The 111,931-nt window shown below is 68.7% G+C and carries 112 protein-coding genes and 2 tRNA genes (2 of these 114 cut by a window edge); 67 read left to right on the forward strand and 47 right to left on the reverse strand.

Features of this window, described 5'->3' with window-relative positions; genetic code table 11:
• Positions 1 to 565: the 5' portion of a pyridoxal 5'-phosphate synthase gene (locus DMC64_RS00785; protein WP_037333959.1), read on the reverse strand. It extends 77 nt beyond the left edge of the window; the window shows 565 of its 642 coding nt (coding positions 1–565); its start codon is at positions 563 to 565; its stop codon lies off the left edge, out of view.
• Entirely contained in the window at positions 565 to 1,284 is a 720-nt protein-coding gene (locus tag DMC64_RS00790) for a hypothetical protein (protein ID WP_125731389.1), read from the reverse strand. Before DMC64_RS00790 ends, DMC64_RS00785 begins: the two co-directional genes overlap by 1 nt.
• A gap of 72 nt (positions 1,285 to 1,356) precedes the next feature.
• Between DMC64_RS00790 and DMC64_RS00795 the strand changes: the two genes are divergently transcribed.
• Together DMC64_RS00795 and DMC64_RS00800 are read left to right on the forward strand one after the other, a co-directional pair.
• Positions 1,357 to 1,881: a DUF2020 domain-containing protein gene (locus DMC64_RS00795; RefSeq protein ID WP_037333956.1), complete on the forward strand. Its 525-nt coding sequence runs from the start codon at positions 1,357 to 1,359 to the stop codon at positions 1,879 to 1,881.
• A 168-nt stretch (positions 1,882 to 2,049) separates the two neighbouring features.
• Complete coding sequence (locus DMC64_RS00800) at positions 2,050 to 2,502, forward strand: hypothetical protein (protein ID WP_037333954.1); 453 nt, start codon at positions 2,050 to 2,052, stop codon at positions 2,500 to 2,502.
• A gap of 82 nt (positions 2,503 to 2,584) precedes the next feature.
• On the opposite strand, the gene DMC64_RS00805 is transcribed toward DMC64_RS00800, so the two are convergent.
• Positions 2,585 to 3,172, reverse strand: a complete 588-nt coding sequence (locus DMC64_RS00805) for a TetR/AcrR family transcriptional regulator (RefSeq protein ID WP_125731391.1) — start codon at positions 3,170 to 3,172, stop codon at positions 2,585 to 2,587.
• Positions 3,173 to 3,251: 79 nt separating this feature from the next.
• On the opposite strand from DMC64_RS00805, the gene DMC64_RS00810 reads away from it, so the two are divergent.
• Positions 3,252 to 3,647 carry a nuclear transport factor 2 family protein gene (locus DMC64_RS00810; protein WP_125731393.1) on the forward strand — a complete coding sequence of 132 codons (396 nt, stop codon included), beginning with the start codon at positions 3,252 to 3,254 and terminating at the stop codon, positions 3,645 to 3,647.
• 68 nt (positions 3,648 to 3,715) lie between these two features.
• Here DMC64_RS00810 and DMC64_RS00815 read toward each other — a convergent pair whose 3' ends face one another.
• On the reverse strand, positions 3,716 to 4,426 hold the full coding sequence (locus DMC64_RS00815) for a hypothetical protein (protein ID WP_199754840.1): 711 nt from the start codon (positions 4,424 to 4,426) through the stop codon (positions 3,716 to 3,718).
• 89 nt (positions 4,427 to 4,515) lie between these two features.
• On the opposite strand from DMC64_RS00815, the gene DMC64_RS00820 reads away from it, so the two are divergent.
• The 3 genes from DMC64_RS00820 (at position 4,516) to DMC64_RS00830 (ending at position 6,665) form a co-directional block, all read left to right on the forward strand.
• Positions 4,516 to 5,070, forward strand: coding sequence for a peptidylprolyl isomerase (locus DMC64_RS00820; protein ID WP_037333946.1), 555 nt, complete (start codon positions 4,516 to 4,518; stop codon positions 5,068 to 5,070).
• Positions 5,071 to 5,113: 43 nt separating this feature from the next.
• Positions 5,114 to 6,076, forward strand: a complete 963-nt coding sequence (locus tag DMC64_RS00825; RefSeq protein ID WP_125731395.1) for a rhomboid family intramembrane serine protease — start codon at positions 5,114 to 5,116, stop codon at positions 6,074 to 6,076.
• 100 nt (positions 6,077 to 6,176) lie between these two features.
• On the forward strand, positions 6,177 to 6,665 hold the full coding sequence (locus DMC64_RS00830; protein WP_016330486.1) for a hypothetical protein: 489 nt from the start codon (positions 6,177 to 6,179) through the stop codon (positions 6,663 to 6,665).
• On the opposite strand, the gene DMC64_RS00835 is transcribed toward DMC64_RS00830, so the two are convergent.
• Complete coding sequence (locus tag DMC64_RS00835) at positions 6,650 to 7,027, reverse strand: PH domain-containing protein (protein ID WP_051972290.1); 378 nt, start codon at positions 7,025 to 7,027, stop codon at positions 6,650 to 6,652. The two genes, DMC64_RS00830 and DMC64_RS00835, sit on opposite strands and share 16 nt — an antisense overlap.
• 118 nt (positions 7,028 to 7,145) lie before the next feature.
• Positions 7,146 to 7,412, reverse strand: coding sequence for a cell division protein CrgA (crgA, locus tag DMC64_RS00840; protein ID WP_037308756.1), 267 nt, complete (start codon positions 7,410 to 7,412; stop codon positions 7,146 to 7,148).
• Positions 7,413 to 7,821: 409 nt separating this feature from the next.
• On the opposite strand from crgA, the gene DMC64_RS00845 reads away from it, so the two are divergent.
• Genes DMC64_RS00845 through DMC64_RS00855 form a run of 3 tightly spaced genes read left to right on the forward strand, consistent with a single transcriptional unit; the run spans position 7,822 to position 9,853 of the window.
• On the forward strand, positions 7,822 to 8,718 hold the full coding sequence (locus DMC64_RS00845; RefSeq protein ID WP_143202463.1) for a class E sortase: 897 nt from the start codon (positions 7,822 to 7,824) through the stop codon (positions 8,716 to 8,718).
• Positions 8,718 to 8,873 (forward strand): hypothetical protein, encoded by a 156-nt coding sequence (locus DMC64_RS00850; RefSeq protein ID WP_125731397.1) that lies wholly within the window; start codon positions 8,718 to 8,720, stop codon positions 8,871 to 8,873. Before DMC64_RS00845 ends, DMC64_RS00850 begins: the two co-directional genes overlap by 1 nt.
• 2 nt (positions 8,874 to 8,875) lie before the next feature.
• A complete protein-coding gene (locus DMC64_RS00855) occupies positions 8,876 to 9,853 on the forward strand; it encodes an LLM class flavin-dependent oxidoreductase (protein WP_037333938.1) in 978 nt (325 codons plus the stop codon).
• On the opposite strand, the gene DMC64_RS00860 is transcribed toward DMC64_RS00855, so the two are convergent.
• The 3 genes from DMC64_RS00860 to DMC64_RS00870 all read right to left on the reverse strand — a co-directional run bounded on the left by DMC64_RS00860 (position 9,850) and on the right by DMC64_RS00870 (position 11,813).
• Positions 9,850 to 10,242, reverse strand: coding sequence for an SCO5389 family protein (locus DMC64_RS00860; protein WP_005161845.1), 393 nt, complete (start codon positions 10,240 to 10,242; stop codon positions 9,850 to 9,852). The two genes, DMC64_RS00855 and DMC64_RS00860, sit on opposite strands and share 4 nt — an antisense overlap.
• A 110-nt stretch (positions 10,243 to 10,352) precedes the next feature.
• The gene (locus DMC64_RS00865; RefSeq protein ID WP_125731399.1) at positions 10,353 to 11,087 is read right to left on the reverse strand and encodes an ABC transporter permease; all 735 of its coding nucleotides are present in this window, start codon (positions 11,085 to 11,087) and stop codon (positions 10,353 to 10,355) included.
• A 15-nt stretch (positions 11,088 to 11,102) separates the two neighbouring features.
• Positions 11,103 to 11,813 carry an ABC transporter ATP-binding protein gene (locus DMC64_RS00870; protein ID WP_125731402.1) on the reverse strand — a complete coding sequence of 237 codons (711 nt, stop codon included), beginning with the start codon at positions 11,811 to 11,813 and terminating at the stop codon, positions 11,103 to 11,105.
• Positions 11,814 to 11,946: 133 nt separating this feature from the next.
• Here DMC64_RS00870 and DMC64_RS00875 point away from each other — a divergent pair, with 133 nt between their 5' ends.
• On the forward strand, positions 11,947 to 13,722 hold the full coding sequence (locus DMC64_RS00875) for a sensor histidine kinase (RefSeq protein ID WP_125731403.1): 1,776 nt from the start codon (positions 11,947 to 11,949) through the stop codon (positions 13,720 to 13,722).
• Positions 13,662 to 14,318 (forward strand): response regulator transcription factor, encoded by a 657-nt coding sequence (locus DMC64_RS00880; protein WP_073845956.1) that lies wholly within the window; start codon positions 13,662 to 13,664, stop codon positions 14,316 to 14,318. The genes DMC64_RS00875 and DMC64_RS00880 overlap by 61 nt, the downstream gene beginning before the upstream one ends.
• Positions 14,319 to 14,370: 52 nt before the next feature.
• Here DMC64_RS00880 and DMC64_RS00885 read toward each other — a convergent pair whose 3' ends face one another.
• Entirely contained in the window at positions 14,371 to 15,690 is a 1,320-nt protein-coding gene (locus DMC64_RS00885; protein ID WP_125732775.1) for an FAD-dependent oxidoreductase, read from the reverse strand.
• Positions 15,691 to 15,801: 111 nt separating this feature from the next.
• On the opposite strand from DMC64_RS00885, the gene DMC64_RS00890 reads away from it, so the two are divergent.
• Genes DMC64_RS00890 through DMC64_RS00905 form a run of 4 tightly spaced genes read left to right on the forward strand, consistent with a single transcriptional unit; the run spans position 15,802 to position 18,429 of the window.
• Positions 15,802 to 16,446: an aminodeoxychorismate/anthranilate synthase component II gene (locus tag DMC64_RS00890; RefSeq protein ID WP_125731405.1), complete on the forward strand. Its 645-nt coding sequence runs from the start codon at positions 15,802 to 15,804 to the stop codon at positions 16,444 to 16,446.
• Positions 16,443 to 17,255, forward strand: a complete 813-nt coding sequence (locus tag DMC64_RS00895; RefSeq protein ID WP_125731407.1) for an ATP-binding cassette domain-containing protein — start codon at positions 16,443 to 16,445, stop codon at positions 17,253 to 17,255. Before DMC64_RS00890 ends, DMC64_RS00895 begins: the two co-directional genes overlap by 4 nt.
• Positions 17,243 to 17,887 carry a hypothetical protein gene (locus tag DMC64_RS00900; RefSeq protein ID WP_125731409.1) on the forward strand — a complete coding sequence of 215 codons (645 nt, stop codon included), beginning with the start codon at positions 17,243 to 17,245 and terminating at the stop codon, positions 17,885 to 17,887. Before DMC64_RS00895 ends, DMC64_RS00900 begins: the two co-directional genes overlap by 13 nt.
• Positions 17,887 to 18,429: an AAA family ATPase gene (locus DMC64_RS00905; protein ID WP_125731411.1), complete on the forward strand. Its 543-nt coding sequence runs from the start codon at positions 17,887 to 17,889 to the stop codon at positions 18,427 to 18,429. The genes DMC64_RS00900 and DMC64_RS00905 overlap by 1 nt, the downstream gene beginning before the upstream one ends.
• Positions 18,430 to 18,593: 164 nt before the next feature.
• Here the strand turns inward: DMC64_RS00905 and pknB are convergent, their stop codons facing one another.
• From pknB to DMC64_RS00940, 7 genes are all read right to left on the reverse strand, one after another.
• Positions 18,594 to 20,555 carry a Stk1 family PASTA domain-containing Ser/Thr kinase gene (gene pknB / locus DMC64_RS00910; RefSeq protein WP_125731413.1) on the reverse strand — a complete coding sequence of 654 codons (1,962 nt, stop codon included), beginning with the start codon at positions 20,553 to 20,555 and terminating at the stop codon, positions 18,594 to 18,596.
• On the reverse strand, positions 20,552 to 21,859 hold the full coding sequence (locus tag DMC64_RS00915; protein ID WP_037333915.1) for a protein kinase: 1,308 nt from the start codon (positions 21,857 to 21,859) through the stop codon (positions 20,552 to 20,554). Before DMC64_RS00915 ends, pknB begins: the two co-directional genes overlap by 4 nt.
• Before the next feature lie 3 nt (positions 21,860 to 21,862).
• A complete protein-coding gene (locus tag DMC64_RS00920; protein WP_037333914.1) occupies positions 21,863 to 23,326 on the reverse strand; it encodes a penicillin-binding protein 2 in 1,464 nt (487 codons plus the stop codon).
• On the reverse strand, positions 23,323 to 24,801 hold the full coding sequence (locus DMC64_RS00925) for an FtsW/RodA/SpoVE family cell cycle protein (protein WP_037333912.1): 1,479 nt from the start codon (positions 24,799 to 24,801) through the stop codon (positions 23,323 to 23,325). Before DMC64_RS00925 ends, DMC64_RS00920 begins: the two co-directional genes overlap by 4 nt.
• Entirely contained in the window at positions 24,801 to 26,198 is a 1,398-nt protein-coding gene (locus DMC64_RS00930; RefSeq protein ID WP_016330504.1) for a PP2C family serine/threonine-protein phosphatase, read from the reverse strand. The genes DMC64_RS00925 and DMC64_RS00930 overlap by 1 nt, the downstream gene beginning before the upstream one ends.
• Positions 26,195 to 26,662 carry an FHA domain-containing protein gene (locus tag DMC64_RS00935; protein ID WP_007030429.1) on the reverse strand — a complete coding sequence of 156 codons (468 nt, stop codon included), beginning with the start codon at positions 26,660 to 26,662 and terminating at the stop codon, positions 26,195 to 26,197. Before DMC64_RS00935 ends, DMC64_RS00930 begins: the two co-directional genes overlap by 4 nt.
• 160 nt (positions 26,663 to 26,822) lie before the next feature.
• Entirely contained in the window at positions 26,823 to 28,079 is a 1,257-nt protein-coding gene (locus tag DMC64_RS00940; protein WP_037333909.1) for a DUF3662 and FHA domain-containing protein, read from the reverse strand.
• 130 nt (positions 28,080 to 28,209) lie between these two features.
• On the opposite strand from DMC64_RS00940, the gene DMC64_RS00945 reads away from it, so the two are divergent.
• Positions 28,210 to 28,292: transfer RNA gene (locus tag DMC64_RS00945), tRNA-Leu, on the forward strand.
• 198 nt (positions 28,293 to 28,490) lie between these two features.
• On the opposite strand, the gene DMC64_RS00950 is transcribed toward DMC64_RS00945, so the two are convergent.
• A complete protein-coding gene (locus tag DMC64_RS00950; RefSeq protein ID WP_037333902.1) occupies positions 28,491 to 28,865 on the reverse strand; it encodes an FKBP-type peptidyl-prolyl cis-trans isomerase in 375 nt (124 codons plus the stop codon).
• Positions 28,866 to 29,006: 141 nt separating this feature from the next.
• On the opposite strand from DMC64_RS00950, the gene DMC64_RS00955 reads away from it, so the two are divergent.
• From DMC64_RS00955 to DMC64_RS00975, 5 genes are all read left to right on the forward strand, one after another.
• Complete coding sequence (locus tag DMC64_RS00955) at positions 29,007 to 32,243, forward strand: penicillin acylase family protein (RefSeq protein WP_233629525.1); 3,237 nt, start codon at positions 29,007 to 29,009, stop codon at positions 32,241 to 32,243.
• A gap of 25 nt (positions 32,244 to 32,268) precedes the next feature.
• Positions 32,269 to 33,309 (forward strand): PLP-dependent aspartate aminotransferase family protein, encoded by a 1,041-nt coding sequence (locus tag DMC64_RS00960; RefSeq protein WP_125731415.1) that lies wholly within the window; start codon positions 32,269 to 32,271, stop codon positions 33,307 to 33,309.
• A 9-nt stretch (positions 33,310 to 33,318) separates the two neighbouring features.
• Positions 33,319 to 33,651: a hypothetical protein gene (locus tag DMC64_RS00965; protein ID WP_037333898.1), complete on the forward strand. Its 333-nt coding sequence runs from the start codon at positions 33,319 to 33,321 to the stop codon at positions 33,649 to 33,651.
• Positions 33,652 to 33,921: 270 nt separating this feature from the next.
• Complete coding sequence (locus DMC64_RS00970) at positions 33,922 to 34,626, forward strand: hypothetical protein (protein WP_228694826.1); 705 nt, start codon at positions 33,922 to 33,924, stop codon at positions 34,624 to 34,626.
• Positions 34,627 to 34,630: 4 nt separating this feature from the next.
• Positions 34,631 to 35,227, forward strand: coding sequence for a class F sortase (locus DMC64_RS00975; protein ID WP_052120296.1), 597 nt, complete (start codon positions 34,631 to 34,633; stop codon positions 35,225 to 35,227).
• Positions 35,228 to 35,269: 42 nt separating this feature from the next.
• Here the strand turns inward: DMC64_RS00975 and DMC64_RS00980 are convergent, their stop codons facing one another.
• Positions 35,270 to 36,325, reverse strand: coding sequence for a patatin-like phospholipase family protein (locus DMC64_RS00980; protein WP_255432371.1), 1,056 nt, complete (start codon positions 36,323 to 36,325; stop codon positions 35,270 to 35,272).
• 20 nt (positions 36,326 to 36,345) lie between these two features.
• Complete coding sequence (locus DMC64_RS00985; protein ID WP_125731417.1) at positions 36,346 to 37,089, reverse strand: FadR/GntR family transcriptional regulator; 744 nt, start codon at positions 37,087 to 37,089, stop codon at positions 36,346 to 36,348.
• Positions 37,090 to 37,149: 60 nt separating this feature from the next.
• Between DMC64_RS00985 and DMC64_RS00990 the strand changes: the two genes are divergently transcribed.
• The 8 genes from DMC64_RS00990 to DMC64_RS01025 are packed head-to-tail and all read left to right on the forward strand — an operon-like array spanning position 37,150 to position 45,454.
• Positions 37,150 to 38,640: an ABC transporter substrate-binding protein gene (locus tag DMC64_RS00990; RefSeq protein ID WP_125731419.1), complete on the forward strand. Its 1,491-nt coding sequence runs from the start codon at positions 37,150 to 37,152 to the stop codon at positions 38,638 to 38,640.
• On the forward strand, positions 38,637 to 39,581 hold the full coding sequence (locus DMC64_RS00995; protein ID WP_125731421.1) for an ABC transporter permease: 945 nt from the start codon (positions 38,637 to 38,639) through the stop codon (positions 39,579 to 39,581). The genes DMC64_RS00990 and DMC64_RS00995 overlap by 4 nt, the downstream gene beginning before the upstream one ends.
• Complete coding sequence (locus DMC64_RS01000; protein WP_199754842.1) at positions 39,581 to 40,393, forward strand: ABC transporter permease; 813 nt, start codon at positions 39,581 to 39,583, stop codon at positions 40,391 to 40,393. The genes DMC64_RS00995 and DMC64_RS01000 overlap by 1 nt, the downstream gene beginning before the upstream one ends.
• The gene (locus tag DMC64_RS01005) at positions 40,390 to 41,127 is read left to right on the forward strand and encodes an ABC transporter ATP-binding protein (protein WP_125731423.1); all 738 of its coding nucleotides are present in this window, start codon (positions 40,390 to 40,392) and stop codon (positions 41,125 to 41,127) included. Before DMC64_RS01000 ends, DMC64_RS01005 begins: the two co-directional genes overlap by 4 nt.
• Entirely contained in the window at positions 41,127 to 41,894 is a 768-nt protein-coding gene (locus tag DMC64_RS01010) for an ABC transporter ATP-binding protein (protein ID WP_125731425.1), read from the forward strand. The genes DMC64_RS01005 and DMC64_RS01010 overlap by 1 nt, the downstream gene beginning before the upstream one ends.
• Positions 41,887 to 43,308, forward strand: coding sequence for an aldehyde dehydrogenase family protein (locus tag DMC64_RS01015; RefSeq protein WP_125731427.1), 1,422 nt, complete (start codon positions 41,887 to 41,889; stop codon positions 43,306 to 43,308). The genes DMC64_RS01010 and DMC64_RS01015 overlap by 8 nt, the downstream gene beginning before the upstream one ends.
• On the forward strand, positions 43,305 to 44,063 hold the full coding sequence (locus DMC64_RS01020; protein ID WP_125731429.1) for an SDR family NAD(P)-dependent oxidoreductase: 759 nt from the start codon (positions 43,305 to 43,307) through the stop codon (positions 44,061 to 44,063). Before DMC64_RS01015 ends, DMC64_RS01020 begins: the two co-directional genes overlap by 4 nt.
• A gap of 11 nt (positions 44,064 to 44,074) precedes the next feature.
• Positions 44,075 to 45,454 carry an amidase gene (locus DMC64_RS01025; protein WP_125731431.1) on the forward strand — a complete coding sequence of 460 codons (1,380 nt, stop codon included), beginning with the start codon at positions 44,075 to 44,077 and terminating at the stop codon, positions 45,452 to 45,454.
• Positions 45,455 to 45,529: 75 nt separating this feature from the next.
• Here DMC64_RS01025 and DMC64_RS01030 read toward each other — a convergent pair whose 3' ends face one another.
• Both DMC64_RS01030 and DMC64_RS01035 read right to left on the reverse strand, forming a co-directional pair.
• A complete protein-coding gene (locus DMC64_RS01030; protein WP_125731433.1) occupies positions 45,530 to 46,384 on the reverse strand; it encodes a CoA ester lyase in 855 nt (284 codons plus the stop codon).
• Positions 46,381 to 47,451 (reverse strand): CoA ester lyase, encoded by a 1,071-nt coding sequence (locus DMC64_RS01035; protein WP_037333861.1) that lies wholly within the window; start codon positions 47,449 to 47,451, stop codon positions 46,381 to 46,383. The genes DMC64_RS01030 and DMC64_RS01035 overlap by 4 nt, the downstream gene beginning before the upstream one ends.
• 118 nt (positions 47,452 to 47,569) lie before the next feature.
• On the opposite strand from DMC64_RS01035, the gene DMC64_RS01040 reads away from it, so the two are divergent.
• From DMC64_RS01040 to DMC64_RS01060, 5 genes are all read left to right on the forward strand, one after another.
• Positions 47,570 to 49,780, forward strand: coding sequence for a serine/threonine-protein kinase (locus tag DMC64_RS01040; protein ID WP_125731435.1), 2,211 nt, complete (start codon positions 47,570 to 47,572; stop codon positions 49,778 to 49,780).
• Positions 49,771 to 52,038 carry a serine/threonine-protein kinase gene (locus tag DMC64_RS01045; RefSeq protein ID WP_125731437.1) on the forward strand — a complete coding sequence of 756 codons (2,268 nt, stop codon included), beginning with the start codon at positions 49,771 to 49,773 and terminating at the stop codon, positions 52,036 to 52,038. Before DMC64_RS01040 ends, DMC64_RS01045 begins: the two co-directional genes overlap by 10 nt.
• Before the next feature lie 319 nt (positions 52,039 to 52,357).
• Complete coding sequence (locus tag DMC64_RS01050; protein ID WP_037333848.1) at positions 52,358 to 53,008, forward strand: hypothetical protein; 651 nt, start codon at positions 52,358 to 52,360, stop codon at positions 53,006 to 53,008.
• 19 nt (positions 53,009 to 53,027) lie between these two features.
• Entirely contained in the window at positions 53,028 to 53,678 is a 651-nt protein-coding gene (locus DMC64_RS01055) for an NAD(P)H-binding protein (RefSeq protein ID WP_125731439.1), read from the forward strand.
• Positions 53,679 to 53,728: 50 nt separating this feature from the next.
• The gene (locus DMC64_RS01060; RefSeq protein WP_125731440.1) at positions 53,729 to 54,676 is read left to right on the forward strand and encodes a ribose-phosphate pyrophosphokinase; all 948 of its coding nucleotides are present in this window, start codon (positions 53,729 to 53,731) and stop codon (positions 54,674 to 54,676) included.
• An 11-nt stretch (positions 54,677 to 54,687) separates the two neighbouring features.
• Here the strand turns inward: DMC64_RS01060 and DMC64_RS01065 are convergent, their stop codons facing one another.
• A complete protein-coding gene (locus tag DMC64_RS01065) occupies positions 54,688 to 55,992 on the reverse strand; it encodes a D-arabinono-1,4-lactone oxidase (protein WP_125731442.1) in 1,305 nt (434 codons plus the stop codon).
• A gap of 89 nt (positions 55,993 to 56,081) precedes the next feature.
• Here DMC64_RS01065 and DMC64_RS01070 point away from each other — a divergent pair, with 89 nt between their 5' ends.
• The gene (locus tag DMC64_RS01070; RefSeq protein WP_125731444.1) at positions 56,082 to 57,266 is read left to right on the forward strand and encodes an amino acid deaminase/aldolase; all 1,185 of its coding nucleotides are present in this window, start codon (positions 56,082 to 56,084) and stop codon (positions 57,264 to 57,266) included.
• A gap of 370 nt (positions 57,267 to 57,636) precedes the next feature.
• Here the strand turns inward: DMC64_RS01070 and DMC64_RS01075 are convergent, their stop codons facing one another.
• Complete coding sequence (locus DMC64_RS01075) at positions 57,637 to 58,281, reverse strand: TetR/AcrR family transcriptional regulator (protein ID WP_016330531.1); 645 nt, start codon at positions 58,279 to 58,281, stop codon at positions 57,637 to 57,639.
• Positions 58,282 to 58,407: 126 nt separating this feature from the next.
• Between DMC64_RS01075 and DMC64_RS01080 the strand changes: the two genes are divergently transcribed.
• A complete protein-coding gene (locus DMC64_RS01080; protein ID WP_125731446.1) occupies positions 58,408 to 59,730 on the forward strand; it encodes a GH1 family beta-glucosidase in 1,323 nt (440 codons plus the stop codon).
• Positions 59,723 to 60,979 (forward strand): MFS transporter, encoded by a 1,257-nt coding sequence (locus tag DMC64_RS01085; RefSeq protein ID WP_125731448.1) that lies wholly within the window; start codon positions 59,723 to 59,725, stop codon positions 60,977 to 60,979. Before DMC64_RS01080 ends, DMC64_RS01085 begins: the two co-directional genes overlap by 8 nt.
• Positions 60,980 to 61,292: 313 nt before the next feature.
• On the opposite strand, the gene DMC64_RS01090 is transcribed toward DMC64_RS01085, so the two are convergent.
• Positions 61,293 to 61,715, reverse strand: coding sequence for a hypothetical protein (locus tag DMC64_RS01090; RefSeq protein WP_125731450.1), 423 nt, complete (start codon positions 61,713 to 61,715; stop codon positions 61,293 to 61,295).
• Positions 61,716 to 61,728: 13 nt separating this feature from the next.
• Positions 61,729 to 62,103, reverse strand: coding sequence for a hypothetical protein (locus DMC64_RS01095; RefSeq protein WP_016330535.1), 375 nt, complete (start codon positions 62,101 to 62,103; stop codon positions 61,729 to 61,731).
• 423 nt (positions 62,104 to 62,526) lie between these two features.
• Between DMC64_RS01095 and DMC64_RS01100 the strand changes: the two genes are divergently transcribed.
• Together DMC64_RS01100 and DMC64_RS01105 are read left to right on the forward strand one after the other, a co-directional pair.
• Complete coding sequence (locus DMC64_RS01100; RefSeq protein WP_161791087.1) at positions 62,527 to 63,834, forward strand: helix-turn-helix transcriptional regulator; 1,308 nt, start codon at positions 62,527 to 62,529, stop codon at positions 63,832 to 63,834.
• Positions 63,794 to 64,729 (forward strand): phosphotransferase family protein, encoded by a 936-nt coding sequence (locus DMC64_RS01105; protein ID WP_370323652.1) that lies wholly within the window; start codon positions 63,794 to 63,796, stop codon positions 64,727 to 64,729. Before DMC64_RS01100 ends, DMC64_RS01105 begins: the two co-directional genes overlap by 41 nt.
• Positions 64,730 to 64,941: 212 nt before the next feature.
• On the opposite strand, the gene DMC64_RS01110 is transcribed toward DMC64_RS01105, so the two are convergent.
• Positions 64,942 to 66,933, reverse strand: a complete 1,992-nt coding sequence (locus DMC64_RS01110) for a tetratricopeptide repeat protein (protein ID WP_233629526.1) — start codon at positions 66,931 to 66,933, stop codon at positions 64,942 to 64,944.
• Between the two features lie 297 nt (positions 66,934 to 67,230).
• Between DMC64_RS01110 and DMC64_RS01115 the strand changes: the two genes are divergently transcribed.
• The gene (locus DMC64_RS01115) at positions 67,231 to 67,797 is read left to right on the forward strand and encodes a dihydrofolate reductase family protein (protein ID WP_125731455.1); all 567 of its coding nucleotides are present in this window, start codon (positions 67,231 to 67,233) and stop codon (positions 67,795 to 67,797) included.
• Here the strand turns inward: DMC64_RS01115 and DMC64_RS01120 are convergent.
• From DMC64_RS01120 to DMC64_RS01135, 4 genes are all read right to left on the reverse strand, one after another.
• Positions 67,794 to 68,825 (reverse strand): copper resistance D family protein, encoded by a 1,032-nt coding sequence (locus tag DMC64_RS01120; protein ID WP_038507174.1) that lies wholly within the window; start codon positions 68,823 to 68,825, stop codon positions 67,794 to 67,796. The two genes, DMC64_RS01115 and DMC64_RS01120, sit on opposite strands and share 4 nt — an antisense overlap.
• On the reverse strand, positions 68,822 to 69,385 hold the full coding sequence (locus DMC64_RS01125) for a copper resistance CopC family protein (protein WP_037333809.1): 564 nt from the start codon (positions 69,383 to 69,385) through the stop codon (positions 68,822 to 68,824). Before DMC64_RS01125 ends, DMC64_RS01120 begins: the two co-directional genes overlap by 4 nt.
• Complete coding sequence (locus tag DMC64_RS01130; RefSeq protein WP_038507180.1) at positions 69,386 to 70,156, reverse strand: YcnI family protein; 771 nt, start codon at positions 70,154 to 70,156, stop codon at positions 69,386 to 69,388. It abuts the gene before it with no gap.
• Positions 70,157 to 70,226: 70 nt separating this feature from the next.
• Positions 70,227 to 70,718 (reverse strand): hypothetical protein, encoded by a 492-nt coding sequence (locus DMC64_RS01135; RefSeq protein WP_125732784.1) that lies wholly within the window; start codon positions 70,716 to 70,718, stop codon positions 70,227 to 70,229.
• A gap of 290 nt (positions 70,719 to 71,008) precedes the next feature.
• On the opposite strand from DMC64_RS01135, the gene DMC64_RS01140 reads away from it, so the two are divergent.
• From DMC64_RS01140 to DMC64_RS01155, 4 genes are read left to right on the forward strand one after another with little or no spacing between them, the layout of a single operon-like run.
• Positions 71,009 to 71,656 carry an ABC transporter permease gene (locus DMC64_RS01140; RefSeq protein ID WP_007030477.1) on the forward strand — a complete coding sequence of 216 codons (648 nt, stop codon included), beginning with the start codon at positions 71,009 to 71,011 and terminating at the stop codon, positions 71,654 to 71,656.
• Positions 71,649 to 72,824 (forward strand): ABC transporter ATP-binding protein, encoded by a 1,176-nt coding sequence (locus DMC64_RS01145; protein ID WP_125731457.1) that lies wholly within the window; start codon positions 71,649 to 71,651, stop codon positions 72,822 to 72,824. The genes DMC64_RS01140 and DMC64_RS01145 overlap by 8 nt, the downstream gene beginning before the upstream one ends.
• A complete protein-coding gene (locus DMC64_RS01150) occupies positions 72,821 to 73,597 on the forward strand; it encodes an ABC transporter permease (protein WP_037333798.1) in 777 nt (258 codons plus the stop codon). The genes DMC64_RS01145 and DMC64_RS01150 overlap by 4 nt, the downstream gene beginning before the upstream one ends.
• 2 nt (positions 73,598 to 73,599) lie before the next feature.
• Positions 73,600 to 74,559, forward strand: a complete 960-nt coding sequence (locus DMC64_RS01155; protein WP_125731459.1) for a glycine betaine ABC transporter substrate-binding protein — start codon at positions 73,600 to 73,602, stop codon at positions 74,557 to 74,559.
• A 75-nt stretch (positions 74,560 to 74,634) separates the two neighbouring features.
• Here the strand turns inward: DMC64_RS01155 and DMC64_RS01160 are convergent, their stop codons facing one another.
• Positions 74,635 to 75,099: a DUF6474 family protein gene (locus DMC64_RS01160; RefSeq protein WP_037333793.1), complete on the reverse strand. Its 465-nt coding sequence runs from the start codon at positions 75,097 to 75,099 to the stop codon at positions 74,635 to 74,637.
• Positions 75,100 to 75,189: 90 nt separating this feature from the next.
• Here DMC64_RS01160 and DMC64_RS01165 point away from each other — a divergent pair, with 90 nt between their 5' ends.
• The 3 genes from DMC64_RS01165 (at position 75,190) to DMC64_RS01175 (ending at position 78,316) form a co-directional block, all read left to right on the forward strand.
• Entirely contained in the window at positions 75,190 to 76,836 is a 1,647-nt protein-coding gene (locus DMC64_RS01165) for a TM0106 family RecB-like putative nuclease (RefSeq protein WP_199754843.1), read from the forward strand.
• A gap of 79 nt (positions 76,837 to 76,915) precedes the next feature.
• Positions 76,916 to 77,524 carry a PadR family transcriptional regulator gene (locus DMC64_RS01170; RefSeq protein WP_125731462.1) on the forward strand — a complete coding sequence of 203 codons (609 nt, stop codon included), beginning with the start codon at positions 76,916 to 76,918 and terminating at the stop codon, positions 77,522 to 77,524.
• A gap of 117 nt (positions 77,525 to 77,641) precedes the next feature.
• The gene (locus DMC64_RS01175; protein ID WP_125731464.1) at positions 77,642 to 78,316 is read left to right on the forward strand and encodes a class I SAM-dependent methyltransferase; all 675 of its coding nucleotides are present in this window, start codon (positions 77,642 to 77,644) and stop codon (positions 78,314 to 78,316) included.
• Between the two features lie 61 nt (positions 78,317 to 78,377).
• On the opposite strand, the gene DMC64_RS01180 is transcribed toward DMC64_RS01175, so the two are convergent.
• Complete coding sequence (locus DMC64_RS01180) at positions 78,378 to 79,136, reverse strand: SDR family NAD(P)-dependent oxidoreductase (RefSeq protein ID WP_037333780.1); 759 nt, start codon at positions 79,134 to 79,136, stop codon at positions 78,378 to 78,380.
• 158 nt (positions 79,137 to 79,294) lie between these two features.
• Here DMC64_RS01180 and DMC64_RS01185 point away from each other — a divergent pair, with 158 nt between their 5' ends.
• Positions 79,295 to 80,605, forward strand: a complete 1,311-nt coding sequence (locus DMC64_RS01185) for a UDP-glucose/GDP-mannose dehydrogenase family protein (RefSeq protein WP_125731466.1) — start codon at positions 79,295 to 79,297, stop codon at positions 80,603 to 80,605.
• On the opposite strand, the gene DMC64_RS01190 is transcribed toward DMC64_RS01185, so the two are convergent.
• Positions 80,600 to 81,178, reverse strand: a complete 579-nt coding sequence (locus tag DMC64_RS01190) for a TetR/AcrR family transcriptional regulator (protein WP_125731468.1) — start codon at positions 81,176 to 81,178, stop codon at positions 80,600 to 80,602. The genes DMC64_RS01185 and DMC64_RS01190 overlap by 6 nt on opposite strands.
• A 113-nt stretch (positions 81,179 to 81,291) precedes the next feature.
• Here DMC64_RS01190 and DMC64_RS01195 point away from each other — a divergent pair, with 113 nt between their 5' ends.
• Genes DMC64_RS01195 through DMC64_RS01205 form a run of 3 tightly spaced genes read left to right on the forward strand, consistent with a single transcriptional unit; the run spans position 81,292 to position 84,701 of the window.
• Positions 81,292 to 82,485 (forward strand): FAD-dependent monooxygenase, encoded by a 1,194-nt coding sequence (locus DMC64_RS01195; RefSeq protein ID WP_125731470.1) that lies wholly within the window; start codon positions 81,292 to 81,294, stop codon positions 82,483 to 82,485.
• Positions 82,486 to 82,497: 12 nt separating this feature from the next.
• Positions 82,498 to 82,905, forward strand: coding sequence for a hypothetical protein (locus tag DMC64_RS01200; RefSeq protein ID WP_233629587.1), 408 nt, complete (start codon positions 82,498 to 82,500; stop codon positions 82,903 to 82,905).
• Positions 82,906 to 82,937: 32 nt separating this feature from the next.
• Entirely contained in the window at positions 82,938 to 84,701 is a 1,764-nt protein-coding gene (locus tag DMC64_RS01205; RefSeq protein ID WP_125731474.1) for a gamma-glutamyltransferase family protein, read from the forward strand.
• Between the two features lie 185 nt (positions 84,702 to 84,886).
• On the opposite strand, the gene DMC64_RS01210 is transcribed toward DMC64_RS01205, so the two are convergent.
• Genes DMC64_RS01210 through DMC64_RS01220 form a run of 3 tightly spaced genes read right to left on the reverse strand, consistent with a single transcriptional unit; the run spans position 84,887 to position 87,769 of the window.
• Positions 84,887 to 85,774: a VOC family protein gene (locus DMC64_RS01210; protein WP_125731476.1), complete on the reverse strand. Its 888-nt coding sequence runs from the start codon at positions 85,772 to 85,774 to the stop codon at positions 84,887 to 84,889.
• Positions 85,767 to 86,285: an RNA polymerase sigma factor gene (locus DMC64_RS01215; RefSeq protein ID WP_037333763.1), complete on the reverse strand. Its 519-nt coding sequence runs from the start codon at positions 86,283 to 86,285 to the stop codon at positions 85,767 to 85,769. Before DMC64_RS01215 ends, DMC64_RS01210 begins: the two co-directional genes overlap by 8 nt.
• Before the next feature lie 53 nt (positions 86,286 to 86,338).
• The gene (locus tag DMC64_RS01220; RefSeq protein WP_125731478.1) at positions 86,339 to 87,769 is read right to left on the reverse strand and encodes an MFS transporter; all 1,431 of its coding nucleotides are present in this window, start codon (positions 87,767 to 87,769) and stop codon (positions 86,339 to 86,341) included.
• A 108-nt stretch (positions 87,770 to 87,877) separates the two neighbouring features.
• On the opposite strand from DMC64_RS01220, the gene DMC64_RS01225 reads away from it, so the two are divergent.
• Both DMC64_RS01225 and DMC64_RS01230 read left to right on the forward strand, forming a co-directional pair.
• Positions 87,878 to 88,711: a helix-turn-helix transcriptional regulator gene (locus tag DMC64_RS01225; RefSeq protein WP_125731480.1), complete on the forward strand. Its 834-nt coding sequence runs from the start codon at positions 87,878 to 87,880 to the stop codon at positions 88,709 to 88,711.
• A gap of 63 nt (positions 88,712 to 88,774) precedes the next feature.
• Entirely contained in the window at positions 88,775 to 89,632 is an 858-nt protein-coding gene (locus tag DMC64_RS01230; protein WP_233629527.1) for a hypothetical protein, read from the forward strand.
• Here DMC64_RS01230 and DMC64_RS01235 read toward each other — a convergent pair.
• The gene (locus DMC64_RS01235) at positions 89,606 to 90,163 is read right to left on the reverse strand and encodes a PIN domain-containing protein (RefSeq protein ID WP_125731482.1); all 558 of its coding nucleotides are present in this window, start codon (positions 90,161 to 90,163) and stop codon (positions 89,606 to 89,608) included. The genes DMC64_RS01230 and DMC64_RS01235 overlap by 27 nt on opposite strands.
• A 2-nt stretch (positions 90,164 to 90,165) precedes the next feature.
• Entirely contained in the window at positions 90,166 to 90,651 is a 486-nt protein-coding gene (locus tag DMC64_RS01240) for a helix-turn-helix domain-containing protein (protein ID WP_125731484.1), read from the reverse strand.
• Positions 90,652 to 90,791: 140 nt separating this feature from the next.
• Here DMC64_RS01240 and DMC64_RS01245 point away from each other — a divergent pair, with 140 nt between their 5' ends.
• The 4 genes from DMC64_RS01245 to DMC64_RS01260 all read left to right on the forward strand — a co-directional run bounded on the left by DMC64_RS01245 (position 90,792) and on the right by DMC64_RS01260 (position 94,017).
• Entirely contained in the window at positions 90,792 to 91,916 is a 1,125-nt protein-coding gene (locus tag DMC64_RS01245; protein WP_125731486.1) for a sensor histidine kinase, read from the forward strand.
• Complete coding sequence (locus DMC64_RS01250) at positions 91,913 to 92,581, forward strand: response regulator transcription factor (RefSeq protein ID WP_125731488.1); 669 nt, start codon at positions 91,913 to 91,915, stop codon at positions 92,579 to 92,581. The genes DMC64_RS01245 and DMC64_RS01250 overlap by 4 nt, the downstream gene beginning before the upstream one ends.
• Before the next feature lie 513 nt (positions 92,582 to 93,094).
• On the forward strand, positions 93,095 to 93,295 hold the full coding sequence (locus DMC64_RS01255; protein WP_125731490.1) for a hypothetical protein: 201 nt from the start codon (positions 93,095 to 93,097) through the stop codon (positions 93,293 to 93,295).
• Complete coding sequence (locus DMC64_RS01260) at positions 93,295 to 94,017, forward strand: Crp/Fnr family transcriptional regulator (RefSeq protein ID WP_125731492.1); 723 nt, start codon at positions 93,295 to 93,297, stop codon at positions 94,015 to 94,017. The genes DMC64_RS01255 and DMC64_RS01260 overlap by 1 nt, the downstream gene beginning before the upstream one ends.
• Before the next feature lie 296 nt (positions 94,018 to 94,313).
• Here DMC64_RS01260 and DMC64_RS01265 read toward each other — a convergent pair whose 3' ends face one another.
• The 6 genes from DMC64_RS01265 to DMC64_RS01290 form a co-directional block, all read right to left on the reverse strand.
• A complete protein-coding gene (locus DMC64_RS01265; RefSeq protein WP_125731494.1) occupies positions 94,314 to 96,083 on the reverse strand; it encodes a glycosyltransferase in 1,770 nt (589 codons plus the stop codon).
• Positions 96,080 to 96,619 (reverse strand): hypothetical protein, encoded by a 540-nt coding sequence (locus DMC64_RS01270; protein ID WP_233629528.1) that lies wholly within the window; start codon positions 96,617 to 96,619, stop codon positions 96,080 to 96,082. Before DMC64_RS01270 ends, DMC64_RS01265 begins: the two co-directional genes overlap by 4 nt.
• Complete coding sequence (locus tag DMC64_RS01275) at positions 96,612 to 98,513, reverse strand: glycosyltransferase family 4 protein (protein WP_125731498.1); 1,902 nt, start codon at positions 98,511 to 98,513, stop codon at positions 96,612 to 96,614. The genes DMC64_RS01270 and DMC64_RS01275 overlap by 8 nt, the downstream gene beginning before the upstream one ends.
• On the reverse strand, positions 98,510 to 99,853 hold the full coding sequence (locus DMC64_RS01280; protein WP_125731500.1) for a methyltransferase: 1,344 nt from the start codon (positions 99,851 to 99,853) through the stop codon (positions 98,510 to 98,512). Before DMC64_RS01280 ends, DMC64_RS01275 begins: the two co-directional genes overlap by 4 nt.
• A 3-nt stretch (positions 99,854 to 99,856) precedes the next feature.
• Positions 99,857 to 101,176: a flagellar basal body-associated protein FliL gene (gene fliL / locus DMC64_RS01285; RefSeq protein ID WP_052120294.1), complete on the reverse strand. Its 1,320-nt coding sequence runs from the start codon at positions 101,174 to 101,176 to the stop codon at positions 99,857 to 99,859.
• A 144-nt stretch (positions 101,177 to 101,320) separates the two neighbouring features.
• Positions 101,321 to 102,448 (reverse strand): hypothetical protein, encoded by a 1,128-nt coding sequence (locus DMC64_RS01290; protein ID WP_125731502.1) that lies wholly within the window; start codon positions 102,446 to 102,448, stop codon positions 101,321 to 101,323.
• A 147-nt stretch (positions 102,449 to 102,595) separates the two neighbouring features.
• Between DMC64_RS01290 and DMC64_RS42895 the strand changes: the two genes are divergently transcribed.
• From DMC64_RS42895 to DMC64_RS01320, 7 genes are all read left to right on the forward strand, one after another.
• Positions 102,596 to 102,724 carry a type II toxin-antitoxin system RelE/ParE family toxin gene (locus tag DMC64_RS42895; protein ID WP_199754927.1) on the forward strand — a complete coding sequence of 43 codons (129 nt, stop codon included), beginning with the start codon at positions 102,596 to 102,598 and terminating at the stop codon, positions 102,722 to 102,724.
• 69 nt (positions 102,725 to 102,793) lie between these two features.
• The gene (locus DMC64_RS01295) at positions 102,794 to 103,300 is read left to right on the forward strand and encodes a hypothetical protein (RefSeq protein WP_125731504.1); all 507 of its coding nucleotides are present in this window, start codon (positions 102,794 to 102,796) and stop codon (positions 103,298 to 103,300) included.
• A gap of 75 nt (positions 103,301 to 103,375) precedes the next feature.
• The gene (locus DMC64_RS01300) at positions 103,376 to 103,984 is read left to right on the forward strand and encodes a hypothetical protein (protein ID WP_125731506.1); all 609 of its coding nucleotides are present in this window, start codon (positions 103,376 to 103,378) and stop codon (positions 103,982 to 103,984) included.
• 187 nt (positions 103,985 to 104,171) lie between these two features.
• Entirely contained in the window at positions 104,172 to 104,711 is a 540-nt protein-coding gene (locus DMC64_RS01305; RefSeq protein ID WP_037333725.1) for a DUF2716 domain-containing protein, read from the forward strand.
• 38 nt (positions 104,712 to 104,749) lie between these two features.
• Complete coding sequence (locus tag DMC64_RS01310) at positions 104,750 to 105,151, forward strand: immunity 7 family protein (protein WP_038507266.1); 402 nt, start codon at positions 104,750 to 104,752, stop codon at positions 105,149 to 105,151.
• 55 nt (positions 105,152 to 105,206) lie between these two features.
• Complete coding sequence (locus DMC64_RS01315; protein WP_233629529.1) at positions 105,207 to 105,617, forward strand: hypothetical protein; 411 nt, start codon at positions 105,207 to 105,209, stop codon at positions 105,615 to 105,617.
• 83 nt (positions 105,618 to 105,700) lie between these two features.
• Complete coding sequence (locus DMC64_RS01320; RefSeq protein ID WP_233629530.1) at positions 105,701 to 107,443, forward strand: glycosyltransferase family 39 protein; 1,743 nt, start codon at positions 105,701 to 105,703, stop codon at positions 107,441 to 107,443.
• Between the two features lie 238 nt (positions 107,444 to 107,681).
• Here DMC64_RS01320 and DMC64_RS01325 read toward each other — a convergent pair.
• Positions 107,682 to 107,754, reverse strand: a tRNA-Gly gene (locus DMC64_RS01325).
• Between the two features lie 197 nt (positions 107,755 to 107,951).
• Here DMC64_RS01325 and DMC64_RS01330 point away from each other — a divergent pair.
• The 3 genes from DMC64_RS01330 (at position 107,952) to DMC64_RS01340 (ending at position 110,950) form a co-directional block, all read left to right on the forward strand.
• Positions 107,952 to 109,508 carry a sigma-70 family RNA polymerase sigma factor gene (locus DMC64_RS01330; protein ID WP_125731509.1) on the forward strand — a complete coding sequence of 519 codons (1,557 nt, stop codon included), beginning with the start codon at positions 107,952 to 107,954 and terminating at the stop codon, positions 109,506 to 109,508.
• Between the two features lie 105 nt (positions 109,509 to 109,613).
• A complete protein-coding gene (locus tag DMC64_RS01335) occupies positions 109,614 to 110,054 on the forward strand; it encodes a hypothetical protein (protein ID WP_005161585.1) in 441 nt (146 codons plus the stop codon).
• A gap of 32 nt (positions 110,055 to 110,086) precedes the next feature.
• Positions 110,087 to 110,950, forward strand: a complete 864-nt coding sequence (locus DMC64_RS01340; protein ID WP_125731511.1) for an Fpg/Nei family DNA glycosylase — start codon at positions 110,087 to 110,089, stop codon at positions 110,948 to 110,950.
• Between the two features lie 77 nt (positions 110,951 to 111,027).
• Here the strand turns inward: DMC64_RS01340 and DMC64_RS01345 are convergent, their stop codons facing one another.
• On the reverse strand, positions 111,028 to 111,931 hold the 3' portion of the coding sequence (locus DMC64_RS01345; protein ID WP_125731513.1) for a serine hydrolase. It continues 212 nt past the right edge of the window; only the last 904 of its 1,116 coding nucleotides appear in the window; its start codon lies beyond the right edge, outside the window — the gene reads right to left on this strand; it ends in the stop codon at positions 111,028 to 111,030.

The following is a 111,931-nucleotide window of genomic DNA, read 5'->3' on the forward strand; positions in this document are numbered from 1 at the left end:
TCGCCTGCCAGAACTCCACTTCGGACGGCGTCACCAGATAGCGGGTCCAGGTTTCCGGTGCCACGCCGGGATTCTCCTCGACCCACCGCTCCGCTTCCGCGGCCGCGCGGTCGAGATCGGCCGGATCGTCGAGCACCTGGGACTGCCTGCCGATGAACGCCTCCACCCGGGACGCCGGCGGCCGGGCGGTGAAATCGGCCGCGGACACCTCGGGATCGGCGACGGCGACCGGGCCGCGCAGGCGGACCTGCCTGCCTCGTCCCGGCCAGAAGAAAGTCAGCGCGGCGAACGGATTCTTCGCCAGCTGAACACCTTTCGGGCTTTCGGAGCTCGTCGCGACCGCCCAGGTGTCGCCGTCGACGTCCTTGAGGATCACGACGCGTGCGTCCGGCACCCCATCGGCGTCCACTGTGGACAGAGTGACGGCGTGGGGCGCCAAGACGTGTTCCCCGGCCTCGTTGAGCCATTCGAGGAAAAGCTCGCGCGGGTTCGCGGGTGTGGCGTCGGTGTCGAACTCCGGGAGTTCTTCGGGGAACGAAGGCCAGCCGCGCAACGTGCGATCCATCAGTACCCCGGCGGGCGCTGCGGCGGGTAGCCGGGCGCGGGCGGCGGATAGTGCGGCGGATGCTGACCCGGCGGCGGGCCCTGCGCGGGCGGCGGTCCGACCGGGTACTGCGGCGGTGGCGGCTGCTGCGGCTGCCAGCCGGGCGGCGGCTGCTGTCCTGGTGGAGTCATGGGCGGCCCTGGCGGCATCGGCGGCTGCTGGCCCTGCGACTGCGCCCACTGCACCTGCTGATAGACCTCGGCGGGCTGCGGGAAACAGAACGTCAGCTTCGCGTTGACCGAACCCTGCACCGCCGCGCCCCACAGCTTCCCGCCGACGAACGCGTACATCTGCGCCGCCGAAACGTCGACGGCCACCATGCGCGTCTCGCCGCCGAACTGGTTGCCGGACTTCGCCGACGCGGCCTGCGCGGCGTCCGGGTACACGCGGTCGCCGATCAGCCCGGCGATGACCACCGAAGCGGCCGTCCAGCCGACCGTGCCCATCACGTTCGCGCGCGCGTGCTGCGTCGCCAGCCCGGTGAAGTCGTACAACGCGGGCGCCGTCACCTCCGGGATCGCCGCGGCGACCACGCAGTAGTTCATCGTCGACATCATCACGGACTCGGTGAACAGGCCGACGACGGCGGCGCTCGGGCCGATCTGGACCGTGTTCAGCCTGCCCCCGCTGCGCTGGATGCGCTCTGCCACCGCACCCAGGTACTGCTCCTTGCTGAGCACTGACGCCTCCCGAAGACTCCTCGCGCACGGCCATCGTCGCACGAACGGCGATCTGCTTCACTGGACGCCACTATGCGACGTCTTCTGATCTTGCCGCTCGTCGTGCCGCTGCTGGCGGCCTGCGGGCCGACGGAACAGCCGCCGCCCGCGGCGAGTTCGCCCGCGCCCTCGAACACCCCGGCGCCCAGCATCCCGCCCGCCCCGGAACCCACCGGCAAGGGCCCGTGCCCGTACCTCGGCAACGAGTTCGTCTCGGACGCCAACGGGCAGAAGGTCTCCAAGGTCAAGACCTCGGCCGACCAGCCGCATCCGACGTGTTTCTTCTACGCGCTCAGCGGGAAACTGCAGCTCACCGTACGCGTGTACGTCGGGGAACCCGCCGTGGCGAAGGCGCTGGTGGATCAGGCGGCGCCCATCGACACCTCCAACCCCGCCGACGAACCGGCGGGCTGGAAGGGCGGCTACCAACCCTCCGGCGAAGGCGCCGTTTACGCCGTCGCGAAAGGCGGGAACGCGGTAGTCGTGACCACCAACCAGAAGCAGAGCATCAAGGCACGTACGGTGGCGAAGGAGGCTATCGGCGAGCTGAAGCTCTAGGTAGTGGTATCCACACGTCAGAGTGAAGTTGATCTTGTACTACCCTGTGCCGCACGCGCGAGGTTTCGCGGGACCAGCGCGGGCGCCAGATCCGGCGGAGGCCACCTTGCGGTGTGGCTCGGCGGCACAAAAGATCATTTCTCCCCATAAGACAAAAGGACAGGTTTCGTGGCTGACACCCTCAAGGAAATCTTGCTCGACTCCAGCCGTCGCCCGGCGGTCGTGAGCGACTTCGAAGGCCTCGTCGACGCCGAGGTCTCGGACAAGGGCGGCGTTTCGGGTGCCGTCGTGAAGACCGGCTTCGCCGCCGTCAAGAAGATCAAGCCGGGCATCATCCCCGCCGCCGTCGACACCCTGCTCGACGACTTCACCGGTGCGCTCGAGCCGTTCTACGGTGACTACAAGGCCAAGGGCGGCAACGACTTCGGTGCCTACCTGGTCGGCCGCAGCGACGAGGCCTCGGACGCGCTCCTGTCGGTCACCGACGCGCGCGCCGAGAAGAGCAGCCGCGACAGCATCAAGAAGGTGTACTCGAAGCTGCGCCCGAACGGCAAGAAGAACGTCGAGGAGGCCCTTCCCCGCCTCGGCCAGCTGATCGACAAGCACGCGGCGTCTGCCTGATCGCGCTTGACGTAAACGCGCTAAGGGGCGTCGTTCGCTTTCAACGTTTCCGTTGAGAGCGGAGGGCGCCCCTTCGTCATGTTCACGGTGTCGCGCCGAACACCCGCAGCAGACTCGTGTGCAGCGCGTCCGCGGCCTCGTCGGCGGACATCCGGCCGGAGTCGACCTCCTCACCGGAGGCGTGGCCGAGTTTCACCGTGACCGCCACCAGCCAGCCCGTCGGCAGCCGATCGTCGAACTCACCCGTCTCCTTGCCCCGCCGGATGACGCGGTCGAGCCGCTCGGCGACCGGTGAGTGACGCCGCTGGTCGTCGTCCGGGCTCGCGGGCAGGGAAGTGATCTTCCGGAGCAAGGCCGGGTAACGCCCGGACGTACGGCGGCCGGCTTCGATCAGCCGCACCAGCGCCTCGGCGGCCGGGCCGTCGTCGAGGTCCGCGGCGTCCATCGCGGCGACGGCCTCCTCGGTGATGCGGTCGAGTACCGCGGCCAGAAGTTCCCCTCGTGAAGGGAAATGGGCGTAGACCGTCTGACGGGTCACGCCCGCGGTGGTGGCGATGGCTTCGACGCCGGCGTCGGGATCGGCGCCGAGGGTCCGGAGCCCCGCGTCCAGGATCGAAGCCCTGCTGCGCTGTGCGTCGGAGCGCTGGTTCCGCGCCGAGGGTCGAGGCATCTCTTACACCTTGTCAGATTTGATCGATCGTGGATATCTTACAGCCTGTAAGAGATGTTTCGCGAGGCTGGGAGCGACCATGGCGCCTTTCCACGGCACGGACCCGAAGAAGTTCATCGCGGATTTCCACCTGTCCTTCCACGACGACCTCGTGAACAGCGACGAGGACGCGGGAGTGGTCGTCGACCGCTATCACACGCCGGACATCGTGCAGATCGCCGACGGCCACCGGATGGACCGGGACAACCTCATCGCGCACGCCCGTCCGGTCCGCAAGAACCGGCCCACCGCGCGATGGGAGGTGCACGAAGCGGTGGCGGGCGGGGACCGGATCGCCGCCCGGAGCACCTTGTACGTGACGAACCGCAAGAGGGACCTCACGATCGAGGTGTACTTCTTCGGCGAGTTCACCCCCGACGGCCGGATGCGCCGGGGACACACGCTCACCCGCACCGTCCCCGTCACCAAGACGTGAAAGGGCCGCCCGGGACCGGAGAAGCGGTCCTGGGCGGCCCTTCGCGACAAGCAGAAAAGGGTGAGGCGTCAGTTCTTCTTGTCGGCGGAGCCCGCGTTCGAAGCCTGGTGCCCGTTCTTCGGAGCCGCGGGCTTGGCCGGAGCCGGACCGGAGGCGGCGGGCTTCGCCGGAGCGGCGGGCTTCGCCGGCTGTGCCGGTTTCGGAGCGGCCGCGGCCGGAGCGGCGGGCTTGGCGGGAGGAGCGGGCGGAGCCTTTGGCGGCGCGGGCGCGACCGGCGGCTCCTGCTTGGAACGCAGGGCGTACGCGGCACCGGCGCCGACGACGGCGATACCGATCACCCACGGCCAGCGACGACGCTTGCGCGTCCCCTTGGCGGCGGACTTCGCCTCGACGAGCGCGGCCTTGAAGTCCTTCTTCGCCGCCTTGAAGTCCTTCTTGCCCCGGCGCTTGGACTCACCGGCGGACTTCGCGGCCTGGATGGCGGCCTTGCGTGCCTTGCGGCCCGGCTTCCGCATCTCGGAAAGCCTGGCCAGCGCCTCCTTACGAGCCGCCTTCGAGCTCCGCTTGAGCTCCTTGCGGGTCAGTTCCGTCTTCTTCGCGAGCTTCTTGCGCGCGCGACGGCTGGTCTTAGCGATCTCACCGGCGCTCTCGGAGAGCTTCTGCTCGGCTACCTCGACGGCGTGGGCGGTGGCTTCCTTACCCGCCTCGACAGCACGTTTGCGCAGGCCGAGTGCGCCGGCCTTCGCCGACTCGCTCACCGAATCTGCGGCCCGGGTCATGGCCTTCACCTCATCAATCGTTTTGATTCTGCTTCGTTGCTTGTAACCTATCGTGCCCCTTTTCCCCAGATCTTGCCGCAGATGGCACGATGAAGCTCGTGACTGAAAGCAAGGGATCCCTCATTGGTGGCGCGCTGAAGGCCACTCTGCACACCAACCAGGGTGACATCAACCTGAACCTGTTCCCCGACCACGCGCCGAAGACGGTCGCGAACTTCGTCGGGCTCGCCGAGGGCAGCAAGGAGTACACCCAGCCCAACGCGCAGGGAACGAACTCGGGCCCGTTCTACGACGGGTCGATCTTCCACCGCGTCATCGACGGCTTCATGTTGCAGGGCGGCGACCCGACCGGCACCGGCCGCGGCGGCCCCGGCTACAAGTTCGGCGACGAGTTCCACCCGGAGCTCCAGTTCTCCAAGCCGTACCTGCTGGCCATGGCCAACGCCGGACCCGGCACCAACGGCTCGCAGTTCTTCATCACCGTCGCGCCGACGACGCACCTGAACTTCAAGCACACCATCTTCGGCGAGGTCGCGGACCAGGCTTCCCGCGACGTCGTCGACGCGATCGGCCGCACGGCGACCGGTCCGGCCGACCGTCCGCTGCAGGACATCGTCATCGAGAAGGTCAGCATCAGCCGCTGATCGCAGAGCCGGTTACCGGGGATTTCGGTAGGTTGGTGGCATCGTGAGCCAACCACCGAATCCCCAGTACCAGCAGGCCGCCATGCCCGGCTGCTGGTGGCACCCGAACCGGCCGACCGGGCTGAGCTGTGCACGCTGCGAGCGTCCGGCCTGCCCGGATTGCCTGCGCGAAGCCGCCGTGGGCTTCCAGTGCACGGACTGCGTCCAGGCCGGTCGGCAGCAGGATCGCGCCCAGCAGAAGCAGTACCGCGACGCCGGCTACGGCTCGCGCACCCTCGCGGGCGCCCAGCCCGCCCGGACGGCCGTCGTGACGCCGGTCCTCCTGGCGCTCAACGTCATCGTCTTCCTCATCACGGTCGTCCAGTCCGGCAGCATCGCGAACAACAACTTCTCCGAGCTGTTCCAGTACGGCCAGCTGTGGAATCCCGCGACGCTGGCAGGCGACGAATGGTGGCGGATCCTCACCTCGGGCTTCCTCCAGTACGGCCTGCTGCACATCGCGAGCAACGCGTTCTCACTGTGGTTCGTGGGGCGCCCGCTGGAGACCGCGCTCGGCCGCGTCCCGTTCACGGTGCTCTACTTCGTCTCCCTCCTCGGCGGCTCGGCCGCGAACCTGGTCTTCAGCGACCTCGACGCCGTCCCCGTGGTCGGCGCGTCCGGCGCCATCTTCGGGCTCATCGGCGCGTACACGGTCATCGTCATCAAGCTGCGGCTCAACCCGACGTGGCTGCTGGTGATCCTGGGCCTGAACGTCTTCATCACCTTCCAGGTGCCCGGCATCTCGATCCTCGGGCACGCCGGCGGGTTCGTCGCGGGCCTCCTGGCCACCTTCGCGCTGCTGTACGCGCCGGACAAGAACCGGCTGAAATGGCAGCTCGGCGGGATCGCGATCGTCGTGGTGGCGATGATCGGGCTCGTCGTCTGGAAGGACTCGCAGACGATTTCCGCGACGTGTGAGCTCACCACCAGCCGGGGCGTGCCCTCCTACGCCTGCTACCCGGAGTAGCCGCACTTCCCCCGAGTGGGTCACCCGAAAACCCGATCGAGACGCAGTCGGGCTGGGTACCTTCGAGTTGATCATGTGCATCGTCAACTTGGGGGTTGAGATGAAGATCCGGAAAGCAGCAGCTCTCGCCGCCGTCGCCGTACTGGCTTCGGTATCGGCACCCGCGGTCGCACAAGCCGGGCAAGCCGCCGAGACCTGCCAGACCTACACCAAACGCTATTTCCTCGGCTCGGGCAGCACCATCACGCTCCGTGTCGCCTACGTCGATTCGGCGTTGAAAATCTGCTTCGGCGATCCCGGTGTCACGTCCTCGGCGGCCACGCAGACGGTCGGCACGACGGGGCCGGGCGCGGCCACCGGCTGGGAGATCACGGCGGGTCCGGCGGTGGTGGAAGACCAGCGGCCCCGGCACGTCAAAGCGAAGTTCAGCGGGTCTTTGCGGAACTGCGTCGTCAAGATCAACCCGATCTGCTCGCCGGCCTCGCCGTACGAGATCTTCGGGGAATACGCGCCGCCCGCGGTCGGCCCGGCCGTCCCGGGCTGGTCACACGGTCCGAACGGCGACGTCCACTACTACGACAACGCCTGACCCTTGAGGGCGGTGAGGACGTCCAGTACGTCGCGGGGGTCCTCACCGAGGTCGATCCGGCCGAACACCAGCAGGTGGTCGCCGGATTCGACCTCCAGGGTCAGGCTGTCCCGGCCGAGCCGTCGCGTGGTGCGAAGCCGGAGCCGGGCTTCGGTCCAGGAGTAGCGGTGCGCGCCGCCCACGGTCCTGGCCAGGAGTCCGCCGGGGCCTGCCGCCAGCCGGGGACGGAGCAGGGTGCCGTGCAACGCGAGCGCGCCGACGGACAGCATCGCGACCCCGGTCAGGACGGTGCCGCCGACGTCGCCACCGATGGCCAGCCACAGCACGCCTGCCAGCAGCAACAGGGTGAGAACCCAGGCCACTACCACAACGTTCCGCTGTGGTGCCCACGAGGTGGGGTAGTTATCCACAGGGGTTATCCACACTGGGGATGAGTCACACCGGTGTAATTCGGCGTCAAGCCGCCATCCGGGGTAATGCTCACCGCCACCGCATCGTCATGAGCAAACCGGCGATCATCAGCACGAAACCGATGGCGAAGTTCGTGTTGCCCAGATCCGCCATGAAGGGGATCTTGTCGCCCGCGATGTAGTTGACGACCAGCCACAACAGGCCGACCAGCATGAGGCCGAACATCACGATCTTGTAGAACAGGTTCGACGGGCCCGCGGCCTTGACCTTCACCGGCGTGCGGCGATCGGTCGGCGGGGTGTACGCCGTCTTCTTGCGGACCTTGGACTTCGGCATCGTGTTCCTCGCGTACTGTTCGGCTTCCCTGGTGGCGATGACCCGCTTTCGGGTGCGCAACCAGCGCCACGTGCACACGTTAACGTAAACGAGCGCCGCTGGGCACCGTCCGGGACCGGTCGATTTCCCGCACTGTGACAATGGTGTCACAGACGGTTCGGCAGCGGTTTGGTTCGAGACTGAGGAGCTTTGCGTGGCTGAGCGGGAAGAGCCGGGCGGGGACCGTCGGCGGTACTCCGAAAGACCACCCGGCGGAGGCCGTCCGGCCCCCCGGCGTAGGCCGGAAGACGCAATCCCGCCGCGTCGTGCGCCCGGAGAGGCGCCTCGAAGGCGGCCTCAGGACGGCAGGGCATACGAAGGTCCTCCGCCGCGCCGCCGGAGCGACGCGCCACCGCCGCGCCGTCGTCCCATGCCGCCGCCGGGGTCGACCGAGGAGACCGTCATCTTCGAACCGGTCGGCGGTGGCACCGCGACCGAGGAACGTCCGCCGCCGCGCGAGCTGGGCAAGGGCGGCGTCGCCATCCGGACCGTCGGCGAGCTCCTCATCACCGCCGGCCTGGTGGTGCTGCTGTTCATGGTCTACGAGGTCTACGTGACCGACCTGTTCTCCGCGGGCAAACAGTCCGAGGCCAGTTCCGAGCTGGACGGCGAGTGGGGCAAGGACCGGCAGCTGCATCCGGAACTGGTCGACGGCAAGGCGTTCGCCAGGATCCACATCCCGGTGTTCGGCGCCGACTTCAACTTCACCATCCAGGAAGGCACCACCGAGGCCGCGCTCGAAGTCGGCCCCGGCCACTACAAGGGCACCGCCCTGCCGGGCGAACCGGGCAACTTCGCCGTCGCCGGGCACCGCGTCGGCAAGGGCGCGCCGTTCAACGACCTGGACAACCTCAGCTCCTGCGACCAGATCGTCATCGAGACGCAGACCGACTTCTACATCTACAAGGTGCTGCCGTACAAGGACGAGGTCGAAGGCTGGGCGGAGGGCAAGGGCGCGCAGCCGAAGTGCAAGAACGTCGGAACCCTGCGCAACCCGAACGCCGCCGACGGCGGCCCCTACGGCGAGACCAACGGCCGCCGTATCGTGTTCCCGACCAAGGGCGACACGGTGAACCCGGTGCCGTACAAGGATCCGGAGATCCTGCCGAAGGCCGAGCAGGTCTCGCTGCTCACGCTGACCACGTGTCACCCGCAGTTCTCGGCGAAGGAACGGCTCATCATCCACGCGGTGCTGGCCCAGCAGGTGCCGAAGAACCAGGTCGGCTCCTACGCCGAACTCCTGCCCAAGATCTCGGAGGCGCGCTGATGTACGGCTGGATCTGGCGCAGGCTGCCGGGCCCCTTCGCGGTGAAACTGGCGACGGCGGTCGTGCTGGCGCTCGGGATCGTGGCGCTGCTGATGTTCGTCGTCTTCCCGTGGCTGGAACCGCGCCTGTGGTTCAACGAGGTTTCGGTTCAGTAGGCGTGCGATTCGGAGTCTTTCTCGTCTCCGGCCGGTTTCCCGGCCAGGAGGACGCCGAGGTGCTGCGCCGGTCGGTCGACGCCGCCATCGCCGCGGAGCGGGCCGGATTCGACGACGTGTGGTTCGCCGAGCACCACTTCATGCCGTACGGCGTCTGCCCGTCCGCGATCACCCTCGCCGCGCACGTGCTCGGCCGCACCGAGCGGATCGCCGTCGGCACCGCGGTGAGCGTGCTGTCCGTCGCGCATCCGGTGGCGCTCGCCGAACAGTGGTCGCTGCTCGACGCCGTTTCCGGCGGACGGCTGCGGATCGGCGTCGGCCGCGGCGGGCCGTGGCAGGACCTCGAGGTGTTCGGTACCGGTGCTTCCCGCTACGAAACGGGATTCGAGGAGAGCCTCGACCTGATGCTCGCGGCGATGACGTCGAAGACGGTCTCGGCCGACGGCGAGCACTTCAAGTTCCGCGAGGTGCCGATGGTGCCGCGGCCGGAACGCGACCCACGGTTGGTCGTGGCCTGCGGGGACGCCGGCTCGCGGGCGGTGCGGCTCGCCGCCGATCGTGGGCTGCCGATGTTGCTCGGGCTGCACACCGACGACGACGGCAAAATCGAAACCCTTGCCGCGTACGGGGATTCCGCCGCCGAGCACGTGTCGACGGTGATGTGCCAGGTCGGGGACGACGCGCTGGACGTCGTGCGGTCCGCGTTGCCGGGTTCCTTGAAAGAGGGCTTCGCCGGGCACGTGTACCTCGACGGCAAACGGGGCCTGGACAAGGATCCGGTGGCCTATACCGACCGGTTGTGCGAGATGCACCCGATCGGCGGAGTGGAGTACTGCGTCGACAGGCTGGGAACAAGCATCCGGCGTACCGGGGTCTCCCACGTGATCATGATGGTGGAAGCGTCCGGTACGCCGGAGGGAACACTCGAGAACATCGCGCGGATCGGGGAAGAAGTGCTACCCGCGCTGCGTCGCGGCTAGCAGTCGCGCAGTTCCGGGCTCTGGTTCAGCAGCTGGCCGCGGACGGAGACGAACGCGCGGTAGCGGTCACTGTCCACTTGGGACTTCTTGAACACGGCGACGCGGTGGCAGTTCTGGAACGCCAGCTTCACGCCGAAGTGTCGTTCCAGACCGCCGCGGATGGCGTCCGAGGCCAGCGCCCGCAGCAGCTGACCGCGTTCGGCCTCGCTCGGCGGCGGCGTCTCGTTGTCGGCGAACCCGTCGGCCGCGCCCTCGGCCTCCGCGATGACACCGGTGATCACGGTCCAGGCGTAGGGCAGGGACTCCCGGACACAGGCGACGAATTCGGCGTCGGAGACCTCCCCGCGCTCGGCCTTCTCCAGCAGCGCGGGCGATACATCCAGAGACATCGAACCTCCGAGAGAGACACGGTGAACGTGGGCCATCTACCTGACTACCCACCCGCGGCCCGAGCCACAAGAGAAAACGATCATCATCACCACTTTGGCGGAAGCCGTCGTCACTCCCAGCGAAAGAGCTTCGCCGCCACGACACAACTGCCCACCGCGAAAGCCGCCAGTACGGCGAGTTGCAGCGGTTGCGCGCCGGTGCCGGTCCACGCGTCTTCGAGGGCTTTGACGCCCGGCGGGATGTACGCGCCGATGTCGCGGATGGCCTCCGGGAGCAGGGGACGCGGCAGGTAGACGCCGCCGAGGAACATGATCGGGAGGTAGGCGATCAACGCGATCCCGCTCGCGGCGCGGCTGGTCTTGGCGACCGAGGCGGCGATCAGGCCGAGCCCGAAGATCGCGGTCGTGCCGAGGACGAACGTCAGCAGGAAGCCGAGCGGGTGACGCGGGGTGGGGACGTCGAAGACGACGCCCGCCGACAGGAGGAGGATGCCGACCCCGCCGATGGTCACGGTGACGTTGATGATCAGCTGCGCCACCAGTAACTGTGCCGGGTGCACCGGAGTGGTGGCGAAGCGGCGGAGGATGCCCTGTTCGCGGTAAGTCGCGATGATCCCGGGGATCGCTTGCAGGCCCATCATGGCGATGGTGAGCACCACCATCGACGGCACCCAGGCGTCGAGGAAGCGCATGCCCGTCGCTGTTCCGCTGTCCGCGCGAATGGCGGGAATGGCGCCGAGGATGGCCGTGATGGCCGTCGGCAGGACGAGCCCGCCGATGACGAAACCGGGCGTGCGGAGGGCGAGTTTCGTTTCGGTGAGGGTGATCTTGGCGAGTGTGTTCATTGCTCGTCTCCTTGCTCAGTCGCGGCCGGTCAGGGTCACGAAGGCTTCGTCCAAAGTGGATTTACCGGCGCGGTCACGGAGTTCGGCCGGGGTGCCGGTGGCGACCACGCGTCCGGCGTCGAAGATCGCGAGGCGGTCGCAGAGGCGTTCGGCCTCGTCCATGAAATGCGTGACGAGCAGGACGGTGACGCCGGTGTCGCGCACGGCCTCGACGAGCTTCCAGGTGTCGCGGCGGGCGTGCGGGTCAAGTCCGGTGGTCAGTTCGTCGAGGACGGCGACCTCGGGGCGGCCGACGAGCGCGAGCGCGATCGAGACGCGCTGCTTCTGACCGCCGGAAAGCTTGCCGAAGTACTTGTCCCGCTGCCCGGTGAGACCGAGCTTCGCGAGCAGGTCGCCGGTGTCGGCGGGGTTCGCGTAGAAGGAGGCGTAGAGGTCGAGCGCCTCGTGGACCTTGATCTTGTCGGGCAGGCGGCTCTCTTGCAGCTGCGAGCCGAGGCGCTGCCGCAGGGCGGCGTGGTCCTTGCCGGGGTCGAGGCCGAGGACCGACATGGAGCCCGAGTCCGGCGTACGCAGTCCCTGGAGGCATTCGACCGTGGTGGTCTTGCCGGCGCCGTTGGTCCCGAGGATCCCGAAGATCTCGCCTTGTTCCACGTGGAACGAAACGTCGTCGACCGCGACGTGCTCCCCGTACGTCTTGCGGAGGTTGGTGACTTCGATGATTGGCATGCGAAAAACGTTATGGCGCAACGGACTTGGCCAGAATGGCGCTGAACCCACAGCTGGGGTGGGGCTGGACCCACCCTGATCGGGGGGCTGCGGTCACTGTGCCGGGCCGGGTCGGTGGGGAAGACTTCGTCGCATGATCCGCACCTATCTCACCTCCGTGCGCCGGGGCTTCGTGCTCGCGGCCTTGGCGCTGGTGAGCTGGCTGGACCTGCTGCTCGAACTGGTGGGTTTCTGCCTGCTCTGTGTCGGCCTGGTCTTCGCCTACACGCTCGCGCTCGAAGGGACGCGTCCGCGTGCCGCGCTCACCCGGCGTCTGGCCGGACGCTGGTGCGGGGTCGAGGTCGAGCCGCCCTATCGGCCGGCGCCGCCCGAACCGGAACGTGAGCGCGACGGCTGGTACCGCGACGGGAACAGCCTGTTCAAGCGGTCGTGGTTCATCAAGTGGACCAAACGGTTCGAGTGGATCTCCGACGATCCGGCGACCGGCCGCGATCTCGGCTGGCAGCTGTGGAATCCGCTGGCCGGTCTGGTGCTCGTGCCCGCGGTCCTGCTGGCCGGGCCGCGCGCGCTTCGCCTGTACGGGAAGTGGACGCGCTGGTGGCTCGGGCCTCGTCCGGCCCGCACCGGCGACGGCTGGCTCAAGACGAGGCTGAAGGCGCTCGGTTTCCAGCTGGGGCTGTTCGCGCTTTCCGTCGCGCAGCTCGGAATGGCGATCCCGACGCTGTTCACCCTGATCTGGCCTGCGCCGCTGTTCCCGGCGATGGTCGTCGCCGGTCGTTCGGTGACCGACACCCTGCGCCGCGAGGCCAAGAACTGGACCGGTGTGCGGATCGACCGGCCGTACCTGCCGGAGCCGCCGTTCCCCGTGCCGCGGGCGGACGGGATGTACCGGTACGGACGGCAGCTGTACGACACGCCGTGGTGGCCGGCGCGGCTCGCGCGGTTGCGCTGGGCGATATCCGACCGCGCCACCTGGCGTGACCTGGCGGCCGCGGTGGTCAACTCCGTGGTCCTGCTGCTGATGGTGGTGCCGACGGCGGCGCTGGTGTTCGGCGGTCTCTGGGGTGTGGTGGCGCTGTGGATCTGGCGGCCGTTCGGGCAAGCGCTCGCGCTCACCCCGGTGGCCCTGGCAGCCTCCGCCGCCGGGCTGGTCCTGACACCCTGGCTCGCCCGTCTGGGAGCGCGCTTCGCGAAGGTGCTTCTCGGTCCGACAGAAGCTTCGCGGCTGGGACAACGTGTCGAGCGGTTGAAGCAGACACGGACCGACGCGTCGGTCGCACAGGCCGCCGAGCTGCGGCGTATCGAGCGGGATCTGCACGACGGCGTCCAGTCGCGGCTGGTCGCGATGGGCATGAAGCTGGGTGCGGTCGAAGCGCTGATCGACAGCGACCCGGCCGCGGCGAAACGGCTGGCCGCCGAGCTGCGGCAGACGTCGTCCGAGACGCTGACCGAGTTGCGGCTGCTGGTGCGCGGGATTCACCCGCCGGTGTTGTCCGAGCGCGGGCTCGGTGACGCGGTGCGGGCGATGGCGCTCGACAGTCCGCTGCGGGCTTCGGTGAACGGCACCCTTCCCCGGCTCGAACAGCCCGCGGAGGCTTGCGCGTACTTCGCGGTCAGCGAGTTGCTGGGCAACGCCGCGAAGCACGGTGAGGCGCGGAGAGTGTCGATCGAACTGGGTTACGACGACGGTCTGTTGCGGATCGAGGTGACCGACGACGGTAAGGGCGGCGCGAACGCGGCCAGGGGAAGCGGGATTCGCGGGATCGAACGCAGATTGGGCGCCTTCGACGGTACTTTTGCTCTGACCAGCCCGCTCGGCGGGCCGACGAAGGCGATCATGGAGATCCCGTGCCAGCTCGACCCCGATGCGTCGTCGCCGAGGACCAGTACCTCCTCCGAGACGGCTTGACGCATTTGCTGACCGCGCACGGTTTCGACGTCGTCGAGGCGGTGGGCACCGGGCCGGAACTGGAGCGGGCGCTGCGCACGCACCGGCCCGACGTTTCGGTCGTCGACGTCCGGATGCCGCCGACGCTCACCGACGAAGGGCTTCAGGTCTCGCTGGCCGTGCGGCGCGACATCCCTGGACTGCCGATTCTCGTTCTGTCGCAACATGTCGAGCAGCTCTACGCGCGGGAACTCCTGGCAGACGGGGCAGGCGCGATCGGCTATCTGTTGAAGGACAGGGTCTTCAACGCGGACCAGTTCATCGACGCGGTGCGGCGGGTGGCCGGCGGCGGCACCGCGATGGATCCCGAAGTGATCGCGAAACTGGTGGCGGGCAACGCATCCGACCCCCTCGCGGCGCTGACCCCGCGCGAACGCGAGGTGCTCGGCTTGATGGCCGAAGGCTGTTCCAACGCCGCCATCGCTTCGCGGCTGCACTTCAGCGAAGGGGCGGTGGGGAAGCACACCGCGAACATCTTCGCGAAGCTCGGCATCGTCGCCTCGGACGACACGAACCGCCGCGTTCTCGCGGTCCTCGCCTACCTCGGTACGCCGTGAAGGCCTCCTTCCCTACCTTGAGCGTAGGGAAGGAGGCCTTCACGGAACGGGTTCAGCCTCGCGAGATGCGGGTCATTTCGTCGCGCTCCACGACCTTGACGCGCTCCCGGCCGTGCGGGACACCCAGCGACTTCTCGTGGGCGTCGAGCTTGCCCCAGCCTTCCCAGGTGGTGAAGGGAACGCCGCGTTCGGTCAGGAAGCCGAGGATCGCGTCGGGGTCCTCGACAGCCGGGGCCGTGAGATTGTCGGCGTCGGCCAGCAGGCTCGCGATGGTTTCGGCCGCGTCGCCCTTGGTGTGGCCGATGAGGCCGACCGGCCCGCGCTTGATCCAGCCGGTCACGTAGACGCCCGGCACCTGCTCCTCGTCGATGTCCAGCACCCGGCCCGCCTGGTTCGGCACGGTCCCGGTGGTGTGGTCGAACGGGATCTCCGGCAGATGCGAAGACAGGTAACCCACCGCGCGGTAGACGGCCTGGACGTCCCAGTCGTGGAACTCGCCGGTGCCGCGCACGTTGCCGTCACCGGTCAGTTCGGTGCGCTCGGTCCGCAGGCCGGTCACCTTGCCGTCCTCACCGACGATCTCGCACGGCGAGTGCAGGAAGTGCAGGTGCAGCCGCTTCGGCCGGTCGCCCTGGTCGCGGATCGCCCACTCCTGCAGGGTCTTCACGACCATGTCGATCTGCTTCGACGCCCGCAGCGCGGCGATGCTGCCCTCGTCGAACTCGATGTCCTCGGGGTACACGATGACCTCGACGTTCGGCGAGTGGTCCAGCTCGCGCAGCTCCAGCGGCGTGAACTTCGCCTGAGCCGGGCCGCGGCGGCCGAACACGTGCACGTCGGTGACCGGGCTGGCCTTCAGGCCCTGGTAGACGTTGTCCGGGATGTCGGTGCTGAGCAGCTCGTCGGCGGTCTTCGCGAGGATCCGCGCCACGTCGAGCGCCACGTTGCCGACGCCGAGGACCGCGACCGAGGTCGCGTTCAGCGGCCAGGTGCGCGGCACGTCCGGGTGCCCGTCGTACCAGGAGACGAAGTCGGCGGCGCCGTAGCTGCCGTCGAGGTCGATCCCGGGGATGTCGAGCGCGCGGTCGGCCATGGCGCCGGTCGAGAAGATCACCGCGTCGTAGAACTGGCGCAGGTCGTCGAGTTTGAGGTCGGTCCCGTAGTCGACGTTGCCCAGCAGCCGGATGTTCGGCTTGTCGAGCACCTTGTGCAGGGCGGTGACGATGCCCTTGATCCGGGGGTGGTCGGGCGCGACGCCGTACCGGATCAGCCCGAACGGCGCCGGCATGCGCTCGAACAGGTCGATCGTCACGTCAGCGTCGGACTTGTCGAGGATGTCGGCGGCGTAGATGCCGGCCGGACCGGCACCCACGATGGCTACACGAAGAGAACGGCTCACTCCTACCACGGTAAGTTAGGCAGCCCTAACAATCATTGTGATCTGGCGTACGGTCCACCTGGTGGGAGCCGCTAAGCTGGTTTCATGCGCGTGCTCGTCGTCGACAACTACGACAGTTTTGTCTACAACCTGGTCCAGTATCTGGCCCAGCTCGGCGCCGACTGCACCGTCTGGCGGAACGACGTGGTGGAGCTCGACAAGCTCGGCGAGTTCGACGCGGTCCTCGTCTCTCCCGGCCCCGGAACCCCGGAACGCGCTGGTCAGAGCATGGACGTCATCCGCAAATGCGCCGAGGAACGCATCCCGATGCTCGGCGTCTGCCTCGGCCACCAGGCCCTCGGCGTGGTCTTCGGCGCCACCGTCGACCGCGCTCCGGAACTGCTGCACGGCAAGACCAGTCAAGTCCACCATTCGGGCGACGGAGTGCTCGCCGGGCTCCCCTCGGAATTCACCGCCACGCGGTATCACTCGCTGACCGTTTTGCCGGAAACCATCGACGAGACCGTGTTCGAAATCACAGGACGCACCGAGTCCGGTGTCGTGATGGGCATGCGGCACCGCGAGCTGCCGCTCGAAGGCGTCCAGTTCCACCCCGAGTCCGTGCTCACCCAGGGCGGTCACCGGATGCTGGCGAACTGGATGGCTTCCGCCGGGCACCCGGTCCCCGACGCCACGGTCAATGAACTCGAACAGGCGACTCGCGCGCTGCAGAAGGCCGCTGCTGCGTGACCTCGCTGATCCGGCTCGAGGGAGTCGGTAAGCGCTACGGCCGCGGTGAACCCGTGCTCGCCGACGTCGACCTCGACGTCCCGGCGGGCCGCGTGCTCGGTGTCCTCGGCTCGAACGGCTCGGGAAAGTCGACGCTGCTCAGGATTCTCGCGGCACTTTCCCGAGAGACCTCGGGAAAGGTCGTGGGCGCTCCGCGCGTCGGCTACCTGCCGGACCGCTTCCCGGCGGGACAGCGGATGAGCGCCCGGGCGTACCTGCGGCATATGGCCCGCATCGACGGCCATGTCGACTTGTCGGCGATCGACCCTCTGCTGGACAGGCTGGCGCTGGTCGGCGGCCCGGACGCGCCCTTGCGGACGCTGTCGAAGGGCAACGCCCAGAAGGTCGGCCTAGCCCAGGCGGTCCTCGCCGAGCCGGAGCTGCTGATCCTCGACGAGCCTTGGTCCGGTCTCGACGTCGAAGCCCACACCGTGCTCGGCGAACTCGTCGCCGAGACCAAGGAACGGGGCGCGAGCGTGGTCTTCACCGACCACCGCGCCTCCGTCGTGCACGCCCACGCCGACGACGTCTACCGGATCGACGACGGCCTCCTGACCCGTGTTGAAGCGATGCCGAAAACCGAGAGCGCGACGAGGATCGTCCTGCACGGCACCAGCGTCGACTGGTCTTCGGAACCCGGAGTGAGTCGCGTCGTGGCCGAGGACGGGAAGGTCGTCCTGACGGTCGAAGCCGGGCACGCCGACGCGGTCCTGCTGCGCGCGCTCAACCGCGGCTTTTCGGTCCGGGAGGTGGCGCCGTGCTCGCCATGACGCGCTACTACCTCGCGCTGCTCGGCCACTCCCAGCGCTATCTGCCCGCGATCCTCGCCTACATCGCGGTGAACACCGTGCTCTACACGGATCCGAAGTCGCCGCTGCTGCCGCAGTACGGGATCAGCGCGGGCTCGCTCCTGGTGGTCTCGTGCTGGCTGACCATCGCGATGCTCGACGTCGAAGACCCGGTCCAGCGGCTGGTGACGTTCAGCCACGCACGACGTTGGCGATCGGTCCTCGGCGGCGCCACGCTGGCCGTCTTCGGCTGCGCGGTCGTGCTGATCCTCGTGACGGTGCTGTGGTCGGGGCTCCGGACCGGCGGCTTCACGATCGGCACCTTCGCGCTGGGCGCCTCGGCGCACGCGTTGTGCGCGCTGTTCGGGATCGCGATCGGCCTGCCCTGCTCACGGCTGCTGGTCCCGCGGATCGGCTGGTCCGTCCTGGCCGCGGTCTTCGCCCTCGCGGCGGTGCTCCTGATGAAGTGGCTTCCGCTGGCCAACCCGCTGCTGCGCGCCTTGGCCTCGCAACAACCCCTGACCGGCCCGTTCGTCGTGACCGCCGTGGCGGCGGTCGCCGCCTTGCTGCTGAGCGCGACGGCCGTCGGGTATCTGCTCCGGCGCAACGCCTGATGCCGCGGCTCATCGTGCTCAACGGCCCGCCCGCCTGCGGGAAGTCGACCCTCGCCCGGCTGTACGCCGAAGACCATCCGCTGACGTTGAACCTCGACATCGACCGGCTCCGCGGTCTGCTCGGCGCCTGGCGCGAGAACGCCGCGAAGGCCGGAACGCTCGCCCGCGACCTCGCCGTGAGCGCCGCGCGCACCCATCTGATCGCGGGCAACGACGTGATCGTCCCGCAGTTCCTCGGCCGCGCCGAACTCCTCGAACGCCTCGAAACCCTCGCCGGCGAAACGGCCGCGGAGTTCCGCGAGATCGTCCTCCTCGACACCAAGGACAACGTGCTCCGGCGGTTCGCCGAGCGCACGCGCGCGGCGGCGGAGCCCGAACACGTCGAGGCGCACGAGATGCTGGGCGGGCCCGAACGGCTGGCGGAGATGTACGACCGGCTCGTGGCGCTCATCGCCACGCGCCCGAAGGCGGTCGTGGTGCGGACCGGCGCCGGACGGATCCAGCAGGCATACCAAGGACTGCTCGAAAACTTGGCGCCCTGAACCCTGCCCGCCACTATCCCGTGGGCCACAAAGGAGGTCGTGAGTGGCAAGGGCGGTTCTAACGCTCTTTTTCACTCACGACCCCTGGTGAAACCGGGCCACCTCGAAAAGCTGACATGAAAAAGGGCCCCGCACGAAACCGTGCGGGGCCCCATTCAACTCTGTCAGCCCGGAGGGAAGAGCCGCGAGCTCGACGTCGTCGACGTCTCGTCGCCTTCCACGATGAACAGCGTGATCGGCGCGTTCTTCGCGACCTTCGCACCGGCCTGCGGGTTGGTCTTGCTGACCTTGCCCGCCTGGTCCCGGTCACCGTTCTTGTCGGCCTGCGTGTCCAGGGTTCCGTTCCAGCCCAGCTGCTGCAGCTGCCGCGTCGCCTGATCCTCGGTCATGCCCTTCAGATTCGGCATTTCGAAGGTTTCCTGGTTGCCGTTCGACACCGACAGCTTGACCACACTGCCGACAGGCAGCTTGCCACCGTTCGGGGTCTGGTCGATCACGGTGCCCTTGGGCTGGTCGGAGTCCACGTTGGTGACCTGCGGGGTGAACCCGGCCGCCTTCAACCCGGCTTCGGCCTCGGCCTGGGTCTTGCCCTTGTAATTCGGGACCGTCTTCAGTTCCTTGGACTTGCCGACCGTGATGTCGACCTTCGAACCCTGATCGACCTCGGCCTGCGCGCTCGGGTTCTGCGACATGACCTTGCCGGCCTGGTTCGTGTCCTCGGTCTCGTCCTCGGTGGTCGCGCCGAGCTTCAGACCGGCTTCGGTCAGCGCGGCCGTGGCTTCGGCGACGGTCTTGCCCTTGAGGTCCGGGGTCTTGACCTTGCCCGGCTTCGCGCCGACGGTCAGCGTGATCTTGTCCGAGGTCGGTATCACCTGGCCCTGGTTCGGGCTGATCGCGATGACCTTGTCGATGTCGTTCTCGTCGCAGGCGGGCAGCCCGTTGACGGCCTCCCCGGTGCAGGGCACCTTCTTGGTCGGCTCGAACGAGTTGAACCCCGCGCCCCGGAGCGTGTCCTTCGCCGAAACCTCGGACTGGCCCACGACCGTCGGGATGGCCTTGCTCTCCGCGCCGGTGCTGGTGAACGCGCCCATCAGCCACATGATCAGCAGCACGATGGCGGCCAGCGAGACCACGAGACCGGCGATGAGCCAGGCCCGGCGCTTCTTCTTCGCGGCGGGGTCCTCGTCGTCTTCCTCGTACTGGTCGTAGCGCGGCGGCACCCGGCGGTCGGAGTCCATGACCTGGGTGCGCTCGTCCTCCGACATCACCATCGGCGCGGCCGGTCGCTGACCGGACAGCGTGCGGACGAGGTCCGAACGCATCTCCGCGGACGACTGGTACCGGTTCGCCGGACCCTTCGCGAGCGCTTTGAGCACGACGGCGTCGAGCTCGGGCGCCACGGCCGGGTTCACCGACGACGGCGGGTTCGGGTCTTCCCGGACGTGCTGGTACGCCACCGCCACGGGCGAGTCGCCGGTGAAGGGCGGCTCGCCGGTGATGAGTTCGTACAGCACGCAGCCGGCGGCGTAGACGTCGGAACGCGCGTCGACGGACTCACCGCGCGCCTGCTCCGGCGAGAGGTACTGCGCCGTGCCGATCACCGCGGCGGTCTGCGTCATCGCGGACTGCCCGTCGTGCATGGCGCGCGCGATACCGAAGTCCATCACCTTGACGGCGCCGTTCTTCGTGATCATCACGTTCGCCGGTTTGACGTCGCGGTGCACGATGCCGTGCCGGTGCGAGAAGTCCAGTGCCGCGCAGACGTCGGCCATGACCTCCATGGCCCGCTTCTGCGACATCGGGCCTTCGGTCTTCACGATGTCGCGCAGAGTCCGTCCTTCGACGTACTCCATCACGATGTAGGGCAGCGGGCCGAACTCGGTGTTCGTCTCGCCGGTGTCGTAGACGGCGACGATCGCCGGGTGGTTCAGTGCCGCCGCGTTCTGTGCCTCGCGACGGAAACGTTCTTGGAACTGGGGATCCCGCGCCAGGTCGGCACGCAGGATCTTGATCGCCACCTCCCGGCCCAGGCGCACGTCGTGGCCGTGGTGGACCTCGGACATGCCTCCGTAGCCGAGCGTCTCGCCCAGCTCGTAGCGGTTGCTGAGCAGTCTTGGTGTGCTCATCTCTGCGTGCCGTTCCATTCCGTCCAAGGTTTGCTGCTCATCATTCCCGGATTCGCCTGTCCGGCCGGCTCCTCGGTGCCGCCCTCCGTCGGAACCGCGGGGTACGCGGATGTCGGCGGAGGACCTTCGGACTTCTTACCCGGAGCCGGCGCGTGTTCACTCGTTTCCACGCCGCCCGACTGCGGTCCGTTGCCCGAACCGACCAGTCTCACGATGAGGAAGGCTCCTGCCACCAGTACTGCGATCAGGATCACCGCGAGCAGCAGCCACCAGCCCCATTGTGGCCGTCTGCCGGGCAGACGGCGGACCGCCATCGGCGGCGGGCCGGTGACCGGGTGCATCGCCGGATGCGACGCCGGTCCCACCGCCGCCATCGGGTTCGGCGGGGAGTGCGGGCCGGGCGGTACCTGCTGCGGCAGCACGGGCTGGCCGGCCGGGTAGGCCACGTTCACCAGTCCGGACGGCGTCGGCAGGGGCAGCCCGGCGCGGACCGCGGCGACGGCGGCCGCGAACTCGCCGCCGCTGTTGTACCGCTGTCTCGGATCCTTGATCAGGGTCGCTTCGATCACCGCGCGGGCGCCCGGCGGCACGTCCGGCGGCAGTGGCGGCGGGATGTCGCGGATGTGCATCATCGCGACCGTCACCGCGTTCTCCGAAAGGAACGGCCGGTGCCCGGTGAGGCATTCGTAGCCGCACACGGCCAGCGAGTAGACGTCGCTCGCCGGTTCGGCGTTGTGCCCGAGCGCCTGCTCGGGAGCGATGTAGTGGGCGGTGCCCATGACCATGCCGGACCTGGTCACCGGGGCGGCGTCGGCGGCCTTCGCGACACCGAAGTCGGTGATCTTCACCTGCCCGGCCGGGGTCACCATGATGTTGCCCGGTTTGACGTCGCGGTGCACGAGACCGGTTTCGTGCGCGGCCTGCAACGCGTTACCGGCCTGCTCCAGGATGTCCAGGGTGCGCTCGGCGTTCAGCCGTCCTTCGCGGGTGATGATCGCGGCCAGCGGATCGCCTTCGACCAGCTCCATCACCAGATACGCGATCGACAGCTCGTCCGCGACCGTCTCGCCGTAGTCGTGCACCGCGGCGATGCCGGGGTGGTTCAGCGACGCGGTCATCCGCGCCTCGGTCCGGAACCGGTGCAGGAACTCGGCGTCGCCGGACAGCTCCGCCTTGAGGATCTTGACCGCGACCGTCCGGTCCAGCCGCGTGTCACTGGCCTGCCAGACCTCGCCCATCCCGCCGACGGCGATCCGGTTCGTCAGCTTGTACCGGTCGGCCAGCAGCTGACCCGAGGACAGCATCCGCTATCCACCCCCGAGCATGGCGTTGACGGCGGCGCGGCCGATCTCCGCGGCCACGGTGCCACCGGTCGCTTCGAGCCCGCGGTTGCCCCCGGACTCGACGATCACCGAGACGGCGATCTTCGGGTCCATCGCCGGCGCGAACCCGGTGTACCAGGCGTGCGGCGGGGTGTTCTTCGGGTCGTTGCCGTGCTCGGCGGTGCCGGTCTTGGAGGCGATCTGGATGTCGCCTCGTTTGCCGGCGCCCTTCGTGTTCTCCTCCGACGCCAGCATCATGTCGCGCAGGATCGCGGCGTTCGCGCTGGACATGGCGGCGTCACCGGTCAGCTCGGTCGGCTTGTAGTCCTCGATGGTCGACAGGTTCGGCGCCAGCAGCGCCTGCACCAGCTGCGGTTTCATCGCCATCCCGTTGTTGGCGATGGTCGCCGAAAGCAGGGCGTCCTGGATCGGGGTCAGGCGCACGTCGCGCTGCCCGATGGCGCTCTGGAACAACGCCGCCTTCGACTCGAGGGGCCCGAGGGAAGAAGCGGCGACCCGCATCGGCACGGCCAGGTCCTCGCCGACACCGAAGTTCTTCGCCGTCGCGTTCAGCTTGTCCTTGCCCAGTTCGCCGGCGAGCTCGGCGAACGGCACGTTGCAGGAATACCGCAGCGCTTCCTTCAGCGTGCTGCCCTTGCAGGCCGCGCCGCCGTAGTTCTCCAGCGTCGTCTGCGTGCCGGGGAGCTTGACGTTGGGCGCGGTGTTGACCGGCATGTCCGCCGTCTTGCCGTTCTCCAGCGCGGCCGCGGTCACCAGCAGCTTGGCCGTCGAACCCGGCGGGTAGGTCTCCGAGATCGCGCGGTTCAGCATCGGCTTCTTCGGGTCGTCGCGCCACTGGCCCCAGGCCGCGATCTGCTCCTTGCCGACATGCGAGGCGAGTTTGTTCGGGTCGTACGACGGCGTCGAGACCATGGCCAGGATGCGCCCGGTCTTCGGCTCGATCGCGACCACCGAGCCGGTGTAACCCTTCTGCGTCATCAGGTCGTACGCGGCCTTCTGCACGGCCGGGTTGATCGTCAGCCGCACGTTCCCGCCACGCGGGTCGCGGCCGGTGACCATGTCCGACAGACGCCGCACGAACAGCCGCGGGTCCGAACCGTTGAGGACGTCGTCCTCGGACCGCTCCAGGCCGCCCGAACCGTAGTTGATCGAGTAGTAGCCGGTGACCGGCGCGTACATCGGGCCGTCGGCGTAGGACCGGATGAACTTGTACTTGTCGTTCGAGGGTTCGACCTTCGCGAGCGCCGTGCCGTCCGGCGTCACGATCAGGCCGCGCTGGCGGGAGAACTCGTCGTAGAGCACCCGCAGGTTGCGTGAGTCCGTGCGGTAGTCGTCGGCCTTGACCACCTGGATGTAGGTGGCGTTGGCCAGCAGGAGCACCACCATGACGAGCATGGCGACGCCCACCTTGCGGAGCGGGGTGTTCACGAAGCGCTCCCCTCACCGTTCACGGGCGGCCGCTGGACCATCACCGTGTGCGCTTCGGCGAGCGGCGCCTGCGGCTGCTGCGGCTTCGGCCGCACCGCGGGTTTGCGGGCGGCGTCGGAGATTCGGAGCAGGAGGGCCACCAGGATGTAGTTCGCGAGCAGTGAAGAACCACCGCGGGAGAGGAACGGGGCGGTGATCCCGGTGTTCGGGATCAGGTTCGTGACGCCACCGACGACCACGAAGATCTGCATGACCAGGGCGAACGAGAGGCCGCCGCCGAGGAGTTTGCCGAAGGTGTCGCGGACCGCGAGGGCGCTGCGCATCCCGCGCATCGCCAGGATCAGGTACAGCATCAGCATCGCGGCGAGGCCGATGAAGCCCAGTTCCTCGCCGATCGCCGTGGTGATGAAGTCCGTCTTGGCCTCGGGCACCATGTCCGGCCGTCCGGCGCCGAGGCCGGTGCCGCCGACCCCGCCGGTGCCGAGCCCGAACAGACCCTGCGCGACCTGGTAACCGCCGCCCGCGTCGTCGTAGGTGGCGAGCGGGTCGATCCAGTTGCGGACGCGCTGCTGGACGTGCGTGAACAGGTTGTAGGCGATGATCGCGCCGGCGGCGAAGAAACCGACGCCCAGCACGACCCAGATGACCCGTTCGGTCGCGACGTACAGCATCACCAGCGTGACGCCGAAGAACAGCAGCGACGTCCCGAGGTCCTTCTCGAACACCAGCACGCCGAGGCAGGCGGCCGCCGCGATCAGGATCGGGCCGAGGTCACGGGCGCGCGGCAGCTCGACGCCGACGATCTTCTTGCCCGCGACCATGAACAGGTCCCGTTTCGTCACCAGGAACGAAGCGAAGAAGATCATCAGAAGGATCTTCGCGAACTCGCCGGGCTGGATCGAGAAGAACGGCAGCTTGATCCAGACCTTCGCGCCGTTGACCTCGGAAAGGCTCGACGGCAGCACCGCGGGCAGCGCGAGCGCCACGATGCCGACCAGACCGCAGGTGTAGCCGTAGCGGGTCAGCGTGCGGTGATCGCTGATCACGACCAGCACCACCACGAACAGCACCAGCGAGATCGCCGTGAACAGCACCTGCTTGGTGACGTCCGGCGTGTACTCCTTGCCCTGCTGCACCGCGCGTTCCGCGAGCGCCAGGTCGATCCGGTGGATCATCACCAGGCCGAGCCCGTTCAGGAGCGCGACACACGGCAGGATCACCGGGTCCGCGTACGGCGCCCAGCGGCGGACCGCCAGGTGCGCCGCCGTCAGCACCCCGAGGTACGACAGCCCCAGCCAGATGATCGAGCTGGTGAGCTCCTGCTCCTGGTTCGCCTCCACCAGCACGAGCGCGACGGTGACGATGAACGTCGCGAACGCCAGGAGGACGAGTTCGGTCCCGCGCCGTTTGGGCAGCTCGCGCGGAGGGTTCGTGGCGAACTGGGCCGAAGCCGGATCGGCGATCGGCGTGCTCATCAGTTACCGCCCCCTGGTGCTGCCGTGGCCGGCGTCGAGCAGTCCCTCCCCGCTGGCTGGTTCGCCGAACTCGGCGAGGCGGGGGTAGAAGGGGCTGCCGCCGACGACGACACCGGAGGCGGCGACGAAGCGGAAGGCGGCGTGGAAGTCGAGCTGGTGTTCGGCTTGCAGTCGGCCAGCTGCTTGTGCGGCCGCAGGAAGTCGTCGATGTACTTGCGGGCGTCGTCGAGGTTGTCCTTCTTGACGCCGTTCTTCACCGCGATCCGCGCGTCCTCCTGCAACGCGGGCACCAGCAGCTTGTCGGTGCACAGCCCGCCCGGCGGGCACGAGCCCTGCTCGTAGGCGTGCAGGTCGATGCCGAGGATGCTGCCGGGGACGCCGCGGTAGATCACGACCTCCTCGCCGGGACCCTCGCCGACGTAGTACTGGCTCAGCACGAAATACCGCGTGGCGATCGCCGCCGCGGCCAGCACGATCAGGACGACCACCGCTCCCGCCAGCCAGCGAAATCGCCTCCGGCGCTTGACCTTGGGGTCCTCCTGCTGGGGCTGGACCTCCGGCCGCGGCTGCGGCGCGGGCTGGGTCAGCGCACGGGCGCGGGCGGCGGGGGAGTCCCCCTGGTGGAACTCGTCGCTGCCGTCCCCGGCGGCGCCGCCCACGATGGGCGCGTCCTCACCGAAGTCGACGTCGACGACGTCGGCGATGATCACCGTGACGTTGTCGGTGCCGCCGCCCTTGAGCGCCAGCTCGATCATCCGGTCCGCGCAGGCCTGCGGATCCGGGATCTGGATCGCCTCGGACAGCGTTTCGTCGCTGACCATGCCGGACAGACCGTCCGAGCAGATCAGGTACCGGTCGCCGGCGCGGGCCTCGCGCACGGTCAGGCTCGGCTCGACCTCGTGGCCGGTGAGCGCCTTCAGCAGCAGCGACCGCTGCGGGTGCACCGCGGCCTCTTCCGGCGTGATCCGGCCCTGTTCGAGAAGTTCGTTGACGAAGCTGTCGTCCCGCGTGATCTGCGAGAACTGACCGCCGCGCATGAGATACGCCCGCGAGTCGCCGACGTGCACGACACCCATCCGCGAACCGGCGAACAGCACGGCGGTCAGGGTCGTGCCCATCCCGTCGAGGTCCGGGTCCTGCTGGACGAGCTCGGCGATGGCGGCGTTGCCGTTCTGGACGGCCTCTCTCAGCTGAGCGAGGAGATCGTCGCTGGGATCGTCGTCGTCGAGGGGCGCGAGGGAGGCGATGACGACCTTGCTGGCCACCTCACCCGCTGCGTGCCCACCCATGCCGTCGGCGAGGGCGAGCAGGCGGGGACCTGCGTACACGGAGTCCTGGTTGCTGGAACGCACCAGGCCCCGGTCGCTGCGAGCCGCGTAGCGGAGGACGAGAGTCATGGGCGAAGCTCGATCACCGTTTTGCCGATCCGGATGGGGACTCCGAGCGGGACCCGGAGGGGTGCCGTGACCTTAGCCCGGTCGAGGTACGTCCCGTTCGTCGAACCCAGATCTTCCACGTACCAATCCTCCCCGCGCAGGGCGATCCGGGCGTGCCGGGTCGACGCGTAGTCGTCGTCCAGCACCAGAGTCGAGTCGTCGGCGCGGCCGATCAGGATCGGCCTGCCGTCCAAGGCGATCCTGGTTCCCGCCAGCGCACCATGGGTCACGAGCAGCTGCTGCGGCGACTTCCCGCCGCGCGGCTTCTTGTTTTCCTTCTTCTTGCGGCCGAACGTCGGGACGGCCACTCGCAGCCCGGAGGCCGCGTACAGATCCGAACGGACGACACGCAACGCGGCGAACACGAAGAGCCAGAGCAGCACGAGAAAGCCCACCCTGGTGAGTTGAACGACCAGCTCTGGCACTTGTTGTGTCCGCTCCCGTTTCTCCTGTACGCCGCGGAGAGCCCGTGCCGTCCGGGATGGTCGGCTCCGAACGGCCTTGCTCTCCGCGTACGACCCGCGGTGCCGATCCACCACAGGTCCCGCACCGCAATTCTGCGATACCCCCTCCGGACGCCGCCGGTCAGCCCTGCGTACGGAACACGAGAGACGAGTGGCCCACGCGGATCACGTCGCCGTCGGCCAGCTGCCACGTCTGCACCGGGGTGCCGTTGACGGTGGTGCCGTTCGTCGAACCGATGTCCGCGAGCGTCGCGCTCTGGCCGTCCCAGGTGATCTCCAGATGACGGCGCGAGACCCCGGTGTCCGGGAGCCGGAAGTCGGCGTCCTGGCCGCGGCCCACGACGTTCCCGCCCTGCTTGAGCGAGTACGAACGGTTCGAGCCGTCGTCAAGCTGGAGGCTCGCGGTGAGCTGACGCCCGGCCGCCGGCTGGCCGCCGTAGCCGCCACCCTGCGCGTACGGGTCCGCGGCGGGCTGGCCGTACTGCTGCTGGCCACCGCCGTACTGGTCGTAGCCGCCACCCTGTTGCTGGCCGCCGTACTGGTCGTAGCCGGGCTGCTGTGCGCCGCCGCCGTAACCCTGGTCGTAGCCGCCCTGTTGCTGGCCGCCGTACTGGTCGTAGCCGGGCTGCTGTGCGCCGCCGCCATAGCCCTGGTCGTAGCCGCCCTGTTGCTGGCCGCCGTACTGGTCGTAGCCGGGCTGTTGCGCGCCGCCGCCATAGCCCTGGTCGTAGCCGCCTTGCTGCTGGCCGCCGTACTGGTCGTAGCCGGGCTGCTGTGCGCCGCCGCCGTAACCCTGGTCGTAGCCGCCCTGCTGCTGGCCGCCATAACCCTGGTCGTACCCGGGCTGCTGCTGGCCAGCCTGCTGTCCGTAGCCGTACTGGCCCTGCTGGCCGTACGGGTCACCCTGGTCGTATTGGCCGTAGCCGGGGGGCTGGCTCATTGCTGGGTCTCCTGCGTTGCTGGGTCGTGCCGACCGTGACGAACCTTCGGCGCCGTGGGGCTTGACGTCGGGATCGACGGACGAACGGGTCTTGAACTGTCCAGTATGCAGCGCCTCGTTGCGCTCGAGCGAAACTACGACGTCACCATAGGTGTCCCATCCGTGCTCGGCGAGGTGTTCCTTGACCGCCTCCGCCAGCACCGAGGTGACCCGACGCTCGTCTCCGGCCATACGTTCGTGATCAGCCTGCCCCAACGACACGATGTAGTGATTGGGAGCGAGCTGTCGACCACCGGCCAGCTCACGAACGTTCTCCTCGCTCTCGCGCTCGAGCGCCACCGCCACTTCCTGCGTGACGACGTTGCCACCGAACATGCGTGCGAAGGTATTGCCCACGAGGTTCTCGAGCCGTCTGTCAAAGCGTTCGACGCGGCCCACCGGGCAACCCTCCTCACAAGTGTGCTTCCCCGTCGATCCTATCCGGGTACGGCCAGTCGGACACGGCCCCCGGTGAAACCCGTGAAATCCGCCTGCTACGCTTTGCGAGCTGTCAGAGAACGAAGCACTCGGGCGAGTGGCGGAATGGCAGACGCGCACGGTTCAGGTCCGTGTGTCCGAAAGGACGTGAGGGTTCAACTCCCTCCTCGCCCACTTTTGGTCAGAGGCCCCTTCGCTAGCGCGACGGGGCCTCTTTCGCGTTCGTCGTCGCTCGTCAGTACCCGGGGGGCCGAGCCCCCCGGACCCCCCACGGTGCGTGGGGGGCGGCGGTTGGCATGGTGGTGGGCTTCAAAGAACAAAGAAAAAGACCCGGCCGGGGGCCGGGTCTTTGGTGCGAAGCACGCGTGTGGGTCAGTTCACGCCGATGAGGTCGACGACGAAGATCAAGGTCTCGTTCGGCTTGATGACGCCGCCGGCGCCACGTTCGCCGTAGGCCAGATGCGGCGGGATGACCAGCTTGCGGCGGCCGCCGACCTTCATCCCGGCCACGCCCTGGTCCCAGCCGGGGATGACCTGACCGGCGCCGAGGCCGAAGCGCAGCGGTTCGCCGCGGTCCCACGAGGCGTCGAACTGGTCGCCGGTCGAGTGCGAGACGCCGACGTAGTGCACCGAGACGGTGTCGCCGGCCTTCGCCTCCTGGCCATCGCCGACGGTGATGTCGGACTTCTCCAGGTCGGACGGCGCGGGGCCCTCCGGGCGGTCGATCTGGGGCTTCTGCAAAGACATGTCCATAAGCTACCTCCGCAGGTCCCGGGCCCGCAGGGCGAGTGTTCCGCCGAACGGTGGCAAGAACGCGAATAGTCTTCACAAATTTGGATACCCGTGGGTAGTGTGCGCCTCGTCACTCTCCGACGACGGAGGTCTTTCATGCGACGAGGCATACGGGTCTTGACGACGCTGGCGGGGCTGACGCTGGTGGCGGGCACCGTTCCGGCACTGCAGGCGAACGCCGCGGAGGCGCCACAGAACTCGGTGGTGGCGGCCGCGCTCGACGACTACTGCGGCGGTCAGTGCGGTGACATCCTCCCGCCCGGCACCAAGGGGAACGCCACGCTCGCCGAAATCCTGGCGCACAAGGCGTTCGGCACCCGGCCCGCTCATTCGGCCGATCAGCTCGGCAAGTACGCCTCGCTCGCCGACGGCTACAAGACACTGACCACGGACAAGATCAACCAGTTCTTCAACGACGCGTCGTTCGGCGTTCCGTCCGGTCAGGTCGAGAGCACGATCAAACCGCGTTCGGACGTGACGATCACCCGCGACAAGGGGATCGGCGTGCCCCGGATCGTCGGCACGACGCGGCCGGGAACGATGTACGGCGCCGGATACGCCGCCGCGCAGGACCGCCTGTGGCTGATGGACATCATGCGCCGCGTCGGCCGCGGCCAGCTGACCTCGTACGCCGGTGGCGCGCAGGGCAACCGCGAACTCGAGCAGAGCTTCTTCGCCTCGGCGCCGTACACCGAGCAGGAACTCCAGAAGCAGATCGACAACGCCGCGGCCAGCGGCCCGCGTGGCGCGCAGGGCAAGGCCGACGCCGAGGCGTACGTGCAGGGCGTCAACAAGTACATCTCCGACGCGCACAGCGGCCGCTACTTCCCCGGCGAGTACGTGCTCACCGGGCACGTCGACGCGATCACGAACGCCGGGACCATCGAGCCGTTCAAGCTCACCGACCTCGTCGTCCTCGCCGCCGTCGTCGGGGCGCAGTTCGGCGCCGGCGGTGGCGGCGAGGTGCAGAACGCCATCGCGAAGATGGCGATGCAGGAGAAGTACGGCCTCGAACAAGGCGACAAGGTCTGGAAGAGCCTGCGGTCCGAGGACGATCCCGAGACCGTCAAGACACTCCACAATGGACAGACGTTCGACTACGGCAAGGCGCCGTCGAACCCGCAGGGCGCGGCGATGCCGGACAAGGGTTCGGTCACCGGGCAGCAGCTGGTCTTCGATCCGACCGGTTCCGCCGGGACGGCGACGCCCGCCAAGGTGGACGTTCCGGCGCCCGAGGACCAGAAGGCCGTCCGCGGCATCTTCGACGACGGCGTCCTGCCGGGGAACCTGCTGTCGGAGAAGCACGGCATGTCCAACGCGCTGGTGGTGTCCGGCGCCAAGACCGCGAGCGGTCACCCGGTCGCCGTCTTCGGCCCGCAGGCCGGTTACTTCGCCCCGCAATTGCTTATGCTGCAAGAACTCCAGGGCCCTGGCATCAGCGCGCGCGGTGCCTCGTTCGCGGGTATCAGCATGTACGTGCTGCTCGGTCGCGGCAAGGATTACTCGTGGAGCGCGACCTCGGCGTCGCAGGACATCACCGACACCTACGCCGTCGAACTGTGCGAGCAGAACGGTTCCGCGCCGACGAAGAACTCCAACTTCTATCGCTTCCGCGGTCAGTGCCTGCCGTTCGAGATCGTCGAGCGCAAGAACGCGTGGAAGCCCACGGTCGCCGACGGGACGGCCGAAGGTTCGTACACGCTGCGCAGCTTCCGCACCAAGTACGGGCCGGTGACGAGCCGGGCGCTGGTCGGCGGCAAACCGGTGGCGTACGCGTCGCTGCGGTCGACGTTCCAGCACGAGATCGACACGATCATCGGTTTCCAGAAGTTCAACGACCCGGACGCGATCAAATCCGCGCAGGACTTCCAGGCCGCGGCGGCCGACGTCAACCAGACCTACAACTGGTTCTACGCCGACTCGCGTGACGTCGCGTACTTCAACTCCGGCTCGAACCCCGTCCGCAATCCGAACGTCGACCCGGCCATGCCGGTGAAGGCGGACGCCGGATTCGACTGGCAGGGCTGGAACCCCGACGGCAACCTCGCGAACTACACGCCGTCTTCGCAGCATCCGCAGTCGATCAACCAGGACTACTACATCAGCTGGAACAACGCGCAGGCCAACGGTTACGCGGCCAGCGGCGCGGACAAGAGTGCCGTGCACCGCGGCGATCTGATCGACGCGCGGGTCAAGAAGATGGTCTCCAGCGGCACCAAGGTGACGCGGGTGAACCTCACGCAGGCCATGGAGGAGGCGGCGCTGGCCGATCTCCGCGCGGAGAAGGTGCTGCCGGAACTGTTCAAGGTGATCGACAAGGCACCGGTGACCGGCCCGGCCGCCGACGCGGTGGCGAAGCTCAAGACCTGGCTCGCCGCGGGCGGTCTGCGCTCGGAGACCTCGCCGGGCAGCAAGGCCTACGCCAACGCCGACGCGATCCGCATCATGGACGCCTGGTGGCCGCTGCTGGTGAACGCCCAGTTCAAACCCGGTATGGGTGACGCCGCCTACGGCGCCATGGTCGGCGTGCTGAAGATCAACGAATCGCCTTCCGGCTGGCAGAACGAGGTTCCCGGCAAGCACGTCGGCCAGGGGCACGCCGGATCGTCGTACCAGTCCGGCTGGTGGGGCTACGTGCACAAGGACATCCGCTCGGTACTCGGGCAGAACGTGGCCGGTCCGCTCGCCGTGAAGTACTGCGGTGGCGGCGATGTCGGCGCCTGCCGTCAGGTGCTGCTCGACTCGCTGACGCAGGCGGCCGCGCAGCCCGCGAACACCGTCTATCCCGGTGACGGCGACTGCGCGGCGGGCGACCAGTGGTGCGCCGACACGATCATCCACCGCGCTCTCGGCGGTATCACGCAGGACAAGATGAGCACGCAGAACCGGCCGACCTTCCAGCAGGTCGTGGAATTCCCGGCGAAACGCGGCGACAACATCGCCAACCTCGCCACCGGCCGGTCGGTGAGCGCGAGCAGCCACGAGACCGGCTGGTACAACTCGCCGCCGTCCAACGCGATCGACGTCAACCTGTCGACGCGCTGGGCCAGCGACTGGAGCGACAACCAGTCGATCACCGTGGATCTCGGTTCGGTGCAGCGCGTGTCCCGCGTGGTCCTGCAGTGGGAATCCGCGTACGGGAAGGCGTACAAGGTGCAGGTCTCGTCCGACGGCACGAACTGGCGGGACGCGGCGTCCATAGTGGACGGAAACGGCGGAACGGACAACGTCGCCTTCGAGGCGGTGGACGGGCGCTATGTCCGGATGGCCGGTGTCCAGCGCGGGACGAAGTACGGCTACTCCCTCTACGAGTTCGAGGTGTACGCCCACTGACGAGTGCACGGTTTACGGTGGCGGGGTGGACACGAACGACTGGTCACCCCGCACCCTCGCCGTCGCCGCCGGACGCCCGGAAGGGCCCGGCGAGCCGCTGAACGTGCCGATCGTCGCGGCGAGCACCTTCGACGCCGGCGCCGACCGCGCGTATTCGCGCCAGGACGGCACCCCGACCTGGGAGGCCCTCGAAGCCGCGATCGGCGCGCTCGAAGGCGGGCACGCCACGGCGTTCGCGTCGGGGATCGCGACGCTGAGCGCGGTGGTCGACACCCTGCCGGTCGGGGCGAAGGTCTGTGTCCCGACGTTCTCCTACGCGGGGTCGCGCGGTCTGCTCGCGCACGCGCACGGCACCGGCCGTCTGGTGGTGACCGAGATCGAGCCGGAGGACACGGCCGCCTGGGTCGCCGCCGCGGACGCGGACCTGCTCTGGCTCGAATCGCCGACCAATCCGACGCTCGACGTCATCGACATCGAGACGATCGCCGCCGCGGCGAACGGCCTGGTCGCGGTCGACAACACGTTCGCCACCCCGCTCGGTCAGCGGCCGCTGGAGCTCGGCGCCGACATCGTCGTGCACAGCGCGACGAAACTCATCGGCGGCCACAGCGACCTTCTGCTCGGCCTCACCATCGCGGCCGACGAAGGCATCGCGAACGGCCTTCGCGACGCGCGTACCAGGCTGGGGGCGACGCCAGGAGCGCTCGAAGTGTGGCTGGCCCTGCGCGGGCTGCGCACCCTGCCGGTGCGGCTGGCCGAGCAGACCCGCACGGCGAAGCTGCTGGCGGCGCGGCTGCTCGACCACCCCGCGATCACCCGGGTGCGTTATCCCGGCTCCGGCACGATGATCGCGTTCGAACTCCCGGACGCCGAGACCGCCGACAAGGTCATCGGGTCGCTGCGGCTGATCCGCGCCGCCACCAGCCTCGGCGGGGTGGAGAGCCTGGTCGAGCGGCGGGCCTGGATGGCGGGCGACGCGCACGTGCCCGCCGGGCTCGTCCGGTTCAGCGTCGGGCTCGAAGATCCGGAAGATCTGTGGACCGATCTGGCCTCCGCGCTCGGCTAGCTTGGGCACGTGGACGAGACGAAACCGCCTCGGCGGCTCGGGCAATGGCTGTGGGGCCTGTTCTGGCTCCTGGTGCTGGGCTTCCTCGCGATCGTCGCGGCGGGCCTGCTGGCCGAACTCGCGGCGGCGCCCTGTCCGAGTGACGGGGTTTGGGCCTGCGACGCGGAGAACCGGACCCTCGCCACCTTCATCCCCGGGATCGGGTTCGGCCTCGGCCTCCTGATCGCGGGGGTGGGCGGCGGCCGGGCGGTGCGGAAGCGGACGTCGCCGAAGCCCTGGCTGTTCGTCGGAGGCTTCTTCGGAGTGCTGTCGTTCGCCGTGGCGCTGTTCCTGGTGTTCTGATCGTGACCTTCGGAATTCGTTCGTAAAGGTCGGTATTTCGGGCCGTCCGGGTGTTAACATTCCCTTGTAGCCGCGAGTTTTTCGCTTGGCTGGGCGACTTTCAGGCCCTTGTATCGGCCGCATCCGCTCCCGCGTTACCTGTTTTGACGGTGGTTCTTGTCACCGTCTATTCGCTACGTCCGGCCGCGGTTTTCGGGCAGGATCGCGCTATCACCCGAACGTGGGAATCTTCCCCGGGTGATCGCAGGGTGGGGGTCACCGTGCGTTGCGATGCTTTTCCACTGGGAGATCACTTTGAAGAAGACGTTGGGCCGCCTCGCGGGCGCGGTGCTGGCCGGCGCCGTCATCTCGCTGGCCGTGACGCCGGTCGCGATGGCGCAGACCGAAACGACGACCACGCCTCCCGCGCCGACGAGCGAGACGCCCACCACGGCGCCCTCGCCCTCGTGGTCCGGTGGCCAGGTCAGCAACCCGCCCTCGTGGTCGGGCGGCAAGGTCACGACGGCCCCGCCGTCCTCCTCCGAGACCGGCACGCCGACCTCGACGAGCGGCACGCCCACCTCCGGCAAGCCGTCGACCTCCACCTCGGAGAAGCCGACCACCACCACCCCGCCGAAGCCCGAGCTGAACGTCGGCGCCGGCTACGTCGAGGGCAACGAGGGCGCGCTGGCGATCCTGTGCGGTTCGGAGCCCGCGGACGTCACCGCGCCGGACTTCACCATCGTCGACTCGTTCCAGGACGGCGGCGACGCCTACCTGTGGATCTACATCGTCGAGGCCAAGCCCGGTTTCAAGGGCACCTCGAGCACCTTCACCTGGACCTGCGACGGCAAGCCGGGCAAGGGTGACATCGAGATCGAGACCGTCGGCGGCGGCTCGACCGCGCCGGGCACCAAGCCGGAGCAGCCGAAGAAGCAGGTCAAGCTGAAGCCGAAGGGCGGCATCGAGACCGGTTTCGGCGCCACCGCGGCCTGATCCGATGAAGCTCCTGACGCAGGGCGGCCGCGTGGTCGCGGCCGCCCTTGTGCTTTCCCTCGCGCTGACGGGCTGCGGCACCGACGAACCCGCCGCACCCGCCGCGGCGGCGCCGTCGGAATCGGCCCCGCCGGTGGTCAAGCCGTACAACGGGACTCGTCCGACGAACGTGAAGATCCCCAAGATCGGCGCGGAATCGAGTCTGGTCACCGTCGCGGTCGGCAAGGACGGCAAGATGTCCGTCCCGTCGGCGAAGAACCCGATGCAGGCCGCGTGGTACCGGCTTTCGCCGGTGCCCGGCGACGTCGGCCCGTCGATCCTGCTCGGCCACGTCGACGGCAACAAGCAGCCGGGCATCTTCTACAAGCTCAAGGACGTCAACCCGGGCGACGAGGTGCTCGTCGAGCGCAGCGACGGCAAGAACCTGAAGTTCGTGGTCGAGAAGAAGGACCAGGTGCCCAAGGACCAGTTCCCCGAGGAAGCGGTCTACGGCAACACGGACAAGCCGCAGCTGCGGCTGATCACCTGTGGCGGTGTCTTCGACAAGGAAGAGCACAGCTACAAGGACAACATCATCGTTTACGCGAACCTGGTCGCCTGACGAGCGCCATGAACGGACCGTTCATGGCATTCGGGGACGCGCTCAACCCACCCCGGCACCCGGGAACGGGAACCCGCCCGGAGCCGTCGCCTCGGTGTCGACCCACTTCCGCATCCCCGCGTCACAGGCCGCGTAACCCCAGTTGATCAACCGCTCCTGCAGCACTTCCGGCAGTTTCGTCAGGCGCGTCGGGGTTTCCGCCAGCACGTGGGTGCGCTCGGCGGGCGCCGCGAGCGAGTCTTCGAGCTGGAAGTTCGCGAGATCGACGTAAGACCCCCAGTAGGCGCCGGCGAAATCCTTCTCCACGTAGGACTTCAGCAACGCGCCGCGCCGCAGTTCGCGCACCTGGTTGTCGATCACGTCGAGGACGCGCAGCAGCTGCCGTCCCCAGTCGCGTTTGACGCTGCGCGTGACCTTCATCCGCTTGCCCGCGTCGCTCACCAGCACCGTCGCGTGCCCTTCGACCGGGTCGAGGCCGAGGTTGTCGTAGACGCCGGCGTCGCTCAGCACGATCTTGCGTTTCCGCTCGGCGGAATGCGGATCCCGGATCACCACGGGCGAGAGCATCGGCGGGAACGCCGAAGACGCGGCCACCGCGGTCGCGAGCGGGATGTTCCCGTGCGGGCCGTTCTGCCGGAAGAACCACCACAGCGCGCCGTCCTGGAGGTTCGTCGCGGTGAAGACGAACTGCGGGCCCGTCGGGTCGATGTCCTTCAGGCAGCAGTCGCCGAACAGGTGTTTCGTGTACACCCGCGCGAGCTCCTCGCCGGCACTCCGCCAGGGCACGGCCATGGCGAGCAGGGTGACCGGGATGTCGAGCCGTTTGCGGGCCAGATTCCGGATCGGCGCGACGACGTTGTCGGAGAAGTTGGCCGCGACACCGTTCTCGAACTTCAGCTCCGCCCAGGCGTGCGCGAGCACGCCGGCCGCGATCGAGCCGCCCGAAACGCTGGAGAACGTCGAGATCTTCGACAGCCAGCCGAGTTCGTTGAGCCGCCACAGGGCCCCGGTGTGGAACAACATCGCGCGGTAGCCGCCGCCGGACAGCGCGAGACCGACGCCTTGCCGGGTGGCCGAAGCTTTGTTGGTATCCCCCACCTGAGTGAGTGTAGGGGTGGTCAAGCGAGCAGTGGCTGCAAGAGACGCCGTTGCTCTTCGGGGACGTACTCGGCGTAATTGTCGTAGAGCGCCTGCTTCGCCAGACGCGAAGCGCGCTCGCCGTCGGAATCCCGGATCGCGCCGAGCACCTCTTCGTGATGCGTCAGCCAGTTGCGCATCAACGCCGTCCGGTCGTCGGCGTGTTCCAGTTTGTCCTCGATGAGTTCCAGTACGACGCCGCGGACGACCTCGCCGCTGATCACCAGCAGCGGATTCCCCGTCGCGCGGGCGATGGCCTCGTGGAACGCGACGTCCGCGTGGGAGAACTCCGCGAATCCCTTCGAGACGCCCGCGCGCATCGCTTCGAGTGCGGTGTCGAGTTCGGCGAGATGGTCCTCCGTCCTGAGCTGCGCGGCGAGCAGATGTGCGGAACCGTCGAGCACCATGCGGAACTGCAGGAGCTCGGACAACCCGAGATGGTCGGCCCGCGCGAGCCGGTGCATCGACCGGTGCAACGCGGCGGGGGAGGCGGCCAGAACCTCGGGTCCGCGCGGATCCCCTGGCCGCGAGCGGATCATTTCCGCTGCTTGCAGCACACGCAGCGCCTCGCGCACGGTCGAGCGGCCGACGTCGAACTGGACCATCAGCTCGCGTTCGCTCGGCAACCGGTCGCCCGGTTTGATCCGGCCGCTGAACACGGCTTCCTCGATCTGTTCGACGACACGCTGGTACGCGCGGACAGGGGCGACCGGCTCGAATTCCATCTTGACCCTGCCGTCTCGTCTGGTTTACTGGTCAGACCAGTCTACCGGTCAGGGGGCAGGATGAAAGCCCGGATTCACGCGGCAGTGGTGGCGTTGCTGCTGGTGGCGTCCGGCTGCTCCGCCGGCTCGAGTGCCACCGTGGCCAAGGATCCCGGCACGCTCGCCATCGGCTACACCGCCGAACCCGCGAACTTCGATTTCACCCGCACGGACGGCGCCGCCATCCCGCAGGCTTTGCTCTACAACGTCTACGAGGGTCTGGTGAAGCTCGACGCGAACGCGAAGATCGTGCCGCTGCTGGCCGAATCGTGGACGGTGTCGGAAGACCGCAAGACCTACGACTTCAAGCTCCGGAAGAACGCGAAGTTCAGCAACGGGGCGCCGTTCACCGCCGAAGACGTCAAGTTCTCGCTGATGCGCGTGAAGACCGACTGGACCGTGTCGATCAAGTCCACAATGGACGTCGTCGACCGGGTCGACGTGGTGGCGCCGGATCACGCGCGGGTCGTGCTCACGAAACCCAGCAACGGCTGGCTGTTCAGTCTCACCAGCCGCCTCGGCGCGATGTTCAGCCCGACCGGGGTCGCGGATCTCGCGAACAAACCGGTCGGCACCGGGCCGTACACGGTGTCCTCGCGACGTCGTGGCGACTCCATCGTCCTCAAGCAGAATCCCGCGTACTGGGGCACGAAACCGGCCTACTCCACGGTGGTCCTCAAGTACATCAAGGATCCGACGGCGCTCAACAACGCCTTGCTCAGCAACGGGATCGACGTCATCTCCGCGATCACCGTGCCGGATTCGATCCCGCAGTTCCAGAGCGACGACCGGTTCACCGTCGTCGAAGGCACGACCAACAGCGAGGTCACCCTCGCGTTCAACAACGCGCGCCCGCCGCTGAACGACGTCCGGGTGAGGAAAGCGCTGTCGTACGCGATCGACCGGAAAGCGTTGCTGGACACGGCTTGGGCCGGTCGCGGCACGCTCATCGGCAGTATGGTCCCGCCGACCGACCCCTGGTACGAAGACCTGTCGAACGCGTATCCGTTCGATCCCGCGAAGGCGAAAGCGCTGCTCGCGGAAGCGGGTCGGCCGAATCCCTCACTGCGGCTGAGGATTCCGAACCTGCCGTACGCGGTGTCGGCCGCTCAGGTGGTGTCCTCGCAGCTGGCGGACATCGGGGTCACGGTGACGATCGAGCCGCTGGACTTCCCGGCGGTGTGGCTCAAGCAGGTTTTCACCGACCACGACTACGACCTGTCGATCATCCAGCACGTCGAGGCGCGCGACATCGTCACCTTCGGCAGGCCGAAGTACTACTGGGGTTACGACGGCAAGCCCGTCCAGCAGAACCTGGCGAAGGCCGACGCCGGAACGCCCCAGGAGCAGATCGACGCGATGCGGCAGGTCGCGCGGAGGCTGTCCGAAGACGCCGCCGCGGACTGGCTCTTCCTGTTCCCCAACGTGATCGTGGCGAAGAACAAGGTGACCGGGTTCGTCCGCAACCAGGTCAGCGAGTCCTTCGATCTCACGGGATTGGCGCCGCGATGACGGTCAAGATCGTGCGCCGTGTGGCGATCCTGGTGGCCAGTGTGCTGGTCGCGTCCATCGTGGTTTTCCTGTTCATGGCCGTGCTGCCGGGCGATCCGGCGCAGGTCGCGCTCGGCGTCAACGCGACCCCGGAACTGATCGCGAAAACGCGTGCCGAATTCGGCATCGACAGGCCGCTCGTGACGCAGTACTTCGACTGGATCGGCGGTGTCCTGCACGGCGACTTCGGCCGTTCGTACGTCACGCGCGAGGAGATCGGCCCCGCGCTGACCGACCGGCTCGGCGTCACGTTGTGGCTGGTCGGGGCCGGGATGCTGGTGGCGTTGCTGATCGCCGTGCCGGCCGGGACGTTCGCCGCGGTGCGGCATCGGAAGGCAGACGGCACGGCGGTTTCCGGGCTCTCGCAGATCGGCGTCGCGATCCCCGCGTTCCTCGCCGGCATCATCCTGGTGCAGATCTTCGCGGTGCAGTTGCGCTGGCTGCCCTCCGGCGGCTGGACACCGCCGGTGCAGGATCCGGGCGAATTCCTCCGCGGTCTCGTCCTGCCCGCGTTGTCCTTGGGGCTGGTGCAAGGCGCGGTGCTCACGCGCTACGTCCGGTCGGCCGTGCTCGACACGCTCGGCCAAGACTACTTGCGCACTGCGCGATCCAAGGGGCTGCGACCGTTCCAAGCCTTGTTCCGCCACGGTCTGCGGAACGCCGCCGTGCCGGTGGTGACGGTGCTGGGGCTGCAACTGTCGACGCTGCTGATCGGCGCCGTCGTCGTCGAGCGAGTGTTCGTCCTGCCGGGCCTGGGCAGCATGCTGCTCGACTCGGTGGCGTCGCGGGATCTGTTGTCCGTGCAGGGGATCGTGCTGGTCTTGGTGGTCGGCGTACTGCTGGTGAACTTCGTGGTCGACGTCCTGTACACGGTGCTCGACCCGAGATTGCGGGGTTCCTGATGCGTAACCGCAGTCTCGTCATCGGCGGCGTCCTGGTCGCGCTGATCGTGCTCGCCGCGCTGCTTTCGTTCGTGTGGACGCCGTTCGACCCGGTGAAGGTCGACGCGGCCAACCGGCTGCACGATTTCAGCGGCTCGAACCCGCTCGGCACCGACAGCTTCGGCCGCGACGTGCTCAGCCAGATCATGGTCGGCGCGCGGACGACGTTGTACGTCGGCGTGGTCGCGGTCGGGATCGCCGCGGTGATCGGGACGCCGCTCGGGATCCTCGCCGGGATGTCGTCGCGGTGGCTCGGCGAATTCGTCATGCGGGTCAACGATCTCGTGCTCGCGTTCCCCGCGTTGCTGCTGGCGATCATGTTCGGCGCGGTGTTCGGGGCGGACACGCTGACCGCGATGGTGGCGATCGGTATCGCCACCATCCCGTCGTTCGCGCGGATCGCGCGTTCGGGAACGCTGCAGGTGATGAGTAGCGAGTTCGTGCTGGCCGCCCGGTCGGCGGGCCGGTCGCGGCTGAACATCGCGGCGCGGCATGTGCTGCCGAACATCTCCGGGCTGCTGATCGTGCAGGCGTCGGTGTCGTTCGCGATCGCCGTGCTCGCGGAAGCGGCGTTGTCGTTCCTCGGCTTCGGCACGCGGCCGCCGACCCCGTCGTGGGGCCGCATGCTGCAGGAATCCCAGGTGTTCCTGACCCTGCATCCGCGGCTCGCGCTCGTGCCCGGTGTCGCGATCGCCATCGCCGTCCTCGGGTTCAACCTGCTCGGCGACGGCCTGCGTGATCGTCTCGATCCCCGATTGGCGGCGCGGCTATGACCCTCGAAGTCCATGGTCTCGGCATTTCCGGGCTGGTCCGCGACGTCTCGTTCGGCATCGCGCGCGGTGAGCGTGTCGGGTTGATCGGCGAGTCCGGTTCCGGGAAATCGTTGACGGCGTTGTCGATCATGGGGCTGCTGCCCGAAGAGCTCGCCGCCTCCGGATCGGTGAAACTCGACGGCCGCGAGCTGCTCGGCGCGCCGGAGAAGGAGCTGTCGCGGTTGCGCGGCAACGAACTCTCGATGGTCTTCCAGGAGCCGATGACCGCGCTGAACCCGGCGATGCGGGTCGGTGCGCAGGTGGCCGAGCCGATGCGGATCCATCGCAAGAGCGGGAGGGATCCCGAGTCCTTGCTGGCGTCCGTGGGACTGCCCGGGGTCGCTCGCGCGTATCCGCATCAGCTGTCCGGCGGGCAGCGGCAACGCGTCGTCCTCGCGATCGCGCTGGCCAACGATCCGAAGCTGCTGATCTGCGACGAGCCGACGACCGCGCTGGACGTCACCGTGCAGGCGCAGATCCTGGAACTGATCCTCGACGGCGTGCGGGAGCGGGAGAGCGCGCTGCTGTTCATCACGCACGACCTCGCCGTCGTGGCGTCGGTATGCGAGCGGGTGCTGGTGATGCTGGACGGCGAGATCGTCGAAGCCGGTACCACCCGCGACGTCCTCACCGCGCCAGAGCACGAATACACCAAGAAGCTGTTGGCCGCTTCGGATCTGGAGGCGAGCCGGTGATGATCTCGGTGCGGGACCTCGAACGCCGCTACACGCGTCGCGATGTGCATGCGTTGCGTGGTGTCTCCTTCGATGTCGAAGCAGGTCAACGGTTCGGCATCGTCGGCGAATCCGGCTCGGGAAAGTCCACTTTGGTCCGATTGCTGGCCGCGCTCGACAAGCCGACGGCGGGCAGCGTCTCATTCCAGGGCAAACGCGTGGACACGTTGCCGGAGCGCAAACTCGGCTTCCTGCGGTCGGAACTGCAGATCGTCTTCCAGGATCCGATGGGTTCGCTCGATCCGCGGATGCGGGTGCGCGACATCATCTCCGAACCGCTGGGCCGGCGGGATGCAGCGCGGGTCTCGGAGCTGCTGAAGGCCGTCGGTCTGCCCGAGGACGCCGCCGGCCGCTATCCGCACCAGTTCTCCGGCGGGCAACGGCAACGCATCTCGATCGCGCGGGCGCTCGCGCCGAATCCGAGCGTCCTCATCGCGGACGAACCGGTGAGCGCGCTCGACGTCTCGGTGCGCAAGCAGATCCTCGACCTGCTCGCGTCGCTGGTCGAGCTGTATTCGCTGACGCTGATCTTCGTCTCGCACGATCTCGGCGTGGTGCGGCACGTCTGTGACCGGGTGGCGGTGATGCGGCGCGGGGAGATCGTCGAGATGGGCGACGTCGACCAGGTCTACGACGCACCGGAACACGAATACACCAGGGAACTGCTGGCGGCCGCGCCGAATCTGCGGGCCGAACTGGCGCGGTTGAGGGGAGGGGACGATGGCTGAACACCCGGAAGGACTGCCGATCGGTGACGACTGGGTGTCCACTATGGACACGTTGCCGGTGAACTTCCCGTTCGACGGGAGTGAGATCGGCCTGGCACCGGTCGGGACGCCCGAGCTGGCCACGCGGGCGATCGACGCGGCGGTCGCGGTGTTCAAGCAGGTCGCGGCCCTGCCGTCGCGGACCCGGCGGTCGCTGCTGAACGACGTCGCCGCCGCTTTGGAAGCCCGCCGCTCCGACTTCGAGCAGCTTCTGGTGCTGGAGACCGGAAAGCCGCTGGTCGATTGCCGCGTCGAGGTCGCCCGCACGATCGTCACCTGGCAGGCCGCCGCCGAGGAGGTCTCGCGACTGCATGGTGAGACCGTTCCGCTCGATCTGCTGCCGTCCGGCGACGGGCTGGTCGGATTCTGGAAACGCAAGCCCATCGGCGTGGTGGTCGGCATCGCCGGCTTCAACTATCCGCTGCTCCTGGCGTCGCACAAGATCGCGCCCGCCATCGCGGCCGGTTGCCCGGTGGTGGTGAAACCCGCGCCGCAGACGCCGCTGGCGACGTTGTGGCTCGTGCATCTGGTGCGCTCGCTGACCGACCTGCCCGCGATGGTCCAGCTGGTCACCGGCGACGCGGCCGTCGGCTCGGCGCTGGTCACGGACCGACGGGTCGGCGCGGTGTCGTTCACCGGATCCGCGCTGGTCGGGCACCGGATCGCCCGCGACGCCGCGCCCACGAAGACGTTGCTGGAGCTGGGCTCCAATGCGGCCCTGGTGGTCGCGGAGGACGCGGATCTCGACGCCGCCGCGGACGCCGTGCTGCGCGGCGGGTTCTACGCGTCCGGGCAGGCCTGCATTTCGGTGCAGCGGGTTCTGGTCGTGGACGCCGTCGCCGAGGACTTCACCGAACGGGTGCTGGCGCGGCTCGGCGAGGTCGTCACCGGTGACCCCCGCGACGAGAAGACGCGGGTTTCGGCGCTGATCGACCCGGGCTCGACGCGGCGCGTACAGGAGTGGGTCGACAAAGCGACTTCGGCCGGCGCGCGGCTGGTCGGAGGCGGTGTCGACGGCACGGTGATCCGGCCGACCGTGCTGCTCGACGTGCCCGACGGCCTCGAATGCTGGGACGAGGAGATCTTCGGACCAGTGGTCTGCATCCGCACCGTGTCCTCTGTGGACGAAGCGTTCGATGCGGTCAACGCGTCGCGCTACGGGCTGCACGCCTCGGTGTTCAGCACGTCGTTGAAGACGGCGTTCCGCGCGCTCGACGAGCTCGAAGTCGGCGGCGTGGTGGTCAACGAGGTGCCCGGGTTCCGGTCCGACACCATGCCGTACGGCGGCGTGAAGGACTCCGGGATCGGGCGGGAAGGGCCGCGGTTCGCGGTCGAAGAACTGACCGTGACGAGAATGGCGGTGCTGCGCCCGTGACGTACCAAAACCTGTTCCGGCTCGACGGGAAGCGGGCCGTCGTCCTCGGCGGTGGCAGCGGGATCGGCCGCGAATCCGCGAAAGCACTCGCAGCGCACGGCGCCGAGGTGATCGTCGCGGATCGCGATCTCGCCGCCGCCAAGGAAACCGGCGTGGGCGAGGCGTACGAGATCGACCTGCTCTCGGAGGGCGCGGCGGCACGAGCGGCGGAGGAACTCGGCGAGATCGACGTCGTCGTGCTGACCGCCGCGACCAACGTGCGCAAACGGCTGCTGGAGTACACGCGCGAGGAATTCGACCGGGTGATCGCGTTGAATCTCGGCGCGACCTTCGAGGTCGTCCGCGCGTTCGGCGCGGGGATGGTCGAGCGCGGGCGGGGGAGCATCGTCGGGTTCTCGTCGATCCGCGGCACCACCGTCGAGCCCGGCCAAGGCCCGTACGCGGCGACGAAAGCCGGGCTGGTGCAGCTGTTCCGCACGGCCGCGGCGGAATTCGGCCCGGCGGGGGTGCGGGTGAACGCGATCGCGCCCGGCGTCGTCGAAACCCCGCTGACCGCGCAGATCAAGGCGAATCCGGCCTGGTACGACGCGTACGCGACCAAGGGCGCGCTCGGCCGATGGGCACGCCCCGACGAACTCGCGGGCGCCGTCGTGTACCTGGCGTCGGACGCGTCGTCGTTCGTCACCGGCTCCGTGCTGGCGGTGGACGGCGGCTGGACCGCGGTCGACGGCCGCTTCGAACCGCCCGCGACGTAAGGAGCCCTGCCGTGCCGGAGTTGCCCGACCTGACCGCCGTCGAACTGGTCGCCCAGTACCGCGCCGGGACGCTGTCGCCGGTCGAGGTCACCGAAGCGGTCCTCGCCCGCGTCGAGGCGCGCGAGCCCGAACTGCACGCGCTCTACGCGTACGACCCGAGCGGAGCACGCGAAGACGCGAAGGCGTCCGAAAGCCGTTGGCATGCAGGGGAGCCACTCGGCCCGATCGACGGTGTTCCGTTGACGCTCAAGGAGAACATCGCGACGCGCGGCACGCCGGTCCCGCTCGGCACGGCCGCTTCTTCGCTGGAACCGGCTTCGGTCGACGCGCCCGCCGCCGCTCGCGTGCGCGAGTCCGGTGGGGTTCTGCTGGGCAAGACGACCATGCCGGACTACGGGATGCTGACGTCCGGGCTGTCGAGTTTCCACACCGCGTCGCGGAATCCGTGGGACACCACGCGTACGCCCGGCGGCTCCAGCGCCGGTGCGGGTTCGGCGGCCGCCGCGGGCTACGGCCCGCTGCACGTCGGCACCGACATCGGCGGCTCGATCCGGCTGCCCGCCGGCTGGTGCGGTCTGGTCGGGCTGAAGCCGAGTTTCGGGCGGGTGCCGGTGGATCCGCCGTTCCTCGGCCGCGTCGCCGGACCGATGACGCGCACCGTGGCCGACACCGCGCTGCTGATGAGCGTTCTGTCCGGTGTGGACGGTCGCGATCACCTGTCGCTGCCTGCGTCCTCTGTGGACTGGACAGCGCTGTCTTGCGAGCTCGAGGGCCTGCGGATCGGTCTGCACCTTGACGCCGGCGTCGGGCTTCCCGTGTTGCCGGAGACGATCGCCGCCGTCACCGAAGCCGCCCGTGTCTTCGAGGCGGCCGGTGTCGTCGTCGAGCCGGTTTCGCCGTTCCTGCGCCGGGAAATGCTCGACGGGCTCGACACCTTCTGGCGCGTCCGTGCCTGGTCGGACATGTCGGCCCTGCCCGAAGACCGCCGCGCGAAGGTGCTGCCGTACATCGCCGACTGGGCCGCCGGCGGCGCCGACGTCAGCGGTGTCGACGCCTACCGCGGCTTCGCGCAGATCGACGCCATCGCCGTCGCGACCCTGCGCGCGACCGAGCGTTTCGACGTCGTCCTGTCCCCGACCTGCCCGGTCTCGGCCCCGCCCGCCGACTGGCCCTCGCCGACCAACGACCCGCGCCGCCCGTTCGAGCACATCGCGTTCACCGTGCCGTACAACATGTCCGGCCAGCCCGCGGTCTCGATCAACTGCGGCTACACCAGCGACGATCAGCCCATCGGCCTGCAAATCAGTGGCCGCCGCTTCGCCGACCTCGACGTCCTTCGCGCCGCTGCCGCCTACGAAACCCTTCGCCCCACTCCGCGCCCCTGGCCCTGACCCCACCCCATGCATTTAGTCCTCTGAATGCGGTCGTTCGCTTCGCCAACTACCGCATTCAGAGGACTAAATGCGTCAGGTGCCGATCGCCTCGGCCAGCGCCAGGATCCGCTGCGCGTTCTCCACGTGCAGGTTCTCGATCATCCGCCCGTCCACGGTCACGACGCCCTGCCCAGCCGCCTGCGCCTCCTCGAACGCCGCGATGATCTTGCGCGACCGCGTGATCTCCTCCTCGGACGGCGCGAAGATCCGGTTGCACGGCTCCAGCTGAGCCGGGTGGATCAGCGTCTTGCCGTCGAAGCCGAACTGACGTCCCTGCACGCATTCCGCCTCGAAGCCTTCGAGGTCCTTCACGTCGTTGTAAACGCCGTCGAGGATCGCCTTGCCGGTCGCGCGCGCGGCCAGCAGCGCGAGGGAAAGCCCGCCCAGCAGCGGCGCGCGGCCGGGGACGAACTCGGCGTGCAGTTCCTTCGCCAGGTCGTTCGTGCCCATGACCAGCACGGTCAGCCGCTCGGACGCGGCGGCGATCTCCTCGGCGTGCAGCATCGCGACCGGGGTTTCGACCATCGCCCAGATCTTCGTGTGGTCCGGCGCGCCGCCGAGTTCCAGCGCGCGCTCGATGTTGTGCACTTCGGCGGCGGAGTTCACCTTCGGCACCACGACCGCGGCCGGGCCGGCCTGCGCGGCGGCGCGGAGGTCGGCGTCGTGCCATTCGGTGTCGAGGCCGTTGACGCGGATGGTCACCTCGCGCGAGCCGTATTTCTTCGACGAAGCCGCCGCGCAAACGCGTTCACGTGCGGCTTCCTTCGCGTCGGGCGCGACGGCGTCTTCGAGATCGAGGATGAGGCCGTCCGCGTCCAGCGTCTTGGCCTTTTCCAGCGCTCTTTCGTTCGCGCCGGGCATGTAGAGGACGGAACGCCGGGGGTTCATGCGGAAGCCTCCTTCGTGGCCGCGTCGTACGCGGCGGCGAGTTCAGGATCGTCGGCGGCGAGGGCGTCCGCGAGTTCGGCGACCACCCGGCACTGCTTCACCGAGGCGTCGTCCTGCATCTTGCCGTCGATCATCACCGCACCGGTGCCATCACCCATCTCGGCGATGACACGCCGTGCCCAGGCGACGTCCTCGGGCGAAGGCGAGAAGACCTTCTTGGCGATGTCGATCTGCACCGGGTGCAGGCTCCAGGCGCCCACACAGCCGAGCAGGAACGCGTTGCGGAACTGGTCCTCACAGGCCACGACGTCGCGGATGTCGCCGAACGGCCCGTAGTACGGCAGGATCCCGTTCGCCGCGCAGGCGTCGACCATCCGCGCGACGGTGTAGTGCCACAGATCCTGCTGATACGTCGTGCGTCCCTCGTTCAGGTCCTCGCCGGTCGGGTCCGTGCGCACGAGGTAACCGGGGTGCCCGCCACCCACCCGGGTGGTCTTCATCCGGCGGCTCGCGGCGAGGTCGGCGGGGCCGAGCGAGATGCCCTGCATCCGTGGGCTCGCGCCGGCGATCTCCTCGACGTTCGCGACGCCGCTGGCGGTCTCCAGGATCGCGTGCACCAGCAGCGGCTTCGTCAGCCCGGCCCGCGCTTCGAGCTGCGCGAGCAGCCGGTCGACGTAGTGGATGTCCTGCGCGCCTTCGACCTTCGGCACCATGATCACGTCGAGTTTGTCGCCGATCTCGGTGACCAGCGTGATCAGGTCGTCGAGCACCCACGGCGAGTCCAGGCTGTTGACACGCGTCCACAGCTGCGTCTTGCCGAAGTCGGTCGACTTCGCGATGGAGACGAGTCCGTTCCGCGCGGCCTCCTTGCGGTCGGCGCGCACGGCGTCTTCGAGGTTGCCGAGCAGGACGTCGACCTTCTTGGCGATGTCCGGGACCTTGGCGGCCATCTTCTCGTTGCTGGGATCGAAGAAGTGGATCATCCGCGAAGGAGGCACGGGGATCTGGCGGAGCGGTTCCGGCGCCCCCACCGCGAGCGGGGCGAAGAAATCCTTCGGCGAACGCATCGTTCCTCCATCGCTACGGGCCAAGTGACCGACGGGTAACCCTAAACCCGGAAGGCGGGGAACCGCTGCGGCGCAGCTCACCTCCAAGGGGACACGATCGGGAATCGCGGAGGAATCTGTGGACGACTGGGCCTTGCCGGGTTTCACCGAGCTGGGGTCGCTGGGCGAAGGTGGATTCGGACGGGTCGTGCTGGCCCGCCACGACGAATCCGCGCAGGTCGTGGCCATCAAATACCTCTATGCGAGGTTCGCCGCCGACCCCCAGCGCCTGGCCGAGTTCCGCCATGAGGCGCAGATCCTGAGCCGCGTTTCGGGGCCGCACATCGCCCGTCTGCACCAGTTCGTGGAGACCCCGCAAGGGGCCGCGATCATCATGGAAGCCGTTCACGGAATCTCCCTGAAAGAGATCCTCGGCCGCCAGGAGAAGCTCGAACCCGAAGCCGCGCTGGCCATCCTCAAGGGCTCGCTGCTCGGTCTCGCCGGCGCGCACGCCGCGGGCACCGTCCACCGCGACTACAAACCGGCCAACGTCCTGGTCACCCGTGAGGGGCAGAGTAAACTCGTCGACTTCGGCATCGCCGTGCTCGCCGGGCAGACCGGGGTCGCCGCGGGCACGCCCGCGTACATGGCGCCCGAGCAGTGGGCGGGCGGCGTCGCCACCCCCGCGACCGATGTCTACGCCGCGACCTGCGTGTTCTTCCAGTGCGTCGTCGGCCACCGGCCCTACGAGGCGGAGCAGACCGAAGTGCTCCGAACGCTGCACGAATACGCGCCCATCCCGTTCGGCGAGGTGCCCGAACCGGTCCGCGACCTCATCGCGCGCGGTATGGCGAAGGACGTCGCCCACCGGCCGTCGGGCGCGGCCGAATTCGTCGCGGAGCTGGAGGCGTCCGCCAGGAAGGCGTACGGCGACGATTGGGAGCGCAACGGCTGGCACTGGCTCGCCAAGGGCGCCGGTGTCCTGGTCGCCCTGTCCCCGTTGGCCCTGCTCGGCGCGGGAACCGCGGCCGCGCCGGTCCTCGCGGGTGGCGGGGTCGCGGCCACCGCCGGCGGCGGGATCGCGCTCGGCCTCAAGATCACCGCCGCGGTCGCCGCCGCCACCGCGGTCGCCGTCGGGACGGTCGTGGTGGTCAACACGAACAGCGACGACGAAGCACCGCCGCGGACGACGACCGTCGCCGCGATGAAGGTCGACCTCCTCACCCGCACCGAGAAGCTCGACGGCTTCGACTTCAACGGGAAGTACGTCCGCATCAGCGGGCTGAAGGACAAGGCGGTCGAGGAGCGGGTCAACAAGGCGCTGATGGCGCCGATCGACGGCTGGCTCACCAGCGTCTGGCCGCCGGGCAGCCCGCCGGAGAAGGAACCCGACGGCGACATCCCGCATATGTCCACCACCGCCGAGGTCCTGCGCCAGGACGACAAGCTGATCTCGGTCGTCTACGAACGCTCGGTCGAGACGGTCCAGCTCGGGAACCACGGCGCGTATGCCGTCCGGACCCTCGTGATCGACCTGTCCGACGGCGACGTGATCCCGACCGCGGGCCTGTTCGCCGAGGTCGACGGCAACGCCGAACGGATGCGGATGGTGGAGGACCGGATGTACGCCTCGGCCAAACCGGGCGAGTGTCTCGCCACGCCGCCGTCGGCGCCTGAGCACCTTCCCGCGGGCGCGATGTCCGACCGGTACACCCAGGACGGGGCGATCGTGCAGGCGGCGCCCGCGGCGAACGGGATGGAGTTCCGCGTCGCCGCCTTCGCGCTCGGGTACCCGATGGTCTGCAATCCGACGACCGTCACCGTGCCCTACGAACGGCTGCGCGGCCTGCTGAGCCCCGCGGTCGCGCACCTGCTCGGCGGCAAGCAGGGCGAAAAGACCAAAGAGGACAACGTCGGCGCCTTCACCATCACCACCCCGGAATCCTGGCGGCTGCTCTCCGACGATCCCGTCGAGCGCTACCTGGTGACCGCCGACCAGTGCACGCAGCCGTTCCAGTGCGCGGGCGTCGTCTTCAGCGACAACTCGCGGGTCGATCCGGCCACCCCGCCCTATGAGCCGGGCAAGCCGTACAACCGATCCACCGGCCCGCGTCCGTGTCACTCGCTCGGGGCACCAGGGGAGACTCAGGGGTCGCCTGTCCTGCAGACGAAGGAGCTTCGTTCGATCGGGACGAAGAAGGCGGCCTACGAAGAGTGGCGACTCACGTGTTCCGGCGGCGGTAGCGTCACTCAGCGGGTCTGGTTCCTGCCGAAAACGCAGCTCGTGATCGTGGACGAGTGGAACACTCCAGGCCTCGACAAGATCCTGGAAGAGGCGAAGTGGAACTAAGCGACGAGTGGAGACTGCCCGGCTTCACGGAGCTGGAGCAGCTGGGCACCGGCACCTTCGGCCGCGTGGTGCTCGCGCGCCAGGACAACACCGGCCACGTCGTCGCGATCAAGTACCTCTTCTCCCGCTTCGCCGCCGAGCCCGCCTATCTCGACGCGTTCCGCCAGGAAGCCCTGGCGCTGCACCGGGTGACGAGCCCGCACGTCGTGAAGCTGTACGAGTTCTTCGAGACGCCGCAGGGCACGGCGATCGTCATGGAGGCGATCAACGGCGTCTCCCTGCGTTCCGTCCTGCAGGCCGAAGGCGCTCTCGAACCCGAAGCCGCCCTCGCGGTCCTGAAGGGATCGCTGCTCGGGCTGGCCGCGGCGCACTCCGCGAACGTCGTCCACCGGGACTACAAACCGGCCAACGTCCTCGTCGCCGACACCGGCGAGAGCAAACTGGTCGACTTCGGCACGGCCGTCCTGGCGGGGGAACGTGGCCCGTCCGTCGGCACGCCCGCGTACATGGCGCCCGAGCAGTGGTCCGGCGGGCAGGCCACTCCCGCGACCGACGTCTACGCCGCGACCTGCGTGTTCTTCCAGTGCGTCGCCGGGCATCGGCCGTACGAGGCGGAGCAGACCGAAGTGCTGCGCACGCTGCACGAACACGCGCCCATCCCGTTCGGCGAAGTCCCCCAGCCGGTGCACGAGATCGTCGCGCTGGGGATGGCGAAGGACCCGTCGAAACGGCCGGTCGACGCGCTCATGTTCGTCAATGAACTGGAACGCGTCGCCCGCGCGGGATACGGCGACGAATGGGAACGCAAGGGCTGGTCGAGGCTGGCGAAGGCGGCGGGCGTGCTCGCCGCCGCGACGCCGTTGGTCCTGCTCAGCGCCGGTACGGCGGCCGCGCCCGGCGTCGCCGCCGCCGGAACGGGTGCGGCGGCCGCGTCGACCGGTGGAATCGCGGTCGGGCTGAAGATCACCGCCGGGGTCATCGCGGCGACGGCCGCCGTGGTCGGCTCGGTGGTCGTCTTCTCCGACGCGAGCACTCCGCCACCGTCACCGCCGACCACGCAGCAGGCCGTCGCGCTCAAGGTCGCCATGAAGACCGAGTCCGGGACAGTGCCCGGCACGACCCTCGCCTACACCGGCGAACGGCCGGAAGTGACCGGGTCGCCCGATCAAGCCTGGCTCAAGCGGGTCAACGACGCGCTGACCGCGCCGATCGACGCCTGGAACCGCAAAACCGGCCCCGGTGCCGCCAAGCTGGAGCCGGAACGCGGCCCGTACACGCTGACCACGAAGGCCGACATCCGCACGGAGAACGAGCGGTACCTCTCGGTGCGCTACACCCACGACCTCGTGAACAAACCGCATCCGACCTGGGGTTACGGCCGCGCGACGGTGACGATCGACCTCAAGGAGGGCAAGGCGCTCACGCCCGCCGAGCTGTTCGCGCCCGGGAAGTTCACCGACGACGGCCTCCGGGAACTGACCGAACGCCTCTGGCCCGACAAGGAGCAATGCGGCGCCCCGACCACCGTTTTCCCGTACCGGCCGCTCCGGGCGGCGGACCTCACCGAAGACCCGAAGGTGTGGCTCGCGTTCGCGCCGACGGCCCTCGAGATCACCGTCAACCTGACCGATCTCGGCTTCTCCACCGCCTGCAGCGTCAAGGACCTCACGCTGCCGTACGACAAGGTGCGCGATCTGCTGAACCCCGCCCTTGTCGACGGCGTGACCAGCGGAAAGGTGGTCAAAGGCACGTCGTCCGCTCCGCCCGCGCAGGGCGTCACCGACGTTTCGGCCGGCGCGCTCACCCTGCATCTGCCGCAAGGCTGGTCCGAGGTCTCGCAGGGGCTGGAGAAGGTGCTCGTCGCGCCGGGTTGCCCGGATCCCAAGAAGTACTTCAACTGCAAGTACGTCCTCCTCACGGACAACACCCAGCGCTCCGCCGAGCAGCCGCCGTACCTGCCGGGCGAGTTCTACCGGCGCAGCGCGGGCGGACGGGCCTGCAACGCCGCCGGGCGGAAGGACCTCCGCCAAGAGGGTGACGCCGCGCGGACGACTTCCGCCACCGCACCGGTCGGCGGGGCGACGGCGACCTACGAGGAGTGGACGATCCAGTGTGTTCCTCGTGGACAGACGGGCGGAAGCGGCGAGACGCAAGTGACGCAGCGGATCTGGTTCCTTGCGGACAGGCAAATCGTGGTGATGGACGAATGGCGGACGCCGGGGGTCGAAGAACTCCTTCGTACCGCGACGATCTCCTGACCTGACCTGCGAAAGTCCAAAGTGGAATGATTATTCGTTGGGCCGAATGGCCTAACGTCCCGCTTCGTTCCCCGTGACCGTTCGGAGACACCGGGTAACACCACTTACCTCTCTCTCACTCGGTTGGCGGCACGGTCGGACTGAAGTCGAATGACCGCCTACCGACCGGTCACCGATGACAAAGTGCCGCCGATCGCAGCCACTCCCGTTGTCCGGCGCCGCCGCCTCCCCGCCCTGTTAGACAGGTCATGTGCCGCTTCCACCGAGGTGGCACGGGGATGACGAGCCCTAGGGAAACCAGGTTCGAAGGAGGCGGAACGTGGCGGCTACACCGAACATGGAGAGCTCGACGGTCGCCGGTGGCGCGAAGCGCAGCCGGTCACTGCCGAGCCGGGTGGTGCCGCCGATCGAACTGCCCGCGAGCGTCGGGGAGCTTTCGCGCAAGGCGGCGGCCCTGCTCGGTTGGAACGGCATCGTCTTGCCGGAGACCACCGTGCTCGGCCGCAAGATCTGCGTGGTCGCCCGGCTCCGTACCGACGTGCACGCGGAGCGCATCGCGATGGGCATGGGTCCCGTCGTCGATCGCGCCACCGTCGACACCTGGACATGGCCAGAGCTGGCCGCGACCGCACCCGCGCCGGCCGCCGAGATCATCGGCGTCCTCGCGGTCGCCCGGCACTGGCGCACCGCGATGGCCTCCGCGGTTCCGTTCGCACGTTACGGCGAGGCCGCGATGGTTCTCCCATCGCCTGCCGTACTGACGGAAGACTACGTCGGCAACTGCCTGCCGCGTGCCCGTGCCTACGGGCTCGGCATCGTCACCGCCGACCCCAACGCGGTGGCCGACCTCGACCTCGAGGGCCACGGCGAGCGCATGATCCTCGACGAGGACCCGGTCTCGCGCCTGGTCAACGAGATCGTCTACGAGCAGCTGCTCCGCGAAACCGAGCTCCCTGCCGAAGTGGACTGAACGCGCTACGGTCGGGTCCATGCGAGTCGTCATTGCGGGTGGACACGGACAGATCGCGCTGAAGCTGGAGAAGCTGCTCTCCGCACGCGGTGATCAGGCGGTGGGGATCGTGCGCAATCCCGACCACGTCGCCGATCTCGAAGCCGCCGGTGCCGAAGCGGTCGTCCTCGATCTGGAAAAGTCCGATGTGGACGCCGTCGCCAAGGTGCTCGACGGCGCCGACGCCGCCATCTTCGCGGCGGGCGCCGGGCCGGGCAGCGGGACCGCCCGTAAGGACACTGTGGACAGAGCGGCCGCCGAACTCTTCGCGGCCGCCTCCGAGCGGGCGGGCGTCTGGCGGCATATCCAGGTCGGCTCCATGGGCGCGGACAAATGGGAGACCGCGGACGTCCCGGACGATTTCCGGATCTACCTCAAGGCCAAGAAAGCGGCCGAAGACGATCTGCGCGCCCGCGATCTCGACTGGACGATCCTGCGGCCGGGGCAGCTCACCAACGACGAAGGCACCGGCAAGATCTTGATCGCCGAGTCCACCGGCCGCGGGCCCATTCCCCGGCAGGACGTCGCCGCGATCCTCGTCGCGCTGCTCGACAACCCGTCCACGGCGGGACGCGTCCTCGAAGCGATCTCGGGTGATACTGCTATCTCTCAGGCCTTTTCCGCACTGTGAAACTCTAGTGTGTGGACGTAATCCGTCTTTTGACTGAACGGAGAAGGTCCTTGCGCGAGGACATCGCGGTCTTCAGTGGCAGCGCCCATCCCGAGCTCGCCGAAGAGATCTGCGCCCATCTCGGTGTTCCCCTGCATCCGGTGAAGGTGCAGCGGTTCGCCAACGACTGTCTCGAAGTCCAGCTCGAAGCGAACTGCCGCGAGCGCGACGTCTTCCTGATCCAGCCGTTGGTGCGGCCGGTGCAGGAACATCTCGTCGAACTGCTGCTGATGCTGGACGCCGCGCGGGGCGCTTCGGCGAAGCGGATCACCGTCGTCATGCCGCACTATTCGTACGCCCGGTCGGACAAGAAGGACGCACCGCGGATCTCGATCGGCGGCCGTCTCGTCGCCGACCTGATGGCGACCGCCGGCGCCGATCGCGTCCTCGCGATGACGCTGCACTCGCCGCAGGTGCACGGATTCTTCAGCGTTCCGGTCGATCACCTGCACGCGTTGCAGGAACTGGCGAAGCACTTCCGCCAGTACGACCTGTCCGCGACCACCGTGGTCTCGCCGGATCTCGGCAACGCCAAGGAGGCCGCGCATTTCGCCCGGCTGCTCGGCGTTCAGGTCGCGGCGGGCGCGAAGCAGCGCTTCGCCGACGACAGGGTCGAGATCAGCTCGGTGATCGGCGAGATCACCGGCCGTGACGTGATCGTCCTCGACGACGAGATCGCCAAGGGCAGCACGGTGATCGAACTGCTCAACAAGCTGCGGGAACTGAAGCCGCGTTCGATCCGCGTCGCCTGCACGCACGGCCTCTTCTCCAGCGGCGCGCTCGAGCGGATCGGCAGCCAGCCCGACGTGCTGGAGGTCGTCTGCACGAACACGGTGCCCATCCCGCCGGAGGAGCAGAGCCCGAAACTGCGGGTCCTGTCGATCGCGCCCGCGCTGGCGGAGGCGATGCGCCGGATCCACAACGGTGAGTCGGTCAGCGCGCTGTTCGAAACGGGCTAGGTCTACACGGCCTAAACGGTTCCGAGGACCCGGTCGAGATACGTGTTCGTGAAGATCCCGGCCGGGTCCACCTCCTTGCGGACCCGCAGGAAATCGTCGAAGCGCGGGTACCGCGAGCGCAGTGTCGCGGCGTCGAGGTCGTGCATCTTGCCCCAGTGCGGGCGGCCGCCGACCTCGCCGACGATCGACGCGAACCCGGCGAAGTACTCCCGATAGGGCATGCCGACGAACTGGTGGATCGCGATGTAGGCCGAGTCGCGGCCGTTCGCGGTCGAAAGCCAGATGTCGTCCGCCGCGGCGACGCGGACCTCGACCGGGAACGCGACCGGGTTCTCCAGCTTCGGGACGAACGCGCGGAGTTCGGCGAAGACGTCGTGCAGCGCTTCGCGGGGGATCGCGAACTCCGACTCGACGAATCGCACGCCGCGATGGGTCACGAAGACGCGATGCGACGTGTCGCTGTACTCGCGGGCGGAAAGGATGTTCGAGGCGAACCGGCCGAGCGGCTGCACGAGTTTCGGCACCGCACGGCCGAGACGGCACAGGCCGCCGAACGCGACGTTCTCGGTGACCTCGTAGTCGACGAACTCCTTCAGCCTGCTCAACGGCCGGTGCTCGCTACCCGCCGGAAGCCGGTTGTTGCGCTTGACCAGGGCGTTCTTGCCGTAGGGGAACCAGTAGAACTCGAAGTGGTCGTTCTCGTCGGCGAACTGGTCGAAGCCTTCGAGAACCTGTTCGAGCGGTTCCGGCCGCTCCTGGGCGGAGAGCAGGAACGACGGTTCACACTGCAGGGTGACCGTGCTGATGACGCCGAGCGCACCCAGTCCGACCCGCGCCGCGGCGAAGAGGTCGGGGCGTTCGTCCGCCGAACAGGTGACCACGGTGCCGTCGGCGAGCACGAGTTCGAGCGCGGCGATCTGGGTGGCGATGCCGCCGAGCTTGGCGCCGGTGCCGTGGGTGCCGGTGGAAATCGCGCCGGCGACGGTCTGCGCGTCGATGTCGCCGAGGTTGGTCATCGCCAGGCCCAGCGCGTCGAGTTCGGCGTTGAGCTGCTTGAGCGTGGTGCCCGAACGGACCGTGACCAGGCCTTTCGCGACGTCGGCGGAGGCGATCCCGGTCCAGCCGGTCAAGTCCATGGCGTCCGAATTCGCGGCGGCGATCGCGGTGAACGAGTGGCCGCTGCCGAGTGGGCGCAGGCGTCGTCCGTCCGCGGCGGACCGGCCGATCGCCTCGGCGATCGCGTCCGTGTCACGCGGCCGATGCACGCGCAGCGGCGACGCCGTCGCGGTGCCGGCCCAGTTGCTCCACCGTGTCATGCGCCCACCTATTCCGAGAGGCTGTGAGTGCCGAAACAGTAAGTGAATAGTATTCGCGTTTCAAGCCCTTCTGTCGTACCTTAGTTCGGGTGACCAGTGCGACGGTGTACGACTTGGCGACGAAGGACCTGGATCCTCCGTTCGCGATTGTCGACTTGGATGCGTTCGACGCGAACGGCGTCGACCTGCTGCGGCGGGCGGCCGGGAAGCCGATCCGCGTGGTCAGCAAATCCGTGCGCTGCCGGTATCTGCTCGAACGTGTTCTCGCGCGGCCCGGCTTCGAAGGCCTCATGTGCTACTCGCTCGCCGAAGCCGTCTGGCATGTCGAGCGGGGGACGTCCGACGACATCGTGGTGGCGTACCCGACCGCCGACCACGGCGCGCTGCGGCGGCTGGCGGCGAACGACCGGGCGCGGGCGGCGATCTCGATCATGGTCGACTCGCCCGAACATCTCGACCTGGTCGATGCCGCGCTGGGGCAGGGGCATCCCGAAATCCGGGTCTGCCTGGAACTCGACGCTTCGTGGCGCCCGCTGCCCGGAGTGCACATCGGCACTCGGCGTTCGCCGGTGTTCAGCCCGCGGCAGGCCGCGGATCTGGCGCGGACCATCTTGTCCCGCAAGGGTTTCCGGCTGGTGGGGATGATGGCGTACGAAGGTCAGATCGCCGGGCTCGGCGATGCGGCGGGCAGTGGGGCCAAGAACTCCGTCATCGGCTGGATGCAGCGAAAGTCCATTGTGGAAATCGCGAAGCGCCGCGCGGCCGCGGTTCGCGCCGTGCGGGCGCTGGCGGATCTGGAGTTCGTCAACGGCGGCGGCAGCGGCAGTGTCGAATCGACCGGCGCCGAAGCGGCCGTCACCGAAATCGCGGCGGGCTCCGGTCTGATCGGGCCGACGCTTTTCGACGGCTACGCGCATTTCTCGCCGCGCCCGGCCGCGATGTTCGCGCTGCCCGTCGTCCGGCGCCCCGCCCCGAAGGTCGCGACGCTCTTCTCCGGCGGCTACATCGCTTCGGGCCCTGCGGAGGCTTCGCGGCTCCCGAAGCCTTACTTGCCCGAAGGTCTCTCGCTGCTCGGCTTCGAAGGCGCCGGCGAAGTCCAAACCCCCGTCTCCGGCGAAGCGGCCCGCCACCTGCGGCTCGGCGACCGCGTCTGGCTGCGCCACGCGAAGGCCGGAGAACTCGCCGAACGCTTCACGCATTACCACGTCGTCGTCGGCGACCGCGTCGACCGGACCGTCCCCACCTACCGAGGCGAGTCCCAAAACTTCGGCTGACCCCGCGACCCCACCCCCCACCCGTCCCTGGGGGGCGCGCCCCGCACCAGCGTATCGGGAGGGGGCGACGGGGGACGGGGTTCGGTGGGGTGAGGGGCGAGGTTGTCCACAACTGTGGGTGGGTGTGGACAACTTATGTGGACAACCGGGTAACGCCAGGTCAGCGGGTGTGAGGGCGGGACTGCTGGGAATCGTGTGACTGGTGGGGCGACGGGTTCGGGCGTCGGTGGACACGAATGGAGCAAGGGCTTCTTTGGGACACTCAACGTCTCAAAGGGGGCCTTCAGGGCAGCCTCACTGGGGGTCCACAGTGGACGGACGTGGGCTGAAAGCGTCCTTCAGCCCCCCGGCCGCCCCGCAGGGAGAACCCTCAGGCTTCCCCGAACTTGCTCGCCAAGTAGCCCTTCACCACCGACTTCGCCTCCGCCACGATCCGCTCGTCCCCTCGCGGGTCCCGGCGGAAAGCCAGCTTCAGCAGCGCGTCGGCGGTCTCGTTCGCGATCGTCAGCGCGAACCGGATGTCGTCCGGCGGTGACTGGATTCGCGCGGAGAGCACATCGGTGAGCGCGTCGACGATGACCGCGTTGTTGTCGCGCGTCTCGTCGAGGAGCTGCCGGTCCACGACGTCACCGAAGTGCACCTTCGAGAAGCCGGGGACCTCGCGGTGCATCGCCAAGTAGATGTCGAGGATCGAGTCCACGACGTCCCACCAGTGCTCGGGCGCCAGCTCGTTCAGCGTTTCCGACACCGAGGCGACGAACCGCTCGAGGTTCCGCTGCGTCAGCGCCTGCACCACGGCCCGCTTGTCGGGGAAGAACTGGTACAGCGAACCGACGGCCACCCCGGCGCGCTTCGCGATCAGCGTGGTCGTCAACGCGTCGTAGCCGAGTTCGTCGATCAGCTGGGCGCTGGCGTCGAGCATCTGCTCCACCCGCTTGGCGCTGCGCTGCTGAACGGGCTGCCGCCGGAGCGGAGTCGTCTCCGCTTGCGGTTTCGCGGCCTGGATGTCGGACACTCGGGCTCCTCCTTCGCTGATCTGCGACTTTATCGTGCCGACAGGGTTCCCCCCGGTCGAGTGAAGGCATAGTATCTGAGAACTTTTCATGTTCGGCCGAGTCTGAAGAGGAAAGGTGTGCCGCCGGTGGAGAATCCGACCTTCCCGTCCGAATTCCTGTGGGGTGTATCGACCTCCGCCTTCCAGATCGAGGGGGCGACCGGTGAAGGCGGCCGGGGACAGTCCATTTGGGACACGTTCACCGAAACGGAGGGAAAGATCGCGCGGGCTGAGCACGCCAAGGTAGCGGCCGATCACTTCCACCGCTACTCCGAGGACATCGCGCTGATGGCCGAACTCGGCGTCGGCGCCTACCGCATGTCCTTCGCCTGGCCCCGGATCCAGCCCGACGGCGACGGCAAACCCAACGCCGAAGGCCTTGCGTTCTATGACAAATTGCTCGATGAGGTCTGCGCCGCCGGGATCGCGCCGACCGGGACGCTCTTCCATTGGGACCTCCCGCAGGCCCTCGAAGACAAGGGCGGCTGGCTCGCTCGCGACACCGCCGAACGGTTCGGGGAGTACGCCGCCATCGTGGGCGAGCGGTTCTCCGATCGGGTGAAAATGTGGATCCCGCTCAACGAGCCCATGGTCATGTCGATCTTCGGCTACGCGATCGGCGAGTACGCGCCCGGCAAGACACTCCTGCTCGACGCCTTGCCCACCGCGCACTACCAGAATCTCGCGCACGGTCTCGCGGTCCAAGCGCTGCGCGCGGCCGGTGCCCGGAGCGTCGGCACGGCCAACAATCATTCGCCGATCTGGCCCGCCACCGATTCGCCGGAGGACAAGGCCGCGGGCGAATGGATCGACGCCCTCATCAATCGCACTTACGCGGATCCGGTGCTGCTCGGCCGATATCCCGAACAAGTAGTCGCGCATCTCCCGGCGGGTTTCGCCGACGATCTGCCGACCATCGCGCAGCCCCTCGACTTCTACGGGGTGAATTACTACGAGCCGCAAGGCGTCGCCGCGCCCGGCGAAGGCAATCCGCTGCCCTTCGAGCTTCGCGCGATCGAGGGATATCCCATGACCACCAACGATTCGCCGATCGTCCCGCACGGGCTGCGCGATCTGCTCGTCGGCTTCCACGAGCGCTACCGTGAGCACCTTCCGCCCGTCTACATCACCGAAAACGGCTGCAGCTTCGACGACGTCGTCGCCGAAGACGGCCACGTCCACGACCAGGAACGCATCGACTTCCTCGACAGCCACCTGGTCGCGGTGCGCGAAGCGATGGACGCCGGCGTCGACGTCCGCGGGTACTTCGTCTGGTCGTTGATGGACAACTTCGAATGGTCGAAGGGCTACCAGCCGCGGTTCGGGCTGGTGCACATCGACTACGAGACACAGAAGCGCACGCCGAAAGACTCCTTCGGCTGGTACCGGGAACTGATCCGCCATGAGTGAGGTCCGGGATCTGCCCGAGGCGCTCGCCGAGCCGGTCGCCAGGGTCCGCGCGGGGTGGATGAGCCTGCTGTTCTTCGCGAACATCGCGCTCTGGCTGGGCGTTTACGCGCCCATCCAGGTGCTCCTGCCCAAACAGGCCGAACTGCTGGACGCCGCCAGCAAGGAAGCCGTGTTCAGCCTGGTCACCGGCATCGGTGCGGTCGTCGCGCTGATCGCCAACCCGGCCGTCGGCCTGCTGTCCGACCGGACCTGTTCCGCTCGCGGCCGTCGTCATCCGTGGACGGCGGCCGGCGCCGCGGTCGCCGCCGCCGGACTGCTCGTCCTCGCGTTCGCGCCGAACGTCGCGGTCATGGTGCTCGGCTGGTGTCTGGTCCAAGCGGGACTGAACGGGATGCTCGCGATGCTGGTGTCGGCCATCGCCGACCGGGTGCCCGTACCCCAGCGCGCCCAGGTCGGTGGCCTGGTCGGCATCGCCCAGATGCTCGGGACCGTGCTCGGCGCGGTGGTGGTCGTGGTGATGCTCGACCTCGCCGGACTCCCGCTGGGCTACGCGGTGTGCGCGGCCATCGTGCTGGCGGGCGCGGCGGCGTTCGTCCTGCGCACGCCGGACGCGCGGCTGCCGGTCGCGTTCCGGCCGTCGGCCAGGACCCGGGACGTACTCGCGAATCTGTGGATCTCCCCGCGCAGGCATCCGGACTTCGCCTGGGCGTGGGGCTGCCACTTCATGATCAACCTCGGCAACGCCTTCGGGACGCTGTACCTGTTGTTCTTCCTCAAGGACGCGGTGCACTACGAAGATCCGGACACCGGGCTGCTGATCATGATGGGCCTCTACGGCGCGGCGCTCGTCGTCGGCGCGCTCATCGCCGGGCACTTCTCCGACAAGACGGGACGCCGGAAACCCTACGTCCTCGCGGCTTCGGCGGTGATGGCCGTCGCCGCCCTGCTGCTGGTGGTCTGGCAGAACTGGACGGCCGCGCTCGCGGCGTCACCGTTGCTGGGAGTTGGTTTCGGCGCGTACATGGCCGTCGCGCTGGCGATGCTCACGCAGGTGCTGCCCACCGCGCAGGATCGGGCGAAGGATCTCGGCGTCATCAACATCGCGAACTCGCTGCCACAGGTGGTGGCGCCGATGCTGACCGCGCCGATTTTGGCCTACCTGGGCGGATATCCGAGCCTTTTCGCGGCTTCGGCGCTGTCCACCGTCATCGCCGCGGTACTGGTCACGCGGGTGAAGGGCGTCAGCTGAAGGTTGGAGACCGCGGACCGGTGCCGGTCGGGGGAGGGGAGTGCAACGGCACCGGCCCGCGGGGTTCGGGGGATGGCAGCGCGCTCCGGGGCAGGTATCGCGCTGCATTTGTGATCATCAACCTAGCGACCGATTACTGCCTTCGCTAGGTGTTCTGCCGATAATTTTCGATTAATCGCGGTGGGGACCGGAGTGATTACCGAGAGCGGTTCGTCGCGTTCGGGGGTACGCGCGAACCGCCGCCGGCGAAGGCGAGATCGTGGCGTGGTTGCCGAGGGGGCTGCTCGGACCGCCGGTCACTCGCCTGGCTTTCTCAAGCGTGCACGCCGCCGATGGCGGCACGACGCGGGTTGACCAGAGCGTGCCTGCCGGTGGTTTCGGCCGGGCTCACCCCGCGGCTCTGCCCAGGGACGCGGCGGCTTTCGCGCCGGTGGTCCTGGGTGGCCGCGATCTGCTGGGGGGCGAGGCCGCCGGCGACCAGGTGCTCGTGCGCGACCTGCCATACCGAGCAGGGGGCCTTGCACTTGTGCCAGCGGGTCGAGCAGGTGGGGCAGTCCCCGCGCTCGTCGGGCTCGTGCGCCTGGAGCATCGCGCGCCAGCCTTCGGCGAGCCGGGGGAGCTCCGAGCGGGCGACCGAGACGAGCGACTGCGCGTCGGCCCGGTTCGCGAGATCGGAGAGCATGTCGAGGCGTTCCCAAACCGCGTTGCGGAGAACTTGCCCTAGGACCTGATCCACGGAGAACTCACCGTTACCTTTCCGCCATTTTGGCGGCTTCGTTGAGCGCTGCCCTGAGCTGTCCGAGCTGGCCGGACGTCAGGCGCGCGGTCTCTCCTGGCGGCGAGACGAGAACCACCTGGTTGTCTTCGACGAACACGGTGACGGCGCGTTCACGGCTGATGAGATCGCCGCACTGCACCCGCCAGACCAGCTGTCCGCCTTCGTAACGGCGCACACTCGCGGTACGGGGGTCGACCGGGGCGGAAGGGGAGACCGGACGGTTCGCGCCGGGGGCGACGGCGACCGTCTGCTGACCGGCGGGGCCGGCCGCACGCAGGTGGCGCGTGGCCATACCGGGCCGTCCCGCGGTGATGGAGCCTGTTGCGATCGAGTCCACGAACTCCACTGGCTCTTCTCCGCTCTCTCGTTCCACGTCGTCTTCGTATCCGCGTGTCCGCACCTGTAGGGGGTTCGGAGACTTGGTAGCTCTCCGTGATCGCGGCCGGTGGCCGGTCGGTCACGGAGATCTGACAACTACAGTGATGTGAAACCGAGTGCGATAGAAGGTCGAACCGCCGTCATAGCGGTGACCGGACGAGGTTTCACGGTAAGCGGTCAAACGACTTCTGCCGGGCCGATCACGACGGGCGATCCGGTGTTTCGCACGGTTGAATAGGTGTGCCTACGCTGTTTCTCGACCCCAACGGAACTGTGAGGGGGCGCAATGGACGCCAGTATCGGTGGCGGCGCTGTCGCCGGCTCGGACGCTGCAAGCGGTTCGGGTCGCCAGAGTCACCCCGTGCCACCGGATGCCTGGGAGCAGCCGGAGATGCGAGCCGCACTGGCCACACGGGAGATCTCGTCCGTGTACCGGCTGTTGCGCAAGCACGGTGTTTCGCAGCGTCAGATCGCCGCGATGACCGGCCAGTCGCAGTCCGAGGTGTCCGAGATCCTCAAAGGTCGCCAGGTGATGGCGTACGACGTGCTCACCCGCATCGCTGACGGCCTTGGTGTCCCCAGGGGATACATGGGTCTCGCCTATGACGAGGCGACAGCGATAAAGGTCGTCGGTGCTGCCGACGGCCAGCAGGCGGAGGAGGACGAGTCCGTGAAGCGACGGAGGTTCCTCGCACACGCCGCCCAGGTCACGATGGGTGCGGCGGTGTTCGGCCCGGAATCGGGTACGTGGTCGGCGGGACCGGCGAAGACGCCCGCCCCCGGACGGATCGGCATGACCGACGTCCGCCAGGTGGAAGCCGCGACCAGAGCCCTCCGTTCCCTCGACTACCAGTACGGCGGCGGTTTCTGCCGCGACGCCGTGGTCGCCCAGCTGTCCTGGGGACAGCAGATGCTCGAGTCCACCGGCACCGAGCCGGTCAAGAACCGCCTGTACGTCGCCCTCGCCGACCTGCACAGCCTGGCGGGCTGGACCTCCTTCGACACCGGCCTCATGGATTCCGCGCGCGGACATTTCGCGAACGCGCTGGACCTGGCCAAACAGGGCGACAACCACCCGCTGGTCGCGAACGTCCTCTACCGGATGGGCCGCGTCTACCTGCACCAGGACGCCCCGAACGACGCGCTGAAACTGTTCCAGCTCGGCCAGATCGCCGCCCAGGAATCGGGCTCCGAACTGGCGGTCGCCGTGCTCTGCGCCAACGAGGCCTGGGCCTACGCGATGATGGGCAACGAGGAGCAGGCCGTGAAGCTGCTCGGCCGGAGCAAGGACGAGTTCGCCCGCGCCAACCTCGCCGAGGCCGAATCCTGGGTCAAGTTCTTCACCGAGACCGACGTCTACGCCATGATCGGCACCGTGCACACCGTGCTCGCGGCGAAGAACGCCGAGCACACCAAGTACGCGATCCCGGCGCTGACCAAGGCCGTCGAGTCCTACACGGACGACATGGCCCGCAGCAAGACGTTCATGCTCAGCGCCCTGGCCACGAACCACCTGCTCGAAGGCGATCTCGACCATGGCGCCAAGGTGGGCTCGAAGGCCGTCGACTGTGCCGAGGGCATCAAGTCCGAGCGGGTGAAGGACCGCATGCGGCCACTGCAGGTCGAGGCGGAGCGCCGCCGGAACAACGCGGACGCCCGTGACCTCGCCGACCGCCTCAACTCCTTCTACGCCGCCTGAGCCGACCGGTCCGGGCCGGTTCACGCCCGCCATCCTGCGCGACGCCCTCGGGCGGACGTGCGATCTGCTGGGCGTGGACCCCGAAGGCGCCCGCCTGCTGAGGTTCACCAACAACGCCGTCTACGAGCTGGCGAGCGCGCCGTTCGTCGTCAGGATCGTCGGCTCCACCCTGCTGCGGCATCGCGTCGGCACGGTCGTGCGGGTCGCGCGGCATTTCGAACGGCACGCGGTGCCCGCCATCCGGCTCGTTCCCGGGCTCGACCAGCCGCTGCCGGTCGGCGAACATCTCGTGACGGTCTGGTGGAAGGTGCCCGAGACCGGCCGGAAGGCGAAGTCGGCCGACCTCGCCGCGCTGCTGCGCCAGGTCCACGCGCTCCCGCCGCCCGAGGGGCTCGCCGAATGGGCGCCGTTCGCCGCGGTCCGCGCCCGGGTTTCGGACGCGGAGGAGCTGGACGAGGGCGACCGGCGGTTCCTGCTCGAACGCTGCGCCGAGGTCGAAGCCGCGCTCGCGGACCTGGACTTCCCCCTGCCCAGGGGCCTCGTCCACGGGGACGCGCACACCGGGAACGTGATCCCCGGGCCGGACGGGCCGGTGCTGTGCGATTTCGATTCGTCCTGTGTCGGGCCGCCGGAATGGGATCTGACGCCGCTCGCCGTCGGCCATGAACGGTTCGGTGATCCACCGGCCCGCTATCGCGTGTTCGCGCAGCGGTACGGATTCGACGTGACGACGTGGTCCGGCTTCTCCGTACTGCGCGCGATCCGTGAACTGAAGCTCACGACGAGTGTTCTCCCCATTCTCCGCAGTCATCCCAGCGTGCGGGATGAGCTGCGAAAACGATTGAACGATCTTCGGAACGGACGCACCGGCGCACGCTGGAACCGCTATCGCTGACTCACCCGGGAAAGGCATCTGCACGTGCATTCGCCGACGGCGAATGACCGTTCGTCGCTTGTCCGAATTCGTCGATCAAACGGTGACGAATTCGCCCGGGCTAATCACTTCTCTCGGCCCAATGCTCCCCCGAATGTGCAAGTTGCAGCTACGCTGAGTCATTCGCATCGGCGCGTTCACTCGGTCGCTGAGTACCGATCGGTGCCGTGGGGTCACAGCTGTTCGAGCCGCGTGCGCAGAGCGTCAGCCTCCGGGCGGCCCAGGCCGACCAGGATGGGCAACGCCCGGTCGTAGTGCCGCCTCGCTTCGTCGGTGTTCCCTTCTGCCTCGGCGACCTCGCCGAACGCGGCCAGTGCCCTGGCCACCTCGAACCTCGACCCGCTGGCCTCCATCGTGGCCAGCGACGCTTCGAGTTCGGTGCGGGCGGCCGTGAGATCCCCGGTCGCGGTGAGGGCGCGGCCGAGATCGGTCCGGGCGCGGGCCACGTTGTAGGGGTCGGCGGCCAGCACTTCGCGAGCGCGGGTGAGGTGCTCGATCGCCGGTTCCGGCCGTCCGGCCTTGAGCTGGGTCGAACCGAGGTTGATCAGCGCGAGGCCGATGTCGTGCGTGCGGTTCTGGCTCTCGCTCAGGCGATGGTCTTCGGTGAACCACCGCACCGCGTCGTCGAGCCTGCCCTGTGCCAGCGCGACCAGGCCGAGGCCTTCCACCGACCGGATCTCGACGACCTCGTTGCCGGCCTTCCGTGCCGCTTCGCGTCCGGCCTCGTAATGCGAGACGGCTTCGTCGTACCGGCCGGTGCCGCGGCAGGCGGCGCCCGCGCGGTTGTGCATCAACGCCTCCGCCGACGCGTTGCCCCACGCCCGCGCGCAGCGCACACCGGCCTGGCTCACCTCGAGGAAATCCGGATAGTGCTTGCGCAGCAGGAAGAGCGGCCACATCGCGGCGGCGAGCTGCCAGCCCAGTTCGGGCAGCTGCCAGGTTTCGGCGGTCTTGACGGCGGCGATGAGGTTCTCGCGTTCCAGTTCGAGCCAGGCGAGTTCCTCGTCGGAGGACGCGAACGACATCGGCGACGGTGGCCGGTACTCGTAGCGGTACGGGATCGGGTCCTGGTCGGGGACCGTCATGGCGGTGGTCTTCGACGCGGTGAAGAGGTACCACTCGAGCATGCGGCGCACCGCGATGTCGCGGTCGTACTCGTTGCCCGCCGTCTTCTCCTTGGCGTGCAGGCGCGCGAGGTCGTGGAAGGTGTACCGGTCGTCGCCGCGGTCGATCAGCAGTCCGACGTCGACGAGCTGGTCCAGCAGGTCTTCGGCGACCTCCTCGCGGACGGCGATCGACGCGGCGGCCACACCGACGCCGAAATCGGGGCCGGGGTGGAGCCCGAGCGCCGCGTACAGCGCGGCCGCGTCCGAGGGGAGCTCGTCGTAGGAGAGGTTGAAGCTGGCTTCCACCGATTGCGCCTCTTTCGTCGACAGCGTGGCCAGTCGACGATATTCCTTCCCCAGTTCGGTGGCGATCTTCTCCAGCGACATCTTCGGCCGTCCGGCCAGCTTCGCGCTGACTGTGGTGAGGGCGATCGGCAGCCCGCCGCACAGCTCGGCGATGTCCCGCGCCCGCGCGGCTTCGGCGCCGACTCGCTCCGCGCCGACCGCCCGGCCCAGCAGTTCGGCGCTGTGCGCGGAACCGAACGGCGCCAGCTCGACCAACCGCGCGCGATGTTCGGTCTGGAGCCTGCCCAGACGGCGTCGCGAAGTCACGATCACGAGGCTTCCCCCGCCGGCGGGCAGCAGCGGAAGCACCTGTTCGGTCGATCCCGCGTTGTCGAGCAGCACGAGCAACGGCCGTTCGGCGGTCGTCGTGCGGTACAGCGCGGTGAGTTCCTCGACGTCCGAGGGCAGCCCCTCCGGCGGAACGCCCAATGCGCGAAGGAACCGGCCGAGCGCTTCGCTCACCGAAAGCGGACCGTTGGTGCTGAACCCGCCGAGGTCCGCCCAGAGGTGCCCGTCGGGGAAGCGGTCTCCGAGTTGTCGGCCCCACGCGGTGGCCAGCGCGGTCTTGCCGATCCCGCCCTGGCCGCTGATCAGCTGCACGGCCGGACCGTCGGTGTCGTGCTGGGCCAGCAGCTTCTCCAGCAGCGCGAGTTCGGCGGTGCGGTTGGTGAAATGCGCGGGTGCGGGCGGAAGCTGACGCGGGCCCGAACTCACCTGCCGGGTGAGCCTGACCGCCGATCGCTGCCGCGGTACCTGTGGCGTGCTGACTTCACTTTCACCCGGCAACGGGCCGCCCATCAACCATCCCCTCTTCGGGTTAACCCCAGCGAACGCGTAGAGCATTCCGGTGGAGCCCCGCGGAGGACAGCGAAACGGGTCAAATGCGGCCGGATGGAGCAAGGTGTGTAACAGCTTCCGAAAAGTCGCGCGGACGATGTCGAGAACAGACCGGCGGCCGCGTCCCCGGGGCGATCGCGGCCGGAGTGGCCGCGCCTGCCGGGAGGACAAGTCATGCGCAAGCTCATCGTTCAGCAGTGGGTCACGGTCGACGGCATCGTCGCGGAGGAGGACGGCGGCCTGAGCTTCGTCTCGGGAGAGCCCTTCTCCGAGAAGACCGAGCCGGCGTTCAAGGCGAGCGTGATGGGGCTCGTCGATGCGGTCGACACGATGATCCTGGGCGCGAACACCTACGCCATGGCCAAGGACTACTGGCCTTACGCCGAAGAGCAGGGTGAATACGGCGAGAAGGTCAACGGTCTCACCAAGTTCGTCGCCTCGTCCGAACTGGAGGACGCCCCTTGGGGAGGCTTCCCCGCCGCGACCGTGACGCGCGACGCGGCCGCCACCGTCCGCGAACTCAAGGCACAGAGCGGCAAGGACCTGTGGCTGTGGGGGAGCCTGACGCTCATGCGGTCGCTGCTGGACGCCGGTCTCGTCGACGAGTTCCGGCTGATGGTCAGCCCGGTGTCGCGCGGCAAGGGGACGCGCCTGTTCGAGGACCGGCGGGACCTGAAGCCGATCGAGGCCACCGCGTTCGAGAACGGCGTGGTGATCCTGCGGTACGCGGTGAAGGCCTAGGTCGTCGGAACGACCGGGGCTCGCGTGAGGACCACGGCGAAGCCGAACGCGAGCCCCATCACCGTCAGTTCCAGCGTCGCCCACGCGGCCAGCGCGGTGCGGTTGTGCCGCACGATCTGCGGCATCAGCTTCCAGCGCGTGTACGCGCCGAGGCTCGCGATCACCCCGGTGCACAACAGCTTCAACAGCACCAGCTGCCCGTACGGCGTGGTGAAGACGCCTTCCCAAAACCCGAGCGACGGGTTGAGCGAGATCTCGATCAGCCCGTTGAACAGCCCGGTCGCCGCGCCGAGGATCAGGCAAAGCGTGGCCAGTTTGGAGAACCGCGGCAGCGCGTGCGCCAGCAGCGTCCGGTTCCCGACCAGCAGCACCGCCATCGCGCCGAGCCCGCCGGTCCAGGCGACGGCGCTCATCACGTGCAGTTCCATCGAGATCATCGTGTAGTCGTGGTAGTTCCAGTTCGACGCGTGCCCGGTGACCGGCAGCGGCAGCAGCGCGAACAGTCCCAGCCCGACGCGGACCTCGGCGGGCACCTTCTCGCCGTGTTTCAGCGCGAGGATCCCCAGTCCGGCGTGCAGCAGGGCCAGGACCGCGACGATCAGCAGCGCCTTCCCGGCGCCGACGTCGGCGATGTAGCTCCCGACGTCCGACATCGACAGCGTGCTGGAACCCGGCCGGTATTCGGCGGTCTGCAGGATCAGCGCGACGAGCGCGGTGGTCGCCCAGACCAGCGCGGCCGCGACGCTCGCGGGCCGCGCGATCCGCATGATCGGCTCGGAGAGCTTCGGCCGGTCGTAGCCGACCAGTACCGAAAGCAGCGCCAGCCCGATCGTCGCGACCGCCGAGATGTCCAGCAGGACCCGCACGATCGGGATCGAGACCGAGACCACCTCGCTGACCTGCGCGACCCCGGGCACCGGGGCGGTCGCCGTCAGCGCGACACCGATCAGGGCACCGACGATCCCCGCCGTCACCACACAGAACAGGACGGCGACGCGGGCTCGCGAGGTGGTCTCGGCCTGGGTCATGAGCCGCTCTTCTCCTTGTCACCGGCGCCGGTGCGCAGTGCGACGGTCAGTCCGACGGCGAGCAGCACGACGGCGCCCGCGATCCACACCCAGATCGGCACGCCGGACGAGCCTTCGCCGCCGGTCGCCGGGGCGGTCTCGGCCTGGCCCGCGTTGCTCCGCGCGGCGTCGGCGCTCGCCGGGGTCCCGGTGCCCGCGGCGGTGAGGGTGAACGGCACCTCACCGGTCACGGAGTGCCCGTCCGCGGACAGGATCCGGTAGCCGATCTTGTACTCGCCCGCCGGGCCGAGCGGCCGCAGCGGCACGGTCACGACGCTGTCGCGGACCTCGACCTGGCCTTCGGCCCACTGGCCGCCGCCCGGTCCGACGACCGCGATCTGGTTGACGTTCGCGTTCTGGACGTACTGGTCGAACGTGAGGGTGATCTTCGCGGGCCCGGCGGCGAGCGACGCGCCCTTCGCCGGGTCGGAGGAGATCAGGACGTTGTGCGCCAGCGCCGGGGTGGCGGTGGCGAGCCACGCCACCCCGGTGATCGCCAGCGCGACGATCGCTTTACGCATTCACTTTCCTTCGGTGTCGCTCTTGCCGGAGACGGCGGTGGCGCGGCGGGCGCGCAGGGTGGCACCGGCGCCGACGCCGAGGCCGAGCGCGCCCACGACCAGGCCGGCGCCGCCGAGCCAGCGGGCGGTGTTGTCGGACGACGAAGAAGCCGCGTGCGACTCCTCGGACGCCTTCGCGTCGGTGCCGTGACCGCCACCGTGTCCGTCAGCGGTCTTCTCGGCGAGCTTCACCGTCGGCGCCGGGTGCTCCGGCTCCTCGCCGGAGGCCGGGGTCGGCTGGTTCCACTCGACGACCTTGCCGTTCTCGTAGGTCTGGGTGGCCGGGAACTCGATCGCGTCGACGTTGGTCGGGAACTGGCCCGCGCTGATCTGGAACTCCTGGAACTCGGTCGATCCGGCGGCGATCTTGGTGCCGGGTTCGGCGGTCCAGGAGACCTTGGAGACGGCTTCGGTGATCTGCGTGCCGGACGCGGTGGTCACCGGGGCGGGCAGCTTGGACTTGACGACCTCGGCCTTCCAGCCGGGAACCGGCTTGGCCCGCACCGAGCTGAGCGCGTACTCGGGTTTGACGGTGATCTCGACCTTGACCGTGCCGGCGTCCTTCTCCTCGTTGGGAACGCGGAAGAAGATCGCGCCGTAGCCGCCCTTCGACGGCTGGGGGCCGTAGACGTTGGCGGTGACGTGGGCCGAGGCGACCCCGGCGGACAGCAGGCCGGCGATACCGACGGTGGCGGCCAGGAAACCGGCGCGCTTGAAGACGTGCTTGGACACGAAAACTCCTGAACGTGACTGGGACGGCGGGCTCGAAGGCCTCGCCGGATTGACGGGGGATGTCGTGGGTTCAGGAGAACAGCGGCGGGCCGCGCCTGCCGTGGACGCGGCGGAGGTCCACCCGGACGAGGTGACCGGGGCCCGCCGGACGGGCGAGCACCGGCGACGCCATCGCGGCGGGGACCGGGAGCGCGTTGAGGATGAAGGGGACCAGCGCGCGCAGGCAGGAGAGGATGCCGAGCAGCAGTCCGTCGGCCTTGGCCAGCAGCACCGCGGTGATCAGCGTGGCGACGACGTGCGCGACGGTCATCGCGAGCCCGCCCGAAACCGGGGCCGGTTCGTCGTGCACCACCTCGTGCGTGCTCAGCGAACTGAGCACGAGGTGCATCACGACCTGACCGGCGCCGAGATCGACGATGGTGGCCAGCGGTCCGCGGGCTTTCGAAGCGAGGAAGGCCGCGTTCCAGCCGATCAGCACGGTGAGCAACACCGTCATCGCCGTATCGGGGAGGTCGCCGTCCCCGATCATGTGAGCGGTCACGGCCAGCGCCGCGGAACTCACTCCGAGCAAGGCACCACGCACCACGCGTAACGCGCTTCGGTGATGGCCGCCTTTACTCACGGGTGAAGAGTATTCGACGTACGTCCGGGTGGTCGATCTCCTCCCGGCTGCTGAGCAGTGGGAAAGACACCGCCTGCGTTTGCCCGATCAGGCCGGATCGGGCAGGTTGGCGGGATAAAAGGCGGTAAACAGGGGTTTGACCGCGCGGGTTTTGGGTAGTCAGGCTCCCGATACAGCTACTCCGAATGGGTGAGGAGGCTCACCCGAGGCGGCGGGAGAACCAGCACGCGATGAATCTCTTCGAGTACATCTCGGATCGGTGGGACAGACTCGCCCTCCAAGGGCTCCTCCATGTCAGCGCGGTCGTGCAGTGCACGATCCTGGCCGCCGTCCTCGGCGTGGTGATCGGCGTCGCCGTCTACCGCAGCCCGATCGGTTCGGCCGTGGCCACGGCGCTGGCGAGCACGATCCTCACCGTCCCCTCCTTCGCCCTCCTGGGGCTCCTCATCCCGGTGTTCGGCCTCGGCGCGAACACCACGGTCATCGCGCTCGTGCTCTACGCGCTGCTGCCGATCGTGCGGAACACGATCGTCGGGCTGAGCGGCGTCGATCCGGCGGTCAGCGACGCGGCACGCGGAATCGGCATGAGCCGGTTCGGCGTGCTGACCAGGGTGGAGCTGCGGCTCGCCTGGCCCGCGATCCTCGCCGGCATGCGGGTCGCGACGCAGATGCTCATGGGTATCGCGGTCATCGCGGCCTACGCGAAGGGCCCCGGCCTCGGCTCGGAGGTCTTCTCCGGCCTCACCAACGCGGGGAGCACGAACTCCCTCAACCAGGCACTGACCGGGACGCTCGGCGTGGTCGTCCTCGCACTGGTCCTCGACGCCGTTTACGTCCTGATCAACCGTTTGACCGTCTCTAGGGGTGTCCGTGGCTGAGTCCGAAACCGTATCCGGCGTCGAGATCGAGCTGGAGAACGTCACGAAGCGCTACCCCGGCACCCGTGAGCCCGCGGTCGACGACTTCTCGATGGTGGTGCCCGCGGGCAAGATCGTGGTCTTCGTCGGCCCGTCCGGCTGCGGCAAGACCACGACCATGCGCATGATCAACCGGCTGATCGAGCCGACGTCGGGCCGGATCACCATCGGCGGCGACGACGCGCTGAAGCTCGACGTCGACACCCTGCGCCGCCGCATCGGCTACGCGATCCAGCAGGCCGGGCTCTTCCCGCATTTCACCGTGGCGCAGAACATCGCCGTGGTGCCCGGGCTGCTCGGCTGGGACAAGAAGAAGGTCGACGACCGGGTCGAGGAGATGATGGACCTGGTCGGGCTGGACCCGGCCGATTTCCGCGACCGGTTCCCGCGTCAGCTGTCCGGTGGGCAGCAGCAGCGGGTCGGCGTCGCGCGGGCGCTCGCGGCGGATCCGCCGGTGCTGCTGATGGACGAGCCGTTCGGCGCGGTCGACCCGATCACCCGCGGCAACCTGCAGGACGAACTGCTGCGGCTGCAGACCGAGCTGAAGAAGACGATCGTCTTCGTCACCCACGACTTCGACGAGGCCGTGAAGCTCGGCGACAAGATCGCGGTGCTGGGCAACCAGTCGCGGATCCTGCAGTACGACACCCCGGACGCGATCCTCGCGAACCCGGCCGACGACACGGTCGCCGGTTTCGTCGGCGCCGGCGCCTCGCTGAAGCAGCTGACGCTGCTGCGGGTCCGCGACGTCGAACTGAAGCAGGACGCGCTCACGGCGACGGTGAGCGAGTCGCCGTCCGAGGTGCGCGAGAAGCTGACGCAGCAGCGCAAGCATTTCGTGCTGGTGCTCGACCAGCGGCGTCGTCCGATGCGGTGGGTGCACGTCCGCGAGCTGACCAAGGCGACGTCGCTGTCCACCGCGGGCAAACCGCTGCGTGACTCGGTCAGCCTCCAGTCGACGCTGCAAGACGCGCTCGAAGCCATGCTCGCCGAGGGCGGCAGCGTCCCGGTGACCGGCGCCCGCGGCGAATACGCCGGGACGATCGAGCTCGACACCGTCATCGCGACGATCCAGCAGTTGCGCGAGGAGCACTCCGACGACAACCCGGCGGAAGGTGTGACCGCATGACGGCCGTCGATACCGGGTTCTCCACCGAGTCCTCGTCGAGAAGCGCCGAGCGGGTCCGGCTGTTCGCCCAGCCCGCGGCGGTGCTGCTGATCGTCGCCGGGGTGCTGATCTGGGTGTTCAGCAGTGACCTCACCGCGACGGAGAAGGAGACCCTCAACGCCGCCGGGCTGTTCGCCGCGTTGCGCGACCACCTGGCGATGACCGTCGTGGTCACCGCGATCGTGGTCGCCGTCGCGGTACCGCTCGGCGTGCTCGTGACGCGGCCGTGGGCGAAATGGGCGGCGCCGGTCTTCCTGGCGGTCGCGAACATCGGCCAGGCCGCGCCCGCGCTGGGTGTGCTGGTGCTGTGGTTCATCGTCACCGGCGCCACCGGCGGGCTGTGGGTCGCCGCGCTGCCGCTGGCGTTCTACTCGCTGCTTCCGGTGCTGCGGAACACGATGGTCGGCCTGCAGCAGGTCGATCCGTCGCTGATCGACGCCGGCCGCGGGATCGGCATGTCGGCCTCCGGGGTGCTGTGGCGGGTCGAATTCCCGTTGGCCATCCCGCTGATCCTGGCCGGCCTGCGGACCTCGCTGGTGCTGGCCGTCGGCACGGCGACCTTCGGCATGTTCGTCAACGCCGGCGGGTTCGGCCTGCTGATCGACACCGGCTACAAGCTCAACCTGACGAAGGTGCTGATCACCGGCTCGGTGCTCGCCGTCGCGCTGGCGCTGCTGGTGGACTGGCTCGGTGCGGTGGCGGAACAGTTCTTCGGACCGAAGGGACTGCGCTGACAATGCAACTCAAAGCGATCCTGGGCGCGGTCCTGTTGTGCGGCACGCTTTCCGCGTGCGGGCTCGAGGTCAACACCGCGCTGCCGTACAAGATCGAACCCGGTTCCATCCAGCCCGTCGAGTCGCTCAAGGGCGTCAAGGTGACGGTGGGCTCGAAGGACTTCACCGAGAACATCATCCTGGGCTACATGGCCGAGATGGCGCTTTCCGCCGCGGGCGCGGACGTCGTCGACCTGACCGACATCAAGGGCTCGAACTCGTCGCGGCAGGCGCTGCTCGCCGGCCAGACCGACGTCACCTGGGAGTACACCGGCACCGGCTGGATCAACTACCAGGGCAACGAACTCCCCGTCCCCGGCGGGGAACAGGCCCAGTACGAAGCCACGAAGGCGGCCGACGAGGCGAAATTCGGCGTCACCTGGCTGAATTACTCGCCGCTCAACGACCAGTACGCCTTCGCGGTCACCGAGGCCTACGGCGCGGCGAACAACCTGAAGACGACGTCGGACCTGGCGGAGTTCCTGAAGCGGAAACCGGACCAGAACGTGTTCTGCCTGGAGACCGAATTCACCAGCCGCCAGGACGGTTTCCCGGCCGCCGTGCGGGCGTACGGGTTCCAGAATCCGGTGATCAAGAACTTCGGCATCGGGACGATCTACTCGGCCGTGGCGAGCGGGACCTGCCCGATCGGCGAGATCTTCACGACCGACGGCCGGATCGCCGGGCTGAACCTTCGCGTCCTCGAAGACGACAAGAAGGCGTTCCCGCAGTACAACGCCGTGCCGACGTTGCGGACGGAATTCCTGAACCAGCACCCGGAACTGCGCGGACCGCTGGAAACCGTCGCCGCCGCCCTCGACAACAAGCAGATGATCGAGCTGTGCAAGCAGGTCGACGTCGACGGTCGTGACCAGGGCGAGGTCGCCTACGAATGGATGAAGAAGAAGGGTTTCATCTCCTAGCCCCGGATATGTCATGAAAGGGCCGTTCAGGACGAAATATGTCCTGAACGGCCCTTTCATGACATCCGGTGAGGCTCAGATCCCCAGCCGGTGCAGCAGCTTCCCCTCCAGCTGGTCCAGCTCCCCGGCCACGGCCCGGTGCGCCGCCTTCCGCCGCGCGGCGGGCATCCGCTCCGAAGCGCGAACGGTCGCCGAAAGCTGCTCCAGCGTCCCCTGGGTGTCCTTCGCGAAGGCCGCGTCGGCGTCTGTCGCCTTCGCGGACCTCTTCAGCTCCGCGAGCCCCTGCGTCAGCCCCGCGATCCGCGCGTGCAGCGCGGCGCCGCGTCCGCTGAACTCGCCGAGCTGGTCGACGGCGACGCCGAGCTTCTTCGCTTGATAACGGTCGTATAGCTCTCGTGCGGCGCCCGCCGCTCGAACGGCGTACGGCGCGATCACCGGCAGTACGGCCGGTCCGACCACTTTGGCCACCGCGACGGCGTTCTTCGCCTTCTTCGGGGTAAACCTGCCTTCGCCCTCGACGGCTTTGGCCTTGCGCGCCATGGCACCTCCCACGCTGTGTCACTGACGAACTTACTGGTCCCCGATGTGGCGGGCATGTCGGCTTGCCGGTGGCCTTCTAGAGTGTTGTCCGTGAGTAACGAGGTGCTACTGGATGCGGGAGCGGTGAGCCGCTGCCGGCGTCGCGTGCACCTGGAACACGATCCGGCGATGCGCGAGGTCCCGCTCGCCCCGCCCGACCCCGCCGCACAGCAGCGGATCGCCGACGCCTCAGCACATCGCGACGCGATCGTGCAGCGGCTCATGGAAGCGACCGGACCCGATGCGACCTGGGTCAAGATCCCTCGCGACCTCCCGGCCGCCGAGCGCGTGCAGCTCACCGAAGAGGCCTTCGCCGCCGAAGCGCGCTACATCTGGGGCGCGCTGCTCCCGGTGGATCGCGCCGGTCATCGGCGTGGCGGCTCCGAACTCCTGGTCCACACCGGCGACGGCTACGTGCCGGTGCTGGTCGTGCGGCACCGCATCACCGATCGCGGCGCGGGCGCGCCGACCACCGTGATGACCGACCTCGATCCGGCGAACCGGATGCCCGACACGGCGCGAAAGGTCCGCTCGCAGCCGCGCGACCAGATGCGGCTCGCGCACCTCTATCGGATGCTCGAAGCGCTCGGAAAGCACGAAGGACACCGCGCCGTCGGCGGCGTCATCGGGCTCGACGCGGACGTCGTCGTCTGGCACGACCTGTCCGCGGCCACCTGGCCCGGTGGCCGAAGCGCGCTGACGGAGTACCAGAGCCGCTTCGCAGACAGGCTCGCCATCGCGACCGCCGCCGCCGAAGGGGACGAACCGCTCGCCGAGCCTTCCCGCGTCCTCGAATGCCGACGTTGTCCTTGGTGGCCGACGTGCGAGGTCGTGCTCACCGAAACCCGCGACGTCAGCCTGGTCGTCCGCGGCGAGGACGCGATGGAGCTGCGCCGCGCCGGGGTGTCCACAGTGGACAAGCTGGCCGCGCTCGATCCGGCCGACGAGCCCCCGCCGATGAACTGGACCGGTGGCACCTTCGCCGACTCGATCATCCTGGCGCGCGCCTGGCTCGCCGATCTCACGATGGTGCGCAAGGTCGACCGCGTCGAGGTCCCGCGCGGCGACGTCGAGGTCGACGTCGACATGGAGAGCTTCGGTGATTCCGGCGCGTACCTGTGGGGTTCGCTGCTGACCGGCGCCGACATCGGCATGGAGCAGGGCTACCGGGCGTTCGCGACCTGGGAGCCGCTGCCGACCGCCGACGAGGCCCGGTCGTTCGCGGAGTTCTGGGCCTGGTTCACCGAAGTCCGCGAGCGCACGCTCGCCGCGGGCCTGACCTTCCGCGCCTACTGCTACAACGCGCTCGCCGAGAACCGCTGGCTCTTCGGCTCCGCGAGCCGGTTCGGCGACTACCCCGGTGTCCCCAAGAAGGCCGAGATCGCGTCCTTTGTGGACTCCGAGGAGTGGATCGACCTCTTCCGCAGCGTCACCGACCAGTTCCTGTGCTCGCACGGCAAGGGACTCAAGGTCATCGCCCCGGTCGCCGGGTTCGCGTGGCGCGATCCGGAAGCGGGCGGCGAAGCGTCGATGCGGTGGTACCGCGACGCCGTCGGTATGGACGGCGGTGTCCCCGACGACGTCCAGCGGGAGCGCCTGCTGCGCTACAACGAGGACGACGTCCTGGCCACGCACGCGCTGCGGAACTGGATGACCGACCACGCGCAGACGTCCGTGCCGTACATGAACGACCTCTGATCCCGACTCCCGCCGAGCTTGCGATCACTCGCGGCTCTGTGGATACTCGTGGACGAGTACTCGTCTACGAGGAGGCGCGGTGAAGCGGCGCAAGGTCGGGAATCTGCTGGCGCTGGCGATCCTGTCCACGCTGAACGAGCGTCCGATGCATCCGTACGAAATGGCCTCGGTCCTGAAGAGCCGCGGCAAGGACCGCGACATGGGGATCAAATGGGGTTCCTTCTACACGGTCGTCGGCAACCTGCGGAAACACGGTCTCGTCGAGGCCGCGGAGAGCGGTCGCGACGGCGCCCGACCCGAGCGCACGGTGTACCGGATCACCGACGCCGGACGTGACGAAATGCTCGACTGGCTGCGTGAGCTCCTGGGCGAGCTCGCGCCGGAGGAGCCGAAGTTCGTCGCCGGGCTGTCGGTGATGGGGTGGCTCGGGCCGGACGAGGTGGTCGCCCTGTTCCGCACCCGGCTGGCGGCGCTGGAGGAGGACATCGCCTCGACGCGAGCGGAGCTGGCACGGCTCCTCGAAGAGATCCCGCGGCTGGTGCTGCTCGAAACCGAGTACCACCTGGCGATCCGGGTCGCCGAGGCCGAATGGGTCCGCTCGATCCTCGGGGAACTGACTTCCGGCTCGATGCCGGGGCTCGCGCAGTGGCGGGCCATGCTGGCGGAAAGGGGGAGTACCCGCAGTTGAAAGAGCCCCGGCGAGGTGTTGCAGCACCCCGCCGGGGCGACGATCCCGCAACCGGAACCCGGCCACGAGACGGCACTTCGAGGATAACCGGGCTCCGGGCGAACAACCTGGAGAGACATGTCGAACATCAAGGACAGGAAACGGTTCAAGATCTTGCCGGAGATGGGCGGCGCGCTGGCGCGCAACTACGCCCGGCAGCGCGGTACCGGCCCGCAGCTCGAACACTGGCGGCAGCAGGCGCGCGAACTCACCGCGGACCTGCCGGAAGGCGCGAAGATCCTCGAGGTCGCCTTCGGCCCCGGCTACTTCGCCGTCGAACTCGCGCGGCTCGGGTTCTCCGTCACCGGCCTCGACGTCGCACCGACGTTCGTCGAGATCGCGAGCGAATACGCGCGGACTGAAGGCGTCGAGGTCGCGTTCCGGGAGGGCGATGTCGCGGCCATGCCGTTCGACGACGAGTCGTTCGACTTCGTCGTGTGCCAGGCGGCGTTCAAGAACTTCGTGTGGCCGGTGAAGGCGCTCGACGAGATGTACCGCGTGCTGCGCCCGGGCGGGACGGCCGTGGTGCAGGACATGAACCGCGACTCGACCGATGGCGACATCGTGCGCGAGGTGGAGAGCATGAAGCTCGGGAAGCTGGCGGCACTCGGTGTGCGGCAGGCGCTCACCGGGCTGCGGCGGCGGGCGTACACGCCGGTCGACTTCGGCGGGCTGGTCGCCGAAACCGCGTTCCGGACGGGTGAGATCACTGCGTCGGGCATCAGCCTGGACGTTCGCCTCACCCGCCCCTGAAATGTCATGAAAGGGTCGTTCCTGACGTTTTCCGTCAGGAACGACCCTTTCATGACATCCGTCAGCGAGGAGCCATGCGCAGCGAGCCGTCCATCCGGATGACCTCGCCGTTCAGGTAGTCGTGGTCGATCAGCGACAGCGCGAGCTGCGCGTACTCGTCCGGCCGCGCGAGCCGCTTCGGGAACGGCACGCCCTCGGCCAGCGAAGCGCGGAACTCCTCGCTCACCGTCGCCAGCATCGGGGTGTCGACGATGCCCGGCGCGATGGTCAGCACGCGGATCCCGTGCGACGCGAGGTCGCGCGCGGCGGGCAGGGTCATCCCGACGATGCCGCCCTTGGACGACGAGTACGCGACCTGCCCGATCTGGCCGTCGAAGGCGGCGACCGACGCGGTGTTGATGATGACGCCGCGCGCGTTGTCGGCCAGCGGCTCGGTCTTCGCGATGGCCTCGGAGGCCAGCGTCAGCACGTTGAAGGAGCCGATCAGGTTGATCTGGACGACCTTCGCGTACAGGGCGAGGTCGTGCGGGCCCTTCTTCGAAAGGATCCGCGCGGACGGCCCGATCCCGGCGCAGTTCACCACGGTCCGCAGCGGCACCCCGGACTCGGCCGCGGTCGCGACGGCGGCGCGTACCTGCTCCGGGTCGGTCACGTCCGCCTCGACGTAGGTGATGCCCTCGATCTGCTCGGCGTTGGCGATGGCGCCGGCGAGGTCCAGCGCGAAGACCCGCGCGCCCTTCGCGGCGAGCGCCTTCGCGGTCGCGCCGCCGAGCCCGGACGCGCCACCCGTGACGAGCGCCGCGGTATCGGTGATCTGCATGTTCTCCCTTTCGTCGGCAACCGTTCATAGGTTAACGCTCGTTCGCATCGGGCCCAGGTGGGATGGCTCACTCCGGTGCGAAGCATGTCGTGAGGAGTATTCGGGCCTGAAGCATTCCGTTCGCTCGGAGGTCAACTCCGGCTGTCACCTTCAGCAGCATGAGCGCTGCTCGGATCGTGGTGGTGGGGACCGGTTACGTCGGATTGACCACGGGGGCCTGCCTGGCCGGCCTGGGGCATCGAGTCACTTGCGTCGATGTCGACCAGGCGAAGGTCGCAAGGCTTTCCGCCGGACGGGTGGACATCCTGGAGCCGGGATTGTCCGAGCTGGTGTCGAGGGGGCTGACCAGCGGGAGACTCGAGTTCGTGGTCGGCGCGCGCGACGCCGTTCGCGACGCCGAGGCCGTTTTCCTTTGTGTGCCAACGCCGATGGGCGCGGGCGGCTCGGCGGACCTGAGGGCGGTCGAAGCCGTGACCGCCGAGATCGGCGACGTCATCCCGCCGGGCTGCGCGCTGATCACCAAATCGACCGTTCCGGTGGGGACGTCGAAGCGCATCCAGGCGATGCTCGGCCGCACGGACGTGCCGGTGGTGTCGAACCCCGAGTTCCTGCGTGAGGGCACCGCGGTCGAGGATTTCCTCGGCCCCGACCGGATCGTCGTCGGCTCGGACGACGTCGCGGCCGCCCGCTGGGTCGGCGATCTCTACGCCGACCTCGCCGCCCCGGTCGTCGTCGCCGACGCGGCCAGCGCGGAACTGGTGAAGTACGCGGCGAACTGCTTCCTCGCGATGAAACTGTCCTATGTGAACTCGATCGCCGAACTGTGCGAACGCCTCGGCGCCGACATCGACCTGGTCACCGAGGGCATGGGCTACGACCGGCGCATCGGCCGCTCGTTCCTCAAACCCGGACCGGGCTGGGGTGGCTCGTGCCTGCCGAAGGACACCAGCGCGCTGGTGAAGGTCGCCGAGTCGGTGCAGTACGACTTCACGCTGCTCACCTCGGCGATCGAGGAGAACATCGCGCAGCGGGACCGCATCGTCGCGAAGATCGCCGGCGCCGTCGGCGGCACGCTCGCCGGTTCGCGGATCGGCGTCCTCGGGCTGGCGTTCAAAGCCGGGACGAACGACCTGCGCGACTCGCCCGCCCTCGCGGTCGCGTCCGTGCTGGGCGCGCTCGGCGCGGAACTGACCGCCTACGACCCCGCCGTCGGCGGGCACATCGACGGCATGACCGTGGTCGACGACCCATACCAGGTCGCGAAGGCGGCCGACGCCGTCGTCGTGCTGACGGAATGGGACGAGTTCAAGCGGCTCGACTGGACCTACATGGCCGAGCAGATGGACGGCGATTCGGTCGTCGACACGCGCAATCTCCTCGATCCGCACCAGATCCTGGACGCGGGCCTGTCGTGGCAGGGGGTCGGGCGGCCGCGGGCGGCGCTGCGGCGGAAGGTCGCCGTTTCATGACACCAGTGAAACGAGCTTGAGCAGCCCGTCCACGACCTCCTCGGCCGTCGGGCCGTTCTCCGGATCGAGCATGTGCTGCAGCATCACGCCCGAATTCAGGGCCGTGGCGACCGCGCCGATCCGGCGTTCGTCCGCCTCGGTGAGGGTGTCCTCGTCGATCCCGAGGATGCCCGCCGCCATCCCCCGGCGGCCCTCGCGCTGCGCGGCGGCGAGCTGTTTCCGCAGCTCAGGGTGATGCTCGGACTGCACGAACGCTTCGATCGAGGCGATCCACAGCTGGCGGTTGCGCCCGTACGAGTCGATCATCGCGCGCCACGAAGCCGCGTACTGCTCGGACGGTGACGCGTTGGGGTCGACAGCGCCCCGCATCTCGGCCTGGATCTCCTTGCCCCAGTCGTCCATCGCCTGGGAGAACGCCGTGAGCAGCAGGGCTTCGCGCGATCCGAAGTGGTAGCCGATCGCCGCGTGGCTGACTCCCGCCGCCGTCGCGATATCCCGCACCGTCGTGCGTGACCAGCCCTTTTCCTTCAAACACTCGATGGCGCCCGCCATCAGGTCCTCGCGATTACCCATGCCCGCGATCCTAGACCACGCGGTTTATCCGTTTGGTTTGACCAAGCGGCTTGACCAAGCGTGCAAATCTGCCGTACGGTCACTCCCATCACCACGAACCCAGGGAGCAAGCCATGACGACCACCGTTCTGATCTCCGGCGCCGGCATCGCGGGCCCGGCCCTCGCCTTCTGGCTGCGGGAGCGCGGTTTCGCGCCGACCGTCGTCGAGCGGGCGCCCGCTCTCCGTGAAGGCGGCAGCGCGGTCGACTTCCGCGGCGAGCAGATGACGCTGCTCGAACGCATGGGGATCCTCGAAGACATCCGCGCGAAGGAAACCGCGATGGGCGCGCAGGTCATCGTCGACACTCGGGGCAAGAAGGTCGCGCAGATGCCGTCGGTCTTCTTCAGCGGCGAGGTCGAGATCGAGCGCGGAGACCTGACGCGCATCCTCTACGACCACACGAAAGACGACGTCGAGTACATCTTCGGCGACTGGATCACCGGGCTCGACGAGGTCTCGGACGGTGTCGACGTCGGCTTCGCCCACGGCGAGTCACGCAGATTCGACCTGGTCGTCGGCGCGGACGGGCTGCACTCGGGCGTGCGGCGGCTGACGTTCGGCGACGAAGAGCTGTTCCGCACCGACCTCGGCTTCCACACCGCGGGCTTCAGCGCGCCCAATCACCTCGACCTCGACCACCTCGGCCAGATCTGCAGCGTCCCCGGCCGGACGGTCATGGTCGCCAGCGGCCGCGATCGCTCGGCGCTCAATGTCGGTTTGATCTTCGCGTCGGAGTCGCTCGAAGTGGATCGACGCGACGTCGAGGCGCAGAAGAAGGTCCTCGCCGAGCGCTACGCGGACTTCGGCTGGGAAATCCCGGCGCTGCTGGAGAGCCTCCAGGGCGCGGACACGCTGTACTTCGATTCGCTCAGCCAGATCCACCTCGACAAGTGGTCGCGGGGCCGGGTCGTGCTGCTCGGCGACGCGGCCTGGTGCGCGGGGCCGGGTGGTTCGGGCACCGGGCTGGCGATGATGGGCGCGTACATCCTGGCGGGGGAACTCGCCGCCGCGCACGGCGACCACGAGGTCGCTTTCGCGCGGTACGAAGAGAAATTGCGCGGTCCGGTGAAGATCTCGCAGAAGCAGGCGGCCGGCATCGGCACGTTCCTCGCGCCGAAGACGCGGTTCATGGTCGGCTACCGGAACTTCCTGTACCGGGTGCTGGGTTCACGGCCGATGACCAAGGTGTTCACGTGGATCACGTCGCGGGCGGCGAACGCGGCGACGCTGGAAAACTATGACGCTCCGGTGGCCGCGCGGGGATAGTTTCGGCGGGTGATGGACCAGAAGGAATTCCGCCGGGCCTGCTATGAGGCTGCCCGGAGGACGGCCGGTGCTGTGAAGGAGTTCCAGTACTCCTATTACGCGCCGAATTTCGACCAGTGCCATATCGCTTATCCCCACCGCACCGTCGCCGTGCTGTGGACGCGGGACTGGGGCAGGAACGCGACCTGGCACGGGCTCGGCATCGCCGCGACGCCGGTGGAATTCGGTTCGCTCACCTTCGTCGACGAGCCGGGCTTGCTGGCCGTGCTGAAGGAGCTTCTCCCCGCTTGCCGGGTCTTCGCCCGTGCCGAGCTGGAGGGGCCGCTTGACCAGGCCGAGTGGCCTTGGGTCGATGAAGACGACGTCAGGTACTGGCGACCTGACAACCTCGGCGAAGCCCTCTTCAACTACTGGGACTGAAAAAGTAGTTAGCAAAGCGTAGTATCACCGTCGTGTTCACGACCAGGCCGGAACTGGCCGGCACCCACGGCATGGTGGCATCGACGCACTGGCTGGCCTCGGCCACCGGCATGGCGGTGCTGGAAGACGGCGGCAACGCCTTCGACGCGGCGGTAGCGGCCGGATTCGTCCTGCAGATCGCCGAGCCGCATCTGTGCGGCCCGGCGGGGCAGGTCCCCGGCATCTTCGTCACCGCGACTGACCGGACTCCGAGAGTCCTCGCGGGCCAGGGAGTCTCGCCCGCGGCCGCGACGCCGGAGTACTTCGCGGACCTCGGGCTCGATCTGATCCCCGGCAGCGGCTTGCTTCCCGCGACGGTCCCGGGCGCGTGGGACGGCTGGCTGCTGCTCCTGCGGGATCACGGCACGAAGTCGTTGCGCGATGTCCTCGGCTACGCGATTTCCTACGCACGCAACGGGATTCCGCTGGTCAGCCGGGTCGGCGACACGATCCGCGCGGTCCAGGACCTCTTCACCGAGCATTGGCCGACGTCCGCGGCGCTCTGGATGCGGGATGGCAAGCCGGTCGAAGGCCTGCACCGCAATCCGGCGCTCGCGGACACTTGGGAGCGGCTGCTCGCCGAGGCCGAGTCGGTCGGCGGCCGCGAGGCGCAGATCGACGCCGGACGTCGCGCGTGGTCGCAGGGCTTCGTCGCCGAAGCGATCGAGGCGTTCAGCCGCAAGGCTTTCCGTGACGATTCCGGCCGCGATCACGCCGGTCTCCTCACCGGCGAGGACATCGCGGGGTGGGAAGCGACGTACGAGGACGCGCTGCAGGTCGACTTCGGCGACTGGGGCCTGGTGAAGATGGGCGCTTGGACGCAAGGCCCGGCGCTGCTGCAGCAGGCGCGGCTGCTGGACGGCCTGCGCGACGAACTGTCCTATGTGGACGGAATCCCGACCGAACGCACGGTGCACTTGGCCGTCGAGGCGGCGAAGCTGGCTTTCGCGGACCGGGAGGCGTGGTACGGCGATTCGCCCGACGTGCCGATCGATCTGCTGATCTCCCGCGAGTACGCGGACGCCCGCCGGGCCTTGATCACTGACGAAGCGTCCGCTGAACTGCGGCCCGGCGGACCCTCGCCGCGGCTGCCCGCGATCCTCGAAAGGCTGCGCGGGCTGGAATCCGGTTCCGGTGCGACGGGGGAGCCGACGGTCGGCCCGCTGGGCGAGACCCGCGGCGACACCGTGCACATCGACGTCGTCGACGCGGCCGGGAACATGATCTCGGTGACGCCGTCGGGTGGCTGGCTGCAGTCGAGCCCGACGATCCCGGAACTCGGGTTCTGTCTCGACTCGCGTGGGCAGATGTTCTGGCTGGAACAGGGTTTGCCGAATTCGCTGGCGCCACGCAAGCGGCCGCGGATCACGCTTTCGCCGTCGATGGGCCTGCGTGACGGCGAGCCGGTGCTCGCGTTCGGCACGCCCGGTGGCGACCAGCAGGACCAGTGGCAGCTGTGTTTCTGGCTGGCGCACACGCTCGGCGGGCTGAACCTGCAGGAGTCGATCGACTCACCGGCGTGGCACACCACCGCGTTCCCGAGTTCGTTCTATCCGCGTTCGTGGACGCCGCGGGAACTGGTGGTCGAGTCACGGCTCGGTCAGTCCACAATGGACGCACTTGCCGAGCGAGGGCACGCCGTCGTCGACGCCGGACCTTGGGCGCTCGGGCGGCTTTCGGCCGTGTCCCGGTCCGGCGGCGTGCTCCGCGCCGCCGCCAACGCGCGCGGCATGCAGGGCTACGCGGCAGGCCGCTGACTCTCTTGCCGTGAAGGCCTCCTTCCCTACTTTCAGGGTAGGGAAGGAGGCCTTCACGGCAAGCGGTTGTCCACAATGGCTCCCACCTGTGGACAACCCGGCTCACGTCCGCCTCCCGGCCCCCATCGGCGATAGACTGGCTTCGGGGTCGCCCCCCTGGGAGTGGTGGGGGGTGGGGAAGTGACTCAAGAGCGCGGCTGTTCCCAGAGCCAGAATTCGATGCCCTGGTTGTCCACGCACTCGGCGCTCAGGCCGTAGGGCTGCTGTTCGGTTTCGCCCGCCTGGCCGCCCTGGGCCCGGACGCGGTCGAGGGCGGCGGCGAGGTCGTCGACGGCGTACATGACCTTCCAGCCCACCTGCCGCCCCGGGCCGCCCCAAAGCCCGCCCTGCAGGCCGGAGCCTTCGACACTCCAACCGCCTTTGACCCGTCCGGGCGAGAACTGCCAGCCCAGGACGGCGCCGTAGAACGCCTTCGCGCGTTCGTCGTCCGGGACCTGGAAGGTGAAGTAGCCCGCTTCGCCGTGCCGGATCGGCGTAGCGCCGGAAGCGGGTCGAGGCGCCGCTTGCGCGACGAGCCACCGCTGGCCGTACGGGTCCTTGATCTCCCCGCTCAGCCCGTGGCCCTCGTCCGCGACGGGACGTCGCAGCTCTCCGCCCAGCTCCACGGCCCGCGCGGCCGAAGCATGCGCGTCCGCGACCTCGACCCGGATCAGCGGGCCACCGGCGGGCGCCACGACGATGCCCAGTTCGGGGAACTCCTCCGCGAACATCAGCACGCTGTCCCCGATGGCCAGTTCGGCGTGCCCGACGCGACCGTCCTCCATCACGATCGGTTCGGACCGCCGTCGCGCCCCGAACACCTCGACGTAGAAGTCGAGCGCGGCGCGGGCGTCCGTCACCACGAGGTACGGCGTCAAAGAGCGGACTTCGGCATCGGTGGTGGTGAGTGTTTCGGTCATCTCGGCTCCGTTCAGGACGGCGCGACGAAGGTTGTCGCGCAGTTCGGCGGCGAAGAGCGGGTCAGGCTCGACAGGCTGCGAGGGCGCGCGAAGCGCGTCGAATGGATCAGACATCGCGACCCTCCTTCTCCTGGTAAGCCCGCCGGAACGCGGCACGGGCCCGCACGAGCAACGCCTCCGTGGCGTGCACCGTGCGCTCGAGATGCTCGGCGACCTCCGGGACCGGGAGGCCGTCGACGTAGCGAAGCGTCAACGCGGCTTGGTGATGCGCCCCGAGCGACGCGAGCACCTCGCGTGCCAGCAGCGCGTCCAGCCGTTCGTCCCACGGATCGGTGTACTCCTCTTCGTGGACGAGCCGCAGCCCGCGTTCCTCGCGTTCCTTGCGCCGCCAGTGATCGGCGAGTTTGTGCCGGGCGACGCCGATCAGCCACCCGGTGCTCACCGGCGGCGCGAGCTCCTTGCGACAGGCCCTCACCGCGCCGAGGAACGTCTCCGACGTCAATTCCTCGGCGAGGGTGCGATCACCGCACCGGGACAGCAGGTACCCGTAGACCTCCGGCAACGCCGTCTCGTACAGCGAAAGCAGCGCGAAGGCCGGGTCCCGATGCACCCGTGGTTCCGTCACATCCCCATCGTCGCTCGGGGAGCCACAACTCCGACGGGTGAAACCGAACTTTCTCAGGCACGCGGGTCCGGCAGCCGCCGCGCCACCGTGATCACGCCGACCGTCAGCACCGCCTGGATGCCGATGACCAGCGCGAACGCGCCCTTCATCCCGAGCGGCCCGGCACCGGCGGACGCGAACAACGTCCCCAGCGTCGCGACGCCCAGCGCCATCGCGGCCTGCTGCGACGTCGTCAGCATCCCGCTGCCGACCCCGGCGATCTCCGGCGGCACCTTCGACAACACGATCCGGAACACCGTCGTCATCGCCAGTCCCTGGCCGAGACCGCACAGCAGCATCCCCGGCGCGAAATCGAGCACACCCAGGTTCGGCCATTCCAGCAGCACGGTCCCGATCAGCACCAGCAGCCCGAGCAGCTGCACCGAGAGACCGGCGGCCACGACCCGCTGCCCGAACCGCGTCACCAGGCGGCTGCTGACCAGGCACATCGCGAAGAACGCGAGCGAAAGCGGCGCCGTCACCAGGCCGGAACCGAACGGCCCCAGGTGCAGGCCGTCCTGCAACGTCACCGCGAACACGAACATGAACGCGCTGAAGCCGATGAAGAACGGCACCCCGACCAGCAGACCTTGCCGCACACTCGGCATCCGCATCACCGACGGCGGCAGCAGCGGGACACCGCCCCGGCGTTCCATCCGGCGCTCGACGTGGACGAATCCGGCCGCGGCGAACGGGAACACCACGAGCAGGGCGATCGTCCACAGTGGCCAGTCCAGCACCGGTCCTTCCGCCAGCGGGAGGAGCAGCGACACCAGTGCGATCGCCAGGAAGACCGTGCCGGGACGGTCGATACCGATCGGGTTCCGCGAACGGCTCTCCGGGATCAGCCGCCGCGCGACCACCAGTCCGGCGAGGCCGACGGGCACGTTGACCAGGAAGATCGGCCGCCAGCCGGTACCCCAGAGATCGGCGGCGACCAGCGCCCCGCCGAGGAACTGGCCCAGCACCATCGAAAGCCCGGCCGTCGCGCCGTAGAGACCGAGGGCTTTGGAGCGGCGTTCGCCGGTGGTCGCCGCCTGGATGATCGACAGCACCTGCGGCAGCATCAGCGCGGCGGCCGCCCCCTGCGCGGCCCGTGCCAGCACCAGCGTCAACGCCGTCGGCGCGATTCCGCAGAGCAGGGAGGTGAACGTGAACGCGGTCAGCCCGATCAGGAACAGCTTGCGGCGGCCGAAGGCGTCGCCGAGCCGTCCGCCGACGACGAGCAGCACGGCGTAGGCGATCCCGTAGGCCGCGACCACCAGTTCCAAGGTGGCCGACGACGTGCGGAGGTCCGCACCGATCGCGGGCAGGGCGATGTTGACGATGAAGAAGTCGATGAGCGGAAGTGCCGCCCCCAGCAGCACGGTGGCCAGGCCCGCCGAAGTCAGGGCCGGGCCGGCGGTGACGCGCGCGGGCGTCGCCGGAACTTGCGTCGGAGTCATGAGTACCACGATCAGCCGATCGCGACCCTGGTACCAGGAGTGTGTTTATCCTGGTACCACCACTACCTGGTAACCGGCTTCGAGCTCTGCGAACCTGATGAGGTGACCATGACCGTCGATTCGCGAGTGGCCGAGGTGCGGCGGCACGAGCTGGCCGCGTTCCTGCGCAGCCGCCGCGAGCGCATCACCCCGGATCAGGTCGGCCTGCCGATCAGCGGCAGACGCCGCACGCCGGGACTGCGGCGCGAGGAGGTCGCGCAGCTGGCCGGGGTCGGGGTCACCTGGTACACGTGGCTCGAACAGGGCCGCGACATCAACGCGTCCGAGCAGGTGCTGGACGCGATCTCCCGCACCCTGCGGCTGGATCCGTACGAGCACACGCATCTGTTCACCCTCGCCGGCGCGCCCGAACCGCCGCTGGAGAAGGACTGCAAGCTCCTCAGCCAGAACATCCACCGGATGATGAACAAACTGGAGCCGTTCCCGGTCTGCGTGCGCAACGCGCGGTGCGACATCCTCGCCTACAACCGTGCCTACGACTGGCTGATGGGCGGCCTCGACGACATCCCGTTCGAGGAGCGCAACACGCTCATCCAGTGCCTGACCAATCCCGAGTGGCGCCGCAGGCTCCCGGACTGGGAGCTCAACCTGCCGCGGGTGGTCGCCGGCTTCCGCGCCGCGATGGCCGAGCACCTCGCCGAACCGGCGTGGAAGAACCTGGTCAAACGCCTGCGGCAGGAGTCCGAGCTGTTCGAGCGGATGTGGAAGGAACACGACGTCTCCACCGAACGGATCGTGCTCAAGCGATACCTGCATCCCGACGTCGGCCTGCTGCGGTTCGAGTTCTCGTACCTGTACCTCGGGCGGCGTTCCGAGATCTCCCTGGCGACGCTGACCCCGGCGGACGAAGAGACCGCGGCGAAACTGCCCAGCTCCTTCTGAAGGGGGAGGCGGACCAGGCTCGCGAGGGAGCCTTTCCGCGGCGTGAACACCGACGCTGAGTGCATGACCGTAGCGATGGCTCCACCCAAGATCTCCAGCGCTCGCCTGATCGTCTGTTACGCGGCGATCCTCGGCACGCTCCCGTACCTGACGTTGAAGGCGTCCTGGGTCACCGGAGGCAGCCTCGGCCTCCGAGATCCGTCCTTTGTGGACTCGGACATGATGTTGCTGGCGAATCTGGCGACCGGCGGGATGGACGTCGTCGCGGTGGTGCTGGCGCTGGCGTTCACCTACTCCTGGGGACGGCGGATCCCCGCGCCGCTCGTCCTGTTCCCGATCTGGATCGGCACCGGGCTGCTCGCGCCGATCGTGCTGGACATCCCGGTGATCGTCGCCGACCTGTCGACCGCTCAACTGGCCGAAATGCCGCTGGAGAACTGGGTCTGGGCCGTCGTCTACGGCGGTTTCGCCTGGCAGGGGATCCTGCTGCTGACCGCGTTCGTGCTCTACGCCCGCGATCGCTGGTGGTTCGTCGTCACCGGCACCGTGAAACCGGGGACCATCGGCGCGTCGGGTGTGCTGGGCATCGTCGCCTCACTCGTCTGCGCGGCCTTCCACATGATCTGGGCGTTCGGCTCCGGCGGCATCGCCGCTCGTGGGCAGGACATCGTGATCGCCGTGCTCACCCTCCTCGCCGTTCTCGCGCTGGCGAACGTTTCGCGAGGGCGGTTCTGGCCGAGGCTGGTACTGGTGTGGACCGGCGCCGGGGCGATGGCGGGCACCGGGGCGTGGGGCCTGTTCGCCGCAGTCACCATGGGATCCGCCGATCACGCGGCGGTGCTGGCCGTGCAGGTGGCCGGCGGAGTGCTCATGATGGTCTCGGTCCTGCGGCGGCTACCCGCCGTCGAGCAGACGACGTGATTCCTTGCTGAAGGCGGGCACCGTTCTCTCGAATCTTTCGAGGAACTCGCTCAAGGTCTCCGGCGGCCGTTCGAGGGCGTTGACCTGTTCGCGCAGGCAGCGAAGTGTGGCCGCCGGATACAGATCGAGTTGATCGAGCAGGAAGTCATCCGGATGCACGGCCTCGAGCTGGTGAGGTTCGAGAGCCGAGGCCGGGAAGTCCTTGAGATTCGCCGTCACGATCACGGCGGCGTTCGCGCGAACCGCGGCCGCGAGGACGTGCCTGTCCTTCGGATGGTTGGTCATGGTCGGAATCAGCGGCTCGTAGCCGGTGACCTCGGAATCCGGAAAGGCTGAGCGCATACCGGTCAACCGTCGCTTCGCTTGCTGCGGCTCCAGGCCGAAATGCCCGACGAGATTCCGCTCGACCTCGTCGAGCACCTCGCCCGACCACAGAGCGCGATAAGTGCCGGCCTCCGCCAGTCGCAGCAACAGATCCGTCAACCGGATCGGAATGAGCACGCAAGCATCGAGGAAGGCGGGAAACGACACGGCTAGCGAGTCTGGACGAACCCGTCGACGATGTCATCGCTGCCGTCCCGGCTCGCCGAAGCTGTCAGCTCATCGAGTATTCCTTGCCGTTCCGCACGGGAACGCGCCCGGTAGTCGAGCAAGTCGCTGAGAAGAACCCGCCGGTGACGTCCCGGTTTCTCGAACGGGATCTCACCGGATTCCAGAAGCTTGACCAGCGTCGGCCGGGAGACGTTGAGCATGTCGGCCGCCTGCTGGGTGGTCAGGACGGCGTTCAACGGCGCGATGTTGATGGCGAAGCCCTGGGACATCGCCTTCACGACGTCCCGAAGCACGTCGTAGACCTGCTCGGGAAGTGCCACCTCGCTGCCGTCCGGGCCCACCAATTTCGCCTGATGTGCCGGCGTGGTCGCGATCATGAACTCGTCGAGCCGCCGGAGCTCCCGGCGGGCGTCCGGTTCGGTGGCGGATGGCGGGAGAACGGTGTGCTGTTCGATCGTCGATGTCATGTCGCCTCCCTCGGATACCACCAAGGTAATCGAAAAAAACGAAAGACGCATCCCCGGCCGGCGGCTACCGCACGCGGCGTAGCCCGGAAGCCGCTTTTCAACGGACGCGACACGCCTCCGCCCCGGGTAGCTTTCGTCCTGTGCTGCTGAAGGAACGGTATCCGTGGACTCGCTGGGTGGGCCGCGTGCTGCGCGTGGTGCTGCCGCTGGGGTTCGTCCTCGGCGCCACGAGCGGCGCCTCGCGCTGGCAGCCGGGCGCGCCGCAGCTGACCTCGATCGGGGTGCTGTGGCTGGTCGCCATCGCGGTGCCGCTGCTGATCGTGCACCGCTTCCCGATGACGATCTTCCTGCTCACGTCCGCGCTGACGCTCGGCTACTACGCGTCCGGCAACCCGGGCGGTCCGGCGATCGTGCTGCCGACCATCGCGCTCTTCCTGCTCACCAAGATCCGCGGGCCGGTCGTCGCCGGGGCCACCGGCGGAGCGCTGCTGGCGGTGGCGGGCATCGCGCTGTTCGTCCGGCACGGGTTCGCCGGCTTCGACCTGCGGACCGGCCTGGGCCTGGTCTGGGTGATCGCGGTCGTCGGGGTCGGGACGGCGGTGCGCAACGGGATGGCCGCCGCGCGGGCCCGCCGCGAGCAGGCCGACGAGCATCGGCACCGGATGGCCGAGCAGGAGCGGCTCACCATCGCCCGCGAGGTGCACGACGTCGTCGCGCACAGCCTCGCGATGATCAACGTCCAGGCCGGGGTCGCCGCGCACGTCGCCGACAGGCGTCCTGAGCAGGCGAAAGAGGCGTTGCTGAACATCAAGGAAGCGAGTGCGTCGGCGCTGAAGGACCTTCGCGCGACGTTGGCCGTGCTGCGGTCCGGGGAGGACAAGGCGCCCGCGCCGAGCCTCGCCCAGGCCGAGGAGCTGTTCGAGCACGCCCGCGCCGCCGGGCTGGAGGTCCGCGTCGACGGCGAGCCGGGGGAGCTGCCCGCCCCGGTCGACGGCGCCGCGTACCGGATCCTGCAGGAATCGCTGACGAACGTGGTCCGGCACGCGAACCAGGCGCGGGGCGTCGACGTCAGGTTCGAGCGGAAAACCGGTGCGCTGACGCTGCTCGTCCGCGACGATGGCCGTGGCGCCGTCGAACCCGCGCCCGGGCACGGGCTGCGCGGGATGTCCGAACGGGCGGCCGCGCTGGGCGGCGCGCTCACGACGTCGGTGGTGAACGGCGGCTTCCAGGTCCGCGTGGACCTGCCCATCGAGGGGGAAGAATGACGATCCGGGTGGTTCTCGCCGACGACCAGGTGCTGGTCCGCGCCGGTTTCCGGGTGCTGCTGGAGACCGAAGACGGCTTCGAGGTCTGTGCCGAGGCGGGTGACGGCGAGCAGGCGGTCGCGGCCGCCGTCGAGCACCGGCCGGACATCGTCGTGATGGACGTACGCATGCCCGGCGTCGACGGGCTCGAAGCGACCCGGCGGATCACCGCGAATCCCGAGCTGACCGGGGTGAAGGTCCTGGTCCTGACCACGTTCGACGTCGACGAGTACGTCTACGAGGCGTTGCGCGCCGGTGCGAGCGGCTTCCTGCTGAAGGACACCGATCCGGTGGAGCTGCTGCGGGCGCTGAAGGTGGTGGCCGCGGGCGAGGCGCTGCTGGCGCCGACGGTGACCCGGCGGCTGATCGCGGAGTTCGTCGACCGCCCGGAGAACCGCCGCATCGACGTGAGCGCCGTCCGCGAGATCACCGACCGCGAACGCGAGGTCCTCGGCCTGGTCGCCGGCGGTATGTCGAACGACGAGATCGCGGCGCATCTGGTGATCTCGACGGCCACCGCGCGTACGCACGTCAGCCGCATCATGACCAAGATCGGGGCACGCGACCGGGCCCAGCTGGTGGTGCTCGCCTACGAATCGGGGCTGGTCAGCCCTCGCCGGGGTTGAGATTCCCCCAAAATGCTGAGATTGCCGAAAAACCTCTGCCGTGACGGGGAGTCGTCAAGCGTGGCCTGACGTCGACAGTCCGTTAATTCGCCACCCGGCCGACTCGGAGCACGCCTTGACTTAGGTCGTGCATCTGCACGTGCACAGACTCCACTGGTACCTCTTTTTCGTCCCCACCAGGAGTCCGGCTGGATTCCGATCGCCGGTTCGAAATCAGACGGATGTACGGCTAACCCTGATTTCCTGACGAATCCAGGCGTATCGCGCGGAATTCCGCTCTCGTGAGCGTGCACGGTGCGTGATTTTTCCGCCGATCGGCCACCGGGATAACGGTTACTTTCCGTCGCGAAATCGCTCCCTGGACGGGTTCTGCTCGCTCCGTGTTGCTTTGTCGCAATGGCGCTGAGCATTAGTCTCCGGCTGAACGGCAGGGGCGATTTCACCTACCCGACGTGATTCTCACCCGGCCGTGCAAGAAATCGATTCACCTTTTTCTCTCACTGGGAGTCACCATTGACGGCAAAGACACCTGACCCGCTTCTGGTGGTCACCGCGGGCGTCGTCGTACTCGCCTACATCGTTTTCGCCGCGATCCTCACCAGGTCGCTGCTGACCAAGAAGGTCGCCCAGCCGGCGAAGGTCATCGGGTCGGTCGCGGCACTCGTGGCCGGGCTCCCGGCGATCCTCTACGCGTTCGCGGCGGTGGTCGGCTGATGAGCGGGGACTTCCTGGCCGCGGTCACCGAACGGCAGCGCCGTCGGCTGCTCGACCTCGGCAAACACGTCGATCACGCGGCGGGCACCACGCTGCTCCACCAGGGCGACCCGGCGCCCCCGGTGCTGATCCCGCGGTCCGGCTACGTGAAGGCGCTACGCGCGGCCCAGGGCGACTCGCCGCCGATGATCGTGGACCTGCTCGGCGCCGGTGACGTGCTCGGCGTCGAAGACTGCCTGGCCGGTAGGCCGAGCCACCTCTCGTACATCGCCACGAAACCGGTTCGCGTGCTGGAGATCCCGCGGAACGCGTTCCACGGCCTGCTCGACGACGATCCCGGGATGATGGCCCTGATCACCGCGGACCTGGCCGCCCGGCTGCGCCTGCGGAACGTCGCGCTGGGGTTCGCGACGGCCAAGGTCCGGAGCAGGCTGACCGCGTTCCTGACCAGGATGCAGGCGCTCTACGGCGTTCCCGGTGAGGACGGCGTCGTGCTCGACGTCGGGCTGAACCACACGGACATCGCCTCGGCTATCGGCGCTTCACCCGCGTCGGTCAACGCCGAAATGGCGAAACTGAAGAACGAGGGATATTTGAGCACCGGCTACAAGACGATCCACCTGAAGAGACGGCTGCGCGAGGACGGCCCGCCGCTCGTTCCGGTCCCCTCCGCGCGGCGGCGGATCCCTCAGTTGCGGATACCGCGGATCGCGATGGGGTGAACGAGGGGTGCGCAAGATCGCGTCAACTGCGCCTCAGCTGAAGCGCGAGCCGTATGACGAACACGACGGCCAGCGCGGCGACCAGGGCGATTTCCCAGGCCATGGCTGCTCCTTATCGGCCGGCATCCGAACTCGTCAGATGCTCTGCCCATAAGGCGCATGACCGGGGGAGGACGTTCACCGACACGGCCCAACTCACACTTTCGGACCAACGCCACGCCCACTTCCCGTGCAATGAAAGGTCCTTTCCTCGCAAAATTTGCCAGGAAAGGACCTTTCATTGCACGCGAGGGCAGCTACAGAGCGCTTCCCACGGCCGCCCACACCCGATGCGGGTCGAGGTCCATCGGCCGCGAGTCCGGATCCGGGCGCAACCGCCGCAGCAGGACCTGCTGCACCAGCGTCGTCGGCCGGGCCGAAGCGGCCACCCGCCGCCAGAACAGGTGATCCTCGAGGCCTTCGAACAGCACCTCGGTGTTCCACCCGCCGAACTCGTCGACCAGCGACCGTCGCACCAGATAGCCGCTGCCCAGATACGGCAGCGTCCGCAGGCGCCGTTCCTCCGGCGGCAGGGCGCCGACCAGGCCGTCCACCGGATCCGCGACCGGGCAGTGCACGACGTCGGCGCCCTCGGAAACGGCCAGCAGCCGCTCCAGCAGGAACTCCGAAGCCCGCATCCCGCCGTCGAGCACCAGCAGCCACGACGCCGTCGAACGCTCCAGCAGCGAGTTCCGGGTGAGCCCCCGGCCGAGCGGGGTGTCGTGCAGCAGGACGTCGTACGGGCGCGGCCGCGGCCACGGGTGCACGCCGTCCTCGCCGACCAGCACCTTGCGCGGGGTCACGCTGCCCGTGAGCAGGTCGTTCGCGAGATCGTCCGGGTCGACCTCGCCGGTCCGGCGCACGATCAGCACGTCGACGTCGGCGGTGCCCGCCGTCGAAGCCGCCGCGGGCTCCCAGGTTCGCGTCGCGACCCGCCGGGCCCCCGCCGCGCGCTGCGCGATCCGAGCCGACAGCGCCGTCCCGCGTGCCGAGGCCGGTCCGGCGGCGGACCGGTCACCCGCGAACCGCGCGTCGAACGACGGGGTGTCGATCGCCAGCGCGTCCTCCGGGTTCCGCAGGCTCGTCGCCAGCGCCCGCGCCGGGGCGATGTCCGCGGCGGGCGCCGAACCCAGCGAGGACGCCAGCTCGATGAGCCGCCGCGCGGACGCCGTCATGTCCAGCGACTTCACGAAGCCGTAGGCGGCCGAACGCAGGTGCCGCTCCCGTTCCGGCTCGTCGGCGAGCGCGGCGACGACCGAGCCCAGCGCCTCCGGCCGCGCGAGGACCAGGTGCTCGCCGGGGACCAGCGGTTCGACGTCGACGGACGTCTCGCTGACCACCACGCAACCATTGGTCATCGCTTCGAGCGTGCGCACCCACTCCAGCGTCTGCTTGCGCTCGCGGTGCAGGTTCAGCAGGAACCGCGACCGCGCGAGGTGCTCGAATTTCGCCTTGCCCGGCAGGAAGTCGACGCGGGCGGCGGTCATCGGCTCGTGCGGCGGGGTCAGCAGCCGCGTCCGCAGACCGGCGAGGTCCCGCGCGTACGAGCCGAGCAGCACCGAACGACGCCGTTCGGCCGTGCCGAGGTAGGTGACGTCGAGGTCGCGCGGACTGTCGAGGTCTCCGCCCCACAGATCCCACAGCGGGCTGTAGCCGAGCTGGAAATGCTCGACGGTGATCCCGCGCCGCCGCAGTTCGGCGGTCGAATCGGTGTTGATGTCGACGGCGCCGCCCAGGATGGACAGCAGTTCCGCGTTGCGCTCGAAGGTCGCCGTGCCGGGATGCTCCACGCAGAACCCGATGGTGCGGCGGCACTGCGCGGCGGTCGGGAAGTCGGCGTCCGGGACGGTCACGAAGTACTCGTGGGGGACCACGACGTACACCGTGTCGCCGTCGGCCTCGGGATAGGTTCCGACCGCGGTCCTGGCCTTGCCGCCCGCCGTGCGCACGGCGTCGGCGACCACCTCCAGGAGCTCCTCCATGAAGGCGGAACCGCCCTCGGCGGAGACGAAGCAGAGTTCGGTCACGGCCGGTCCATCTTCTTCCGCACGACCCGCAGCGGAGCGGTGACCCGCCAGCTGACGGTGCGGCGCGTGGCGTCGAGTTCCCTGGCCATCTCGGCGGCGAGCCGTTCGGCGTTGAGCAGGCGCTGCCGGTCGGCCGACGGTTCGCCACCGGGCAGGACGTCCGCGTCGACGACGCCCGCCGACACCACGAGCTCGGCGTCGAGCAGCGCGAGCCGCAGCTTGTCCCGCTCCTCACGGCAGGTCTTCAGCTCCGCGCGCAGCGAGTCACGCTGCTGGTGGGCGAGCAGGACCTCGGCCTCCAGTGCCTGAAGACGCGCCTTGGCGACGTCGAGTTCTTCCTGCTGCGAGGCGAGCTTCTGGTTCACGGCGGCGGACTCGCCTTCGTCCGGCGCGGAGGCGGTGGCCTCGCGCAGTTCGTGCTCGGTTTCGGCCAGCTTCGCCTTCAGCCGGTCCTGCTCGGCGGTGAAGACCTGCCGCTCGGCACGGAGCCGGGTCAGCTCGGCCTGGACACGGCCGGGAATGTCGGTGTCAGACATGAACGCCCCCACTCAGTTCGGTCAGGATTTCGGAGTACTCGCGCGCGTAGCCCGCCGGGTCGAGCCACGGCAGCAGCTTCTCGTGCGCGGCCTTGGCCATCTCGCGGCGGCGCGTGGCCGACGTGCCCAGCGCGCGCAGCAACGCCGCGGTCAGCGCGTCGACGTCGTTGGTCTCGAACAGCCAGCCCGTCTCGCCGTCGACGATCATCTCCCGCGCGCCGAACACGTCGGTCGCCGCGACCGGGACGCCACAGCACACGGCTTCGAGGATCGAGCGCGGCAGCGACTCGATGTCGGAGCTGTTCACGAAGATGTCGGCGGCCTGCAGCCAGCGCAGCGGATCCGGCTGGATCGGCACCAGGCTGACGGACTTCTCCAGCCCCGCGCGTTTGACCGATTCCTCCATCGCCAGCCCGTACGGCGACGGGTGCAGGCCGACGATGGACAGCTTCGCCTCGGGATGGATCTTGTGGATCCGCTCCATCGCCGAGATCAGCGGCGCCTGTCCCTTGCGGGATTCCGCGATGCCGATGTTCACCAGCACGATGTCGTCCGGCGAGTAGCCGAGCATGTTGCGCGCCTGCTGCCGCGTCTCCGACCGCGTCCTGCCGCCGAACTTGTGCATCGGCGTGCCGTAGCGGACGGTCCGGCAGCGCTCCGGCTTGCTGTACGGCAGGAACATCTCGCGCGTGGCGTCCGCGACGAACAGCAGCCTGTCGACCTCGGCGAGGGTGCTTTCCCAGCGCTGCCAGACCGCGGCGGGCGGTTTCACCGGGCCCCAGTTCTGGTAGGCGAACGCGGGCAGCGAGAAGCTCTCGTGGATGACCCACGCCGTCGGCATCCCGGCGCGCTTCGCCGCGTCGGCGCCGACGAAGCCGCCGAGAGTGTTGACGAGCGCGACGCCCGCTCCGGAGCACTTCGCGAAGCGCGCCAGCTCGGCGACATGCCCTTCGTACGCGGGCACCGTCTGGTTCCGGTAGTGCGTCGTGACGTGCACGGGGATGCCGAGTTCGTGGCAGTCCGCGCGCAGCGGGCCGTCGGTCTCGCTGACCAGGCTGACCTGCCAGCCGTGGTCGGTCACCATCCGGCTCAGCAGTTCCTGCAGCCACAGCTGACCGCCGCCGACGCCGAGGCTGTGCGTGAACACCAGCACGTGTTTCGGATCGGTCGGGATGTTCACCCGCGCCATCGCGCGGGCGGTGTCGCCCGCCAGCTCGTCGGCGAGTTCGGCGTCGTCCAGGTCCGCGACGGGGTTGCGAAGCGTGAAGGTGCGCTTCGCCGACACGACCTCGCCGACGCCTTCGGTGCGGTACCGGACGCGAAGCGACAGCGTCCGCTCTTCGCCGTACGGAAGGTCGACAGGGACCCAGGCCTCGAAGCCACTCACAGCGGCGTCGTCGAAGCCGGGGAACTCCTTGGGCACGTCCTTGCGCGGCAGCCGGGTACGCGCGCTGACCGTGCCGCCGCCCTCGACCATGACCTCGATCAAGCTCGGCGCGCGGCCCTGAAGCAGCGCCCAACCCGTCACGTAGACGACGTGTCCTTCGGTGACCTTGCCCTGCTTCGGCGCTTCGAGTTCGCCCAGCCACAGCGGTTCTTCACCCGGCAGCGTTCCCACGTGGACGGTCGCCTGGTTCAGCACGCGCTCATCCGGACCGGTGACGACGACGTCCTGGACGCCCGCGGGCACGAAGGTGGCCGGGACCGCACGCCAGCCGAAGGTGCCTTCGGGCGCGCCAGGGCACGGCTCGGGGAACAGGTTCGCCTCGACGTCCGCGATGGTCACGGACATCTCGCCGATCCGGCTGATCCCGGTCGTCCAGCCCCGGAGCTCGAACAGGTGCCCGACCGGCCGGTCCGGCGTCAGAATGCCGGCGGTATGCAGGCTCGTCATCGCTTCGCTACCTCGTCTTCGTTCGCCGCCACACCGGCGCCGACCTTGGGTGAACGGTACTCGTGGACGGTTCGCGCCAGGCGCTTTCGCCAAATCCCGGCGATCGCCGCGCGTATCTCGTCCGTGCCGTGCACGGTGCCGCACGAGCCGATCGTGGAGAAGGCCACCTCACGCTCCAGCGCACCGTCCACAAAGGAGGGATGAAGGCCGATCAGCACGCCGAGCCAGCCCGCCAGGTCGCGCATCGAGCCGTCATCCGCCGCCGCGGACCAGCCCGCGTCGGTCAGCTTGTCGGCCAGCACCAGCACCCCGCGCTCGATCACCTCGGACACTCCGGCACCCGCGTGCCGCCATTCGAGGTCGATCGGACGCAGCGTCGCACCGTCGACGAGAACGTTGTGTGGCACCAGATCCCACAGCGCCTCGACCCCGCGAGCGGCCTCCGCGCGGACGAGATCCCGCCAGCCGGTGAGCAGTTCCGCGACCCGCTCCGGCTCGTCGAGCAGGACTTCGACCATCGTCGGGGCGTCGTACACCTTGTCCGTGCACGGTCCGACCGAGATCCCGGCCACCGGCGGCGACGGCACCAGCGGCACGCGGCGGACTTCGGCGCCCTCCCCGGTGCGCACGACGTCGGCGCGCGTACACGCGAACGCGGCGCGCTCGGCGGTGTTGAAATAGGTCGCGAGCCGGAACGCGGGCCAGAGCGCGGCGGCGCCGGGACCGCAGAGCAGGGCCAGACCGTTCGCGGGGCCACCGGTGATCGCCGCGGACAGCCGGGGCAGTTCGGTGTCGATCCGCTCGCTCCGGACCGCGCGGGCGACCTCGTGCCCAGGGGAACAGAGCAACTCACGCTGGACTTCGAGGCCCGCCGCCGCGAGCGTCCCGGCGACACCGCGGGAAGACGTCAGCACCACGACGGAGCCCATCGGCGACAACCGCTCGCGAACCGACTCCAGCAGACCCCGCGTCGCGTACGGCTGCTGGACGACGACGAGGTCGTAACCATCGGAAGGCGGCCGGTCGTGCACCGAGACCGTGCCGAGGTCACGGGTGCGGAACCGCACCGCGGCGGCGCGGACCGGGTCGGCCTCGACGGCGTGCACCGTCGCCGAGACCTCGCCCAGATACCTGGTCAGCCCACCGAAACCGGCACCGACCTCCAGGACCTTCGCCGCCTTCGGCAGCACGAGCGCCCGGAGGACGTTCGCGGCGCCGTGGTCGAGCGGGACGCGCTCGGCGGTGTCCCAGCCGGCGAAGTGCAGCTCGTCGGACAGGGAACCGGTGTCCTCGGCCAGGGAGAGCAGGGTGGTGAGCAGCCGTGCCGTCTCCGAGGTCATCTTTCAGCTGGTGACGGAGTAGTTTTCCAGCGTCTTCTTCACCGCACGCTGGTACGTGCCGCTCAACGCCTTCTCGCCCTCTTCCCCGCCGAGCGGGTTCTGCAGGATGTCGACGCGGACGATGTTGTTGCCGCTGATCCATGTGCCGCGGTAGGTGCCCTTGTCACCGTCGATCTTCTTCTGGAAGTTCAGCTTCGGCGGCATACCCGGCAGCGGCTCGGTGATCTGCACGAATCCGTTGCTCGTCTGGTACTGGCGCAGCTGCTTGACCAGGTCACCGGCGGCACCGGGGCTGGTCAGCGGGATGACCGTGACCGAGATCTTCGCCGGCTGCGGGCCGGTCTCGTCCGGCTGCTTCTGCGAGCCGCGATACGCGACCTGCTTCACGCCGGCGGCGATGACCAGATCCGCCTCGCCCTTCTCCAGCCCGGCGATCTCGGCGAGCTGGGCCGCGGGGATCGCGCCGCTCTTCGAGTCCTCTTCGCCGGACTGCTCCGGGATCTTTTCGAACAGCAGCTCTTCGGGCGTCTTCGGCTTGGTCGACGACGGCGGCGGAGCCTGCGGCTGGGACGACTGCGGCGCGGCCGTCGGGTCCGGCGGGGTGTCACCGCCGCCCTTGAACGCGAAGTACCCGCCGACACCCAGACCGGCGAGGACCAAGACGGCGACGATCGCGATGATCGCGATCTTGCCGCCCTTGCCCTTGGGCTTGTCCTCGAACAGTTCGGGGCCCTGCTTGACCCATTCCGTGCTGCCGACCGGCGAGATCGGCGGGAAGTCCGAGCCACCCCACGGCGGGCTGGCGTCGTTGTCGGTCCAGCCCTGCTGCTGCGGCTGTTGCTGCTGATAGCCCTGGTGCTGCTGCGGGAACCCGCCCGCGGGCGAGCCCTGACCCTGCTGGGGGAAACCACCGGCCGGGGACGCCTGGCCCTGCTGCGGGAAACCACCCGGCGGCGACGCCACCGGCGGCACGACCTGGGTGCGGTTCGGATCGGCCTGCTGTTGCTGCCAGTTCGGGACGACCTGGGTGCGCTCGGCCTCGCCGCTCTGCTGCGGCTGGTTCACCGGCGCGATGATCTGCGTCGAGTCGGCGCTGGGCTGGCCGGGCTGCTGCGGCGCCTGCGGCTGTTGCGGAGCGGGCGGCTGCTGGAACGGCTGCTGCGGCTGCTGTCCGGGCTGCTGGACCTGCTGCTGCGCGGGGTCGCCGTACGCGACCGCCGAGGACAGCACCTGGTCACGGCGGAGCCGGTAATCGTCCGCGGAGAGCCGTCCAGATGCGAGCTCTTCGTCCAGATTGCGCAGCTCTTCCTGCCAGGACACCACCGGCCCCCTTATCCGAATTTCCGGCGGGAGGACTGCTCCCGGCCGTCGCGATACCACCACTGCGGTGACCTCGCACATTCTGCACTGCCCGGAGTCGATGCGCCCTCGCGGGTCGAATCGTGATCTCCCCGCGACCTGCGCTTCTCAGCTCGACGGCAGAACGGTGTCCAACGAGGTCAGCGTCTGCTCCAGCCGGGCGTCGAGCGCCTGAGGGTCGCCGCCGAGCGGCTGCGAGACCCAAGTCGTGACGGCCATCGTCCCGGAGACGTAACCGATCCCGCTGAGCTGGCCGTTCTTGTTCGCGCCGACGAGGGCGAGCCGATCGCCGACGCGCTGCTCGCGCAATCCGGCGTTGATCGAGTTCTCCCGGAAGTACTTCACGATCGCGGCCGCGTCTTTGGCATCGTTCGCCGGGATCACCAGGACGAGGTAGCTGTTCGTACCCTCGTTCGAACCCTTGTAGGTGACCGACGCGACATTCTTCGACGCGAGGAAATCACCCGCGGCCTTCGAGTAGAAGTTGAGCTCGACGCCCTTCGCGACCGACATCGTCGAGTTGTCCTTCGACGGTGTCCCCGGCAGCGCGGGCAGCCGGTCTTCCAACGGCGTCTGGGCACTGTCGGGCCGGCCCGACGGCGTGAGGTCGCCCGGCGGCTGGGCCACGCTCGGCTGCTCGGCGACGTTCGAGGGCTGCGACGAACCCAGCCACAGCGTCCCGCCGATGATCAACGCCAGCACGACCAGCACTCCGGCGCCGATGAACAGCCAGGTCGGCTTGCGTTTCCCGACGACCGCGTAGTCCTCCGTGGGCGCGTAGTGGCTAGGGCCGGGCTCAGGTGCCAGAGGCGGAAGCGGCCGGCTCGGCGCGGGGACCGACGGCCTGCTCTTGACCGGCGGCGGCTCGGCGCGCAGGTAGACCGTCGGATTGATGTCGGCGGGCGAGGGCGCGGTGGTCTTGTGGTCCGCGATCCGCGGGATGGCGGACTTCTTCTCGGGTTCCACGACGGGCGGCGGCGGTGTGTAGACCGGCTGGGTCTGTTGGTACGGCTGGGGTTGGACCGTGACCGTGGGCTGCTCGACCGGACGCGCGGCGGGATTGGTGCTGTGCCACGTCCCGCCGGGGCGGCGCAGCGGTGAGGGCACCGGCGACGGCATCGTCCCGCCGGAGGCCTCCGCCAAGAGCTCGTCGCGCTTCCTGCGGTGCTCGGCGTGCCCGATACGACCCGAGGCCAGCTCGACGTCCAGCTGTCGAAGCTCGTCTTGCCAGCTCATTTAGCCCCCTGCCGCCGGGTGTGGGCAGCCAGTGTTGCATGCACCCTTATGGGTGGTTGATGTGGTCTTTCCTCATTCTTGCGTCCACTCACGACCTGGTCCAGCACTGATCTCCGAGTGCTCTCGCGGCCTTGCGGATCGCAAACAGTGGCCTTCTACGGGGATCTGCTCGCGGAGCAGGGCCCGTTGCTCGGCGAGCCGTACACGCGACAGCTCGACGGCAAGTTGCGGGAGTTGCGGTTTCATCTGGCACACGGCCGGCTCTCCACGGTGTGACCCTCTTTCGGCTGGTCAGCTGCCGCTGGCTGCTCCCGGCGGTACCGTGGCGGACGTGGGAAGCATCCGGTGACGGAGATCGACGCGTGTCGTGGCGCGTTGCGCGAGCTGGCCATCGGCAGGCTCGCCGGACGTGACGTCCGCACCTCCCACCTGGTCGAGGCCGGTCTGGACGCGATCGTCGCCGGTCTCGACACCCCGTCCCTCCCTTTGCTCGCCGGGCTCGAATCCACTGCCGAAGCCGCCGTCGACAAGGCGTTCGACCAGGTCGTCGACGAACTGGGCCTCGAACTGCCCGCCGACCCGACGGCCGCCCGCTGGCTGCTGATCCACGGCTGGCTCACCGCGATGGTCCAAGGGCGCCTCTCGCCCGCGGCCGGCGGCGCCCTGGTCAGCGAGGTCGGCGCGCTGCTCGGGTCGCCCCAGGCGTTGCGCGGGATCACGCGCTGGTCGGCGATGCTCGAGCACTGGATCCCGACCGACCTCACCCCGAGGGACGTCTGCGAGGTACCGATCCTCGAGGAATCGGCGGAGCTGCTCGAAGGACCTTGGCCTCCTTCGCCGCGTCACCCGTAAAGCCCCGTTTTCTGTCGTACATGTGTTCTAAAATGGTCGTTGTACAGCAGGAACAGCGGCGAAAGGCAGACACGGATGGCCTACATCACCCTGCCCACGTTCGTGGGGTACAGCACGAGCTCGGGTCCCTCGCGTTCCTCGTTCGTCCGGCGTTGGCGCCGTCAGTACGAGGACCCGGCCCGGGGCGGGTTCAACTTCTACCTCCGCGCCGCGAACGCGATCCGTGCCGGACGGATCTCCGGGCGGGATCGCGAGGTACTGCGGGCCCTCGTCGAGAACGCGGACGAGCGCACGCGGCCGCACTACACCGAGATCGCCAACGGCTGGCTGCGCTACGTCGGGCGGCGTGACCTGCGGCTGGCCGAGGTCGGCCGGTCACGATGGCGGCTCGGCTCGCTCGAAGTGGGCATCAATCCGCATCTCGGCCTGCGCAAGGGCGACGGCCCCGTCTACGTGACCTGGCTCTATTTCAAGGAGGAGCCGTTGAGCCGGGACGCGGCGCAGATGGTGCTGTGGCTGCTCGAACAGACCATGGACGAGCTGCGGCCGGGCGGGCGTCCGCTGGTCGTCGACGTCCGGCGAGCGAAGGAGTTCGCCTTGTCGCCGCGCGATCGCGACAAGGTGCGGCCGTGGGTGCGGAGTGAGGCCTCGGCCTTCATGAGTCTCTGGGAGGCGGCCGCATGATCGATCGACGGCGAGCCCGCGTTTCGTGGGCTCGCCGTTCACACACCGTCATTCTCACGGTTCCGGCGGCGGCGCAAGACACCTGATCAGGTGACAGTTTCACGGAGAATGCCCACGAGCTGGACAACTTGAGCCTTGAACACGAAGCTTTCCCAGTCTTAATCGGCCGAACCACCGAGGGTCGCTCGTGAACAACGCTTGGGAAGCCATCTCCAGGGTCGCAGATGAGCCCGCCTGGTACTGGGTCTACGACAAGCTCGCGTTCTGGCCGAGCACCTACGCGCACGCCTGGCCGGGTTTCCGCGAACCCGCCCCGTCCGTCGCGTGGGATCTCGCGCCCGGCGGCCTCGACCGCGCGTCGGCCGAATTCCGGGTCGGCCCATACGCCGTCGAGCAGAACGACGTCGCCCGCGTCGCCCTCTCGGCGCTGAAGGACTGCGTCGCCGAGGACGAGTGGGTCTGGGTGCTGCACTGGCAGCACCAGTCGTACCGCTTCTACCCGCATCGGCACGCCGCGCTCGACCCGTGGCCGGTCCCGGTGTTCCCGCGCACGGACTATCACATGTTCCTGGCGAACGACTTCCGCTTCGGCACGCTCGGGCACCCCTGGGAACGCACTCTGTGCGTCTACGGCGAGAAGCTCGTGCCCGCCTTCGAAAAGCACGGCGAACAGGTTTTCAAGAACGCGCTGCGGCGCAACGGGGCACCGGCCGCGATGGCGGGCTGACCACCATCGGGCGGGCAGACCTGCCTAAACTCAGGCGGGTGTTCGAATACCACGGGTGGGTGACCATCCAAGCGAGCCCTTCCGGTGACGACGACGCCGCGCTGCTCGAGCGCATCGTCGAGCGGGTGCACCGTGCCGTCCGCGACTTCGACGACGGCGACCTGCTCGACCTCCGCTGGGCGGCCGGGGTGCCGGTGCTGCACCTGGGCGGCATGGACAAACACGGCACGGCGATCGCGCCCGAGCTGGTGGACCTCTTCACCCGCGTCGGCGACCTCGCACCCGGCTCCTACGGTCTCCTGCACGTCTGGGACGACCAGGATCCCGAGCACGACAACGAATTCAAGGTGTACCGGATGGCCCGCGGCCTGGTCACCGAACGCGGCGATGAGCACCTGTCCCCGGTCGCGCCGACCGTGATGGACGGCTACGAGATCTGAGCCGTTGACCGACGGTAGTTCTTATGGGAGTCATCCGGAATACCTTCCGGACTTCATGAACGACCCCCGCGACGATGACGGCCGGCGCGTGATGAAGCTGGATCTCCCCGAGAACCGCGCACTGGCGGCGGCGACGCTGAGCAGATTTCCGGCTGCTACCGGCGACGTGATCGACTTCGAGTCCACACCGTTCGAAGACCGTCTCTGGTGGGACGATGAGGAGCACTGGGCGAGGATGGCGGCGGAGCTGCTTTCCTCGTATGCACAACAAGGTCAGCGGATCGCTGTCATGTGGGGCAACTATCTGATGCCGACCGTGACCATGCCTGTGGATGTCGCGGTGCGACATGCGGGGGACATCTTGGACGCCGGGCCGCATTTCTGGATCCACCCGCTCGGTGGTCCGGTACTCATCGAATGCCTGATGGATGGGCAAGTGACGGTCGCGACGATTCCGCCTGGCTGAAATCTCATGGCTCCTGTCCGAGCACGACCCGTTCAAAACGCCCGCGCTCTAGCCTGCCCAGAGGCCCGACTAGATTCTCGACCATGGTCTTGACCAGGGGGATTCGCCGCGTCCAGGTGAACACATGGATCCTGCTCGGCGTGGCGGTCGCCTGGTTGCTCGTCAACTTCCGATGGATCGTCCTGTATCGCGACGGCCAGGTGTTCGACATCGACGAGGCCGGCTACTTCGGCATGGCGTTGAACAATCACGGCGCGGCGCTCCGGGACGGTGCCGTCGGCTGGCTCGAAGCCGTCGAGTCCCCGGGTATCCAAGCGCCACTGCTGCCCGCGCTGACTTCGCTGCACTTCTTCGCGACCGGGACCGGAACGGTGGCCGCCTTCCTCGTCCCGCTGGTGGCCGGGGCGGCCTTGATCCTGCTCACGCACGCCGTGGCGAACAGGGTGGCCGGCCGCCCGTTCGCCTGGATCGCCACGGCGCTGATCGCCACCGCGCCCGGCGTGCTCTTCGAGGCCCGCGCCTACCATTTCGCGCTGCCCGCGGCGGTCATGACCATGGCCGCCGTCTACTGCCTGATCCGTTCCGAGGGGCTGTCGAAACTCCGGTTCGTCCTGCTGTTCGGGGTTTTCGTCGGACTGATGCCGCTGTCGAGGACGATGGCGATCGCGTTCGTACCGGCATTGGTGCTGGCCGCGTTGGTCCAGGCGGTGGTACCGCGGGACCGGGGCAAACGGCTGAAGCACTTCGCCCTCGCGGCGCTCGTGGCCGCCGGCGTCGCGGCGATCTGGCTGGTGCCCAACGGTGCCCGGGTCTTCGAGTACCTGACCGGCTTCGGCTACGGGAAGCAGTCGGTGGAGTTCGGCCAGGAAGCGGGGGTGTTCAACCCGGCGGCCTGGGTCGCGCGGCTGAAGCTGTTGATCTCCGACCACGGGCTCCCGCACGCGTTGGTGCTGTGTGCCGGGCTTGTCGCCGCGGCCGTCGTGGCGATCGTCAAGATCCGGACCGGTCCGGCGAAGGACGTCCTCCGCTCGATGGTGGCATCGGCGTTGTTCCCGTCGGCGCTGCTCGTCGCGGAAGGCGGGCTGGCGGTGCTGACGTCCAAGAACACGGGCACCTCCTTCTTTCTCCCGTTGATCCCGTCCATGGTGATCCTGGCGCTCTGGGGGTTGTACCGGGCACACCGCTCGCTTCGGCGGGCCTTGCCGTTCGCGGTCGCGGTGACCGGGCTCCTGGCGCTGGTGCCGATGGTGGATCTGCGCCTGCCGACCGCTCGGCCGTGGGAGGTGGACCTGCCGGTGCTGGGCACGTCCAAGATCACCGACGGGCGCGGCGTTCCTCAGGTCTACGCCGACCCGGATGGTCAGCTCGCCGAGCCGTTGAGCGCGGAGACGGCGCGGGAGTGGCGGGCCGCGTCGGAATGGGCCGTCGGCCAGGTGGAGGAGCAGCACGCGCTGGGCGGGGCGACCGCGTTCGGGTTCCGTGACCGGCTCTTCAACACCAACACCGTGCAGCTGGAGATGCTGCGGAAGTTCGGCTACGGCGTGGCGCTGCCGCAGGTCGACCCCACCGCGAACGGGAACACCGGGCCGGACCATCTGCGCTGGCTGACGTCGTATGCGGGCAGCCTCGGCGGGGACGCGAGCAAGACGTGTCTGCTGTTCACCGCGACGGGAACGGTGAACGAGTACGAACCGAAGGTGGATCCGCCGTCCATGGTTTCGACCGCGAAGGCCGCGGGTTTCACGCCGGTCACGACGCGGCCCCTACCGAACGGTCGGCTGGTGACCTTGTGGAAGCGCCCGCAGCCCACTTGCGTGCCCTCCTGAGGCACGAAGGCCGCACCCACATATGCACAAATCCGAATTACTACAGTCGTGTGACTCCGCTCACTGAACCTGTAGCACTTAGTAACCGAAAGAGCGAGAAAGAAGATCGACGCGCCCAAGAACCAACTCGCCAACGCGAGTTACCAGGAACGTGGGGGTCCGGGGGCTCGGGCCCCCGGGAATTATGGCGAGTACGCTGCGGCGCAGGCTTTACCTGCGCACGCGGTACCCGCGTGCGAGCGGATGACGGGATTCGAACCCGCGACCCTCACCTTGGCAAGGTGATGCGCTACCAGCTGCGCTACATCCGCATGTCTTGCTCTGCTCCGGCACTCGTTTGAAGCAGTGGAACAACCATACACCGACCGTCTGTAGCGGTTTTGACCCACCCCTATAGGTGCTTCGGCGTCACACCTGGCGTACAAGGGGTGACGACGGCTGCATACCTCCGTATGGTGTCCCCATTCGACCGAATGGTGAGTCCTTCGGGGAGGAGGTGCCTGGCCGGATGACCGAGCAGGGCACGGTGCCGCTTCAGGCGGCCTCGGAATCCGACGAGCAGGCATTGCTCCAGCGTCTCCGTGATGGGGAGGACGCTGCCTTCGGGGAGCTTTTCGAACTTCACGCCGCCGCCGTGCGGCGGCTGGCCCGCAGTCTGGCCGCCGATCGGTCGGAGGCGGAGGACATCACCGCCGAGACCTTCTTCCGGGTGCTTCAGGCGTTGCGCCGGGGCGCCGGGCCGCGTGACTACGTCCGGGCCTATCTGCTGACGGTGGCTCGCCGCGTCTCGTGGGAGTGGCACGGCGCGCGTCGTGACGTGCCGGTGAGCGACGACGAGCTGACCTTCCGGGCCGGGGCGGGGGCGGACACGCATGCCCGCACGGCCGAGCATTCGCTGATCACGACCGCTTTCACGAGTTTGCCGGAGCGCTGGCGTTCGGTCTTGTGGCAGACGGAGGTCGAAGGCGAGCAGCCGTCGATGGTCGCGCCGCATTTCGGGTTGAGCGCGAACGCGACGGCGGCGCTGGCCCGCCGGGCGCGGCAGGGGCTGCGAGCGGCATATCTGCAGGCGCATCTGTCGGTGAACCGCGGGCCCGATTCCTGCCGCGCGGTGGTGGAGAAGCTGGGCGGGTTCACCGCGGGCAGCGTGACCGGGGCCGAGGCCCGCCGGATCAAGACCCACCTGATCGCCTGCCAGTCGTGCCGGGCCACCCACGACGAGCTGCGTGACGTCTGTTCGTCGCTGCGGGCGCACGCCGGTGTGGTGGCGCTGCTGGTGCCGGCGGCCGCCGGGGCTCACGCGAGCGGGGCGTTGTCCGGGCTCGCCGCGTCGGTCAAGGGACTTCTGCTCGGGTCGAAGGTGAAGGTCGGCCTGGCGGTGGCGTCGACGGCCGCCGCCGGTGCGGTCGGGATCGTCGCCGGTCCGGCCGTGTTCGGCACCGACGTCACCCATACCGTGGGCCTGTCCGGGGGCGGGCTGCCGGAGCTGGCGCTGCTGCCGGCGCAGGTCGCGCCACCCGGCCACGCCCAGCCGGTGGAGATCCCGCCGCAGCGGATCGCGCAGGACCAGCTGCAGGGCAAGGGTGCCCAGCCCGCCGTGACCGGACGAGGACCCGGAGCCGGAGCCGAGCTCGGGGTGTCCGACATGCCGAGCCTGCCGGGTGCGGGCACGCCGCGGAAGGAGCTGAGCGGCGGCGACGTCGTACAGCCGCCGGACGAGCAGAATCCGACGCAGGAGGAGACCTCGCCTCGCAACGAGGTCCCGGATCCGGGAACGGGCTCCAACCAGACCACTTCGAAGCGGGACGACATCCCGCCGGAGGAATCGTTCAGGCCCACCGAGGAGTCGCTGAGCCCGACTACGACGACTTCGCGGGACTCGACCGAGCAGTCGACCACACCCGATTCGACGACTTACCCGGAAGGGTCCTCTTCGACGGAGACCGGGACCCCCGAAAGCACGACCGGGACCCCGTCCGGCGACACGTCGGAGGACGAGCCGAGCCCGGTCAAGCCGACTTCCCACTATCCGGAACCGGGTGTCGACTACCCGACGTGCCCATAACGCCCGAGCGGGCATATCGCCTTCGAACTCTCGCGAATCCGGCTCCCGTCACGGTACGGTGGAGCTCGCTCACGACGAGCGAGCGGCCGCGCGGGAGGCGACTGAATGAACCGGCTGGTGCACGGCGAGGACGGCCGTGACTGGGTGGTCCGAGCCCAGATGGAATGGCGTGCTCCCGCGACAGCGGACGATTTCGAGCACGATGTGGCGGGCAGCTACGGCCCGGGTATCGCGATGATCGCCGTGACGGCGCTGCTCGCGATCGTGCTCATCATGTGGACTCCCGCCGACGTCATGATCCCGTCGTGGGTACCGCTGGCGCTCCTGCTGATCGCGCTGTTCTTCCCGCTGCGGTGGATTCTGCGCCGTCCGTGGACCGTGGTCGCCGAGACCGAGGGCGATCTGGCGGGCGACCGGCCGTCGGAGCGCTGGGTGGGCACCATCCGCGGCATGTTCACCGTGCGCGGCGAGGTCTCGAAGATCACCAAGACCATCCAGAAGCACTCGCTGCCGGATTTCGACGGCCCGTTGCACCCGGTGGAGTAGTCGCGGCGGCCTGAACGCGCGAGACTAAGGCCATGCCCGAGTTACCCGAGGTCGAAGCGCTCGCCCACCACCTGCGTGAACACGCGGTGGGCAAGACGGTCTTCCGCGTCGACGTGTCGTCCCTCAGCGTGCTGAAGACGGCGACGCCGCCGTGGACCGAGCTGCACAGCCGTGAGGTCACCGGGGCGGGCCGGTTCGGCAAACATCTGGATCTCGTCGCCGGGGATCTCCATCTGGTCGTCCACCTGGCGAGGGCGGGCTGGCTGCGCTGGTCCGACGCGTTGTCGCCGACGCCGCTCAAACCCGGCAAGGGGCCGATCTCGCTGCGCGTCCATCTCGACGCGGCCGCCGGACCGGGCTTCGATCTCACGGAGGCCGGCACGAAGAAGGGCCTGGCGGTCTGGATCGTGCGCGATCCGGAGAAGGAGGTCGCGAGTATCGCGCGGCTCGGGCCGGACGCGCTTTCGCTGGACCGCACGCAGCTCGAGAAGTTGTTCGCCGGGCGCACCGAACGGCTGAAGACGGCGCTGACCGATCAGTCGCTGATCGCCGGGATCGGCAACGCCTACTCCGACGAGATCATGCACATGGCGAAGCTTTCCCCTTACGCCACAACCGGAAAGCTGTCCGAGGCGGCGCTCGACGGGCTCTCGGAGGCGATCCGCGAGGTGCTGACCAGCGCCGTGACGCGTTCGGTCGGCCAGTCCGCGGCCCGGCTCAAGGGCGAGAAGCGGTCCGGGCTGCGGGTGCACGCGCGCACCGGGCTGCCGTGTCCGGTCTGCGGCGACACGATCCGCGAGATCTCGTTCGCGGACAAGTCGTTCCAGTACTGCCCGACCTGCCAGACCGGCGGGAAACCCCTCGCGGACCGGCGGATGTCGCGCCTGCTGAAGTGACCCGGCCACCCTCGCGTTTCGTCCTCTGAATGCGGTACTTGCGCGTGCAAGTACCGCATTCAGAGGACGAAACGCGGTCAGCAGAGGGCGGCCTTCACGGCGTCCATCGGCAGTTTCGGCACCCGCTGCCCGCCGTGTACTTCCGCGGCGAGGTCGTACACGTTCAACGCCAGCACGATCTGCTTCGAGCCGTCCTCGGTGCTCATCGAGACGCTGTGGAATCCCGGCCCCGCGCCGGTGTTGCCCCAAACCGTTTTCGGGCCACCACTGCAAGGCAGGTTGAGCGTCTCGATGCCGCCGCCGTACGCCCCGAACTCGCTGTACGGCACCAGCCGCTTGAGCTCGGTCTGTTGCGCGGGCGCCAAAAGCCGCCCCGACAGCAACGCGCGATGGAACCTCGCGAGGTCGTCGACGGTCGACACCATCGCGCCCGCGGTCCAGTCGTACGACGGGCTGAACACGGTCATGTCCTGCCCCTTCATGTCGTACCCGTGCAGATGCGGACCCCGCAGGAACGGCGACCACAGCGGGAAATACGTCCGGCCGAGGTCGAGCGGATCGAGGAGCCGCCGCTGGATCTCCGCGCGGACGTCGTTACGGGTGATCTTCTCGATCACCTTGCCCAGCAACAGATATCCGGTGTTCGAGTAGTCCACGCCGCTGCCCGGCGGGAACGACGGCCGGTCGACGAGCGAGCGCCGGATGACCTCCGACGGCGTGATGACGTGCGCCCGGTTCCCCTGGACGAGGTACGGGTCGAAGAAGTGCGGATCCAGCGGGTCGTGCACGCCGGACGTGTGGTTCAGCAGCATGCGCAACGTGATCTTCTCCGGTTCGTAGCCCGGTCCGCGGACGACACCGGGCAGCCGCCGCTCGATCGGATCGTCGAGCGACAGCTTCCCTTCACCCGCCAGTTGCAAAACCACGGTGGCGACGAACGCCTTGGTGTTGCTGGCGATCCGGAACCGGTGATGCGGCCCC

The sequence above is a fragment of the Amycolatopsis sp. WAC 04197 genome (assembly GCF_003947475.1).
GTDB lineage: Bacteria > Actinomycetota > Actinomycetes > Mycobacteriales > Pseudonocardiaceae > Amycolatopsis > Amycolatopsis japonica.

Bases quoted from the DNA above. Each gene is read 5' to 3' on its own strand.
- DMC64_RS01185 (WP_125731466.1), top strand. From the start codon at position 79,295: ATGAGCGCTGCTCGGATCGTGGTGGTGGGGACCGGTTACGTCGGATTG.
- DMC64_RS01220 (WP_125731478.1), bottom strand. From the start codon at position 87,769: ATGACTCCGACGCAAGTTCCGGCGACGCCCGCGCGCGTCACCGCCGGC.
- DMC64_RS00850 (WP_125731397.1), top strand. From the start codon at position 8,718: ATGTACGGCTGGATCTGGCGCAGGCTGCCGGGCCCCTTCGCGGTGAAA.
- DMC64_RS01125 (WP_037333809.1), bottom strand. From the start codon at position 69,385: ATGCGTAAAGCGATCGTCGCGCTGGCGATCACCGGGGTGGCGTGGCTC.
- DMC64_RS01250 (WP_125731488.1), top strand. From the start codon at position 91,913: ATGACGATCCGGGTGGTTCTCGCCGACGACCAGGTGCTGGTCCGCGCC.
- DMC64_RS00955 (WP_233629525.1), top strand. From the start codon at position 29,007: ATGCGACGAGGCATACGGGTCTTGACGACGCTGGCGGGGCTGACGCTG.
- DMC64_RS00930 (WP_016330504.1), bottom strand. From the start codon at position 26,198: ATGACTCTCGTCCTCCGCTACGCGGCTCGCAGCGACCGGGGCCTGGTG.
- DMC64_RS00990 (WP_125731419.1), top strand. From the start codon at position 37,150: ATGAAAGCCCGGATTCACGCGGCAGTGGTGGCGTTGCTGCTGGTGGCG.
- crgA (WP_037308756.1), bottom strand. From the start codon at position 7,412: ATGCCGAAGTCCAAGGTCCGCAAGAAGACGGCGTACACCCCGCCGACC.
- DMC64_RS01330 (WP_125731509.1), top strand. From the start codon at position 107,952: ATGACCGAGCAGGGCACGGTGCCGCTTCAGGCGGCCTCGGAATCCGAC.
- DMC64_RS00795 (WP_037333956.1), top strand. From the start codon at position 1,357: ATGCGACGTCTTCTGATCTTGCCGCTCGTCGTGCCGCTGCTGGCGGCC.
- DMC64_RS01315 (WP_233629529.1), top strand. From the start codon at position 105,207: ATGAACGACCCCCGCGACGATGACGGCCGGCGCGTGATGAAGCTGGAT.
- DMC64_RS01000 (WP_199754842.1), top strand. From the start codon at position 39,581: ATGCGTAACCGCAGTCTCGTCATCGGCGGCGTCCTGGTCGCGCTGATC.
- DMC64_RS01335 (WP_005161585.1), top strand. From the start codon at position 109,614: ATGAACCGGCTGGTGCACGGCGAGGACGGCCGTGACTGGGTGGTCCGA.
- DMC64_RS01210 (WP_125731476.1), bottom strand. From the start codon at position 85,774: ATGTCTGATCCATTCGACGCGCTTCGCGCGCCCTCGCAGCCTGTCGAG.
- DMC64_RS01120 (WP_038507174.1), bottom strand. From the start codon at position 68,825: ATGACCCAGGCCGAGACCACCTCGCGAGCCCGCGTCGCCGTCCTGTTC.
- DMC64_RS01275 (WP_125731498.1), bottom strand. From the start codon at position 98,513: ATGACGAGCCTGCATACCGCCGGCATTCTGACGCCGGACCGGCCGGTC.
- DMC64_RS00950 (WP_037333902.1), bottom strand. From the start codon at position 28,865: ATGTCTTTGCAGAAGCCCCAGATCGACCGCCCGGAGGGCCCCGCGCCG.
- DMC64_RS01240 (WP_125731484.1), bottom strand. From the start codon at position 90,651: ATGACATCGACGATCGAACAGCACACCGTTCTCCCGCCATCCGCCACC.
- DMC64_RS01300 (WP_125731506.1), top strand. From the start codon at position 103,376: ATGGCCTACATCACCCTGCCCACGTTCGTGGGGTACAGCACGAGCTCG.
- DMC64_RS01180 (WP_037333780.1), bottom strand. From the start codon at position 79,136: ATGCAGATCACCGATACCGCGGCGCTCGTCACGGGTGGCGCGTCCGGG.
- DMC64_RS00925 (WP_037333912.1), bottom strand. From the start codon at position 24,801: ATGAGCACGCCGATCGCCGATCCGGCTTCGGCCCAGTTCGCCACGAAC.
- DMC64_RS00975 (WP_052120296.1), top strand. From the start codon at position 34,631: ATGAAGCTCCTGACGCAGGGCGGCCGCGTGGTCGCGGCCGCCCTTGTG.
- DMC64_RS01085 (WP_125731448.1), top strand. From the start codon at position 59,723: ATGAGTGAGGTCCGGGATCTGCCCGAGGCGCTCGCCGAGCCGGTCGCC.
- DMC64_RS01190 (WP_125731468.1), bottom strand. From the start codon at position 81,178: ATGGGTAATCGCGAGGACCTGATGGCGGGCGCCATCGAGTGTTTGAAG.
- DMC64_RS01055 (WP_125731439.1), top strand. From the start codon at position 53,028: ATGCGAGTCGTCATTGCGGGTGGACACGGACAGATCGCGCTGAAGCTG.
- DMC64_RS01200 (WP_233629587.1), top strand. From the start codon at position 82,498: ATGGACCAGAAGGAATTCCGCCGGGCCTGCTATGAGGCTGCCCGGAGG.
- DMC64_RS01035 (WP_037333861.1), bottom strand. From the start codon at position 47,451: ATGCGTTCGCCGAAGGATTTCTTCGCCCCGCTCGCGGTGGGGGCGCCG.
- DMC64_RS00985 (WP_125731417.1), bottom strand. From the start codon at position 37,089: ATGGAATTCGAGCCGGTCGCCCCTGTCCGCGCGTACCAGCGTGTCGTC.
- DMC64_RS01195 (WP_125731470.1), top strand. From the start codon at position 81,292: ATGACGACCACCGTTCTGATCTCCGGCGCCGGCATCGCGGGCCCGGCC.
- DMC64_RS00875 (WP_125731403.1), top strand. From the start codon at position 11,947: ATGATCCGCACCTATCTCACCTCCGTGCGCCGGGGCTTCGTGCTCGCG.
- DMC64_RS00815 (WP_199754840.1), bottom strand. From the start codon at position 4,426: ATGACCCGGGCCGCAGATTCGGTGAGCGAGTCGGCGAAGGCCGGCGCA.
- pknB (WP_125731413.1), bottom strand. From the start codon at position 20,555: ATGAGCACACCAAGACTGCTCAGCAACCGCTACGAGCTGGGCGAGACG.
- DMC64_RS01010 (WP_125731425.1), top strand. From the start codon at position 41,127: ATGATCTCGGTGCGGGACCTCGAACGCCGCTACACGCGTCGCGATGTG.
- DMC64_RS00845 (WP_143202463.1), top strand. From the start codon at position 7,822: ATGCCGCCGCCGGGGTCGACCGAGGAGACCGTCATCTTCGAACCGGTC.
- DMC64_RS00830 (WP_016330486.1), top strand. From the start codon at position 6,177: ATGAAGATCCGGAAAGCAGCAGCTCTCGCCGCCGTCGCCGTACTGGCT.
- DMC64_RS01270 (WP_233629528.1), bottom strand. From the start codon at position 96,619: ATGTCTGACACCGACATTCCCGGCCGTGTCCAGGCCGAGCTGACCCGG.
- DMC64_RS01015 (WP_125731427.1), top strand. From the start codon at position 41,887: ATGGCTGAACACCCGGAAGGACTGCCGATCGGTGACGACTGGGTGTCC.
- DMC64_RS01030 (WP_125731433.1), bottom strand. From the start codon at position 46,384: ATGAACCCCCGGCGTTCCGTCCTCTACATGCCCGGCGCGAACGAAAGA.
- DMC64_RS00970 (WP_228694826.1), top strand. From the start codon at position 33,922: ATGCTTTTCCACTGGGAGATCACTTTGAAGAAGACGTTGGGCCGCCTC.
- DMC64_RS00810 (WP_125731393.1), top strand. From the start codon at position 3,252: ATGGCGCCTTTCCACGGCACGGACCCGAAGAAGTTCATCGCGGATTTC.
- DMC64_RS00995 (WP_125731421.1), top strand. From the start codon at position 38,637: ATGACGGTCAAGATCGTGCGCCGTGTGGCGATCCTGGTGGCCAGTGTG.
- DMC64_RS00870 (WP_125731402.1), bottom strand. From the start codon at position 11,813: ATGCCAATCATCGAAGTCACCAACCTCCGCAAGACGTACGGGGAGCAC.
- DMC64_RS01160 (WP_037333793.1), bottom strand. From the start codon at position 75,099: ATGGCGCGCAAGGCCAAAGCCGTCGAGGGCGAAGGCAGGTTTACCCCG.
- DMC64_RS00805 (WP_125731391.1), bottom strand. From the start codon at position 3,172: ATGCCTCGACCCTCGGCGCGGAACCAGCGCTCCGACGCACAGCGCAGC.
- DMC64_RS01155 (WP_125731459.1), top strand. From the start codon at position 73,600: ATGCAACTCAAAGCGATCCTGGGCGCGGTCCTGTTGTGCGGCACGCTT.
- DMC64_RS00820 (WP_037333946.1), top strand. From the start codon at position 4,516: ATGAAGCTCGTGACTGAAAGCAAGGGATCCCTCATTGGTGGCGCGCTG.
- DMC64_RS01175 (WP_125731464.1), top strand. From the start codon at position 77,642: ATGTCGAACATCAAGGACAGGAAACGGTTCAAGATCTTGCCGGAGATG.
- DMC64_RS01100 (WP_161791087.1), top strand. From the start codon at position 62,527: ATGCGAGCCGCACTGGCCACACGGGAGATCTCGTCCGTGTACCGGCTG.
- DMC64_RS01140 (WP_007030477.1), top strand. From the start codon at position 71,009: ATGAATCTCTTCGAGTACATCTCGGATCGGTGGGACAGACTCGCCCTC.
- DMC64_RS01290 (WP_125731502.1), bottom strand. From the start codon at position 102,448: ATGAGCTGGCAAGACGAGCTTCGACAGCTGGACGTCGAGCTGGCCTCG.
- DMC64_RS01280 (WP_125731500.1), bottom strand. From the start codon at position 99,853: ATGACCTCGGAGACGGCACGGCTGCTCACCACCCTGCTCTCCCTGGCC.
- DMC64_RS01230 (WP_233629527.1), top strand. From the start codon at position 88,775: ATGACCGTAGCGATGGCTCCACCCAAGATCTCCAGCGCTCGCCTGATC.
- DMC64_RS01260 (WP_125731492.1), top strand. From the start codon at position 93,295: ATGAGCGGGGACTTCCTGGCCGCGGTCACCGAACGGCAGCGCCGTCGG.
- DMC64_RS00905 (WP_125731411.1), top strand. From the start codon at position 17,887: ATGCCGCGGCTCATCGTGCTCAACGGCCCGCCCGCCTGCGGGAAGTCG.
- DMC64_RS01340 (WP_125731511.1), top strand. From the start codon at position 110,087: ATGCCCGAGTTACCCGAGGTCGAAGCGCTCGCCCACCACCTGCGTGAA.
- DMC64_RS00890 (WP_125731405.1), top strand. From the start codon at position 15,802: ATGCGCGTGCTCGTCGTCGACAACTACGACAGTTTTGTCTACAACCTG.
- DMC64_RS01320 (WP_233629530.1), top strand. From the start codon at position 105,701: ATGGTCTTGACCAGGGGGATTCGCCGCGTCCAGGTGAACACATGGATC.
- DMC64_RS01005 (WP_125731423.1), top strand. From the start codon at position 40,390: ATGACCCTCGAAGTCCATGGTCTCGGCATTTCCGGGCTGGTCCGCGAC.
- DMC64_RS01115 (WP_125731455.1), top strand. From the start codon at position 67,231: ATGCGCAAGCTCATCGTTCAGCAGTGGGTCACGGTCGACGGCATCGTC.
- DMC64_RS00860 (WP_005161845.1), bottom strand. From the start codon at position 10,242: ATGTCTCTGGATGTATCGCCCGCGCTGCTGGAGAAGGCCGAGCGCGGG.
- DMC64_RS00915 (WP_037333915.1), bottom strand. From the start codon at position 21,859: ATGCTGTCCTCGGGTCAGCTGCTGGCCGACCGGTACAAGCTGACGAAC.
- DMC64_RS00865 (WP_125731399.1), bottom strand. From the start codon at position 11,087: ATGAACACACTCGCCAAGATCACCCTCACCGAAACGAAACTCGCCCTC.
- DMC64_RS01225 (WP_125731480.1), top strand. From the start codon at position 87,878: ATGACCGTCGATTCGCGAGTGGCCGAGGTGCGGCGGCACGAGCTGGCC.
- DMC64_RS01150 (WP_037333798.1), top strand. From the start codon at position 72,821: ATGACGGCCGTCGATACCGGGTTCTCCACCGAGTCCTCGTCGAGAAGC.
- DMC64_RS01065 (WP_125731442.1), bottom strand. From the start codon at position 55,992: ATGACACGGTGGAGCAACTGGGCCGGCACCGCGACGGCGTCGCCGCTG.